The organism is Pseudomonas sp. R11F (genome assembly GCF_050312575.1).
Lineage (GTDB): Bacteria > Pseudomonadota > Gammaproteobacteria > Pseudomonadales > Pseudomonadaceae > Aquipseudomonas > Aquipseudomonas palleroniana.
Window position 1 is genome coordinate 1 of sequence record NZ_JBNPJU010000037.1, and the last position, 112430, is coordinate 112430.

Genomic DNA, 112430 nt, shown 5'->3' on the forward strand with positions numbered 1-112430 from the left:
CGCTGAGTTTTCCCAGTTAAAATTGAGGTGCCTGGGTTTGGGGCGGCTTCGCCCCCCAGCGCGGGGCAAGCCCGCTCACTACAGGGTTTCTGGTGTGCAGGGGTTAATCCAGCAGCAGGACCTTGGCCAACACGATCTTCGGCCCCTTCATCTTCTTGATGATGATCCGCAAGCCTTCCACCTCCAGCACTTCTTCCTCTTCGGGCACCCGTTTCAGGGTGTCGTAGATCAGGCCGGCCAGGGTTTCGGCTTCGATGTGGTCCAGGTCCACACCCAGCAGGCGTTCCACCTTGAACAGCGGGGTATCGCCGCGCACCAGCAGTTTGCCGGGCTGATAGGCGAGAATGCCGCGTTCAGCCTTGCGGTGTTCGTCCTGGATATCGCCCACCAGCACTTCGAGCACGTCTTCCATGGTCAGGTAGCCGATGACTTTGCCGTCGGCTTCTTCCACCAGGGCAAAGTGTGCGGCGCCTTTGCGGAACTGCTCCAGCAACTGCGACAGCGGCATGTGCCGCGACACACGCTCCAGCGGCCGGGTCAGTTCGGCCAGGTTGAACGACTCGGGGATGTGGTCCAGGGCCGCCAACTCCAGCAGCAGGTCCTTGATGTGCAGCAGGCCGACAAATTCGTTGCGCACCGCGTCGTACACCGGGTAGCGGCTGAATTTGTGGCGGCGGAACAAAGCGAGGATTTCCTTGAGCGGGGCATTGAAGTCCAGGGTGACCATGTCTTCCCGGGAGTTGGCCCAGTCCACCACTTCCAGCTCGCCCATTTCCACGGCGGAGGCCAGTACCCGCATGCCTTGGTCGCTCGGGTCCTGGCCACGGCTGGAGTGCAGGATCAGCTTGAGTTCTTCGCGGCTGTAATGGTGCTCATGATGCGGGCCGGGCTCACCTTGGCCTGCAATGCGCAGGATGGCGTTGGCGCTGGCGTTGAGCAGGTAGATCGCCGGGTACATCGCCCAGTAGAACAGGTACAGCGGCACCGCCGTCCACAGCGACAGCAGCTCCGGTTTACGGATGGCCCAGGATTTGGGGGCCAGTTCGCCGACCACGATGTGCAGGTAGGAAATCACGAAGAAGGCGGCAAAGAACGATACGCCCTTGATCACCTCTGGCGATTGCACGCCTACGGCTTCCAGCAACGGCTCTAGGATATGTGCAAAGGCGGGCTCACCCACCCAGCCCAGGCCCAGGGAGGCGAGGGTGATACCCAGCTGGCAGGCCGACAGGTAAGCGTCGAGCTGGCTGTGCACGGTGCGCAGGATCTGCCCGCGCCAGCCGTTCTGGTGGGCGATGGCCTCGACCCGGGTGGCGCGCAGTTTGACCATGGCAAACTCCGCCGCAACGAAGAAGCCGTTGAGCAGTACCAGGATCAGTGCGAAAAGAATCATGCCGAAGTCGGCGAAGAGTGTAGCGAGGGTGATACCAGGGGAAGGGTCCATGATGGGGTTTTGCAGGTTCCGTGTGTTCAATAAGGGGTGGCAGGTGGGCCGCAAAGGCGCGTGCAAGTCGGCCAATGTAGCGGCTGGCGGGGCGCTTGCCTAGTGCCCACTGCCGGGTGGAGCCTGGAATGGCGCCTTCGAAACAGCACAATTGCAACTGTGGGAGGGGGCTTGCTCCCGATAGCCGTGAGTCAGTCGGTACATCTGAGGCTGATACACCGCTATCGGGAGCAAGCCCCCTCTCACATTGAGATTGGTGTCGGGTTTGAGTTATTCGTCATTTCCGACGAGCCGCGAGTGGGTCACCTGCGCTGGCGGGAAGTGGCAGGTGAAGGTGCTGCCATGCCCCAGCACACTGCTGATTTCCAGTCGTGCGCGGTGGCGCAGCAGCACATGTTTGACAATCGCCAGGCCCAGCCCGGTGCCGCCCGTGTTGGAGTTGCGGCTGGAGTCGACACGGTAGAAGCGTTCGGTCAGGCGCGGCAGGTGCTTGGCGTCGATGCCGATGCCGGAGTCCTGCACGCTCAAATGTGCGCCGTGTTCGTCGGCCCACCAGCGAATACGGATATTGCCTCCGTCCTGGGTGTACTTGACGGCATTGAACACCAGGTTGGAGAACGCACTGCGCAATTCGCCTTCGCTGCCTTTGAGCAGCACCAGCGGGTCGGCTTCCAGGGTGATTTGCTGGCCGCGCTCGCCGGACAGGGCCTGGGCATCATTCTTGATGGTCTTCAGCAGGCTTTGCACGGTGACCGGGTGGTTGTCCGACGGATAATCGGTCGCCTCAAGCTTGGCCAGCAACAGCAGGTCGTTGAGCAGGGTCTGCATGCGTGAACCTTGCTGCTGCATCTGCTGCAGGGCACGGTTCCAGCGTGGGTTGATCTCGTCGACATTGTCCAGCAACGTCTCCAGATAACCGCAGATCACCGTCAACGGCGTGCGCAGCTCATGGGAAACGTTAGCGACGAAGTCTTTGCGCATCTGTTCCAGCTGGTGGATGCGTGTCACGTCGCGCACCAGCATCAGGTGTTCGTTGTTGCCGTAGCGGGTCAAGTACAGCTGGATGCGTACGCGATCATTGGTGGGCGAGGGGATTTCCAGGGCTTCTTCGTAATTGTCCTGCTCAAAGTACTCCTTGAAGCGTGGATGACGCACCAGGTTGGTCACCGGCTGGCCGCTGTCCTGAGGCGTCTTGAGGCCCAGCAGGGTCTCGGCGGCGCGGTTCCACCACTCCAGGTTGCCATCGCTGTCGAGCATGATCACCGCGTCCTTGAGCGCGGCGGTGGATTCCTGCACCCGGTCGATCACCGCTTGCAGGCGCCCACGCACCCGTTGGTCGCGGCGTTGCAGGTGGTAGATGCTGTCGAACACCTCGCCCCACAGGCCATAGCCGTCGGGTGGTGCTTCATCGGGTTTGTGTTGGCGCAGCCATTCATGCAGGCGTAGCAGTTGTTTGAGGGTCCAGCCCAGGTACAAGGCCAGGCCGACGGCCAGGCTCCAGCCGTAATAGCCGCTGATCAGGCCTACCAGCAGGCAGCCGGTGATCAGCAAAAGCATGTGGCGGATCAGGGTGCCATGCCAGTTTTGGTTCACTTAAACATGCGTCCTTGTCAGCTGTTCAGGAAATTTGGCGCGGCTCAACCTTTGGTGGAAAACCGGTAGCCAGTGCCGCGCACGGTTTGTACCAGATTCTCGTAGGCATCGCCCAAGGCTTTGCGCAGGCGGCGGATATGCACGTCCACGGTACGTTCTTCCACATACACATTGCCGCCCCATACCTGGTCCAGCAATTGCCCACGGGTGTAGGCGCGTTCCTGGTGGGTCATGAAAAACTGCAGCAGGCGGTACTCGGTCGGGCCCATTTCGGCAGGCTTGCCGTCAATGGTCACGCGGTGACTAATCGGGTCCAGCAGCAGGCCGCCGACTTCAATCGGCGCTTCGCCATCGGTCGGGCCGGCGCGGCGCAGTACGGCCTTCAGGCGCGCGACCAGTTCCCGTGGGGAAAAGGGTTTGGTGATGTAGTCATCAGCGCCCACTTCCAGGCCCTGGATCTTGTTGTCTTCTTCGCCCTTGGCGGTGAGCATGATGATCGGGATATCCCCGGTCAGTTCATCCCGCTTGAGACGGCGGGCCAGCTCGATGCCGGAAGTGCCGGGCAGCATCCAGTCCAGCAGGATCAGGTCCGGCTTGCGGTCGACGATAATGGCATGGGCCTGCTGGGAATTTTCCGCCTCCAGACAGTCATAGCCGGCCATTTCCAACGCAACGGCGATCATCTCGCGGATGGGCGCTTCGTCGTCGACGATCAGAATGCTCCTGCCAACCATGCCTAAATCCTCTTGTCATTTAACTGTCTTGCGCCGCATTAGATAACGGAATTATTGCAGTCGTGTGACAGTAATTTAGTCGCTTGGGCAATTTGCGTCGCTCTGGGCTACGCTTTGGGACCGAATCCTGACAACCACAAAAGGAAGGTTCCGATGACTCAAAATACGTTTTCCTGGAAGGCCCTGCTGGTCACGGCGGCGTTGACGTTGCCGACGCTGGCATTTGCAATGGACCCGGCGATGACCAAGGATGGGGTATTGGTGGATCACAAGGGGATGACGCTGTACACCTTTGCCAAGGATGCAGATGGTAAATCCATGTGCAATGACAAATGCGCCGCCAACTGGCCGCCATTGATGGCTGAGTCCACCGACAAGCCTACGGGCAAGTGGACTGTGATCACCCGCGATGATCAAAAGAGCCAATGGGCCTATGCCGGCAAACCTCTCTACACCTTTGTGATGGACAAGAAGGCCGGAGACATGACCGGAGAAGGTAAAATGGACGGGGCCTGGAAGGTTGCCAAGCCTTAAGCCTACCCACTAAAGATGAGGGGCCTGGCCCCTCATCGAAACGCATAGTCGGCCACAATCCCGACAAATATCGCCAACCCGGCCCAGTGGTTGTGCAGGAACGCCTTGAAGCACTTCATCCGGTCCCTGTCCCGGGTGTACCAGAACTCCCACGCAAAACAGCCCGCCGCCGCCAGCAAGCCCAGATGGAACCAGCCCCCCAACTCGAACCTGGCGCCTGCCAGCAACAGGCAAGCCAGCGACAGGCCCTGCAATGTGAGGATGATCACGCGGTCGGCATCGCCAAACAGGATGGCCGTGGACTTCACGCCAATCTTCAAGTCATCGTCGCGGTCGGTCATGGCGTAATAAGTGTCGTAACCCACCGTCCACAGCAGGTTGGCGATGTACAGCAGCCATGCAGTGGCGGGCAGGTGGCCGGTCTCGGCGGTGAACGCCATCGGCATACCCCAGGAAAACGCCGCGCCCAGCACCACTTGCGGGTAATAGGTGTAGCGCTTCATGAACGGATAGCTGACCGCCAGTGCCAGGCCGCCCAGCGACAACCAGATGGTTGTAGCGTTGGTCAGCAGCACCAGCAGGAAGCTGATCAGCATCAGGACCGCAAAGAACACCAGGGCCTCTTTTGAACGGATCTTGCCGCTGGCCAACGGACGTTGCGCGGTGCGCTTCACATGGCCGTCGACCTTGCGGTCCGCCCAGTCATTGATGACGCAACCGGCAGCGCGAGTCAGGGTCACGCCAAGCACAAAAATCACGATGTTGGCCAGGGACGGCGAGCCCTTGCCGGCGATCCACAATGCCCACAGCGTCGGCCACAGCAGCAGGTAAATGCCGATGGGCTTGTCCATGCGGGTCAACTGAATGAAATCCCAGGCCCTGGGGTTCAGGTGGTTCAAGGATTTGAGCAGACGTTGGTACATCAGCAGTTCTCCGGATGGTCATGCAGCGCATGCCAGAAGCTGGGCAGGAAGACTTCCGCGACCAGCACGCTCAAAGGTCCGCGATCGAAGCGCGAGCGGCGGCCCCAAAGGCCATCGGCCTGATCCGCAGTCGGCAGCCACTGCCTGGGGTAGTGGCACACCTCAATGGCCTGACGGACGAAAGCGTGGTCGCAGAACAGTAATTCCCCCAGCGAGCGGCTGCCCAGCTCATCCATATGCAGGCCGTCACCTTGCAGGGCACTGCGCGCCGCCACGCTACGGGCGAACACCCACGGCTGACCATGACCGCGCAGATACACCTCGCGCACCCAGCCGACAGTAGCGGCCGGCAAGCCCAGCGCCACGCATTCATCAACACGCAATGGCTGCCAGCCCTCGAACAACGGCGTCACGCTGAAACCGTCGTTGGACAGCCGCGTCAGCCGCCGCGTCAGCGAATCTTCATTGAACAGCCAGTTGAGGGTCAGGGGCGCGGGCACTGGGCTCAGAAGGCTCTGGGGCAGCCATTGGCAAGCATCGGAAGGGGCGATTGAGTGCGGCACGGTGGGTCAGTATTGGCAGCAAAAGAGGCGGCGAGCTTACCATGGCGTCCTGCACTTTTGCCGGGGTGAACCGGCCCCATGCGTCGATCATGCTTGCATCTGCCGGCCCCGATCAGTACAAAACGCCCTGAGCCGCACGGCAACGTGGGTCTATCGACCGTCGGCCAAGATGCCTGGACCCTGAGGAAGCAAGTGATGAAGAAGTGGCAATGTATAGTTTGCGGCCTGATTTATGATGAAAAAGACGGCTGGCCGGATGACGGAATTGTGCCGGGTACCCGTTGGGAAGATGTCCCGGAAGACTGGCTGTGCCCAGACTGTGGCGTAGGCAAAATGGATTTCGAAATGATCGAGATCGGTTAATTCTCAGTTTCAAGAAACCTACTGCAAGGAGAAGGGAATGAACGCACCTGTCGTGATCATCGGCACAGGATTGGCCGGTTACAACGTGGCCCGGGAGTTTCGCAAGCTCGACAGCGAGACCCCATTGCTGCTGATCACTGCGGATGACGGGCGCTCCTACTCCAAGCCCATGCTCTCCACCGGCTTTGGCAAGAACAAGGAAGCCGATGGCCTGAGCATGGCTGAACCCGGCGCCATGGCCGAGCAACTCAAGGCCGAGGTGCGTACCCACACCCGCGTCAGCGGCATCGATCCGGGCCACCGGCGGCTGTGGATCGGCGAGGAAGCGGTAGCGTATCGCGACTTGATCCTGGCCTGGGGCGCAGAGACGGTGCGGGTGCCGGTAGAAGGCGATGCGGCTGAGCTGATTTTCCCGATCAACGACCTTGAAGACTACGCACGCTTTCGCGCCGCAGCCGCCGGCAAGCGCCGTGTGTTGCTGTTGGGCGCCGGTCTGATCGGCTGCGAATTCGCCAATGACCTGATCCTCGGCGGCTATGAAATCGACCTGGTGGCGCCGTGTGAACAAGTCATGCCGACCCTGTTGCACCCGGCGGCGGCCGCAGCGGTGCAGGCTGGGCTGGAAGGTCTCGGCGCACGCTTCCACCTGGGCCCGGTGCTCAACCGCTTGCAGCGCACGGCAGATGGCCTGCAGGCTCATCTGTCGGACGGGGAAGTGATTCACTGCGACCTGGTGGTTTCGGCCGTCGGCCTGCGCCCGCGTGTCGACCTGGCCGCCGCCGCCGGCTTGCAGACCAACCGCGGGATCATGGTCGATCGCTATCTCAAGACCTCTCACGCCAACATCTATGCCCTGGGCGACTGCGCCGAGGTCGATGGGCTGAACCTGCTGTACGTGATGCCGTTGATGAGCTGCGCCCGCGCCCTGGCCCAGACCCTGGCCGGTAACGCCACCGCTGTCAGCTACGGGCCGATGCCGATCACCGTGAAAACCCCGATCTGTCCGTTGGTGGTGTCACCTCCGCCAAGGGGCACGGAAGGCGTGTGGAACGTTGAAGGCCAGGGTGCCGACATCAAGGCATTGTGCCGCGACGCCGACGGCCGCCTGCTGGGTTACGCGCTGACCGGCAGCGCCGTCATGGAAAAACTGGCCCTCAATAAAGAGCTTCCGCCGTTGTTGGCGTAAATAGCGGTCGTTCTGTCGGAATCAGCACGTTCCTACCCTCAGAAAGGTCGTCGCGAGGCTGGCGGAGCGTGCGAGGGCATGCCATCCTCACTCCCGTCTGCCGCAGAGTAGAGCCTGCGGCGCCTTGGGCGCTGCTCCGTAAGAGAGCAGCACGGACATAACAACAAAAAACCGTCAAAGAGGCTTCACATATGCGTAAACCAGAACTCGCAGCCGCCATCGCTGAAAAAGCGGATCTCACCAAAGAACAGGCCAACCGCGTCCTCAACGCCGTTCTCGAAGAAATCACCGGCGCCCTGCACCGCAAGGACAGCGTCACCCTGGTTGGTTTCGGCACCTTCCTGCAACGCCACCGCGGCGCCCGCACTGGCAAAAATCCACAGACCGGCGAGCCGGTGAAAATCAAGGCGAGCAACACCGTTGCGTTCAAGCCGGGTAAGTCGCTCAAAGACAGCGTCAACCCGTAATCGCGAGGCCGTCTGAAGGGAGGCGGGTTGGTAAGAAAATGGGCACGTCGACTGGGTCGGGTGCCCATTTTTTGTGTGACTGACGACTGACTCGGCTTCAGATCAGCCTCATCCGTAGAAGTAATCCATAAACGTCCGAAGTTTTCTTCAATCGGTAGAGAGTGACGTTCGTCGTAAGAAATTTCACGAGTTTGCTGAAATCTCATCGTTATTGTTGGAGATGTCAAAATTTAGTTTTCAAATTGTTATCAAGCGCGGTTGTGTTGTTTCATCAATGAAAGTCTATTTTTCGAATCAATAAATAGGGGGCGGATTTATTTAAGTTAATTGAATAAATAGTCCCCTTCAGTGCAGGCTTTGCTTTTATGCCTTTTTTGAGGTGTGACTAAGTCTTCTGTTCTGCTCAGACTTGAATACCTTTGGAGCAGTCTATGAATCGAAGCCCCTTAAGCTGGGCCGCTTCGCACTGTTGCTTGAAGTGCTGGGAAACAAAAATGCGTTGTGAACTTTCCTTGGCCCTTACGATATGGTGATTGCCTAAGGTAGCAGGTGGCAGACTTTGAAGGGTGGTGAATTTCAGCGGGCCATCAGGCATAAAGCTGAACATGGGACCATGCTGAGAGTTATCCAAATCAATACAAGGTAGTGTCTGGATCACATTGAATACATAGTAAGCGTCCAGCTTTTCTTCTTTCAGGTAAACATTAGCAGGAAAAAGCTGGACGTCTTTGGGGAATTCACGCAATACGTTGGCCATTGCCTCGCTTACGAATTCAAGCGTGTCACTTTGAAGGAGGTCGAAAGACAATAAACGAGGTTTGCTGATTTTTTTATTGTTTCTAAAGGTCGGGGTAGTGGGGATTAATGATTGTTCTTCTCCACTAATAAATAATAGGTGGTCAGGAGAGGTTTTCTGGTCATATTTGAACCAGTAAATTTCCGAGTAGTTTTCACTGATTTCTAATAGGTACATATTATTTCCCGCAGCGACCTGCTTGAGTTGAATTTTTATTCAGTCGGGTACGCCCATTGCGTAATCCTGACCTTTGAGAGCTGACAACCTCCCGCACCGCTTGCGCGTACTGAGCTTTTTTCCATTTTCCGGCCTTGCCAGCAATGGATATTTCATTGAGTTGTGCGCGAACAGCTTTGTTGTAACCCGGATGCGAGCCTTTGTGAATAGTTCGATATTCGTGCTTGCCCGCTTCACTAGGCAAGTAAATGATGTTGGAAGTTTTGTGTATGTCGAATCCGGCTTTTTTCAGAGCAGGATGATCAGCCAGCGATTGAGGAATAATATGGTGTTTCTGGAATCCATCGATTCCAGGCATATTTTTGTAGTTCCAATTAAACAGTCCCCATGGATCAACCCAAGTAATTGGATTTGGCGCGTATTGGTATAGGTTGATGCCGCCCAGTAAGCTAATCGGGTCTGGCGTCGTGAATCTCCCTATCTCGGGATCGTAGAAACGTAGAGTGTTGTAATGCAGCCCCGTCTCCCGATCCAGATACTGCCCCTGAAACCGCAGGTTCTGCTCTTCGATGTAATACGGCTCACGCACTTCCTCAACGGTATTGCCCCACACCTGATACGTAGCGCGCCAGACGTTATGCCCGTCGGCCTCGGTCAGTTGCTCGGGCAATCCGTTCAGGTCGTTGTGGTAATAGCGAATCTTCTGCAACGGACCCACACCGTCGACGCGGGCAATAGGTTCATAGCCATCATCTTCGTAAACATAGACGCTGGTCTGGCTGTGTTTATGCTCCTGCAACAATCGCAGGCCGTTCCATGTGAACCGAGACTCGCCCAGTGGATATCCATCACTGCCATGCTCAGTTTTTCCGATGCGTCGGCCCAGTGGATCGTAGGTCATTCGCACTACGCTGCCGTCGTCGTTACGCACTTCAACCAACCGACTTTCAGCGTCATACGCAAATCGCTGCACACCTCGTTTGGCACTGCGTTTTTCAATCGTGCGGCCAAAGGCGTCGTAGCGATAACGCTTGTCCTGATAAGTCAGCAGCTTGTTATGCACCACCAACCCGGCACCCGCCTGCGGGCCGTCCAGCAGGTTGGCGGCGGCGTCGTAAGCGAAGGTTTCACGTTGGCCGTGCAGGCTGTCCTGGCTGGCGATGATGCGGCCGGTGGCGTCGTAGTGCAGCAGTTGGCGATGTTGCGCGGCGGGTTGTTGGTCGAGTTTGCCGATCAGGTTGTCGGCGGGGTCGTACTCGAACTGCTTTTGCGCCGCTGCCGGCATCAATGAGGGTTGGCTGGCGAGACGGCGTTGGCGTGAACGCAGGCGGCCGCTGCGGTCGTATTCGCTGCGGGTACTGAGCTGGCCTTGGGTACGCAGCACTTCGCGGTGCAGGCGGTCGCGTTCGAAGTCGCTGATGACCTGGCCGTCGAGGTTGATCTGGTGCAGGTGGCCGCTGCCGTAGTACAGGCGGTTGAGCCAGCGGCCATCCGGCAACTGAGTCTGGATCAGGTTGCCCAGTTCGTCGTAGTGGTGTTGCAGGGCACCTGCAGCGCTGTGTTCAGCAGTCAACTGGCCAAGGGCGTCGTAGGCGAAGCCCAGCGCCTGGGCATTGCCTTGCAGGTCGGTGAAGATTACAGCGGTGAGCTGATCCACCGCGTCGTAGCTGTAATCGGTGCGACCATCGTCGGTGGTTTTGGCCACCAGTCGACCGACCGCATCGCGTTCCAGTTGATGCACGATAGGATCGGGTGGCGTGTCGGGTACCAACGCCAGGCCATTGCCGTAAGGCGCGGGTACAGCTGTCACCGTCGTGATGTTATCCAACGCATCGTAGTCGTAGCGCTTGGCGCTGCCATCGAGGTCTTGCTGCTCGACCAAACGGTCGCCGGCATCCCACGCGAAGCGATAACGCTCGCCGTTCTCGTTGATCAACGCTTGCAGCCGCCCATAACTGTCATAGTCGAACTGCACCTGCCGGCCATGGGCGTCGGTGCGCTGGCGTACTTGCCCGCGACGGTTGTGCTGATACAGCGTGGTGTAACCGGCCGGGTCGGTGTAACCGACCAGTTGCCCACTTGCATCGCGTTGGTACTGCTCGGTACGGCCGTCCGGCAATTGAGTGGTGAGCAACCGCCCCTGGGCGTCGTAGCTGAATTGAGTGCGCTCACCGAGCGCATCGATAATGACCTGCAGATAACCGCGCTCGTCGTAGCTGAACCGCGTCGGATAACCCGAACAATCAATATGCTCGACCAGTTGTCCGAACGGGTTCCAGCGCAGCTTTTTGCTTTTGCCGGTGGCGTCGATGATTTCCACGACCTGTCCGTGGGCGTCGTATCGGTAGCGAGTGATGTTGCCCAGTGGGTCGGTCTCGGCGATACAGTTACCGCGCGGATCGTAGCGGTACTGCCAACTGTTGTCGGCGGCATCGGTCTCCACCAGCGGCAACGCCCAGTGTTCCAGCCACAGGGTCGAGTCGCTGCGGCCCAATGGGTCGGTTTCGCCGATCAGGTTGCCGGCCTCATCGTAGCTGTATTCGAAGCGCCCACCCTGAGGGTCAGTGGCGCTGAGCAACTGGCGTTCATCATTCCACTCGAACAGCCAGGTGTGGTTGAGGTTGTCGCTGTACAGAATGATCTGGTGTTGACTGTTCCAGTGCCGGGTACTGACGCGTTGTAAGCCATCGGTGATGCGGGTGATACCGGCCTGCAAGTCATAGTCGAACTGGTAAGCGTCGCCCTCATCGGTCCAATGTCGCACCACACGCCATTCCAGATCTTCAACCAAAGCCCACTCATAGAAGCAGCGCAATCCGGTGGGCAGTTGATGTTCCACCATTCGGCGGCCACTGTCGTAAGCGAAACGCCGCTGAACCTGGCCGGTGGCACCACGCACTTCGGCGAGGTTTCCCTGCGCGTCGAAGTTATAGCTGACGAGCGTTTCGCGGCGCTGATCGGGGTATAGGCGTTCGATCCGTACCAGGAAGCCTTGATCGCGGATCAACTCAACCTGCACCAGATCGAACGTATCGCGCAGCCTTACCAGATGGCCGGCTTCGTCGTAGTCGACATGGATGCGGTTGTCATTGCGGTCGCCGAGTTGGCTAAGACGCAGTAATGATGGGTTGGCAGAGGGTTCAAATAAGCGATACAGCCCATCATCGCTTTCGATCAACAACTGCCCGTTGAGGTGGCGTCGCACCGCGAGCCCTTCACCGGCACTGAACACTGCACCGCCTAAAGGAATGGAGCCCATGTCGATGGACCGACCTTGCTCATCGGTATAAATCAGCGTCTCACCGCCCTCCGGATGGGGCCGGATCTCGACGCACACTTCATAAGTCACGCTCCAGCCTTTCCCGAACAGTGTGCCAGGGCGTTCATCGCGGCTGTTGTAGAAGCGCTGCCAGTCGATTGGCAGAATGCCGGGCAGTACGAAGTCCAGCTCCTCGACGTCGCCCAGCACCTTCGCGCCTGTCGCCGCATGCACCGGGTTCGACGAGCCCAGCGCCGCGTTGGCCAGCGCGCCCATCGCACTGCTGACGGCCATCGAGGTCGCCCCACCAATCAACATGCACGGCAACTTGCTGAAGAACTTGCCCTTGCCGCCCTTGAGCATCAGCAGCGCCGTCACCGCCAGCCCGACGCCCGGGGTCTTGCCGCTGCGAATTTCACGCACCACTACCGAGCCGCCGCCAATGGTGACATTGGAGGAAATCAGCCCCGATGACACCACTGTCGCATCGCAGGTACTACGGTCACCACTGCGCACCGCCGGTTGACCGTTGACCGTGACCTTTTCCGAGCCCTCGGCCAGAAACTGTGGCGGCATCGGCGGATGCTTCATGCACACGACCATGTCCAACGGCTTGGGCACGGCGCCCGGCGCGGGCGTCGCGACCGTAGGGCGCCACATCTGCGAGAAGAAACTCTCGGCCATATCCAGGTAACTGGGGTCGGGTTCAGGCTTGGTTTCTTCCAGCTCGGTGCCAGCCGGCGCGACATGGGAGCTGATCGCCCCGGCGGCGCGGGCAGCGGGGATATTGTTGGTGAGGGTGTTGGTGGACCCGGTGAGAATGTTTGCCTGTACCGTGGGCGGAAACAATGCGTTGCTAAAGGCATCGCATAACTTCGTCAGGCCCTTATCGGCCCCACTCTTGCTCATGGCAAGGCCGACAATCGTGCCTACTACCGCACCCAGCAGGAAGCAGCCGAGCCCGCCGGTGACCACGGTAATACCGGTGGCGGCCACCACGGCAGCGGTCGCCACAGCGGTGATCGCGATATTGGCCGCCACTTCCAGCACACCGCCAAGGATGTCCGCCATCATCGAAGTGTGGGACAGCGCATCGCCCATCCGGGCCGCCCATAACGCGTCAGACATTCAAGTTGCTCATCAGGAAATAGCGTCGAACGACAGCGAGTTTTTGATCAATGCCCAATGCGCCGCTTCGGCATCCCCTAGCTTGTCGGCCTTCACGTAACTCAAGGCGAGCATCTTGCGCGTACCCGGCAGCACCAGCGCCAGTTGGTACTGGAACACCTTGTCATTGCCCTTGTTGAACTGGCTGCGCAGCTCGATGCCTTCCACCTCTTGGGCGGCACCCAAACGCACGTCGACACCAGGTTGATAGCGCAAGTCCTGTACCTGTTTTTCCAGGCGCTGGAGTTGGTCATTGAAATTGCTGTGCAAGGTTTCACCCTCGGCCAGCAGGCTACGGCTGACGATCAGGGAGGTCCCCAATTCAGGGAACTTGAGGATATTGATCGTCGCGTCCTGCAACTCACTGGCAGGCAGTTGAAACTGGAATTCGTTGATACGGTACGTCATGGCAAACAGGTCTCGTCAGGAGCTTTTAGGCGTGGGGAACGCGGCTTTGATATTGGCGTCGATGCTGGCTTTTACGCCCTGACCATCAGGCGTCGCCCCGGCGCCACCGCCGTTGTTCAGGTGCAGCACGCCGCCGGTGTTGAACTCTGCGTCGCCACTGGCGTAGAAGCTGATTTGCACGCCGGTCAGGTTGATCTGCCCGCTGGCGTTCAATTCCAGGATGCTTTCACCGCAGACCAGGCGCAGGTTTTCGCCCACTTCGATGACGTAGCTCTGGCTGATGCTGTCGGTCTTGCGCTGGCCGACCGAGAGGATGTCCTCTTGCTTGACGATGCGCAGGCGGTTATTGCCGATGGTCACCGTCTCGTTGTGGCCGATGCTTTTATTGCGGTCATGCCCCACCGAATGGCTCTCATCCACCTCCACCACGATGTCTTGATTGCGCTCGGCATGGATATACAACTGCTCCAGCCCCTTCTTGTCCTCCATGCGGATTTCATTGAAGTTGGCCGGCGTGCCGCCCTTGCTCGAACGACTCTTCATGCCGCTCTGAGTGGCATTTTCCGGTAGGTCGTAGGGCACCGTCTGCTCGGCGTTGTAGACCCTTCCGGTGATGATCGGTCGGTCGGGGTCACCCTCCAGAAAGCTCACAATCACCTCTTGGCCGATCCGTGGAATCTGCATCGAGCCCCAGTTCTTGCCGGCCCAGGACTGTGACACACGAATCCAGCACGAGCTGTTTTCGTTGGATTGGTCATGACGGTCCCAGTAGAAGTGCACCTTCACGCGGCCGTACTGGTCGGTCCAGATCTCCTCGCCTTTGGGGCCGACCACCAATGCGGTCTGCGGGCCTTTGACGATGGGCCGATGGGTGTTGGCCATTGGGCGGAAACTTTGCTGGGCGTCGATGCAGGTCAGGCTGCTTTCGAACTGCGCCGAGCCTGAACCGCCGCCGCTTTCCAGACTTTCCTGATTGATGTAATAGCGGCAACCCACGATCAGGTATTCGCGGTTCTGGTCCTGGCGGCTGAAGCCGGTGAGGCTGAACAGGTGGCCCGAACCCAGGCCCCGCGCATTGCCGGCAAACTCGATCTGCTCGTGCAGGGTTTGCAGGGCTTCGATGCGGGTGCGTGCATAGTGTTCGCCGTCTTCGCTTTGCACGTAGGTGCCGGGGTAGTCGTACAGGGGGTAGTCGCCGGCGGTGTGCGGACGTGGCATCGCCGAGCGCACGTCGATACGGGCGCTGGGGCGCTGGAAGTCGTAGTCGTTGAGTTCCAGCGAGCCCGGCTGCACTTCCTGCGCCAGATGCCAGTTGTGCATATGGTCGCGTTCGCGCTGTTGTTCGTCCTTGGGGTAATACGGCACCGAGGCGTAGCCGGGCACCGTGGTGTGGGCGCCATAGGCGTCGGCCAAGACCAGCACATGGCGGTCCTGCTCGTGGCGGAAGAAGTAGTAGATACCTTCCTGTTCCATCAAGCGGCTGACGAAATCGAAGCTGGTCTCGCGGTACTGCACGCAGTATTCCCACTCACGGTACGGCCGGCTCAGGGCGTCCTCGAAATCGGAAAAACCCAGGTCGCGAAACACCTGCTTGATGATCTGCGGGATGCTCAGGTTCTGGAAAATCCGGCAGTCCGACGTACGGCTGAGCAGCCACAGCCACGGGCGCAGCGTCACCTGGTAACTGGCGAACTGGCCCTGGTCGATGTTCTGGCTGCAACGGGCAACGATGCCGTGGAAGTGTCGTTCGCCACCATCGGCCAGTTGCAGGCCCACGCTCATCGGCTTGCCGAGCAACTGGTTAAGGTCGATGTTGGCGTCCAGCGACGTCAGTTGCAGCTCGTAGTTGAACAGCCTGCCCAGCTCTTCGCCGCCGCCCATTTCATTGAGCAGCAGCACATCCGGCCCGAGGGGGCTGGTGATCTTGGCCAGGCGTGAGGCTTGGTTAAAAAGCATCGGTAGTCCCGTAAATACCTTGATAACTGAAGAAACCGGTTCAACGGTGGGAGGCGGCTTGCTCCCGATAGCCGTGTGTCAGTTGATGCATAGGGGCCTGATGCACCGCTATCGGGAGCAAGCCCCCTCCCACCGTTTGATTGTGTTCCTTCAGGTCAATCGTTGAACTCGTAGTGCAATTCGTTATCCCGGCTGCTGATGCGCACACCCGCCAACGCCTTGCCTTCGAGCATGCGCGTGAGGAACTCACGGCTCATGTCCGGCAGCAAGCTGTTGGTGAGGATGGTGTCGATCATACGGCCACCGCTTTCGGTTTCGGTGCAGCGCGAGACGATCAGGTCGACCACCGCGTCGTCGTAGTCGAAGGCCACCTTGTGCGTACTTTCCACGCGTTTCTTGATGCGGTTGAGCTGCAGGCGGGTGATCGCCTTGAGCATCTCGTCGCTGAGCGGGTAGTACGGAATGGTCACCAGGCGACCCAGCAACGCCGGCGGGAAGATTTCCAGCAGCGGTTGGCGCAGGGCCTTGGCGATCTCTTCCGGCTCCGGCACGTTCGCCGGGTCTTTGCAAACGTGGGAGATCAGCTCGGTGCCGGCGTTGGTGGTCAACAGGATCAGGGTGTTCTTGAAGTCGATCACCCGGCCTTCACCGTCTTCCATCACGCCCTTGTCGAACACCTGGAAGAAGATCTCGTGCACGTCCGGGTGGGCTTTTTCCACCTCGTCCAGCAGCACCACGCTGTAGGGTTTGCGTCGCACCGCCTCGGTCAGCACGCCGCCTTCGCCGTAACCGATGTAGCCCGGTGGCGCGCCCTTGAGGGTGGATACGGTGTGGGCTTCCTGGAACTCGCTCATGTTGATGGTGATGACGTTCTGCTCGCCGCCGTACATGGCTTCGGCCAGGGCCAGGGCGGTTTCGGTCTTGCCCACGCCTGAGGTGCCGGCCAGCATGAACACGCCAATCGGCTTGCTCGGGTTGTCGAGGCCGGCGCGGGAGGTCTGGATGCGCTTGGCGATCATCTGCAGGGCGTGATCCTGGCCGATGATGCGCTTCTTCAGGTGCTGGTCGAGGTTGAGCACGGTCTCCAGCTCGTTGCGGGCCATGCGGCCCACCGGGATACCGGTCCAGTCGGCGACCACCGAGGCCACGGCCTGGTAATCCACGGTCGGCAGGATCAGCGGGGTTTCGCCTTGCAGGGCGCTGAGGCGCTGTTGCAGATCGACCAGCTGCGTGCGCAATTCATCGTTGCCGCTGTCCACCGCGCCAACCTTTTCACGCAGGGTGGCACGGGTGGCGAGCAACTCATCGACCAGTGCTTTCTCTTCGGCCCAGCGGCTCTCCAGCGTTGCAAGACGTTCACGCTCGGCACTCAATAGCGCTTCGGTGTTGCTTTGACGGGCCCCAATCGCAATGCCGATGGCATGCTCGCGGGCGATGATTTGCAGCTCGGTTTCCAGGGCTTCGATACGACGGCGGCTGTCGTCCACTTCAGCCGGCACCGCGTGCAGGCTGATGGCAACGCGGGCACAGGCGGTGTCCAGCAGGCTTACGGATTTATCCGGCAACTGGCGCGCCGGGATGTAGCGGTGGGACAGCTTCACCGAGGCTTCCAGGGCTTCGTCGAGGATCTGCACCTGGTGGTGCTGTTCCATGGTCGAGGCCACGCCGCGCATCATCAGCAGTGCCTTGTCTTCCGATGGCTCGGCCACTTGCACCACCTGGAAGCGGCGAGTCAGGGCCGGGTCTTTTTCAATGTGCTTCTTGTACTCGGCCCACGTGGTCGCGGCCACGGTGCGCAAGGTGCCACGGGCCAATGCCGGTTTGAGCAGGTTGGCGGCGTCGCCCGTGCCGGCGGCGCCACCAGCACCGACCAGGGTGTGAGCTTCGTCGATAAACAGGATGATCGGCTTGGGCGACGCCTGGACGTCTTCGATCACTTGGCGCAGGCGCTGCTCGAACTCGCCTTTCATGCTGGCGCCGGCTTGCAGCAGGCCCACATCGAGGCTGCGCAATTCCACATCCTTGAGCGCAGGCGGCACGTCACCGGCGACGATGCGCAGGGCGAAACCTTCGACCACGGCGGTTTTGCCCACACCGGCTTCACCGGTGAGAATCGGGTTGTTCTGGCGACGGCGCATCAGGATGTCGACCAGTTGGCGGATCTCTTCATCGCGGCCGACGATGGGGTCGAGCTTGCCGCTACGGGCCTGCTCGGTCAGGTCGACGGTAAAGCGCTTGAGGGCTTCCTGCTTGCCCATGGCACTTGGCGCCATGGCGCCGCTGGCTTCGCCCGGCACGGCGCCGGCGTTGAAACCGTCACTGGCGCTCAGGGCATTCTCCGGCGAGTCACCGACGTATTCATCAAAGCGCTCGCTCAGGGCCTCGGCCTTGATTTTGTCGAACTCGGAAGACAGACCCAGCAGCGCATGGCGCAGGCTCGGCGTCTTGAGGATGCCCAACACCAGGTAACCGGTGCGCACCTGGCTTTCGCCGAACATCAGGCTGCCGTAGACCCAACCGCGTTCCACGGCTTCTTCCACATGGGAGGACAGGTCGGTGATCGAGGTCGAGCCACGGGGCAAGCGGTCCAGCGCTTCAGTCAGGTCGCGGGCCAGGCGCGCCGGCTCCACGTTGAACTGGCGAATGATGCGGTGCAGGTCCGAGTCCTGCAGTTGCAGCAGTTGGTGAAACCAGTGGGCCAGTTCCACATACGGGTTGCCCCGCAGCTTGCAGAATACGGTGGCGGCTTCGATGGCCTTGTAGGCCACGCTGTTGAGTTTGCCGAACAATGCGGCGCGACTGATTTCACCCATGCTCTGGATTCCTTGAGGTGGTGGCCTGATCGGCGTAATGCCGGGCCAGGATTAGGTCGTTGGCGTCGTGCGCGGGTTGGCCGAGCCAGGTGTTGAAGCCCAGGCGGAACTGGCCATTAAGTTGCAGCGCCGGTACTTCAGGTTGTTGCAGAACCAGGTTCAAGTCCCAGTCCAGTTCATGACCCAGGTACTCGGCCACCCACGCGACCAGCTCATTGAATGACGGGTGGCCGGGCAGCATGCCCATGTAGTCATCGAGCTTGAGCGGCCCCAGGCGGATACGGAATTTGTGCTGGCGGTCCCAGACATGGCTGCCCAGGCAAAAGTCCACGCCCAACTGGTTGGCGCTGACACCCACGCGGCTGCGTTCAGGCAGTTCCAGCCATTGGCCGACGTACTCTTCGATCTCCACCGGGAGGCCGAAGTACTCGCTGAGGATCGCCTTTAAACCATCCGGGTAGCGGGTCTGCGCCGATAAGTGGCCGCTGTAATGCAGCTTCGCGGCGTCGGCAATCAGCCCCTGGTTGAGCAGGCTTGGCATGCCACGGCCACTCAGGGCGGCGAGGCGGGCGGACCAGTAGTCATCATCCGGGCGGTCATGGCTGACGGTGGGCCGCGCCTCGGCCCAGGCCCGGTAGAACAGGCTGAGCAAGCGATGGTGGAACACGTCCAGGAACTGCTTGCTGGTGCTGTCGGCGTTGTTGCGCTGGCGCTCGCGGACGTACTCGGTGATATGCAGCGGCAGCGGGCCATTGGGGCCGCCGAGGCCGAAGAAGAATTGCTCCAGGCGCGCCGGCTTGCCGTCACCACCGGGGTCGACCGAGGCCAGGGTGGCAGGGGCGAACGTGCAATCGGCCTGTTGCCCCAGGCGCAGTGGGTCATCCGCCAGGCGCAGGGAATGGCCCAGGCGCGGCAGGTCGGGCGATTCGCACTCGATACGCCGCAGCGCCTGGAAGAAATCGTATTCCCAGGGTTCCTGATGCATCGCATCCAGTGTGTTCACAGGGTCGGACGCCGCCCGGGCTTGGCTTTCCATCGCATGATCTCGCCGCGTTCGGTGGTACGGATCACCGTCTCGGTAAAACTGTTGATCGACACGTAGCGTGCCAGGAAGCGCTCCAGCACCGCACCGAGCAGGAACACCCCGGTGCCGCGAAACGCGTTTTCATCGAATTCCAGGGTGATCTCCAGGCCCCGGCCAAACACGATCGGGCCAGGCATCGGCAGGCGCCGGGTCACGGCTTTGCTGCTGACTTCACGCAGGCCCTCGATCTGCAATTGCAGGGCGGCGTCGTTGCTGTCGCCATACAGGCGCAGCAGTTCACGCAAGGCGCCCGCGCCCTGGCCCTGCTCGCTGAGCGACAGATAGTTGAGCGACAACTGGCTGATCAGGCGCCAGGCCTTGGCATCATGCGCATGGCTTGCCCGCGGGCGGCTCGGGCCGGCCACGCAACGCACGGCCAACACCGGCGCACTGTCGGCCAGGGTGAAATCGGTCTTGCCGTTGCCCACGCTCATGAACAACGGCAAATCGCGGTTGGTGCACAGCGCGGTCACGCCGAGTTGGCGCAGGTCGTGGCGGTAGGGCGCTTGCCGGCTGTCGACCAGGCTGACAAAGGTTTCGCTGCCCACATATGTGGAGCGCGGGCCGTTGCGACGCTGGTCGCTGGACAACACACGCGGCTCGCGGCGCACCATGTAATAGGCCAGGTCGCGGCCATAGCGCGAGGGGTCGCGCACCGCATAAAACGGCAGGAATGGCTGCTCCGGCCCAGTGCCGTGGCCGGTGATACCGCTGAGCGAATGAATCTCGAAATCCATCGGCCGGGTGCGGTCGGCGATCACATGGTGCTCGTTGACCCGGTCGGACAGGTGGATACGATCGAGGCGTTTGGGAAACAGGTTGATCGCCGGCGTGCAGAACGGCAGGAACTGCGCCGCGCCGACGCTGCCTTCCAGGCTCGGTTCATGCCGGTCGAACAGCACGATCAGCTCCAGTTCCTGGCCGTCGCAGCGCTTGATCGCACGGCGCAGTTCGGCAAATTCGACAAACAGGAAGCGATGGGGCAGCGCGAAGTATTCCTGCAACAGGCGATAGCCCTGGAAGGCGCGCGCCACCACCGGCATGGCGGCGTCGGCGTCGTCGAAGCCGCGTGAGCGCAGCGCGTCCTGGGGCAGGCGCTCGACCCAATCACCGCCAGGCTTGCGCGCAAACACCGCGCAGGCGTTGCCGAGCAGTTGCTCGTAAAGGCGGAACGGTTGCTCGTCGGCACCGCTGAGGTACAGCGGCAGGCTGTCCAGGTCGAGGCTGTTGAATGGCAACTCGGCGCCGGTGCGCAGGGTCAGGCGCAAACCCGCCTTGGCCTTCGGCTCGCTGGCGGCCAGGCGGCCAAGCACGGCGGCCGGGTTGCCGAAGTATTCCGCGTTGGCTACCTGCAACGGCCACAGCGTCACCGGGTGCGCGGTGCGGTACTCGCAGCAGGTCTGGGTTTCACGGCCCAATGCCGCACGCAACACCGTGTCGCGGGGCAGCGAAAAACCGCTGGCCAGGGAGCCTTCGTCGGGGTCGGTCTGCAGCTGCACCACGGTCATCGACGGGGTTGGCGCGAGGTAGTGCGGGTACGCGATTTCCAGCAGGTTGTGGGTGAAGGTCGGGTACTCGGCGTCGAGCTTGAGCTGCACGCGGGCCGTCAGGTAGGCAAAACCTTCAAGCAAGCGTTCGACGTACGGGTCGGCGCAGTCCATACCGGACAGGGTCAGCCGACTGGCGATCTTCGGGTATTCCTTGGCGAACTCGGCGGCGCTTTCGCGCACGTGATGCAGTTCCTGGTTATACAGCTCCAGCAGGCGCGGGTTCATGCTCGTCTCCGCTGGTCGGCGTTGACGACACGCACATGGCCGGATTCCAGGTCGAGGTCGGTTTGCAATAACAGGCGTAGAGGCACCGGCTGTGCCCACAGATCGCCTTCGATCTCGAAGCTCAACGCGTTGTGGTTCATCTCGCCCTGGCTGAGGCGGGCTTTGACGCGCAGGGTGTGGCGCAGGATGCGCGGCTCAAAGGTGGCAATGGCCTGGTAGATCAGGGCTTCCAGCGCTCTGATATCGACACTGGAGGCACTGTTTCCCGCCAATGCCGGCAGGCCGTAATTGACCACCGAAGTACCGGCTGGGGTGTGCAACGTGGCATCGGCATCGAGCAACGACGTGGTGTTGAGCAGCCACGCCAGGTCGCGCAGCACCGAGGCTTTCAATTGGGTCAGGGACAGCACGCGTTTGTCGGCGCTTTCCTTGGGGTTGGTCGGGTCGTCGTCGGTCAACCGGTCCAGCAGGGACGGTTGCAGACGGTCGCGGGAAGCGATTTCAGTTACCACCAAAGCAGCTCCACGGACGGGGTGTGAGGAGGACAAAGTTTCTGGGGCCGTGGCGCTGGGCCACGGCCACCAGAGCTATCAGCGCTTGGTGTTGGAACGGATGTTCCAGCCAAACTTGATCGCGCCGCCGTCTTTGGTGCCGTCGGCTTTCTGCGGCTGGTAGTCGACCATCACTTGGGCAAAGTTCAGGGTGACGTTCTCGGTCAGGCGGTCATCAGTGCCCGAACCGCCGGTGCTCAGGGACGTTACCAGCACTTCTTCCAGGTTGATCACCATGTACTCGACCTGGCTTTCACCACCGGCCTTGCGCACGGTCAGCTTGACCTTGTCGATGTGCTTGCCGCTGGCGCAGTGCATCATCAGGTTAGGCGACGCCTTGTCGACGTACTTGGTCAGCGACAGGTCCTGGATATTCACCTTGCCGGCGCCACCGCCACCGCCGACGTGCATGTTGCCGGACTGGGACATGCCCCAGCTCCAGTTCAGTACGTCGATTTCGTCCTTGTGGGCCTTGTCCATGGACTCGCCCTTGATGTCGCCGATCTTGATGAAAATATCAACAGCCATGTTTTCTCCCTGTGTGGCCCCTGCCACTGAATTTGGTTATGCCCCAGAAGGGGCAATGCTTTTGTGTGGGAGGGGGCTTGCTCCCGATGGCATCACCTCGGTCCGACTGAGAGACCGAGTTGCCTGCATCGGGAGCAAGCCCCCTCCCACAGAAGAGCGACTTACTTAAGCGCCTTTTGCCGAAGGCAGCTTCGATACCAGGCGCAACGACACGGTCAGCCCTTCGAGCTGGTAGTGCGGGCGCAGGTAGAACTTGGAGTTGTAGTAACCCGGGTTGCCTTCCACTTCTTCCACGATCACTTCAGCGGCAGCCAATGGGTGCTGGGCCTTGGTGGTTTCGGTGGAGTGGGCCGGGTCGCCGTCGACGTAGTTGAGGATCCAGTCCTGCAACCAGCGCTGCATCTCGTCCTTCTCTTTGAAGGAACCGATCTTGTCGCGCACGATGCACTTCAAGTAGTGAGCGAAACGGCAGGTGGCGAACAGGTACGGCAAGCGCGCAGCCAGGTTGGCGTTGGCGGTGGCGTCCGGGTCATCGTATTCGGCCGGTTTCTGCAACGACTGGGCACCGATGAAGGCGGCGAAGTCGGTGTTTTTCTTGTGCAGCAGTGGCATGAAACCGTTCTTCGCCAGTTCCGCTTCACGGCGGTCGCTGATGGCGATTTCGGTCGGGCACTTCATGTCCACACCACCGTCATCGGTAGGGAACGTGTGGGCCGGCAGGTTTTCCACTTCACCACCGGACTCCACGCCACGGATGCGCGAGCACCAGCCGTAGTGCTTGAACGAGCGGTTGATGTTCACGGCCATCGCGTAGGCGGCGTTGGCCCAGGTGTACTTGGAGCTGTCGGCGCCGTCGGTGTTTTCTTCGAAGGCGAAGGCTTCCACCGGGTCGGTCTTGGCGCCATACGGCAGGCGAGCCAGGAAGCGCGGCATGGTCAGGCCGATGTAGCGCGAGTCTTCCGATTCACGCAGCGAGCGCCAGCCGGCGTATTCCGGGGTGGTGAAGATCTTGGTCAGGTCGCGCGGGTTCGACAGTTCCTGCCACGAGCCCATGCCCATCACGGTCGGCGAAGCGGCAGCGATGAACGGGGAGTGCATGGCGGCGCAGACTTTCGACAGCTCGCCCAGCAGCTCCACGTCGGGTGGCGACTGATCGAAGTAGTAGTCGCCCACCAGGCAGCCGTACGGCTCACCGCCGAACTGGCCGTATTCTTCTTCGTACATCTTCTTGAAGATCGGGCTCTGGTCCCATGCGGTGCCCTTGAATTTCTTCAGGGTCTTGTGCAGTTCGGGCTTGGAGATGTTGAGCACGCGAATCTTGAGCTGCTCATCGCTCTCGGTGTTGTTGACGAGGTAATGCAGGCCACGCCAGGCGCTTTCCAGCTGCTGGAAATCCTGGTGATGAATGATCTGGTTGACCTGGGCGGTGAGCTTGGCGTCGATGGCCGCGATGATCGATTCGATCGACTTGATCGCGTCATTGGACACCAGGTCGGTTTGCGCCAGGGCCTGTTCGGCCAGGGTGCGCACTGCGGTTTCCACGGCTTCGCGGGCACGCTCGGTCTTTGGCTTGAATTCCTGCAGCAGCAGGTTGGCGAACTCGCTGGCTTCTTCGGTCTGGGTGCCGAGGATCTGGCTGCCTTCGCGGGCGGTATTGTCGGTCATGATTACTGGTCCCCTGCAGGCTTAGGCGCGCTGGCAAGTGCCTGAAGCAGTGCCGGGTCCTTGATTGCCTTCATGATGATTTCTTCAGCGCCGGTCTTGCCGTCCATGTAGGTCAGCAGGTTGGCCAGCTGGGTGCGGGCTTCGAGCAGCTGGTTCAGCGAATCGACCTTGCGCGCCACGGCGGCCGGGCTGAAGTCGTCCATGCTCTCGAAGGTGATGTCCAGGCTCAGGTTGCCTTCGCCGGTCAGTTCGTTGGGGACGTGGAAGGCCACGCGCGGTTGCATGGCCTTGAGGCGCGAGTCGAAGTTGTCGACGTCCACTTCAAGGAATTTGCGGTCGGCCACGGCGGCGAGCGGCTCGGCAGGTTTGCCGGCGAGGTCGGCCATCACACCCATTACGAAGGGCAGTTGGACCTTCTTCTCGGCGCCGTAGAGCTCGACGTCGTACTCGATCTGCACTCGAGGCGCACGGTTGCGCGCAATGAATTTCTGAGAACTTTGCTTCGCCACGTTGCTGCTCCTGGTCGCTTGAGCGACGGTGTTGTTACTGCATAGCCCGGTGGCTTACTCGCTGTCCGGGCCGCGCAGGTTTTCAAATTGGGACATGCCGTCGGGAATCAGATTGCGCACGATGGCCGCGAAGTCGGCGTGCACCAGGTTCTTGGCCCGATTCAACAGCACCGGCAGCGGGCTCGAAGGCTCATGCCGGGTGTAGTACGCAAGGATCTTGTCGAGGCTGCGCAGCACGTCGTCGCGGCTGGCGATATCGCCAGCCGGGCGCACTGCCACAGGCGCAGCGGCGAAGTCGACCGAGGGGGCATTGTCGTCACTGACGGCCTCGGGTTCGCCACTGTTGTCGGTGCCTGGCACCGCTTGATTGAGTATCTGCAGCGCCTGCTTGAGCGGTTGCTTCAAGGCGCTCAAGTCCACGCCCCGGGCGGAACCGACCTGGTCATTGACCTGCTCCTCGATGGCCTCACACGCCGCACGCGCTGCGCTCAAGGCGTCACGGGTGGCTTGCAGGTGCTCGGGGTCGCTGTCGAGGAACGCGGCGTGGAGTTGCTGGGCACCGAGCTGCTCGTCGGCAAAAATCTGCAAGCCGCTGGCATTGAGCGCCGCCCGCAGGCTGACCGGGCCGAAGGTGCGCGAGCGGGTGAGGATGCTTTCGCGCAGCAGGCGGATGGTCGTGTCACCGGTCAGGCCGGACAGGGCGTTGACGCGCACGGTGGGGTCGTTATCGTCGTCGGCATCCAGGCGTGGGTGCAGGTCGACCCAATAGTCGCGCAGCAAGGCGTTGATCAATGAAAGGACTTCAGCCAACCCGGCCACGCCTTGCAGGGCAAGGGTGCTTTGCAGCAGAAAATGGGTGATGCGCAGGTCTTTGCTGCGTTGCAGCAAATCGAGGCTTTGCTGCTGGATGCTGCGCCATTCCGGCGGTTCGGCGGGCAGGATCGAGTCGCCCATGCTGCGCTCGGGTTGGCCCTTGGCATCACGCTCCAGCTGGAGAAATTGCGCGTCATATTCCATGTCTTCGCCACAGGGCGAAGTCGGGGAAACGGCGGCGAGCAGCAACGGCACATCCACTGAGTTTGATCTCCTTATCAGCCCGATAGATGGCGGGCAATGCATGCATTAGTTGTCTGAGGAACTTTGCATGTTTTCTTGGTCATATAGTCAGAGTGCCACTACTGTGACATCAGTGATGTTCAAGAAGTTGTGCATTTTTGGTGTAGTACTTATGCCTTGTCAAGGTAAGCTATTCGTCCTCTGTGACAGATGTGCGGTGTTTAACAACCTGCGCGACTGGTGGGTCGAACGGCGCCCGCCAAGCAGGATTTTTGTCATGCAAGCCAGCTAAGATCAGCGATCTTGCGGGTTTAGGTAGATTCAGGGTCATTTTGTGTGACCTGGCGGGCATGTCCCGGGAAGCGTAGCCCCGGGAATCGACCGCGCGCGATGTAATCAGCAAGGAGGCAAGATGTCGCTGTGTTTGACTATCACTAGTTATCACAAGATTACCCCTGGGCAGTGCTCGGAAAAGTCCATGGACCAGGGCGTGATGGCTATTGGCCGCAGTTCGGATAATGACTGGGTCTTGCCTGATCCGGAGCGTCTCGTCTCTTCACAGCATTGCGTTATTCAATACAAAGATGGCCGTTATTATTTAACCGATAACAGTACAAACGGGGTGGAGTTGGTTCGCGCCGGTATCCGCATGCGCCGTGGCAATAGCGAGCCGCTGCAAGATGGTGAACTGATCCGCATCGGCGACTACGAGATCCAGGCGCGTATCGATTTCAACGTGCAAGCCGTTGATAGCCAGCCGTTTGCCGGTAATTCGCCGAACAGCTTCGAGGCGTTGATGGGCGCCGTGGCAAAGCCACCAACGCCGACCCCGGTGATCGCGCCGCAGTTCCAGGGCGCCTCGGCAATGGACACCTTGCCGGACCTGTTCGACTTCCTCAGCCCCACTGCTGTGCCGCCGCCGACCGTGGCGGATCATGTGCCGCCCGAGCAGCACGACTTCCGCCCGCCGACGCCGGTGGCGGTGGAAAAACCCGTGGTCGCAGGCTCGCTGATTCCCGATGACTGGGACCTGTTTGCCGATACCCCGGCACCGGTCGTTCCGGTTGCACCGCCACCGCCGGTCGCCCCGGTGATTCAGCCGCCGCCCGTGGTCGAGTCGGTACGCCCCGTGGCCGAGCCCCAGCAATCCCCCGACTTGTTGCAAGCGTTCCTGCGTGGCGCCGGGCTGGAGCAGTTGCGTCTGGACAAGGCCGATGCCTGCGCCCAGATGGAAAACATCGGCCGCAGCTACCGCCTGATGGTCGAGGGCCTGATCGATGTATTGCGTGCCCGCGCCAGCCTCAAAGGCGAGTTCCGCATGCAGCAGACCATGATCCGGCCCGCCGAGAACAACCCGTTGAAATTCGCGCCGAATGCCGACGAAGCCTTGCTGCTGCTGCTTCGCCACGGCAACCAGGCGTTTATGGCACCGGACGCGGCCGTGCGCGACAGTTTCGATGACCTGCGTGCTCACCAACTGGCCGTGATGGCCGGCGTGGAGGCCGCGATCAAGCACCTGCTCACCCGCTTTGAACCCTCGCAGTTGGAGGAACGCATGGGCAAACCCGGCGGCTTATCGAGCCTGTTCAACGGTTCGCGCCAGGCGCAGTACTGGCAGCAGTTCACTGAGCTTTACAGCAATATTTCCCGCGAGGCCCAGGAAGATTTCCAGGACCTGTTCGGCCGCGAATTCAGCCGAGCCTACGAAGAACACAGCGCACGACAGCGGCGCTGAACACGCAGTACACGGATTTAACGGATAGCTAAGAACGTCATTGAGGACGCAGGATGATTCCCAGGTTTTTACTCGCAGCCGCTACTGTGCTGCTGCTGACGGCGTGTGCCAAGGACGCGGCCAAGCCCGAAGTGGCGGGCGAAACTGAAGCGGACACCGCCGCGGTCGAGTTGCACTTTCATGCCATTGCCGGGCTCAACCCGGGCGCCAACGGCCAGGCCGCACCCGTGCGTGTGCGCATCTTCGAGCTGAAAAATGCCGCTACCTTCGGGCGCTCCGACTACTTCGCCCTGGCGGATCGCGCGCAATCGACCCTCGGCCTGGACCTGCTGGACCAGGATGAAGTGATGGTGCAACCCGGCCAGCAACTGAGCATCCAGCGCGACCTCGACCCTGCCACGCGCCAGATCGGCTTGCTGGTGGGCTATCGCGAGCTGGACCGTGCGCAATGGCGCACGGTGATCAACGTGCCACCGCGCCAATACACCGAATATCAGATCAGCCTCGATGTACGCGCCGTACGTGCCGATGTCGTGGTTACCCCATCCAGCCCTGCCCAATAAGAAACCCTCGGAGCCCCCATGTCCTGGAACAATCGCGTGGTCTGGTCGGAAGGCATGTTCATCGGAACGCAGCACTTCCAGCAGCATGACCGTTACCTGGAGAACCTGATCGACGCCCGCAGCCGCCCGTTGTCTGCCGGTGCCTGGGGCTTTTCCGAGTTGCTGATCGACCAGGGGCTGCTGGCCCAGGGCAAGCTGGCGATCGTTTCGGCGCGCGGCCTGTTGCCGGATGGCACGCCGTTCAATATCCCTCAGGACGACCTCGCGCCGAGCCCGTTGAATATCGACGACAACCTGCGCGACGGCCTGGTGTACCTGGCCTTGCCGCTCAAGCGCGCCGGTGCCCGCGATACCGTGGAAGCGGGCGAAGCCCTGGAAGCTGCGCGGTATGTCAGCCAGGTGCGCGAAGTGCGCGATGACAATGCCCCGTTCGAGAACCGTGCGCCCGTGGCTGTCGGCTCGCGCGCCCTGCGCCTGCTGACGGCCCAGGATGGCATCAGTGATTACGCCGCCGTGGGCCTTGTGCGCATCAAGGAAAAACGCGCCGACCGCGCACTGGTGCTGGATGACACTTACATCCCGCCGGTGCTCGACGTCGCCGCGAGCAAACCGTTGACGGCCTTTCGCAGTGAACTGCTCGGCCTGCTGCACCAGCGCGGCGAAGCCCTGGCTGGCCGCGTGGTCGCCTCGGGGGCCGGTGGCGCGTCGGAGATTGCCGACTTCATGCTGCTGCAATTGGTCAACCGCGCCCAGCCGCTGCTCCAGCATTTCAGCCAGTTGAGCCCGCTGCACCCGGAGCGCTTCTTCAGTGAACTGGTGAGCCTGGCCGGCGAGTTCTCGACCTTTTCGACCTCGGGCCGGCGCCCTCAGGAATACCCGCAATACCAGCATGACGACCTGGCGCTGAGCTTCGCCCCGGTCATGCAGGCGCTGCGTGAAGCGCTGTCGATGCTGATCGACAGCAAGGCCACGCCGATCCCGATTGTCGAAAAAGCCTATGGCATCCACGTGGCCATGCTTGCCGACAAAACCCTGCTCGAGAGCGCCAGCTTCATCCTGGTGGTGCGCGCCGACGTGCCTGGCGAAACCCTGCGGGCGCGCTTCGGCCAACAGAGCAAGGTCGGCTCGGTGGAGCACATCCGTGACATGGTCAACCTGCAACTGCCGGGCATCGGCCTGCTGCCGTTGCCGGTGGCGCCACGGCAGATCCCGTATCACGCAGGCAGTACCTATTACGAGTTGGACCGGGGCAGCGAGCACTGGCAGCAACTGCACAACTCCGGCGGATTTGCCTTCCATATCGCCGGGCAGTTCCCGGGCTTGAACCTGGCCTTCTGGGCGATTCGAGGATAATTCGCGATGCATCCCAATGATGATGACCGCACCCAGTTCATGCCGCGCCCGGGTGGCCGGGCGCCAGAACCTGCGCGTGCAGAACCGGCCCCGCTGTCGATGCCGGCCGCGCCGATGCTCACCGGCAAAAGCCAGGGCCTGAATCCGCTGGAAAGCGCCGCCGGCCCGTTGTTGGCGTTGCTCACACGCCTGCGCAACACCATCGCCCATCCGGCGCCGGCCAGCCTGCGCGCGCAGCTGCTGGCATATTTGCGCCAGTTCGAAGAGCGTGCTGAAGCCGCCGGCATCCCGCGTAACGAAGTGCTGCTGGCCCGTTACGCGCTATGCACCGCCCTGGATGAAGCCGTGCTGAGCACGCCGTGGGGCAGCACCAGCGACTGGGGCAAGCAGAGCCTGTTGATCACGGTGCACAACGAAGCCTGGGGCGGTGAAAAAGTCTTCCAACTGCTCGACCACTGCCTGCAAAGCCCACGGGAACGCTTGTACCTGCTGGAGTTGTTGTACCTGTGCATGTGCCTGGGTTTCGAAGGCCGTTACCGTGTGATGAACGACGGGCGCAGCCAGTTGGACGCCCTGCGTGAGCGCACGGCGGCGGCGATTCGCAGTGCCCGTGGTGAACACGAGCGCGAGCTGTCGCCGCACTGGCGCGGTGTGACGGTGGCGCGTGATCGCCTGGCGCAATTCATGCCGCCGTGGATCGCCGTGGCCATCGGCCTGGCGCTGCTGCTGGCGCTGTTGTTCGGCTTGCGCCTGAAACTGGCGTCGGATGCCGAGCCGGTGTTCAAGAATATCCATGCCTTGGGAGAGATCCCGGTGCAGTCGATCGACCGTCCGGTGGCGCAACCCAAAATCATCGAACGCCCACGCCTGGCCGGCTTCCTGGTGGAAGACATCAAGGCCGGTCGTGTTGCGGTGGAAGATGCGGTCGACCGTTCCGTGGTGACCATTCGTGGTGATGAACTGTTCGCCTCGGCCAGTTCCAGCATCGTCGATGACTACCAGCCACTGATGCTGCGCATTGCCGACGCCATCCGCAAAGTCAAAGGCCAGGTGCGTGTCACCGGGCACAGCGACAACCGCCCGATTGCCACGCTGCGTTTCCCGTCCAACTGGGCGTTGTCCGAAGCGCGGGCCAAGTCGGTGCTGGAGATCCTGGCGGCCAAGACCGGCCAGGCCGAGCGCTTCAGCGCCGAGGGCAGAAGCGACACCGAGCCGGTGGCTACCAATGCCACCGCCGAAGGCCGTGCCCGTAATCGTCGGGTTGAAATCACCGTATTGGCGGAGGGCGTCGAGTGAAGGCGTTTTTCAGTTTCATGATTCGCTGGGTGATCCCGGTACTGGGCCTGATCGCCCTGAGCCTGATCATCTGGTTTGTCGGGCCGCTGCTCGATCTGTTGATGCCGGAAGGGCGCCGCTGGGCGCTGATTATCCTGGTGTTTGCGGTGTGGATCGCCTACCGCGTGTTCCGCATTATCCAGGCGCGTCGACAGGCCGCCGAAGTGATGCGCAGCCTGGCGGCGCAAACCCCGGTCGACCCCAACAGTGTCGCCACCGCCGAAGAACTCAGCACCCTGCGCCAGCGCATGGACGAGGCCCTGGCGCTGCTGAAGAAAGCCAAGCTCGGTGGTGATGAGCGGCGCAACCTCTACGAATTGCCGTGGTACGTGATCATCGGCCCGCCGGGTTCGGGCAAGACCACCGCGCTGGTCAACTCCGGGCTGCATTTCCCGCTGGCGGCCCAATTGGGCGCCGGGGCCGTGCGCGGTGTCGGCGGTACGCGCAACTGCGACTGGTGGTTTACCGACCAGGCCGTGCTGCTCGATACCGCTGGCCGCTACACCACTCAAGACAGCAACTCCACGGTCGATAAAGCCGCGTGGCTGGGTTTCCTCGACCTGCTGAAAAAGCAACGCTCACGCCGCCCGATCGACGGTGCGTTCATTGCGATCAGCCTGTCGGATCTGTTGCTCGGGACTGAAGCCGAGCGCGCTGCCCACGCGGCGGCGATTCGCTTGCGTATCCAGGAGCTGTATACCCAGCTGGGCGTGCGTTTCCCCATCTACCTGATGCTGACCAAGCTCGACTTGGTGCCCGGCTTCATGGAGTTCTTCGACAACCTGAGCAAGGAAGACCGCGCCCAGGTATGGGGCATGACCTTTGCCCTGGACGACGGCAAGCACAGCGACGGCCCGCTGGCGCATCTGCAAAGCGAATTCGCAGGGCTGGAACAACGCCTCAACGAGCGCCTGGTGGAACGCCTGCAACAGGAACGCGACCCGGCGCGACGCGACCTGATCTACGGCTTCCCGCAGCAGTTCGGGGCCTTGAAGGACTGCCTGCAAAGCTTCCTCGACGGTGTGTTCAAACCCAATGCCTTCGAAGAACGTGTGCTGCTGCGCGGCGTGTACTTCACCAGCGGTACTCAGGAAGGCAGCCCGATTGATCGCCTGATCGGCGCCATGGCCCAGAGCATGAACCTGGATCGCCAGCACCTGGCCCGCCAGAGCGGCACCGGGCGCAGTTACTTCATCGAAAAACTGTTCAGCGCCGTGGCGTTTGCCGAACGTGGGCTGGTCGGGGTGAACCCGAAGGTCGAACGTCGGCGCAAGTGGATTGCACGCGGCGTCCTGGCGGCCACCGTGGCCTTGGTGGTGGTGGTCAGCAGTTTGTGGTGGGTGAGTTATCGCGCCAACCAGGCGTATATCGCCCAGGTCGACCAGAAGGTTGCGCCACTGGGCCAGGCGGTGCAGAACCTGAGCCCGGCCCAGCGTGAAGTGCTCGCCGTGCTGCCGTTGCTCAACGCCACGAAAAACCTTGCCGGCGATCCGCCTGGCTGGGCCGAAGGCTTGGGCCTGTACCAGGGCGATATGCTCGAAGCCGAATCCGGCAGCGTGTACCGCAAACTGCTGATCGCGGTGTTCGCGCCGCGCCTGGTGACGCGTATCGAAGAGCAACTGCGCGGCGGTGGCAACTCCGACTTCCTGTACGAAGGGCTCAAGGCTTACCTGATGCTCGCCGACAGCGAGCACTACGACCCGGACTTCATCAAAGCCTGGATCGCCCTGGATTGGGATCGCAACCTGCCCCGCGATTTGCCGGCCGACCAGCGCCAGGCCTTGAGTGGGCATTTGCAGGCCCTGTTTGACCGCCATCCACCGAATGCGCGCCTCGATCCGCGGCTGATCGACGACCTGCGTCGCCAGTTGCAACAGCTGCCGGTGGCCCAACGTGTGTACGACCGGGTCAAGCGCCAGAAATTGCCCGACGGCATCCCGGACTTTCGCATCAATGAAGCCGCCGGCCGCGATGCCGCACTGGTCTTCAGTCGCAAGAGCGGCAAGCCGCTGGGTGAGCCACTCAGTGGTTTCTTCACCGCCAAGGGCTACCGCCAGGCGTTTTTGCTGAGCAGCCTGAACCAGACCGGCACGCTCGCCGAAGAGCAATGGGTGCTGGGCCGCGAGCAGGCCGATCAACAGAACGTGGTGAGCCTGGCCGGTGACGTGCGCCGCCTGTATTTCCAGGACTACCAGCGCCAATGGGACGCGCTGTTGGCAGACATCGACTTCGTACCGATCACCAGCGTGGCCCAGGCGGCCGATGTGCTGCGGGTGATTTCCGGGCCGACCTCACCGCTGAAAAAACTGTTGGTGGCGGTGGCCAAGGAAACCGACCTGCAAGCCGAGGAACGCCAGCTGGCGGCCAAAGGCGTGCCGGTGGAAGGTGGCGTCGACAAGCTCAAGGAACGCCTGGGCAGCTTGCTCGGCCAGGAGCAACAGGCGGCCAGCCAGCCGCAGGTGGCGGACGATCCGGTGACCGCACACTTTGCCGAACTCAACGGCATCGTCAGCAAGAATGAAGGCGAGCCGGCGGCCATCGACGGCCTGCTCGCGGACATGAATGCGCTGTATGTGCAGGTCAGCGCCATGGTCGGCGCCAGTGGCGATGCCTTGCTCGGCGAAGCGAAGAACCAGGCGGCGGCTGCGGCCACGCGGGTCAGCCTGAATGCCGAGCGCCAGCCACCCTTGGTGCAGGGCATGGTCAAGTCGGTGGTCAACTCCACCACCAACAGCATGATGGGCGGGGTGCGCAACCAACTGAACGCGGCCTGGGTCAGCGAAGTGGTCAACGTGTATCGCCAGTCCCTGGCCGGGCGCTACCCGATGTCGCCGGGCAGTGCGCGGGACGCGACCCTGGATGACTTTGGCCAGTTTTTCGGCGTGGGCGGGGTCATGGACAACTACTTCCGCAAGTACCTGCAGCCGTATGTGGACACCTCCACCCCAACCTGGCGCTGGCAGCCGGGCGCGGCACAAAAGCTCGGGATCGCGCCGGGTGTGCTGCAGACTTTCCAGCGCGCGGCGGCCATTCGTGATGCGTTCTTCCGCGCCGGGGGCACCCAGCCCATCGTACGGTTCGAACTCAAGCCGGTGTCGATGGACCCGACCATCACCCAGTTCCTGCTCGACCTCGATGGCCAGCAATTGAGCTATGACCACGGCCCCAGCCGCCCGGTTGCGATGCAATGGCCGAACCCCGGCAGCATTGGCGTGGTGCGTATTTCGATCATGCCGCCGTCGGCCAGTGGGCGCTCCGGTGTGACCCTGGATGGGCCGTGGGCCTGGTTCCGCCTGCTGGAGCAGTCGGACCTCACGGCCGGTAACTCGCCGGATCGCTTCAACCTGCGCCTGCGGGTCGACGGCGCAAGCATTGCCTACGAGTTACGCGCCAACAGCGCCTTCAACCCGTTCAAGAGCCGCGTGCTCAGCGGTTTCAGCCTGCCGGAGCGGTTATGACCACGCTGGGTTTCTACGGCAAGTTGGCCAGCCGCGGTGACTTCGTCAGCCGCGCCTTGCCCCAGAGTTTTATCGGCCCGTGGGACAGCTGGTTGGCGGCAGGTTTGCTCGCCAGCCAAAACAGCCTGGGCGGCGAATGGCTCAACGTGTACCTGGTCAGCCCGTTGTGGCGCTTTGTGCTGGCGCCGGGCGTGTGCGGGCCGGATGCGGCGGCGGGCGTGGTGATGCCGAGTATCGATCGGGTCGGGCGGTATTTTCCGTTGGCGGTGGTGACCCTGCTGGACCAGGACACCAATCCTGCGTCACTCGTGGGGGGGCCGGATACCTGGTTTGAGCAGGCCGAAGAGCTGTTGCTCAGTACCCTGGACGCCGATGCCACGTTCGAAAGCTTCAACGCTGGCGTCGACAAGCTGGGCCTTCCAGCCAGCGAGCTGCGAGTGGTCGACAGTCGTTTCGCCGGTTTGCAACGGATGAACGCCACGCTGCCTCACGACCGGATGACCGCGCTGGCCGAACAAGCCTGCGCCGGTGCCAGCCTCTGGTGGGGCCGCGGCTCGCAACGTATTTCCCCTGGTTTATTGCGGTGTCAGGGCTTGCCTGCCGCCGACGATTTTGCGCAGTTTTTGCTCGGACAAGAAGGTGTGGTGTAGATGGGGTCGACGTTCAAATCCGCGAGCAAAAGCCATGTGGGCATGGTGCGCCAGGTCAATGAAGACGCCTGCCTGGACCTGCCGGAAAACCGCCTGTGGGTGGTGGCCGACGGCATGGGCGGGCATGCGGCGGGTGACTATGTCAGCAGCCTGATTGTCGACAGTCTGCGTCAGGTGCCGGTAGGGCGCTCCCTCGATGAATACTCGGCGGCGCTGCGTAATGACCTGATCCGCATCAATGCGATCGTGCGTGAAGAAACCGCCAACCGTGGCGTGACCATGATGGGCAGCACCGTGGTGGTGCTGGCCGCGCGCGGCTTGCGCGGGGTGTGCCTGTGGGCCGGTGACAGTCGCCTCTACCGTCTGCGCGACGGTGCGTTGGAAAGTATTTCCCGCGACCACAGCTACGTGCAGGACCTGCAAGACAGCGGCCTGCTCAGCGAAGCCGACGCCCGCGTGCATCCACGCGCCAATATCGTCACCCGTGCGGTGGGGGTGGAAGCCCAGCTGGAGGTGGCCGTCGTCGACCTGCTGATCGCCCCCGGTGACAGCTACCTGCTGTGCAGCGACGGTCTGAACAAGACCGTCGAAGATCATGAGATCCGCGAGGTGCTGGGGCATGACGCGCCGGATGAAATCGTGCGCAGCCTGGTGCACCTGGGGCTTAACCGGGGTGCACCGGACAACATCACCACCATTGTCGTGAAGGTGTCGCCATGAACATCGTGATCCCGGGCTATGACATCGAAGGCGAGATCGGTGAAGGCGCCATGGCCAGCGTGTACCTGGCGACCCAACGCTCGCTGGAACGCAAGGTGGCGTTGAAGGTGATGGCGGCGGCACTGGCGGCCGACCCGACCTTCTGCGAGCGTTTCCTGCGCGAGGGCAAGACCCTGGCGCGGCTGTCGCACCCGCACACCGTGACCATCCATGACATCGGCAACGTCGGTGAGCTGTATTACATGGCCATGGAATACCTGCCCAATGGCACGCTCAAGGAGCGCATTGCCGCCGGCCTGACGCCGGAGCAAGGGGTGACGCTGATCCGCCAGATCGCCTCGGCGTTGGGCTATGCGCATGCCCAGGGCCTGGTCCACCGTGACGTCAAGCCTGCCAACATCCTGTTCCGCGCCGATGGCACGGCGGTGTTGTCGGACTTCGGCATCGCCAAGTCCCTGGATGATCGTACCCAGTTCACCCAAGCCGGGTTTGCCGTGGGCACGCCCAGCTACATGAGCCCGGAGCAGGCGCGGGGCCAGGAAATTGATGGTCGCGCCGACCTGTATGCGCTCGGTGTGGTGCTCTATGAAATCCTTGTCGGCAAGCTGCCGTACAACGGCACCGATGCGCTTTCCACGGCGCTGGCGCACCTGACCGAGCCGTTGCCGGAACTGCCGGTGCACCATGGCCGTTATCAAGGTGTGCTGCGCAAGTTGTTGGCCAAGGACCCGGCAGATCGTTTCCCCGATGCGGCGGCGTTGCTGCTGGCGCTCGATCAACTGCCGGCGGACTCGTTGGAAGCCACTCTGGTGCGGCCGTTGCCGGTCCCGATGAGCTTTGATCTGGGCGGCATCACCCCTGAATCCATTGAGATTCCGAGCGCACCGCCTGAGCCTGTGCGCCAACCGGTGGTGCCACCGGCGGCGTCCCAGCATAACGAGCAGCGTCGCGGGCCGGTATTGGCGTTGGCGGCGGTGGCCGTGGCGGTGGCGCTGGCCATCGGCGGCGCCAGTTATTGGTGGTTGAGCGGCACTGATAAGCCTGCCGCGCCGCCGGCCGCCGTCGTTCCCAAAACGCCGCCGCCTGAGTTGAAACCTGTGGTCGCTGACGCGGATGGCGGTCAGCACCCCTTGCTGATGGCGGGCAAAAAGACCTTGTTCCAGCGCGTGCTCAGCAAGCCCGGCGCCAAGCTTTCCAGCGATGCCGGGGCTGCGCCCGGCAAAGCCTTGCCGGCGTTCTCCGTGCTGTATGTGTACCAACGCAAAGAGGTCGATGGCAGCCCGTGGGTACGCGTCGGCGCCGCTACCGATGGTCGCAGTGACGGTTGGTTGCCCGCCGCCCAGGTCAGCGATTGGAAGCAGAGCCTGGTGCTCAAGTTTACCGAGCGCTCGGGCCGGGCACCGGTGATGTTCCTGCGCCAGCCCGGCGAAGTGGAAAAGTTGCTGGCCGACCCCGCAGCGGCCAAAAACGTCTTGGCCAAGGCGCAGAAAAACAGCGAAGACAATCAGCAAGTGCTGGCGCTCGAGCCGACCGCCAGCGCCGTGCCGCAGAACCAGTTTTACCTGTTGCCGATCTTCGACTCCAAAGAGAGCTTCGACGAAAATGGCCAGCCGGTGCAGTTGCTCAATGTGGCGTCCATCGATCCTGGCAGCAGCGTTGCCAAGCCGGCTGTACCTTCGGTCAGTGCCGATGCGTTCCGTACCGCTGTGGTGCTGGTGGTCGACACCACCGTGTCGATGCAGCCCTACATCGACCAGGTGCGTGACGTGGTGCATGAGTTGCAAACCCGTATCGCCGAACGCGGTGAGCTGGACAGCGTCAGCTTCGGCCTGGTGGGTTTTCGCAACAGCATCAAGAAAACCCCGGGCCTGGAATACGTGGCCAAGACCTTGATCACCCTGGATCAAGGTCGCGACCCGCAGCGCTTTCTCGACATGGCGCGGCAAGTCAAAGCGTCCACGGTGTCCAGCCATTCGTTCAACGAAGACGCTTTTGCTGGGGTGATGCAGGCCGTGGATGGCATGGATTGGTCCGGCTATGGCGGGCGCATTATCCTGCTGGTCACTGACGCCGGCGCGTTGCGCAAGAACGATCCGTTCGCCGCCACCCAGATGAACGAAGCCGAAGTGCGCCAGGCCGCATTGGGTAAGCAGATCAAGATCTACGCGCTGCACCTGCGTACCGATGCCGGCAAGAAAACCCACGCCGGTGCCGAGAGCCAGTACCGCATCCTCACGGCTGACGCCAACCCGCAGATCGGCGACCTGTACACGCCAGTGCCGGGCGGCGATGTGCGCAAACTGGGCGAGCGCGTCGATGAGATCGGCACGGTGTTCGCCAACCTCGTCCATCAAGTGCGCAGCAACACACCGCAGGCGGTGCCGTTGCTGAGCAGCGCGCCGAGCCTGGCGGACAAATCCGCCGCCGTCGGCTATGCCATGCACATGGATTTCCTCGGACGCAAAACCGCCAGCCAGGCACCGCAACTGGTCAGCGCCTGGACCGCTGACCGCGACCTGACCAACCCGGCGCTGCCGGCGTTCCAGGTGTGCGTGATGCTGACCAAGTTGCAGCTCAACGATTTGCAGCAGTCGCTGAAACTGATCGTCGACGCGGCGCGCAAAACCCAAAGCTCACCCAAGGACTTCTTCCAGGAAATCGCCAGTGCCTCGGCCTACATGAGCCGCGACCCGCAGGCGTTGCGCAAGGGCGGCAACCTGGCCGATGGCGGCCTCCTCGGCGAATACCTGGAAGGCCTGCCGTACCGCAGCAAGTCGCTGAACATGACCCAGGACTTGTGGTTGTCGTTGAGCGTGGCCGAGCAGGAAGACTTTATCGACGAGCTGGATTCGAAAATCCGCCTTTACGAAACCTTCCACAATGACCTGGCCAACTGGGTCCGTTTCGGCGATGCCGAGCCGGGCGATGCGTTGTACCGCGTGCCGTTGTCGACGTTGCCGTAATGCTGAACCTGAGCGCGATGCATAAGAGCCGGGGCGTGGGTAGCCAGCGTTACAGCCTGGTGATCCCGGCGCTGCACCTGCGCGCGGGTGAGCAACTGGCGATCGTCGGGCCCAGCGGTTGTGGCAAGAGCACCTTGCTGGATCTATTGGCGTTGGTGCTGGCGCCGGATCAGGTGGGGCAGTTCGAGTTCAATCAGCAGGACATCGGCGGGCTGTGGCGAGCGGATCGGCAATCGACGTTGGCCCAGTTGCGCAGCAGGCATCTGGGCTACGTGCTGCAAACCGGCGGGCTGTTGGGATTTCTCGATGTGCGCGGCAATATCGCCTTGTCGCGCAAACTGCTCGGTTTGCCGGATGACGGCAGCGTGACACGGCTGGCCGCGCAGTTGGAGATCAGTGACCAGTTGGCCAAGAAACCCGCTGCATTGTCGGTAGGCCAGCGTCAGCGCGTCAGTTGTGCACGCGCCCTGGCCCACGGGCCGCAACTGGTGTTGGCGGATGAGCCGACCGCGTCGCTGGACCCACTGAATGCCGAACGGGTCATGCAGGCGCTGCTGGCGCAGGCTCGCGAACACCGTGCCGCCTGCGTGATTGCCACCCATGACGAACCCTTGGCCCGTGCCAGTGGTTTGCAGGTGCGGCGCATCAGTTGCCGTCGCGACACGGATGGCGGCGTCACCGCCACCCTCGGGGAGGCTTGTTGATGCGCATCGGTTTGGTGGCGTCCCTGGCCTGGCAGGATTACCGCAACGATGCCTGGCTGTCGGCCTGCTCAGTGTTGGCGTTGGTGGCGGTGATCGCGCCGTTGCTGGTGTTATTTGGCTTGAAATTTGGACTGGTTGGCAGTTTGACCGAACGTTTGGAGACCGACCCCGCTACCCGTGAAATTATTCCGTTGGGCGGTGGTCGATTCAGCGCTGCGTTTGTCGAGCAACTGGGGCAACGTAGCGACGTGGCGTTTGCCGTGCCGCGCACGCGGCAGATTGCAGCGACGGCTCAGGTCGGCACGCTGACCCTGGAAATGCTGCCGACCGCGCCGGGTGACCCGTTGCTGGCCGGTTTGCCGATGCCCAAGGGCATGGACCAGATCGTGCTGAGCCACACCGCCGCCGAAAAGCTTGCGGCACGCCCCGGCGATTGGCTGGACACCCGTTTTGCGCGGCAAGTGGCTGGGCGTGTCGAAGCCCGGGGCATGCGTGTGCAGGTGCTGGCAGTGCTGCCGTTGGAGGCGTTTGCCCGTGATGGGCTGTTTGCCGACCTGGCCCTGCTGGAAGCAGCCGAAGATTATCGCGACGGCCGTGCGGTGCCGGCGCTGGGGTGGGAAGGTGAAGCGGTCGGTGCGAATGAGCAGCGGGTGTACCCGGCATTTCGCCTGTACGCACGCCGTCTCAGCGATGTAGAAGTGTTACGTGTGTATTTCGCCGGACAGAACCTGTTGGTATCGACCCAGGCGAACACTATCGCGCAGGTGCAGTCGTTGAGCCGCAACCTGTCGATCGTATTCTGGATCATCGCCGGTTTGGCCTTGGCGGGCGCGTTCGCGGCGATCTTCGCCGGGGCCTTGGCGGCCGTGGCGCGCAAGCGCCGGGAATTGTCGGTGTTACGCCTGTTGGGCTTTTCCACCGGTGGGCTGTTGTGGTTTGTGGTGGTGCAGGCGTTGTACAGCGCAGGTGCTGCCGCCGTGCTCAGTGCCGGGTTGTATGGCCTGGCCGAGGCGGGGTTGAATAAGCTATTTGTGCAGGTTCCGGGCGAATACGCCAGCCACCTGCTGGCGCGTCATTACGGCCTGGCCCTGGTTGCAGTCCTCGGCGTCAGCGCCGTGGCGGCGGCCTGTGGTGGTTGGCGTGTGGCGCGGATCCAGGCTTCTGAAGGAATCAGAGATGTATAAGTTACTGGGTGCCTGTGTGGTGCTGAGCCTGGCCTCGCTGGCCTGGGCTGATGAGGCGAGCGACAAGCTCGACAATCCAAAACCGCTGCCGGACGACGTGAGCCTGCCGCTGCCGTGCGAAGGCAACATGGTGTTCCGCTACGCCTACGTACTGGCCCAAGGCACACTGGATGATCGCGAAATCAGTCTCGGCTACCCCTTCGCCGAAGGCGAGGCGGGTTACCAGCAATCGTTCATTTCCGGCTACCGGCGCGACTTCATCAACGGCCAGTTCACCCTCAAGGATCTGCCCAAGGATTGGAACAACGTCATTGCGCCCTTGATGCCGAAGACCGACGCCAAGACCCCACTCAAGCCCATGTTGTACTTCATCGGCAAGTACGAAGTGACCGCCCGCCAATACGCTGCGGTGATGGCCCAGGCGCAGTCCCTGGCCAGCGGCGAGCCGGCGCCGGCCTGCGACATTCCCACCGGCATGGCGGCGCGGCTGCCCAAGGTGAAGCTGTCACGCTTTGAAGCCGAACGCTTCTCGGCGGTGTACAGCGCCTGGTTGATGAAATACCACCGTGATTTGCTGCCGGTCAGCGGTCGCGGCTCTTCGGCGGAAGACGGTGGCCTGGGGTTTGTGCGCCTGCCCACCGAAGTGGAATGGGAATACGCCGCACGCGGCGGGCAGGCGGTGAGCCGCCAGGAGTTGGAGGGGCGCTTGTTCCCTCGGCGTGTCGAAGGCCATGAAGGCGAAGGCCCGCTGGCGGATTACGCGGTGTTCAACCAGGTGGCCGGCGGCACCGGCCAGGCTGCACGCCTGATGCCCATCGGCACCAAGTTGCCCAACCCGATCGGCCTGTTCGATGTGATCGGCAACGCTGCGGAGATGGTCCAGGAGTCCTTCCAGTTGGTGCACGCCGGGCGACGCCAGGGCACCTACGGCGGCTTTGTGGTCAAGGGCGGCAATTACCTCGAAGGCGAGGGCACGCTGTTTACCGGTATGCGCCGTGAGTACCCGCTGTTCGCCGCCGACGGTACCGAGCAAAGCAATGAGACCACCGGTTTCCGTGTGGCGATCGGCGCGCTGTCGGCGCCGCGTTCGCGCTACAAGGAGCTGTTTGCCCAATGGCAGAAAGAAGGGCGCCTGGCCGCACTGACCGATGCCATCGACGAAGCCCAGGACCCGACCAAACGCCTGGACACCATCATTGCCGCCAGTGTCGACCCCAAGCTGCAAGCCGAGCTGGGGCTGGTCAACGAAGAGCTCAAGCGCAACGTCTCGCTGATCGCCCAGCAACGCGAAGAGGCGGCGGGCAACCTGATTCAGTCCGCTGCGTTGGTGGCCGAGACCATCAGCAACTACAACATCCGCCTGATCAACCTGCAGAAGAGTCGCGATCAGGCGGTGGCCAACAAGGACGAAGCCAGTGCGACGCTGTTCGCTACGGCCATCGACAATGGCCGCAGCGCCCTCGACGGCGCGGTGGCGATCTATATCGACAACCTGGCCACCGGCACGCGCTATACCGATGCGGTGATCCAGGCTCAGTTTCAACGGATCAAGGAAGAGTTGGATCGCAAACCTGTGCTCGGCAAGAGCTTGGTGACGCGCGCGACACTGTTCGTTCGCCATGTCGGCAACTACCGCAAGCAACAGCGGGCCGACCCGGCAACGATCTTGAAGGAACTGCTCGCAGCGAGCGGTCAGCGGTCTTGACCGTTGGTTGTGCGGCGAGCTTGGAAGGGACTCAGGCGGCGGTGGGCCGTGCTGGGCAAGTCAAACTTAACAGAGATCACACCTATGCTTTTTTCCCGTAAGGCGGTTTCCAAGCGTCACCTGCTGCTGATCGCAGCCGGTTTCAGTACCGTATTGACTGGTTGCGCCACGTCACCGGCCTCCAAGGTCGCGTCGAGCACCAAGGTCGAGTACTACCCGAACTGCTACGAGCCGGTGCAGCACCTGCGCGCCACCGATTCGAACATGACCAAGTCGGTGGTGACCGGTGCGGCCATCGGCGCGGCCGGTGGTGCATTGCTGGGTGCCCTGACCGGCGACGCTGACAAGCGCGGTCGTAACGCGGCCATTGGTGCTGCGGGCGGCGCCCTGGCTGGTGGCGCGGCGGGTTACTACACCGAGCGTCAAAAGCAGATCGCCGATGACAAGCAGCGCATTGCGTCCTACTCCACCGACTTCAATAAAAGCGCGTCCGACATCGACCGCAGCACCGCTTACGCCAAAGCGTCCCAGCAGTGCTATCAGAGCGCGTTCACCCAGCTGGTGAATGACCGCAAGGCCAAGACCGTCAACGACACCGAAGGCCGCAAGCGCCTGGCGGAAATCGTCGCGGGCCTGAAGGAGTCCAACGACCTGATCGTCGCGGTCAACGGCAAGGCCAGTGAAGACCTGAACAACTACACCCAGGCTTATGAGAAAGACCTGCAACAGGTTGGCGTGCAACGCACCGACGTGGTCACCGTGGCCACCGCCGACACCACGCCTGTGGTAGCGCCGACCAAGGGTAAGAAAGCCGTAAAACCTGCGAAAAAGCCGGTGCTGCCAACCGTGCCTAAAGAAGCGGTCACTACCGAGAAGAGCATCCAGACCGTGCAGGCCAAGCAAGCTGAAAGCAAGCAGGTTGCCAGCGCCGGCAAGGCCCAGATCGAAGGCACTTGCCGCGATCCGAACCTGGCCGATTGGGCGCCGGTGCCTTGCCCTAACGTTTAAGCAAGATGTTGCTATAAGCGTTAAACGCCTGCCGATCTCCCGCTAAAGCGCGAGATCGGTGGCGTTCTGCCTGCAAATCGTTACACTGCTGCGGCCACTTAATAAATACACCGAGGCCGTGTGCATGAAATTTCGTCTTCTGCTGTGGGTGCTGGGCCTGATGATGGGCAAAGCCAGCCGCACCAATCCCGCCTTCCAGCAACAGTTGGGTGATAAAGACCTGGCGTTCCAGTTGCAGACCCTCGACGGCAAGGTTGCCCGTCACTTCATCGTCAAAGACCAGCGCATCACCAGCCGTTCGGGTGTGCACCCGTCACCGGCATTTGCCATCGCCTTCAAAGACGCTGCCTACGGCTTCGCCACGATGCAGGCGAAGAACAAGCAGCTGGCGTTCATGACGGGGATTCAGGACAAGTCGATCCAGATCAAGGGAAACCCGGCGCTGGTAATCTGGTTCCAAGGGTTGACCAAGTATTTGAAGCCGAAGAAAAAGAAGTAGGGTTTTCAGCTAGACCGAGGTGGATTCATCGGGAGCAAGCCCCCTCCCACATTCGACTGCATTTCAAAGCTGGGGCTCGGTCAAATGTGGGAGGGGGCTTGCTCCCGATTGCGGTCTAACAGGCTACAGATTCAGCCCTGGTTGAACTGCGATGCCAGTTCGCGCAACAACACCTCGGCATCCAGCACTTTACCCACTACTTCCTCAGCTTTGTCCCGCGTCAGCTCCAGACGCTCCAGCAGCGCCTCCGGGATCGCTTCATCCGGCCCGGAACCGATGCCACGGCTGCGCAGCAGACGTACGGCCAGGCACACCAGGTTCGGGTACTCGGCGTATTGGCCGTCGTAGGTCGGGTCGTGCTGGAAGCGCAGGGCGGTGGACAGTTCGTCCGGCATGTCCCAGTAGCGCATCAGCCAGGCGCCGATCTGTTCGCGGCTGATGCCCAGCAGGTGCTGTTCGACATAGCTGTGGCACAGGTGCGGGTTGACCTCCAGGTGGCGGCAGATCAACGAGAAATGCGGCGGAAACACGTGGGCCAACAGCAGGTAACCGAAGTTGTGCAGCAAGCCGGCCAGGTAGGTCAGGCCGGCTTCCGGGCGCTGGGCGCGCGGCATGGCGCGGGTCAGGCCCTCGATCACGGCGGCGGTGTAGATCGATTGGTGCCAATACGGGGTGGCCTGGTGCGGATGGTCTTTGGGCAGGCTCAGGGTCTTGCCCAGGGCCAGGCCAAGCGCCAGGTTGATCACCAGGTCAAAGCCCAGCACACGCACGATGGCGTCTTCCACTGAGCGAATCTTGCCTGGCGAGGCGTAGTACGGCGACGCTGCCCAGCTCACCACTTGGGCAGCCAGGGCCGGGTCGGTTTCGACCACGCCGGTAATGTCATCGATGGTGGCGTTGGGGTCGACGCGCAACTTGATGATTTTTTGCGCGGTATCGGCCAGCGGCGGAATTTCGATGGTCGCTTCCAGGCGTTGCTGGATACGCCGGGCGGTAAACGCCTGCATCGCCTGGGTAATTTCCTCGCGGTCATCGTTGGGACGATCGAGGTTGGGGCGGATGTTGCTCAGCGGCTCGCCGAAGTGCCCGGCGCTGGCCTTGGTGAGCATGGTCTTGAACATGTCGCTGGCAATTTCCAGCAGCAGCCCGGCTTCACCCGAATGCACCAGCAGGCTCGGTTCGTTGAGCAAGCTGCCTTCGTACAGGCATGGCGAGCTGGTGAGCGCGGGCAGCCCCGGCAGCAGGCTCAACTCATGCTTGCCCAGCATGCGTTCGATGCGCTCCGGCGCTACGGCCGTCAGGCGGCGCCCGGTCAGTTCGGCCAAGCGGTTGAGGTCAAGCAACTGGTTCTGGGGGAACAGCACCATGAGAGCGCCAACGGCATCTTCCAGCAGCACCGCCTGGACCTTTCGCGCGGGATTCAGGCCAGGTTGTTCGGCAACTTCCGTGTAGGGGATGGCGAGCTTTGCGAGCAGAGCCCGAATGACCGGCGGAGCGGTCAGTGGGGCTGTGGCGAGGGCTACTTCTGACATGGCCTGATCCAAATTCGTACAGTCCAAGAAGTATAACCAGCTTGATACAGGTGTTGGTCGGAAAGTGAGGCAGGCGTCACACTTGGCCGTATTGCTGCCCATGTCGTAGCCAACGATTCAGCAATGGGCTGACATGCTCCGGCCAGCGCTCCAGTAGCGCTTGTGCCGCGTCACGCACGGCGGGCAACAGGTCGGCGTCGCGCATCAGGTCGGCGACCTTGAATTGCAGCAGGCCGGTCTGGCGGGTGCCGAGCATTTCGCCGGGGCCGCGCAGTTCGAGGTCTTTCTCGGCGATGACAAAACCGTCGTTGGTTTCACGCATGATGCCCAGGCGCTGACGACCGATTTGCGACAGCGGCGGGTGATACAGCAGCACGCAATGGCTGGCCGCGCTGCCCCGGCCGACACGGCCGCGCAGCTGGTGCAATTGCGCCAGGCCCAGGCGCTCGGGGTTTTCGATGATCATCAGGCTGGCGTTGGGTACGTCCACACCCACCTCGATTACCGTGGTGGCCACCAGCAGTTGCAGGTTGCCGGCCTTGAATTCGGCCATCACCGCGGCTTTTTCCGCAGGCTTCATGCGGCCGTGGATCAACCCGACCTTCAATTCGCCCAAGGCGCTGCTGAGGTCTTCGTACGTGGTTTCGGCGGCCTGGCAGGTCAGTTCTTCGGACTCTTCGATCAGCGTGCACACCCAATAGGCCTGACGACCTTCGGCGCAGGCCCCGCGTACGCGCTCGATTACTTCCACGCGGCGGGTGTCGGTGACCAGGACGGTATTGACGGGGGTACGGCCGGGAGGCAGTTCGTCGAGGATCGAGGTGTCGAGGTCGGCATAGGCGCTCATGGCCAGGGTGCGCGGGATCGGGGTGGCGGTCATGATCAACTGGTGCGGGTTCATGCGCCCGCCCACGCCTTTCTGGCGCAGAGCCAGGCGCTGCTGCACGCCGAAGCGGTGTTGCTCGTCGATGATCACCAGTGCCAGGTTCTTGAACTGCACTTCGTCTTGGAACAATGCGTGGGTGCCGACCACCATCGGCGCACCTGCGGCGATCTGTTCCAGCGCCGCCGCACGGTTCTTGCCCTTGAGCTTGCCGGCCAGCCACGCGACTTCCAGACCCAAGGGTTCGAGCCAGCGTTTGAAGGTAATGAAATGCTGTTCGGCAAGGATCTCCGTAGGCGCCATCAGCGCGACCTGGTAACCGGCCTCCAGTGCTTGCAGGGCGGCGAGGGCGGCGACCACGGTCTTGCCGGCGCCTACGTCGCCCTGGATCAGGCGCAGCATCGGTTCTTGCTGGCTCAAGTCGTAGGCGATTTCATTGCCGACGCGCTGTTGTGCTCCGGTCGGGGTAAAGCCGAGGTTGGCCAAGTAGAGTGCGGGCAAACGCGTGGCCTTGGGCATCGCCGGCGCGCGCAGCGAACGCATGCTCTCGCGCAGGCGTTGCTGGGACAGTTGGTGGGTCAGCAGTTCTTCGAAGGCCAGGCGGTGCTGGGCCCAGTGATGACCCAGGGCCAGTTCGTCGACATCGGCGTCGGCGGGTGGGTGATGCAGGTAGCGGATCGCATCGTCCAGGGGCGCCAATTGGTAATCGCGGGCAAGCTCCAGGGGCAGCCAGTCGGGCAGGCTCTTCGGGCCGAGCATCGTCAGGGTCTGCATGCACAGCTGGCGCAGGCGTTGTTGAGTCAAGCCTTCGGTGAGCGGGTAGATGGGCGTCAGCGTGGTATCTACCGGCGGCGGCTCGTCGCCGGTGATGGCGCGGTATTCCGGATGGTAGATCTCCAGGCCCGAGGCGCCGGGGCGCGCCTCACCGTAGCAGCGTACGCGGGTGCCCCGCTTGAGGCCCTCTTTCTGTGCGTTGCTGAAGTGGTAGAAGCGCAGGCTCAGCCCGCCGGTGCCGTCCTGCAGGCGTACCACCAGGCTGCGGCGCTTGCCCATGACCACGTCGGCACCGCTGACGGTGCCTTCGATCACCGCATCCTGCCCAGGACGCAACTGGCCGATAGGTACCACGCGGGTGCGGTCCTGATAGCGCAGCGGCAGATGGAACAGCACGTCCTGGAGGTTTTCCAGGCCGACCTTGGCCAGTTTTTCGGCCATGGCTTCACCGACACCCTTGAGTGCCGTCACCGACACCTGCGACAGTTCAGTCATACGACGTGTCAGCTCGCAGCCGTCGGCTTGGCCACCGAGCACAGGCGGATCGAGTCGGCGAGGATCTCAATGGCCTTGGGCCGCGGGAAACTGGCGCGCCAGGCAATGGCCACGGTACGGAACGGCACGGGTGCCGTGAGCGGGCGCACTTCGATCACGCCGGGGGCGTAGTGATGGCTGTCGACTGCCGACAGCGGGAGGATCGAAATGCCCAGGCCGGAGGCGACCATGTGGCGAATCGTCTCGAGGGAGCTGGACTCCACGGTGGTGTGCTTGGCGCCGTCGTTGCCCTTGGTCAGGGTCGGGCAGGCTTCGAGCACCTGGTCGCGGAAGCAGTGGCCTTCGCCGAGCAGCAACAGGCTCTTGTCGTTGAGCAGGCCGGCGTCGATCGTGTCTTTCTGCGTCCATGGGTGCGAGGCCGGCATCAGCACATAGAACGGCTCGTCATAGAGCGGCAGGGTCAGCACGTCTGCTTCGTTGAACGGCAGGGCAATGATGATCGCGTCCAGCTCACCGTTGCGCAGCTTGTCGCGCAGCACATGAGTGAAGTTTTCTTCGATGTACAACGGCATCTGCGGTGCAACGCGGTGCAGTTGCGGAATCAGGTGCGGGAACAGGTAGGGGCCAACGGTATAGATGGCGCCAACCTTCAGAGGCGCGGTCAGCTGGTTCTTGCCGGCCTGGGCCAACTCGCGAATGCTCTGCGCCTGCTCCAGGACTTTCTGGGCCTGGGCCACAATGCCTTCACCCACCGGGGTGAGACGCACGGCGCTTTTGCTGCGCTCGAAGATCAGCACACCGAGTTCGTCTTCAAGCTTTTTCACGCCCACCGACAGGGTCGGTTGGCTGACATGGCAACGCTCGGCCGCATGGCCGAAGTGCTGCTCTTGGGCGAGGGTCACGATGTAGCGTAATTCTGTAAGAGTCATAGCGGGCGTCCATGAGGTACAGCCCAAGCATACCGGCTGCAATCGATAGACGCACGTTATCAGAACTTTGGTGGGGATTGAGTGGGGATTTTGCTGAAGGTGGTGAGAGTTGCCCCTCACCACGCTCAGCGTTACCGGCGCCGCTTTTCGATGTTGTAGACGAAGGGTGCAACGATTTCGATGCTGCCACCTTTCAACATGTCGGCCGGCGGCTTGGGCAGTGGCTGGGCACGACGGATCATGTCCAGGGTCGCACGGTCCAGGTCGGCGTTGCCGGAGCGGCCTACCAACTCATAGGACAGCACATTGCCCTCTCCGTCGACCACGAAGCGCAAGCGGTTCAGGCCTTCCTTTCCGCTGCGCTGGGCGCTTGGCGGGTACTTCTTGTACTTCTGCAAATGCGCCAGCAGGGCACCTTCCCAGGATGCTTTGGCGGCGACCTGTTGGGGGGACGGGCCAGGCACCGGCTGGGCCGACTTTTCTGCGGGCGCGTTGGTCGGTGGTGTTTCACTCGGCGGCTCTTCGGAAGGTTTCTCCTTGGGCGGCTCGGGCTTCTTCTCTACCGGTTTGGGCGGCGCAGGCTTGGGCTTGGGTTTGACCGGCTTGGGCACCTGGATCGTTGGCTTGGGCGCCTCGGCCAGTTTCGGCAGGGGCAGCTCTTCCACCGGAGCGGGCGGTTGCGGCGGCGTGATGACCTTGGGCGGCGCCGGCGGTGGTGGTGCCGGCATTGGCGCCAGGTCGATGACCATGGCCGCCGGCGGCAATTGCACCGGATGCGGCGCGGACCATTGGAGCGCGATGATGATCGCGACGGCATGCACGCCCAGCACGACGGCAAGGCTGGTGCCATAACGCGTCAGTTTGTGGCGCGTCGTGATCATTTCTTGACTGCCGTCTCAAGTCCGACCAGGCCCACCTTGAGGTAGCCGGCTGCCCGCAGGGCATCCATCACGCTCATCAGGTCGCCGTAGTCCACGCCCTTGTCGGCCTGGAAGAAGATCGTCGTGTCTTTCTTGCCTTGGGTCTTGGCGTCGAGCACCGGGCCCAGGGTTTCAGCCTTGACTTCTTCTTCGCCCAGGAACAGGCGTTGGTCCGCCTTGACGCTGAGGAAGATCGGTTTCTCCGGCCGCGGCGCGGGCTTGGCGCTGGACGCGGGCAGGTCGACCTTGATGTCTACAGTCGCCAGTGGAGCCGCCACCATGAAGATGATCAGCAGCACCAGCATCACGTCGATAAACGGCGTGACATTGATCTCGTGGTTCTCGACGAGCTCGTCGTCGCCTTGATTCAAATGCAGGCCCATGGCCGATTACCCCACTTTCACCATGTGCGGTTGCGAGCTGCGCTCGGTAGGCAGGTGATCGAGGTCACGGCTGACCAGCAACAGGACTTCTGCCGACGCATCCGACACCTGCGCCTTGTAGCCGGCAATCGAACGGGCGAACACGTTGTAGATCACCACCGCAGGAATCGCCGCAACCAGGCCCAGGGCGGTAGCCAGCAAGGCTTCTGCGATACCGGGGGCAACGACGGCGAGGTTGGTGGTCTGGGTTTTGGCGATACCGATGAAGCTGTTCATGATGCCCCATACGGTGCCGAACAGGCCGACGAATGGCGCGGTAGAGCCGATGGTCGCGAGTACACCGGTGCCGCTGCTCATGTTGCGACCGCAGGCGGCCACCAGGCGCTCCAGGCGGAAGCTGACGCGTTCCTTGATGCCTTCTTTTTCACGCGTGTTGGCCGACAGGCGCATTTCTTCCAGTGCGTCGTGCACCAGCAGGTTGGCCAGGGTGCCCTTTTTGGTCGCGGTGTCGCTCGCTTCCTTGAGGGTGGTGGCCTTTTTCAGGTGGGCGATTTCACTGCGCAGACGACGCTTGGCGCCCAGCAGTTCAAAGCCTTTGGCGATCCAGATGGTCCAGGTAATGATCGAGGCGATGGCCAGGCCGATCATCACAGCTTTTACCACCACGTCAGCGTTCTGGTACATGCCCCACGGCGACAGGTCATGGGCCATGCCCAGGGTGTTGTCTTCTTCCAGCACAACGCCGGGTTCGGCGGCAGGCGTTGGAGTGGCGGCCTGGGATGGGTCAGTGGCAACCGGTGCGGCGGCAGGAGTCGCCGGGGTTGCAGCGCTGTGCTCGGCAGTGGCCGGAGTGGCGGGGGCAGTGGCGTCAGCGAATGCGGCGGTCGGCGCCAGCAGTACGCTGAACAGCATCGCAGCCACCGCACGCCAGGCGCGGGAGGGACTGTGAAGCAGGGTTGGCGAAGCGGGGTTGATATTACGTGTCATGCTGGCCGGACCTGAGAGAAGAAAATGGGTGATCGCCCTTCCAGACCCTTTGGGCCGAGGACAAATGGGCGGACATTATTGCAAGTAATTCTTGTTAACTAAAGTAATACAGTTACTTTATTTGTCCTTTTGCTGGCCGCTGGTCATCTTCGGCGGCTAATCTGCGCCTTTAAGAACGGAGTTTTGAAATGTCTGCGCCTTCTGTTGTGATTGCCGGTTGCGGTGATGTGGGTAGTCGGTTGGCTAGCCAATTGCTGGCCTCGGAATGGGAGGTTCACGGCTTGCGTCGCGATATTTCGCGTCTGCCCGACGGCGTAATCGGCATCGCCGGTGACCTGTTCAACAAGGACTGCCCTGACACCTGGCCGATCGGCGGGGTGGATTACCTGGTGTATTGCGCTGCCGCAACAGACCACGATGAAGCCGGCTACCGCGCCGCTTATGTGCAAGGCTTGCAGCATGTGCTGGAGTGGCTGCAGGACTACGGCCAGGCGCCGAAGCACCTGCTGTTTGTGTCCAGCAGCAGCGTGTATGGACAGCAGAATGGTGAGTGGGTCGATGAAACCTCCGACACTCAGGCCAAAGGTTACTCCGGCCAAGTGATGCTGGAGGCTGAGCAAGTCGCCCTCAACAGCGGTATCCCCGCGACCGTCGTGCGCTTGACCGGTATTTACGGCCCGGGCCGTGAGTGGCTGTTGACCCAGGTTCGCCAAGGTTATCGCGTGGCGATCGAGCCACCTTTATATGGCAACCGGATCCATGCGGATGATGCGGCAGGCCTGCTGGCGTTTTTGTTGCGCCATGTGGAGCAGGGTGGCTCGCTGGACAAGATCTATATCGGTGTCGACGATGCGCCTGCGCCGCTGGCTGAAGTGGTGGCTTGGCTACGCGAGTATCTGGGGGTGACCGAATGGGCCGAAGATGCCAGTGTGCGGCGTGCCGGCAGCAAGCAATGCAGTAATGCTCGAGCTAAAGCACTGGGTTGGCGCCCGGCCTATCCGAGTTACCGCGAAGGGTATGCGGCGATTCTTGAAGGTAAGTGCTGAATAAAACAGCTAATTTGTAGTGAGCGGGCTTGCCCCGCGCTGGGTGGCAAAGCCGCCCCAACAAAGACGCCGCGGTATTTCAGGAGGACTGAGGTGCCTGGGTTTGGGGCTGCTGCGCCGCCCAGCGCGGGGCAAGCCCGCTCACTACAGAGCTGCGTGCGTCATTGCTTTTCCAGTAGCCACTGACGCGGCCCCGGCGTAAACGAAGGTACTTCGTCCGCCTGGGCAGTGTTCACCGCCTGGAATATTTCCAGTTGCTTGCCCTTGCGGGCGAAGATCCACGGGTTGCCCTTGCCGTTCAGTTGCAGCCAGATGCTGTCGTAGCCGCCGCTCATGGAGGCGCAGTCGCCGGCCAGGCACAGCGAGTAGTGATCGACCCCAGGCAGGCCGGCGACCTTGCCGTTGGCCTGGAACTGCACCGTGGAGCCGTCACCGTTGCCGTCGGTGATCTTCCAGTCGCCGCCCATATAAGCTGCATACAGTGCCCGCTCGAAGTTGGCACCCAGCGGTGCGCCTTCCGGGGCCGGGTCTTTGGCGCGGGCGAACAACTGTTCAGGCTCGTTGTCGTTGGCCACTTGCAGCAGTTGTTTGCCTTTGCGCTTGAGTTCGGTGGCTGCGCTGCCGTAGAAGTCGACACTCCAGGCGCCTGGTTTCTCGCCGATCAACTTGCCTTCGGCGACTTCAAAACCGTTGTAGTAGCGCGCCTGCAGCGCTTTGGTATTGACCTCCCATTCGAGGTTCGGCCCATTGCTCTGCAGTGCTTCACGCAAAGGGCCGCCCTTGGCTGCTGCGTCGATGGCGGCCTGGTTGATCCAGGTGCCACTCACATCCAGGTCTGCAGGGTTGCTGGCGCAGCCGCCCAGCAGCAGGGCGAGCAACGAAGAGGCTACAAGCGCTTTGCGCATTACGAAATCCTTTTAAAACAAAGTCGGCGCGGCCTGTGGAGGCTGCGCCGGGTGTTTTTACTCGATGACCAGAATCGCGTCCATCTCAACCTGCGCGCCCTTTGGCAGAGCGGCCACGCCAATGGCGGCGCGGGCTGGGTAGGGTTGTTCGAAGTACTTGCCCATAATCTCGTTGACCTTGGCGAAGTGGCTCAGGTCAGTCAGGAAGATGTTCAGTTTGACGATGTCCTTGAACGAACCACCAGCAGCTTCGGCGACGGACTTGAGGTTTTCGAAGACCTGCACGGTCTGTGCTTCGAAGCCTTCAACCAGTTCCATGGTCTTTGGGTCCAGCGGGATCTGGCCGGACATGTAGACGGTATTGCCTGCCTTGATCGCCTGGGAATAAGTACCGATGGCGGCCGGGGCCTTGTCGCTGTTGATAACAGTCTTGGTCATTTGTGACTCCTTGTAAGAGAAGATGACTTATTTGATGCGCTAAGCACGCATGCGGGTGATGCGGATCACCCCTGTCAGGGCGCGCAGTTTCTTGATCACGCGGGCCAGGTGCACGCGGTCGTGGACGCTGACCACTAACTGGACCACGCTGATGCGGCCGTCGCGTTCATCCATGCTGATTTTTTCGATATTGCCATCGGCCGCGTTGACGCTGCTGGCCAACAGGGCGATCAAGCCGCGCTGGTGTTCCAACTCCACTCGCAACTCGACGTTGAATTCGCCGGTGACATCCTTGGCCCACGAGAGCTGGATGCATTTTTCCGGGTTGTGGCGGATTTCGCTGATGTTTCGGCAGTTGTCCAGGTGCACCACCATGCCTTTGCCGGCGGACAGATGGCCGACAATCGGGTCGCCCGGGATCGGCGTGCAGCACTTGGCGTAGCTGAGCACCAGGCCCTCGGTGCCGCGAATCGCCAGCGGGCCTTCGGGGCTTGGCAACTGTTCGCCTTCGCCCAACAGGCGACGGGCGACCACGTAGGCCATGCGGTTTCCCAGGCCGATATCTTCCAGCAGGTCTTCGATGTTTTGCTGGTGGTACTCGTTGAGTATCGCCTGCACACGCTCGTGCGGGATCTTGTCGAGGGCGCTGTCGAAACCGTTGAGCACCTTGTTCAGCAGGCGTTCGCCCAGGCTGATGGACTCGGAACGGCGTTGCAGTTTCAGGGCGTGGCGGATGTGCGTGCGTGCCTTGCCGGTGACGACGAAATTGAGCCACGCCGGATTCGGGCGTGCGCCCGGGGCGCTGACGATCTCGACCGTGGAACCGCTTTGCAGCGGTTCGGACAGCGGCGCGAGGCGACGGTTGATCCGGCAGGCAATGCAGCTGTTACCCACGTCGGTATGCACTGCGTAGGCAAAGTCGACCGCCGTGGAGCCTTTGGGCAACTCCATGATGCGGCCTTTGGGCGTGAAGACGTAGACCTCGTCCGGGAACAGGTCGATCTTCACGCTTTCGATGAATTCCAGGGAGTTACCGGCACGTTGCTGCATTTCCAGCACGCCTTTTACCCATTGGCGGGCGCGGGCATGGGTGCCTTTGGGTTGCTCGTCGCCGCTGGACTTGTAGAGCCAGTGGGCAGCGATGCCATTGTTGGCCATTTCTTCCATTTCCCGAGTGCGGATCTGGATTTCGATCGGCACCCCGTGCATACCGAACAGCGTGGTATGCAGCGATTGATAGCCGTTGGCCTTGGGAATGGCGATGTAGTCCTTGAAGCGACCCGGCAGCGGCTTGTACAAATTATGTACGGCGCCCAGCACGCGGTAGCAGGTGTCGACCTTGTCGACGATGATCCGGAACGCATAAACGTCCATGATCTCGTTGAAGGCCCGACGCTTGCCGCGCATCTTTTTATAGATGCCGTAGATGTGTTTCTGCCGGCCGCTGACTTCGCCTTCGATCTCGTCGATCGCCAGGCAATGGCTCAGGGACTCTTCGATCTTGTTGACGATTTCCTTGCGATTGCCACGGGCGCGCTTGACGGCCTGGTAGATGCGCGCCGAGCGCATCGGGTGCATCGCTTTGAAGCCGAGGTCTTCGAATTCGATACGAATGGCATGCATGCCCAGCCGGTTGGCGATGGGTGCATAGATTTCCAGGGTTTCCTTGGCAATGCGTCGACGCTTTTCGCCGGACAGCACTTCCAGCGTGCGCATGTTGTGCAGCCGGTCGGCCAGCTTGACCAGAATCACCCGGATATCGCGGGCCATGGCCATGGCCATCTTCTGGAAGTTTTCCGCCTGGGCTTCGGCCTTGGTCTCGAAGTTCATCTGGGTCAGTTTGCTGACCCCGTCGACCAGTTCGGCCACGGTTTCGCCAAATTGCGCGCTCAGCGCTTCCTTGGCGATGCCGGTGTCTTCGATCACGTCATGCAGCATCGCGGCCATCAGGCTTTGATGGTCCATGTGCATGTCGGCAAGAATATTTGCCACCGCAAGAGGATGGGTGACATACGCCTCGCCACTGCGGCGGCGTTGGCCGTCGTGGGCTTGTTCGGCGTAGAAATACGCTCGGCGGACCAGGTTGACCTGGTCTGGGCCGAGGTAGGCCGATAAGCGATCGGCGAGGGCGTCTATGCTCGGCAAAGTGCGAACTCCTGCCGTTGGCTGTGACCCTGCGCCGTGCTACGTCGACCAGGCATAGGCTTAGACGGCCTCGTTGGACTCGTCCTCGAACGCTGCAAACAGCGGTTCGTCCTGAACGATTTCCTGCTCGGCGATGAACTCGTAGCTCATCAGGCCTTCAGCGATTTCACGCAGGGCTACAACGGTAGGCTTGTCGTTTTCCCACTGGACCAGAGGCTCTTTGCCACCGGTGGCCAATTGACGGGCACGCTTGGTAGAGAGCATGACCAGCTCAAAGCGGTTATCCACGTGTTCTAGGCAGTCTTCAACGGTTACGCGGGCCATGGTATTCCTCGGAGCGAATGCAAGATGCGCGCTGCCCGGTTGGGCGAGCGGACTAAACAGTTTAAAAAATCACCAGCGTTTAGGGAAGCGCTGATTTTCCGCAGGCCCTCGCAAAACCGCTACAGGCATCAATGTAAAGCCCTTGCGGCGGTTTTGGGAAGAGCCAATCAACCAAGCAGTTCGGCGAGCAATTTGCCGAAACGCTGCTGTTGGCGCTTTTGCTGCAGCTGATTGGTGCGGAAAATGGCCTTCAGATCATCCAGTGCGTGGGCAAAGTCGTCATTGATGATCAGGTAATCGTAATCGACGTAGTGGCTCATTTCACTGACGGCTTCGCGCATGCGACCTTCGATGATCTCGTCGCTGTCCTGGCCGCGATTGGTCAGACGCTGGTGCAAGGCTTCCAGGGACGGCGGCAGGATAAAGATCGAGCGCGCCTGGGGCATCAGCTTGCGTACCTGTTCGGCGCCCTGCCAGTCGATTTCCAGGATCAGGTCGTGGCCTTCGTCCAGGGTCTGCTGCAAGTGGCTCTGCGAGGTGCCGTAGAGGTTGCCGAAGACTTCGGCGCGCTCCAGGAAGTCGCCGTGCTCGATCATCTTGACAAACTCGGTGCGCTCGACGAAATGGTAGTGCTCGCCGTTGACCTCGCCCGGGCGCATGGCGCGGGTGGTGTGGGAAACCGAGATGCGGATGTGCTCGTCAGCGTCGGTCAGGGCCTTGACCAAGCTGCTCTTGCCCGCGCCCGAAGGGGCGGAAATGATGTAAAGGGTGCCGGTGCTGTGGGTCATGGAAGTTGCCTTACTCAATATTCTGTACTTGTTCGCGCATCTGCTCGATCAACACTTTGAGGTTGACCGCCGCTTGTGTGCTGCGTGGGTCAAACGCCTTGGAACCCAGTGTATTGGCTTCGCGGTTGAGTTCCTGCATCAGGAAGTCCAGGCGCCGACCGGCGGCACCGGCGGACTTGAGTACGCGGCGCACTTCGAGGATGTGGGTGCTGAGGCGGTCGAGTTCTTCCGCAACGTCGCTCTTCTGGGCCAGCAGGACCATTTCCTGCTCCAGGCGCGTCGGGTCCAGGTCAGCCTTCATGTCGGCAAAGCGATCGAGGACCTTCTGGCGCTGGGTGGCGAGCATTTGCGGCACCAGTTCGCGCAGGATGACCACGTCTTCTTCGATTGACGTCAGGCGTTCGTTGATCAGGCGGGCCAGTTCGGCGCCTTCGCGCTCGCGGCCGGCCTTGAGCTCCTTCAAACCCTGATTGAACAGGGCCAGGGCTTCGGCGTTGAGCGCTTGCGGGTCGGTAGCGTCGGCCACCAGTACGCCGGGCCAGGCCAGCACTTCCAGTGGGTTAAGCGCGGCGGGCTGTTGGATCAGGCCGGCGATGGTTTCTGCTGCAGCGACCAGTTGCGCGGCGCGGTCGCGATCGACCTGCAAGGGCTTGCCGGTGGTTTCTTCGGTAAAGCGCAGGGTGCATTCCAGCTTGCCGCGCGAGATGCCTTGGCGCAGCGCTTCACGCACGGCGCCTTCGAGGTCACGGAAAGACTCCGGCAGGCGCAGGTGCGGCTCCAGGTAGCGGCTGTTGACCGAGCGCAGTTCCCAGCTCAGGGTGCCTTGGGCGCCGGCTTTTTCGACGCGGGCGAAGGCGGTCATGCTGTGCACCATGGAGGTACCTCGCGTTGCAGCCCAGCAAATACGGGCTGATGGTTAGGAAGGCGCAGGATTGTAGCGTAGTGGGGCGGGCACGCCCAAACCCGAGCATTCGTAACCGAATTTTTTAGCAGTGCCCCGAATCGGCTCGCGGCTCTATAATGCTCGGCAGTTTTTCGTCCTCAGTACAGGTGTCTCCCTATGAAACGTCCAAGTGGTCGCGCTGCCGATCAGCTCCGCTCGATCCGCATCACCCGCAACTACACCAAACACGCCGAGGGATCTGTACTGGTCGAGTTTGGCGATACCAAAGTCATCTGTACGGTCAGCGTCGAAAATGGCGTACCACGCTTCCTCAAAGGCCAGGGTCAGGGCTGGTTGACCGCCGAATACGGCATGTTGCCGCGTGCAACCGGCGAGCGGAACCAGCGTGAAGCCAGCCGTGGCAAGCAAGGTGGCCGTACCCTGGAAATCCAGCGCCTGATTGGTCGGTCCCTGCGCGCCGCGCTGGATATGTCCAAGCTGGGAGACGTGACCCTGTATGTCGACTGCGACGTGATCCAGGCTGACGGCGGCACCCGCACGGCGTCTATCACCGGCGCCATGGTGGCCCTGGTCGACGCGTTGAAAGTGATCAAGAAACGTGGCGGCCTGAAGGGCGGTGACCCGCTCAAGCAAATGATCGCCGCCGTTTCGGTGGGCATGTACCAGGGCGAGCCTGTGCTGGACCTGGACTATCTGGAAGACTCGGCTGCCGAGACCGACCTGAACGTGGTGATGACCAGCACCGGTGGTTTCATCGAAGTGCAGGGCACCGCTGAAGGCGCACCGTTCCAGCCGGCTGAGCTGAATGCCATGCTGGCCTTGGCCCAGAAGGGCATGACCGAAATCTTCGCACTGCAGACCGCCGCACTGGCTGACTGAACCCGCCTCAAGGAGAAGCGCCATGAATGACAACAGCCAAATGCCTGTACCTACGCCTTCCTACGAAGTGCGCCAGGGCGCGATGTTGTGCCATCTCGCGGCGTTCCTGGGGTTTGTGTTCCCCTTCGGCAGCGTCGTGGGGCCGCTGATCCTGTGGCAGATGAAGAAGGAAGTGGACCCGTTCATTGATGACCAGGGCAAGGAAGCCTTGAATTTCCAGATCACCGTGGCCATTGCCTGGATCGCTTGCATCGTGCTGGCCTTTGCGGTGATTGGCTTTTTCCTGATGTTCGCCCTGGCGATCGCCACGGTGGTGCTGACCATCATTGGCAGTATCAAGGCCAACAAGGGGATCGCCTACCGCTATCCCTTGACCTGGCGTGTGATCAAGTAACGCGCGCCCAGCTGACCGGCAGGCACAAAAAAACCGACAGCGATGTCGGTTTTTTTGTGCCTGGAAAAAGACCTCAGATGGTCAGTGTCCAGTCGTAGTCCACGATCAGCGGCGCGTGCTGCGAGAAGCGTGGCTGGCGTGGCAGGCGTGCGCTGCGTACAAACCGGCGCAGACCAGGGGTCAGCAACTGGTAGTCGAAACGCCAGCCCAGGTTGAGCATCTCAGCCTGTTCGTTATCCGGCCACCAGCTGTACTGGTCACCTTCGCGGCTGACTTCGCGCAGGGCATCGACATAACCCATGTTGCCGACAATCTCGTCCATCCAGGCCCGTTCCGGCGCCAGGAAACCCGGGGATTGCTGGCTGTCGCGCCAGTTCTTGATATCCAGCTTCTGTTGCGCCACGTACAGCGAGCCACAATAAATGTACTCGCGACGTTTGCGCCGCTGTTTATCCAGATAACGGGCGAAATCGTCCATTAGCTTGAACTTCTGGTTCAAGTCTTCATCGCCGTTCTGCCCCGAAGGGAGCAGCAAGGTCGCGATGCTGACCTTGTCGAAATCGGCTTGCAGGTAGCGCCCGTAGCGGTCGGCTGTCTCGAAGCCGAGGCCGCTGATGACCGCCTTGGGTTGCAACCGCGAGTACAAAGCCACGCCACCTTGGGTGGGCACTTCGGCATCGCAGGCATAAAGGAAGTAGCCATCCAGTTGGAAGGCTGGGTCGTCCAGTTCAAAGGCGGAGGCGCGGGTGTCCTGCAGGCAGATGACGTCGGCATTCTGTGCTTGCAGCCAACTGAGCAAACCACGCTCGACTGCAGCCTGAATACCATTAACGTTCACACTGATGATCCGCATAAATGGCCCCAAAAATCGCGTGCGTGTATGATACACGCCGTCTACCTAATTAGCTAAATCCGTGGTATCTGAGGCTTTTTTCATGCAGGCGTATCAACGCGATTTCATTCGTTTTGCCATCGATCGCGGCGTTTTGCGCTTCGGTGAGTTCACTCTCAAGTCCGGGCGCACCAGCCCGTACTTCTTCAATGCGGGCTTGTTCAACTCGGGTTCGGCCCTGGCCCAGCTGGGTCGTTTCTACGCGGCGGCCATCGTTGAAAGCGGTATTTCGTTCGACGTGCTGTTCGGTCCAGCCTACAAGGGTATCCCCCTGGCGGCGGCTACTGCTGTGGCCCTGGCTGAACATCATGGCCAGGACCTGCCATGGTGCTTCAACCGCAAAGAGGCCAAGGCCCACGGCGAAGGCGGTAGCCTGGTCGGGGCACCGCTCAAGGGCGAAGTGCTGATCATCGACGACGTGATCACCGCCGGTACTGCGATCCGCGAAGTGATGCAGATCATTGCGTCCCAGGAAGGCGCCAAGGCTGCCGGCGTACTGATCGCGCTGAACCGTCAGGAGCGTGGCAATGGTGAATTGTCGGCCATCCAGGAAGTCGAGCGCGATTTCGGCATTCCCGTAGTGAGCATCGTATCGCTGAACCAGGTGTTGCAGTTCCTGGAAGATGATCCGCAGCTCAAGCAGCACCTGCCGGCGGTGAAGGCGTACCGCGAGCAGTTCGGCGTCCAGTAAGCGCCGCACAACAAAAAGCCCCACCTCCTACAGGAGGTGGGGCTTTTTAGTACCTATTGATCAAGGACGCTTGCGGTTACTGATCAACGTACCCATGCCGGTATCCGTGAAGATTTCCAGCAGTACCGCGTTCGGTACACGCCCATCAATGATCAACGAGCTGCCGACGCCGCCTTGCACCGCTTCCAGCGCGCAACGGATCTTTGGCAGCATGCCGCCATAGATGGTGCCGTCGGCGATCAGGTCGTCCACTTGTTGGGTGGTCAGGCCGGTGAGGACCTTGCCTTGCTTGTCCATCAGGCCGGCAATGTTGGTCAGCAGCATGAGCTTTTCAGCTTTCAGCGCTTCAGCCACCTTGCCCGCCACAAGGTCGGCGTTGATGTTGTAGGACTCACCGTTGGCACCTACGCCGATTGGTGCGATTACCGGGATGAAATCACCCTTGACCAGCAGGTTCAGCAGGTCGGTATTCACGCCAACCACTTCGCCCACCTGGCCGATATCGATGATTTCCGGCTGGGTCATTTCCGGCGTCTGACGGGTCACCGTCAGTTTTTTCGCACGGATCAGTTCGGCGTCCTTACCGGTCAGGCCGATGGCGCTGCCGCCATGACGGTTGATCAGGTTGACGATGTCTTTGTTCACCTGGCCGCCGAGGACCATCTCCACCACGTCCATGGTCTGTGCGTCAGTCACACGCATACCATCGATGAAATGACTCTCGATCGACAAGCGCTTGAGCAGGTCGCCGATTTGCGGGCCGCCACCGTGAACCACCACCGGGTTGATGCCCACCGCCTTCATCATCACGATATCGCGGGCAAAGCCGGTCTTGAGCTCATCGCTTTCCATGGCATTGCCGCCGTACTTGATCACCAGCGTCTTGCCGACGTAGCGTCGGATATAAGGCAACGCTTCGGACAGGACCTTGGCGGTGTTGGCGGCGGCTTCGCGTTCGAGGGTCATTCAGTGCTCCGGTAAAAAATCAGAACGGTAATTGGAGATCAGGGGCAACACGTTTCAACTGGGCGTGGAACACGTCCTTGATGCGCTGCAACTCAGCCTCGGTATCCGCCTCGAAACGCAGCACCAGCACCGGTGTGGTGTTGGATGCGCGAACCAGGCCCCAGCCTTTGGCGTAATCGACTCGCACACCATCAATGATGGTCAGGTTGGCGCCTTCACCCCATTGTGCATCGTGCAGTGCATCAATGATGCTGAATTTGCTCTCCTCGGTCACATGGATATTGATCTCTGGAGTAGAAATATCATTCGGGAAGGTCTGAAACAGTTCTTCGGCGGAGGATTTTTCCTTGCTGAGGATCTCCAGCAGGCGGGCGGCGCTGTAAATACCGTCGTCAAACCCGAACCAACGCTCCTTGAAGAACACGTGGCCGCTCATTTCGCCGGCCAATAACGCACCGGTTTCCTTCATTTTCTTTTTGATCAACGAGTGACCGGTCTTCCACATTAGCGGGCGACCACCGTACTCCTTGATCAGCGGGGTGAGGCGGCGGGTGCATTTCACGTCGAAGATGATCTCGGCGTTGGGATTGCGGGCCACCACATCACGGGCGAAAAGCATCAGCAGGCGATCCGGGAACACGATCTCACCGGTTTCAGTCACCACGCCCACGCGGTCGCCGTCGCCGTCGAAGGCCAGCCCCACATCGGCGCCCACTTCCTTGACCTTGGCGATCAGGTCCACCAGGTTTTCAGGCTTGCCTGGGTCCGGGTGGTGGTTGGGGAAGTTGCCGTCGACTTCGCAGAACAGCGGGATGACTTCACAGTTCAGGGCTTCGAGCAGTTGCGGCGCAATTACGCCGGCCGCGCCGTTGCCACAGTCCACCACCACTTTCAGGCGGCGTGCGAGTTTGACGTCGCGGGTGATTTCGTCAGAGTAGCGCTGCAGGATGTCGACTTTGGTGATGCTGCCCTTGCCGCTGGTCAGGTCGTTGGTTTTCAGGCGGTTGTGCAGGGCCTGGATCTGTTCATTGGCCAGGGTGTCGCCCGCGATGACGATCTTGAAGCCGTTGTAGTCCGACGGATTATGACTGCCGGTGAGCATCACCCCGGACTTGCCTGCCAGCACATTGGCTGCGTAGTACAGCGCCGGCGTCGGCACCAGGCCGACGTCGCTCACATGGCAGCCGCTATCGGCCAGGCCCTGGATCAGTTGTTCCACCAACTCGGGGCCGGACAGGCGACCGTCACGGCCGACCGAAACGTTGGGCTCATTCTGCGCCAGGCTTTGGGAGCCGATGGCGCGGCCAATCCAGTAAGCGGTTTCAGCGGTCAGGGTCTTGGGCACCACGCCACGGATGTCGTAGGCGCGGAAGATGCTGTCGGGGAAGGTCGGGGCTACTCGGGCTGCGGTACTCATCGCGGGGGGAACTCCATCTGAAGGGGGCAAAGCTGGCCTTAATGTGGCTGACCGGCAGGCTCAAACTGAAGGGTAAGACGACGTTTTCGGCAGAGAGTTCGTGGTGCAAAAATGCCATCGGCGTGCTGGCTTTGCTATGGCAGTCGCGTAATCCATTGATTTCTTTAGGGAAATATCGCTGGTTAAATCCGCGCATTCTTCATCCTGAAAAGCCGTGCGGTGGTATCAGGCCGGACAGCAGCATCCGGCTTGATTCAGCTTAGTCAGTGGCTGCCGGAATGCCCAAAACCACCTGCGCCGCGCTGGGTTTCGTCGAACTCCTGTACCAGTTCGAAGTGCGCCTGTACCACCGGTACCAATACCAACTGGGCGATGCGTTCGCCGACGGCAATGTTGAAGGCCGTCTGGCCACGGTTCCAGCAGGACACCATCAGTTCGCCCTGATAGTCAGAGTCGATCAGGCCCACGAGGTTGCCCAGCACAATCCCGTGTTTGTGGCCCAGGCCGGAGCGCGGCAGGATCAATGCCGCCAGGCCTGGGTCACCCACATAGATCGATAGCCCAGTGGGGATCAGGATCGTCTGGCCTGGTTCGAGGACCGTGTCCTCTTTGAGCATGGCGCGCAGGTCCAGCCCGGCGGAGCCCGGTGTGGCGTAGGCCGGCAGTGGGAATTCGTTGCCGATGCGTGGGTCGAGGATCTTGGCTTGCAAAGCGTGCATGGAAATTAAACCTGGTTCAGCCGTTGGGCGATAAAGGAGATCAGTTGGCGGGCAATCTTGCCCTTGCTGGTCTGGGCGAAAAGGGTGGCGTGCAGTTCGCGGTCGATCACGCTGCAGGCATTTTCCTCGCTGTTGAAGCCGATGCTCGGGTTGGCGACATCATTGGCAACGATCAGGTCGAGGTTTTTGTCTTTCAATTTACGTGCGGCATAGTCCAGCAGATGCTCGGTCTCGGCTGCAAAGCCGACGCTGAAGGGGCGATCCGGGCGCGTTGCGATGCTGGCAAGAATGTCCGGGTTGCGCACCATTTGCAGGAGCAGGCCGTCACCGTTTGTAGGGTCTTTCTTGAGCTTTTGCGGGGCTACGACTTCCGGGCGGTAATCCGCTACCGCTGCCGAGGCGATAAACAGATCGCACGGAATGGCTGCTTCGCAAGCCGCCAGCATGTCGCGGGCGCTCACTACGTCGATTCGCGTGACGCGATCAGGGGTCGGCAAATGAACCGGGCCGGTGATCAGGGTGACGCGTGCGCCTGCCTCAACCGCGGCCTCTGCCAAGGCAAAGCCCATTTTTCCTGAGCTATGGTTGGTAATGTAGCGCACCGGGTCGATGTTTTCCTGAGTGGGGCCGGCAGTAATCAATACGTGCTTGCCGGTCAGGGCCAGGTGCTGGAAGCACTCTGCGGCACACAGTGCCAGGTCCGTGGCTTCGAGCATGCGGCCCATGCCGACGTCGCCGCAGGCCTGGCTGCCGGATGCCGGGCCGAATACCTTGAGGCCACGGCTTTGCAGGAGCTGAGTGTTGGCCTGGGTGGCCGGGTCGCGCCACATGGCCTGGTTCATGGCCGGTGCAATGGCAACGGTGGCGTCGGTAGCCAGTACCAGCGTGGTCAGCAGGTCATCGGCGATGCCTTGGGCCAGGCGGGCGATCAGGTCGGCGGTGGCCGGGGCGATCAGTACCAGGTCGGCCCATTTGGCCAGTTCGATATGGCCCATGGCGGCTTCTGCCGCCGGGTCGAGCAAGTCCAGGTGAACCGGGTGGCCGGACAGGGCCTGCATGGTCAGCGGGGTGATGAACTCACTGCCGCCGCGGGTCATGACCACCCGTACTTCGGCGCCTTGGTCCAGGAGCCTGCGAACCAGCTCTGCGCTCTTATAGGCGGCAATGCCGCCGCCGACGCCGAGAACGATGCGTTTCCGATACAGACGCTGCATTGGTTTGCCTTTCCAGTTCAGTGTTGCCAGTTCAGTGACGCCTGCGATGCCCCCTCCCCAGGTGAAATCGCACGCAAAAAAGAGGGCCTACGATAACACAGCGTCCGCCAGGCAACAGCGACGCACATGCCATGGGGCGTATGGAGAGGGAGGCGGTATGAGTATTCGTGATTGGCCCGTGGCGGAACGTCCGCGGGAGAAACTTCTGGAGTGGGGTGCGGCAAGCCTGTCCGATGCCGAGTTGCTGGCAATTTTCCTGCGTACTGGGGTTTCCGGCAGAAGCGCGGTCGACCTGGCGCGCCATCTGTTGGTGCAATTTGGTGGGCTTCGTCAGCTTCTGGAGGCCAGCCAGACACTGTTCAGCCAGCATTTGGGGCTGGGGCCGGCGAAGTTCGCACAGTTGCAGGCGGTATTGGAAATGTCCCGGCGTCACCTGGCCGAACGGCTGCGCACAGACTCCGTACTGGAAAGCCCGGTGGCCGTGCGCGAATACCTCAAGGCATTGTTGCGCCATGAGTCCCACGAAACATTCGGCTGCCTGTTTCTCGACTCGAAACACCGGGTGCTCGGGTTTGAGGTGTTGTCCCAGGGCACCATCGATGCGGCGATAGTCTACCCCCGGCAAGTGGTCAAGCGTGCGCTGTCGTACAACGCAGCAGCCTTGATCCTGTGCCACAACCACCCCTCTGGAAGTCTTGAACCGAGCGCAGCTGATCGGAAATTGACCAAGTTGCTGCAAAAGACGCTGGAGTTGGTGGATGTACGGGTGCTGGATCACATCATCGTGGGGGATGGAGACCCGTTATCGATGGCGGAATATGGGTGGATGTAAGCCCGCCCCGGTGGGGCGGGCCTGGTTTTCAGGGCTTGACGCTGACCTTGGAAAAATCCTGGCGTCCAAACGGGCTCACCTGATACCCCTCGACATTCTTGCGTGTGAGGGCAAACGCCGTCGGATGCGCCAACGGCAGCCACAGCGCCTGTTGCTGGATCTGCGCCTGGGCCTGTTGATACAGCTTGCTGCGCACGCCTTGCTCGCTGGTGGTCTTGCCGGCGCTGATCAGTTTGTCCAGCGTCGGGTCGCAGTAGCGGGCGAAATTCGTCCCGGATTTCACCGCGGCACACGAGAATTGCGGGGTCAGGAAGTTATCCGGGTCGCCGTTGTCGCCAGCCCACCCCATGAACAGCAGGTCATGCTCGCCCGCCTTGGCACGGCGAATCAGCTCACCCCACTCGATCACTCGGATCTCGGCCTGGATGCCTACCTTGGCCAGGTCCGCTTGCAGCAGCTGCGCGCCGAGGTTTGGGTTGGGGTTCAGCAGGCTGCCCGTGGGACGCGTCCAAATGGTGGTCTTGAAGCCGTCCTTGAGCCCGGCACGCTCCAGAAGCGTCTTGGCCTTGGCGAGGTCCTGCGGGTAACCCGGCAAGTCCTTGGCGTAGCTCCAGGTGTTGGGCGGGTAGGGTCCATTGGCGGCTTCGGCGGTCCCTTCGAACACGGCCTTGAGGTAACTGCCCTTATCGAAGGCGAGGTTGATTGCCTGACGCACTTCCTGCTTGTCCAGAGGTGGGTGCTGGCTATTGATGGCCACGAAGGCCGTCATGAAGGCGGCCGTTTTTTCCACCTTGAGCGCTGGGTCCTTTTCGGCTTCGCCGACGTCCAATGGCTTGGGCGAAAGAGCGATCTGGCATTCGTCGCGATGCAGTTTCTGCAAGCGCACATTGGCATCCGGGGTGATGGCGAAGATCAGGTTGTCCACAGCCGGTTTGCCGGCGAAGTAGTCCGGGTTGGCCTTGTAGCGAACCACGGCATCTTTTTGAAAACGCACAAACACGAACGGGCCAGTCCCTATCGGTTGGCTGTTGAGTTTGTCCGGTGTGCCGGCCTTGAGCAGTTTATCGGCATATTCCGCTGAATAGATCGATGCGAATCCCATGCTCAACGCCGCGAGGAAAGTGGAGTCGGCGTGATCGAGGGTGAAACGCACGGTGAGCGGGTCAAGGGCGTCGATTTTTTTGACCAGTGTGGGCAGTTGCAGCGACTGCGCATGGGGGAAGCCGCTTTGGGCGATCTGGTGCCATGGGTTGGCTGGGTCGAGCATGCGCTCGAAGCTGAAACGCACGTCTTCGGCGGTCAGGGTGCGGCTTGGGGTGAAATATTCAGTGCGATGAAACTTCACATTCGGGTGCAGCTTGAAGGTATACGTCAGGCCGTCCGGGGACACTTCCCAGCTGTCTGCCAGGCTGGGTACCAGCTTGCCGCTGGCTACGTCGTAATCCACCAGGCGATTCATCAGTACGTCGGCCGAGGCGTTGGTGGTGGTCAGCGAGTTGTATTGCACCACATCGAACCCTTCGGGGCTGGCTTCGGTGCAAACACTCAAGCTGGTGGCGGCAACGGCCGGCGGCGCGATAAATAGAGGGGCTAGCAGTAGCGGTAGGGCTGCGAGGCGCATATTCGGTTTCCTGTGCAGATCGAAGGCCCATCTGCGAGTGCAGTCTGGAAAAAAGCCTACCGTAGTGGTCTGCCGGATAAATGACTAGCCCATTTTTGCCTGTGCTTTTGCCTCAAATGCTGTTTTGATGGCGGCCTGGTGCATTTCGCTGTGCGCTTCATCCGCGCGCGCAGGCTGTGCAAATCATTCCGTGCGACGAGCGGTCGGCTGTTCAGCGGGCCCTGCTGGCAATGGTTCAGGCGTCCGAAGCCGAGATTTAAGTCGGTAAAAACGCACGGGCTGTTGTTGCACCGGGGTCTTTCTGGTATAAAGCAGCGCTCTTTTCTAGGGGCCCGGTTCCTTCGCTTGTAGGTGTAGCCGGTAAGACCCTAAAGAAACGCGGCGCCTGGCGCCAAATGACTGAGAGATTAAGCGGCCAACCCATGCCGGGTTGGGCATGTGGTTTTAGAGGGCTGAGGCATGTCGAGAGTCTGTCAAGTTACCGGTAAGGGTCCGGTGACTGGGAATAACATTTCCCACGCAAATAACAAAACCCGTCGTCGTTTCCTGCCGAACCTGCAGCATCACCGCTTCTGGGTTGAAGAAGAGAAACGTTTCGTCCGTCTGCGCGTATCTGCCAAAGGCATGCGCATCATCGACAAGCGTGGCATCACTGTCGTGCTGGCTGAATTGCGCCGCGCTGGCACAATCTAAGGAGCTATATCATGCGTGAATTGATTCGAATGATCTCTAGCGCCGGTACTGGTCACTTCTACACTACCGACAAGAACAAGCGTACTACCCCGGACAAGCTCGAAAAGAAAATGTTCGACCCGCGCGTTCGCAAGCACGTGATCTACAAAGAAGGCAAAATCAAGTAATTGGTTGCCTTTCTTGTGAAAAAAAGCCCGTATCTCACGATCCGGGCTTTTTTTTGCCTGAAATTTGCGGTTCAGGCTTTCTGTTCGAACACCACGTAGATCTTGCGGCACGCCTCCAGCACTTCCCAGGTGCCGCTGAAGCCTGCGGGGATCACGAAGCGGTCGCCGGCGCGCAAGGTCTTGGCATTGCCGTCGACATCCCGCAATACAGAAACACCCTGCACAATCTCGCAGTACTCGTGTTCGGTGTAATTGACCTTCCAGTGCCCGACCTCGCCTTCCCACACTCCGGCGCTCATCTGTCCGCACGGACTGTTGTAGTGGTTGTAGAGCGTTTGTTCGGGATCACCCTTGAGGATTTTTTCGGCGGCAGGGCGGTAGCGCTCGGGGGCGGTGTTGGCTTGGCTGAAGTCGACGATGTCCTGGATGCTCATGTGCGTGTCCCGTCTGGCCTGGGGTTGGAGAGACCAAAGTCTATGTTTATTAAAATGAACATCGCAAGGGCGTTTACCGGGGTTGTGTCAAATATATTGAAACATCCCCAGCCGCTGGTTTAGGGTGGCAGCTGCCTTGAGCCGAACAGCAGGCTGGCCGGGCAAGAATTCTTTGAGGCTGCCGTGGGACATCACCCGGGCCTTGTATTCAATAAGAGGAGGACACTCGAATGACCACCCTGACCCGTGCCGACTGGGAACAACGCGCCAAGGAGCTGAAGATCGAAGGCCGCGCCTACATCAATGGCGAGTACACCGCCGCTGCTTCCGGCGACACTTTCGAATGCATCAGCCCGGTCGATGGCCGCGTATTGGCCACCATTGCCAGCTGCGACGCCGCTGACGCCCAGCGTGCCGTGGAAAACGCCCGTGCCACGTTCAATTCCGGTGTCTGGTCGCGCCTGGCGCCGGCCAAGCGCAAGTCCGCCATGCTGCGTTTCGCCGCGTTGCTCAAGGCCAACGCCGAAGAGCTGGCACTGCTTGAAACCCTGGACATGGGTAAGCCGATCAGCGATTCCTTGAATATCGACGTACCCGGCGCGGCGGGTGCCCTGAGCTGGAGCGGCGAAGCGATCGACAAGATCTATGACGAAGTGGCTGCCACCCCTCACGATCAGCTGGGTCTGGTGACCCGCGAGCCGGTGGGCGTCGTAGGCGCCATTGTGCCGTGGAACTTCCCCTTGATGATGGCCTGCTGGAAGCTCGGCCCGGCCCTGTCCACCGGTAACTCGGTGATCCTGAAGCCGTCCGAAAAATCGCCACTGACGGCCATACGCATCGCGGCCCTGGCCGTTGAGGCCGGTATTCCAAAAGGTGTGTTTAACGTGCTGCCGGGTTACGGCCATACCGTGGGTAACGCACTGGCGCTGGACATGGACGTCGACACGCTGGTGTTCACCGGCTCCACCAAGATCGCCAAGCAGCTGTTGATCCGCTCCGGCGAGTCGAACATGAAGCGTGTGTGGCTGGAAGCGGGCGGCAAGAGCCCGAACATCGTGTTTGCCGATGCGCCGGACCTGCAGGCCGCTGCCGAATCCGCTGCCAGCGCGATTGCCTTCAACCAGGGCGAAGTCTGCACCGCAGGTTCGCGCCTGCTCGTCGAGCGCTCCATCAAGGACACCTTCCTGCCGCTGGTGATCGAGGCCCTCAAAGGCTGGAAGCCGGGCAACCCACTGGACCCGGCGACCAACGTCGGCGCGCTGGTGGATACCCAACAGATGAACAACGTGCTGTCCTACATCGAGGCTGGCCATGCCGACGGCGCCAAGCTGGTGGTCGGTGGCAAGCGTACGCTGGAAGAAACCGGCGGCACTTATGTCGAGCCGACCATCTTCGACGGTGTGACCAATGCCATGAAGATCGCGCAGGAAGAGATCTTTGGCCCGGTTCTGTCGGTGATCACCTTCGACAGTGCCGAGGAAGCGGTCAAGATTGCCAACGATACCGTCTATGGCCTCGCCGCAGCCATATGGACAGCTGATATCTCCAAGGCGCACCTGACCGCCAAGGCCTTGCGCGCCGGTAGCGTGTGGGTCAACCAGTACGACGGTGGCGATATGACTGCACCCTTTGGTGGTTTCAAGCAGTCGGGCAACGGTCGCGACAAATCGCTGCACGCGTTCGACAAGTACACCGAGCTTAAGGCCACCTGGATCAAGCTCTAAGCAACACCGCAGGTCTAATGTGGGAGGGGGCTGGCCCCCGATAGCGGTGTATCAGTCACCCCATGCAGTGACTGGCACTCTGCTATCGGGAGCAAGCCCCCTCCCACTTTCATTTTGTGTGTTTTGTTAATTCCCCACAGGAGCGTGGACATGCGTTGGGCGACTTATTTCGCCGTGCTGGCTTCGGTGCTGAGTGTGGGCCTGGCCTTGGGCGTCAGCATGCCGCTGGTATCGCTGCGCCTGGAGGGCTGGGGCTACGGCAGCTTCGCCATTGGGGTGATGGCCGCGATGCCGGCCTTTGGCGTGCTGCTCGGCGCCAAGGTTTCCAGCCGCATGGCTTCCTGGTTGGGCACCGCCAACCTGATGCGCTTGTGCCTGTGGGCCGGGGCGGTCTCCATAGGGTTGCTGGCGATCCTGCCGAGTTACCCGGTTTGGCTGGTGCTGCGACTGATGATCGGGGTGATCCTGACCATCGTATTCATCCTCGGTGAAAGCTGGATCAACCAGTTGGTGGTGGAGCAATGGCGTGGCCGCCTGGTGGCGCTGTATGGCTGCAGCTATGCCTTGAGCCAACTCTCGGGGCCGCTGCTGCTGGGCCTGCTGGGCACCGATCAGGATTATGGCTTTTGGGTTGGCGTGGGTCTGTTGATGGTTGCACCGCTGCTGCTGTTGGGGCGGTCCGGCGCACCCACTGCCGAATCTTTCAGCGTGACTTTCGGCGACCTGTGGCGCTTCTGTCGCAGCTTGCCGGCGATTGCGTGGGCGGTGGCGTTATTTGCGGCGTTCGAAGCGATGATTCTGACGCTGCTGCCGGTGTATTGCCTGCAGCAAGGCTTCACTGCCGAGATCGCCCTGGCGATGGTCAGCACCGTGGTGGTCGGTGATGCTCTGTTGCAATTGCCGATCGGCGCCTTGGCCGACTACCTGCCGCGGCGGACGTTGTTCTTGAGTTGTGCGGTGCTGTTGCTGGCCTCAAGCCTGGCGATTCCGGTGCTGATGCACACTTTGCTGATCTGGCCGGTATGGGTGATCTTCGGCGCCAGTGCCGGCGGGTTGTTCACGCTGTCGTTGATCCTGATCGGCGAGCGCTACCGCGATGACGCGCTGGTACGCGCCAATGCCCATGTGGCGCAGCTATGGGGCATCGGTTGCCTGATCGGTCCGTTGGTGGCTGGCGCGGGCGGTCAGTGGATCAGCGGGCATGCATTGCCATTGCTGATGGCCGCCGGCGCGTTGGGCCTGGTGCTGTTGTTACTGCGCCAGGGCGCATTTGGCGTCGCGCAACCGGCCTGAATTCGATCAACTGTGGGAGGGGGCTTGCTCCCGATAGCGGTCCACCAGTGACCCATGCACTGACTGATCCACCGTTATCGGGAGCAAGCCCCCTCCCACCCTAAAGCATGCGCTCCAGCCCAACACTCGTAGCGAACCAGGCATTGAACCGCCGCCACCAGTTGCCTGGTTCGCGAGTCAGCGTGTGCATCTGGCCGTTGTCCTCGGTGACCCACACCAGCTGGCCGTCCTGCAATTTCGCCTGGTAGCTCAAGGCCGGTGACATACCTTCCAGCGCCAGGTTGCGCACGTGTTCCGCCAGCTCGGGACTGTCCACCAGCACGCCGACTTCGGTGTTCCACAGCACCGAGCGTGGGTCGAAGTTGAACGAACCGATAAACGATTTTTCCCGGTCGAAGATCATGGCTTTGCTGTGCAGGCTGGAGTCCGAGCCGTGGAAAGCGCCGCGGCGAAACAGGTGCGCGCCACTGCCGCTGCCGCCTGCGCCCGGCTGACGGCGCAACTCGTAGAGTTTCACTCCATGTTCGAGCAGCACCTTGCGATAAGGTGCGTAGCCGCCATGGACCGCCGGTACATCGGTGGCTTCCAGGGAATTGGTGAGCAGGCTCACCGACACGCCGGCATCGGCGCGGCCGGTCAGGTAAACCAGCCCGGGCTGCCCCGGCACAAAATACGCCGAGATCATCATCAGTTCATGGCTGACGTTGTTCAGCTCCGGCGCCAATTGGGTGGTGAGCAGCAAGCGCGGGTCGGGGTCGGCTTTGGCCAGCACCTTGCTCGGCGCGTCCCACAGCGCCTGGTTCCAGGCCCAGATCAGCTCGCGTCGCCAGATGTCCATGCGCGGTTGGGTCTGGTAAGTACGCAGCCGGTTATACAGGACGTGATGCTGCTGACGGTATTCGGCCAGCGAGTCTTGCAGGCGTAAGCGAGCTGCGGTCAGGTCGTCTTTGGACGGGCTGCTTGAGACAAAGTCGTCGATGGGCTTGCTCAGTGCGCTGTTCCAGTACTGATCGAAGCTATGCCCGAGCTGCTCAGCGACCGGCCCCACGCTGAGCATGTCGATATCGGTGAAGTTCAGGTTCGGCTCGGCATCAAAGTATTCATCGCCCAGGTTGCGTCCGCCGACGATGGCCACGCTGTTATCCGCCAGCCACAGTTTGTTGTGCATGCGCCGGTGTTGCAGCGACAGATTGAACAAGCGCCCCATGGCCCGCGTCACGCCGGTGCTGCGTCCGAGGTGCAGTGGGTTGAACAGGCGAATCTGGATCTGCGGGTGGGTGGCGAGGGTGGCGATGACCTGGTCGAGACCATCGCTGGTGGTGTCATCCAGCAAAATGCGGATACGTACGCCACGATCCGCCGCCTTGAGCAGTTCGTCCACCAGCATGCGCGTGCTGAGGCCGTCGTGGACGATGTAGTACTGCAGGTCGAGGCTGCTCTGGGCATTGCGGATCAGTTCGGCGCGCGCCATGAACGCTTCGCTGCTGTTGGGGAGCAGGCGGAAGCCGGAGCGGCCCTGGTAGGGCGCGGCCTGGGCCTGGATCGAGCGGCCGAACGACGATTGCGCGGCGGGCAGCGCGTCGCTGGGAATGCGCGGGGCGTCCACCGTGGCGCAGCCACCCAGGGCTACGGTGCCCAGCAGGAAAAAAGGTAAAAGCCGTCGAGTCATCAAAGGCGCTGCATTCCGATCAGGGCGGTTGTGGGCATATGACGGTTAATTTTGAGGAAAGGTCAGTCTTCGGCCTCGGCCAGTAACTTGATCGCGGCTGCGCCGACCTTGCGTACCGCTTCTTCGATCTGCGGGGTTGGCTTGGCAGAGTAATTCATGCGCAGGCAGTTCCGGTATTTGCCTGATGCGGAAAAGATGCTGCCCACAGCCACCTGTACGCCTTGTTCCATCAGCACGCGATTGAGCTTGAGGGTGTCGAAACCTTCCGGCAGTTCGACCCATAGCATAAAGCTGCCCTGGGGTCGGCTGGCGCGGGTACCCGCCGGGAAATAGCGGCTGACCCAGTCGAGGATCAGGTCGCGATTGCGCTGGTATTGGGTGCGCATCCGCCGCAAATGCGGTTCGAAATGACCGTTCTTGAGGAATTCGGCAATGGCAATCTGCGGCTGCGTCGCCGTGGAGCCGGTGCTGATGTATTTCATGTGCAGCACCCGCTCCAGATACCGGCCCGGAGCCACCCAGCCGATACGCAGGCCCGGAGCCAGGGTTTTCGAAAAGGAGCTGCAGAGCAAGACACGGCCATCTTCGTCGAAGGACTTGATGGTGCGCGGGCGCGGGTAGCTGTAGGCCAGGTCGCCATATACGTCGTCTTCGATGATCGCCACATCAAAGCGTTGGGCCAGCGTCAGCAGCGCACGTTTGCGGGCCTCGGGCATGATGTAGCCCAGCGGATTATTGCAGTTGGGGGTCAGCTGGATGACCTTGATGGGCCACTGCTCCAGCGCCAGCTCCAGGGCTTCCAGGCTGATGCCGGTGATGGGGTCGGTGGGGATTTCCAGGGCTTTCATGCCCAGGCCCTTGAGGGTTTGCATGGCGCCGTGGAAGCTCGGCGAGTCCACCGCAACGATGTCGCCCGGCTCGCAGATGGCATGAATGCTGGCCGACAGTGCCTCATGGCAACCGGTGGTGATAACGATATCTTCGGCGGTGAGTTGGCAGCCGGAATCCAGCGACAGCCGGGCAATCTGTTCACGCAACTCCATACAGCCGAGGATGTTGTCGTAATACAGCCCAGGCAGATCCTGGCGACGACTCACGCGGGCCAGGCTGCGTAGCAAAGGCTTGATGGTGGGTGACAATACATCCGGCATACCGCGGCCCATCTGTATGACATCTTTGCGTGGCACCGCGCGAATCAGTTCCAGGACCTGGTCCCACTGGGAAATCTCGACCGGCCGTTGGGCCGGGCGCCCAACCTCGGGGAGGGCCGGCAGCTCGCGGCCGACGGGCACGAAGTAGCCGGACTTGGGCTTGGGCATTGCCAGGCCATTGTCTTCCAGCACGCGATACGCCTGTTGCACGGTACTCAGGCTGACCCCGTGTTCCACACTCAGCGCCCGCACGGAGGGCAGGCGATCACCGGGGCGATAGAAGCCTTGCTCGATGCGCGTGCCCAGTAGTTCGGCAAGGTTGACGTAAAGGGTCATGATGGCCGCTCCTGAGGGACCAGTACAGATGCAAGGAAAATACAGGATTCAAGGGACTAAAGGCAGTATCTGTATGGATTTAATAAAACTGAGTTGAATCTGTAATGGTTTCATCCGCTCGGTGATCCTAGTCACTCATGGCAACAGGCAAATGAGGGGCGGCAAAATGAGAGGCATGAGCGATGTGCGGTTGGTGTTACACGGTCAGGAACTGGAAGCGGGGCAGGCACGCACGCTGTCGATGTCGACCCGCTGCCGCTGGAACCTGTTCTGGCACCGTCGTCACACGCGCAAGGCTCTGCTGGCGCTTACCCCGGAGCAATTGCGCGATGTGGGGCTGACCGCTGAGCAGGCCCGCGAGGAAGGTTTGAAACCCTTCTGGCGCGGCTGAATCAGACCCACTCCCTGAAACGGTGCCAGAGCATTCCCAATGCCAACAGCGGCGAGCGCAAATGCTTGCCGCCGGGGAAAGTGATGTGCGGCACTCGGGCGAACAGGTCGAAGCGGCCCTGTTGCTGGCCGCTGATGGCTTCGGCCAGCAGTTTGCCGGCCAGGTGCGTGGCATTGAGGCCGTGGCCTGCATAGGCTTGGGCGTAATACACATTGGGTTGCTCCGCCAACCGGCCGATCTGCGGCAGGCGGTTGGCGCCGATGCCGATCATGCCGCCCCACTGGTAATCGATTTTTGCGTCAGCCAATTGTGGGAACACCTTGAGCATCTTCGGTCGCATATAGGCAGCGATGTCCTGGGGATCCCGGCCGGAGTAATGGCAGGCACCGCCGAACAGCAGGCGGCGGTCGGCGGACAGGCGGAAGTAATCCACCGTCACCCGTTGGTCACACACCGCCATGTTCTGCGGCAGCAGGTTGGCGGCCTGGGCTTCGCTCAACGGCTCGGTGGCGATGATGTAGCTGCCGGCGGGCAGCACCTTGCCGCTCAACTGCGGGTTCAGGCCATTGAGATAAGCGTTGCAGGCCAGCACCAGCGTCTTGGCGCGTACGTTGCCTTGAGCCGTGTGTACGTTGACCTCAGGGCCATAGTCGATGCGTGTGACGGCTGATTGTTCGAACAGCTTCACCCCCAATTGCTGCGCAACGGCGGCCTCGCCGAGGGCCAGGTTCAGCGGGTGCAGGTGGCCGGAGCCCATGTCGATCATGCCGCCGGCATAACGCTCGGAGCCGATCACGCTGCTCATTTCGCTGGCTTGCAGCAGGCGCACTTCATGCCGGTAGCCGAGGCTGCGCAGTTCTTCGGCGTCTTCAGCCAGGCCCTGCAGGTGCTGAGGTTTGTTCGCCAGGTCGCAATAGCCCCATGTCAGGTCACAGGGGATCTGATAGCGCTCGATGCGCTCGCGCACGATTTGCACCGCCTCCAGGCCCATCAACTTCATCTGGCGCACGCCGTCGGTGCCGATAACGTTGGCGAACTGGTCCAGGCCGTGGCCGACGCCCCGAATCAACTGGCCGCCGTTACGCCCGCTGGCGCCCCAACCGATCTTGCGGGCTTCCAGCAGCACCACGCTGAAGCCGCGCTCGGCCAGTTCCAGCGCGGTATTGAGCCCGGAATAACCACCGCCGATCACGCACACATCCGCACGCATTTCACCGGCCAGCGCCGGGTAGTCGGGTTGCAGAACGCTGCTGGCAGCGTAGTAAGACGTGGTGTGCCGGGCGCTGGCAGTCATGGGCGCATCCCTGTTTGGAAAATTTGACGCAGGATACAGCGGTCGGATGAAGCTGTCTGCGCAGGGCGTTTTGCGTCAGAATTCATGCCTATTCGCCGTTCGGTAACTGTGTTGATGAGTTGCAACAGTCAGAAAATCAGCGCGCTGCGCCGACAGATTCCCTCGTTCGAGTGCGTTCCCGGTTGCCACGACTGCTGTGGGCCAGTGACCACGTCACCTGAAGAAATGTCGCGCCTGCCACGCAAGACTGCCGCCGAACAGGAGGCGGCCATGGACGAGCTGAACTGCGTGCACCTGGGCCCCAACGGTTGCACGGTGTATGACGAACGCCCGTTGATCTGTCGGTTGTTCGGTACCACCAAGACCTTGCCGTGCCCCAATGGGCGGCGCCCGGTGGAGCTGATTCACCCACGGGTGGAGAAGCAGATCCACGACTACATGGCGAGTACGCGGCAGGTGCTGGTCTGACGGGATATAGGCAGTCAAAAAATGTGGGAGGGGGCGTGCTCCCGATTGCAGTGTGTCAGGCAGCAGAAGTGCTGAGTGATCCACCGCTATCGGGGGCAAGCCCCCTCCCACAGTTGATCCGGGTGGGCCAGTCAATCCGGGATCGGCAGGTTCAGGCTCTCTTTGACTTCTTCCATCACGATATAACTCTTGGACTCCCGCACATGGGGCAACTTGAGCAGGATATCGCCAAGCAATTTGCGGTAGGAGGCCATCTCCGAAATCCGCGCTTTCACCAGGTAGTCAAAGTCCCCCGACACCAGGTGGCACTCCAGCACATGGGGCAGTTTCAGTACGGCGCGGCGGAATTCTTCAAAGGTGTCGCCGGACTTGTAATCGAGGCTGATCTCGACAAATACCAGCAAGCTACCCTTCAAGTGCTGCGGGTTCAGTCGCGCGTTGTAGCCCATGATGATCCCTTCGCGTTCCAGCCGGCGCACGCGCTCGGTGCATGGCGTGGTCGACAGCCCCACCTTTTCGCCAAGCTCCGTGAACGAAATGCGTCCGTCGGTTTGCAGGATGCGCAGGATATTGCGGTCGATCTTATCCAGCTCCCGCTTGGTCTGAGTGTTGGTACGCATAGGGGATACGCCTCTGTGAAAAGGGTTACTGCCGAGAATTGTCGCCAAATATAGGCAGTTATATAGTGAAATGCACTGGCGATTGCTTTTTATACTGCGCGCATCATTGCTCGAACAACACACGTCAGCGGCCAAGCCGTGATGAGGATATAAAAATGCGCGTTCTGGTCTTGGGTAGCGGCGTCATTGGCGTGACCAGTGCCTACTATTTGGCTCGGGCCGGCTTTGAAGTCGTGGTGGTCGACCGTCAGCCTGCCGCTGCCATGGAAACCAGTTTCGCCAACGCAGGCCAGGTTTCCCCTGGTTATGCCTCGCCCTGGGCCGCACCGGGCGTGCCGCTCAAGGCCATCAAGTGGCTGTTGCAGCGTCATGCACCGCTGGCGATCAAAGCCACCGCCGATATCGATCAATACCTGTGGATGGCGCAGATGCTGCGCAACTGCACCGCCAGCCGTTATGCGGTGAACAAGGAGCGCATGGTCCGCCTGTCCGAGTACAGCCGCGACTGCCTCGATGAGTTGCGCGCCGAGACCGGCATTGCCTACGAGGGCCGCAGCCTGGGCACAACCCAACTGTTCCGTACCCAGGCCCAGCTCGATGGCGCCGCCAAGGATATTGCCGTGCTGGAAGAGTCTGGCGTGCCGTTCGAGCTGCTTGATCGCGCTGGAATTGCCCGCGTGGAGCCGGCGTTGGCCAGTGTTACGGATATTTTAGCCGGCGCCCTGCGCCTGCCCAACGACCAGACCGGTGATTGCCAGATGTTCACCACGCGTTTGGTCGAAATGTGCAAGCAACTGGGCGTCGAGTTCCGTTTCGAACAAGACATCCAGCGCCTGGATTATGCCGGCGACCGCATCAATGGCGTGTGGGTCGACGGCAAGCTGGAAGTTGCCGACCGCTACGTGCTGGCCCTGGGCAGCTACTCGCCGAAATTGCTCAAGCCCCTGGGGATCAAGGCGCCGGTATACCCGCTCAAGGGTTACTCGTTGACCGTACCGATCACCAACCCGGCGATGGCGCCGACGTCGACCATTCTCGACGAGACCTACAAGGTCGCCATCACCCGTTTCGACAACCGCATCCGGGTGGGCGGCATGGCTGAAATAGCCGGTTTTGACCTGTCGCTCAACCCGCGTCGGCGGGAAACCCTGGAGATGATCGTCAACGACCTTTATCCTCAGGGCGGCAATTTGGCCGAAGCCACGTTCTGGACCGGCCTGCGCCCGACCACCCCCGACGGTACACCGATTGTCGGTGCAACCCCGTTCAAGAACCTGTTCCTGAACACCGGCCATGGCACGCTCGGCTGGACCATGGCCTGCGGCTCCGGTCGTTTGTTGGCCGACCTGATGGCCAAGAAAACCCCGCAGATCAGTGCCGAAGGTCTCGATATTTCCCGTTATGGCAACCACCAGGAGTCCGCAAAACATGTCAATCCAGCGCCAGCTCACCAATGAGCGCATGAGCCAGATCGTCGTTCACAGCGGTACCGTGTATCTGGCCGGTCAAGTCGGCGACGACATGAGTGCCGGGATTGAACAGCAGACCCGTGAAACCCTGGCCAATATCGAGCGCTTGCTCGACCTGGCCGGCACCGACAAAACCAGACTGCTGTCGGTGACGATCTACTTGAAAGACATCGACGCCGATTTCGCCGGTATGAACGCGGTATGGGACAAATGGCTGCCCAAAGGCGTGGCTCCGGCGCGTGCCACGGTTGAAGCCAAACTGTGCGAGCCGCAAATTCTGGTAGAGCTGTCCGTCGTGGCCGCGCTGCCTTAAACCCGGATTCCTCCCCGGTGCCGACGTTATGGGTCGGTGCCGGTTTTTCTTCACTTTGCCGCCTAGAAGCCTGCCGCCATGCGTCCTGCCCGTGCCCTGATCGATCTCCAAGCCCTGCGCCACAATTACCAACTGGCCCGTGAAGTCACGGGGGCCAAGGCCCTCGCCGTGATCAAGGCCGATGCCTACGGCCATGGTGCCGTGCGTGTGGCACAGGCGCTGGAAACCGAGGCGGACGGGTTTGCCGTGGCGTGTATCGAAGAGGCGCTGGAGTTGCGCGCCGCCGGTATCCGTGCGCCGGTACTGCTGCTGGAGGGTTTTTTCGAAGCCAGCGAGCTGCCGCTGATCATCGAGCATGATTTCTGGTGCGTGGTGCATTCGTTATGGCAACTGGAGGCCATCGAGCAGGCCCGCTTGAGCAAACCGCTGACGGTCTGGCTCAAGCTGGATTCGGGCATGCACCGCGTGGGCCTGCACCCCAAGGACTATCACGAGGCTTACCAGCGCCTGCTGGCCAGCGGCAAAGTCGCCAAGATCGTGTTGATGAGCCACTTCGCCCGCGCGGATGAGCTGGATTGCGTAAGCAGTGATGAGCAGGTTGCGGTGTTTGAAGCGGCGCGCCAAGGCTTGTCGGCCGAGGTGAGCCTGCGCAATTCGCCGTCGGTGATGGGTTGGCCGGGGGTGGGCAGCGACTGGGTACGCCCGGGCATCATGCTGTATGGCGCCACGCCGTTTGGTGAAGACCAGGCCATTGCTGCGCGTTTGCAGCCGGTGATGACCCTGGAGTCCAAAGTCATTTGTGTGCGTGAGTTGCCGGCCGGCGAGCCGGTGGGCTACGGCGCAAAATTCGTCACACCCAAGCCGATGCGCATCGGTGTGGTTGCCATGGGCTATGCGGACGGTTATCCACGTCACGCGCCTACCGGCACACCCGTGCTGGTGGCCGGCCAGCGCAGCCAATTGCTGGGCCGTGTTTCCATGGACATGCTGTGTATCGACCTGACGGACGTACCCCAGGCCGGTCTCGGTTCGACGGTGGAGCTATGGGGTAAAAATATCCTGGCCAGTGACGTCGCCGCCGCTGCCGAGACGATTCCCTACCAGATCTTCTGCAACCTGCGCCGCGTGCCAAGGCTCTATTGCGGCGCTTGAGCGCCAGGTACGAACACAGCTGCCCGGGATTTAGGCCCAAGTGTTGTAAATACTGAACGCTGTCGCCATGATAACGCTCAAATACAACAACGCCTGAATCCTAGGAGGCTCCTGCATTGGACGTCGGCGAACGACTGCAATCCATCCGTAAGCTCAAAGGTCTTTCCCAGCGTGAGCTCGCCAAGCGTGCGGGCGTCACCAACAGTACCATTTCGATGATCGAAAAAAACAGTGTCAGCCCCTCGATCAGCTCCTTGCGCAAGGTGCTGGGCGGCATCCCCATGTCCATGGTCGAGTTTTTTTCCGAGGAGATCCTCCAGGAAATACCGACGCAGATCGTCTATAAAGCCAATGAGCTGATCGACATCTCGGACGGTGCCGTCACCATGAAGCTGGTGGGCCGTGCACACCCCAGCCGGGCGATTGCGTTTCTCAACGAAATCTACCCGCCGGGTGCCGACACCGGCGAAGAGATGCTCACTCACGAAGGCGAGGAAACCGGGATTCTGGTGGAGGGGCGGCTGGAGTTGGTGGTCGGTCTTGAAACTTTTGTGCTCGAAGCCGGCGATAGCTACTACTTTGAAAGCACCAAGCCGCACCGTTTTCGCAATCCGTTCGACGTGCCGGCGCGACTAATCAGCGCAGCCACACCCGCGAACTTTTAAAAAAGAGGCGCCCTGCCAGCGTTGCAGAGGCATCCGTAGCTGTATTCCGTGAGGTCGAATCTCCCTTTGTTTAATAGGGTTGTTTCGGCCCAACGGGCTAACCGTTATACTTTCGCCGCCTGCGAAACCGTGGCCGCAGGCGTGAATAGCCACCATTGAGGGTGAACGCGTGAACCTAATTATGAAAATGCTGGCTGCACCAGCAACCGTATTGGCCCTATGGGCTGTCAGCGCTCAAGCTGCGACCAATGATGAGATTGCCAAACGCTTGGAGCCTGTCGGCCAAGTCTGTGTTCAGGGCCAGGAATGCAAGGGAATGGAGGTTGCCGTGGCGGCGGCCGGCGGTGGCGCGGCTAAAACGCCGGATGATGTAATTGCCAAGCATTGCAACGCGTGCCATGGCACCGGACTGCTGAACGCGCCGAAAATTGGTGATACGGCCGCCTGGAAAGAACGGCTTGGCCATGTCGATGCCGTACTGGCAGAACTCAAGATCGAGGCTCCCGAAAAAGGTACCAAAGGTTTGGCGCAGGTCGCCAAGCATGGTTTGAACGCAATGCCGCCGATGGGCACCTGTGCTGATTGCAGCCTTGAAGACCTTGAAGGCGCAATCAAGAAGATGTCTGGCCTGTAATCCGCCGAACTTCGCCAAAAAGCCGCTGACTAGCGGCTTTTTTGTGCCCGTTGTTTATGATTCGCAGCTGTTCATTGCAGCAAAGACCCGGCAAGCTCGGTCCAACCCCTAATCACGGAATGTTCAGGAGTGTCGGATGGTGCAGTTGTGTTCAATCGAGCAAGCAGTTGACGACGTGCTGGCGCGCTTGCCGGCGCATATCCACATGGGCATGCCGCTGGGGCTGGGCAAGCCCAACCTGTTCGCCAACGCGCTGTATCGACGTATCGCCAAGCTGCCGGAGCGATCGCTGACGATCTACACCGCACTGAGCCTGGGCCGTCCCACCCTGGGTGATGGTTTGCAGAAGCGCTTTCTCGAACCCTTTATCGATCGGGTATTCGGCGATTACCCGGAACTGGATTTTCTCGCCGACCTGCACAAGGACAGCTTGCCCAGCAATATCCGCGTACAACAGTTCTTCATGCAGCCTGGCAGCCTGCTCCACAGTGCGTCGGCCCAGCAGGACTACGTCAGCAGCAACTACAGCCATGCCGCTCGCGACATCAACTCAGCCGGCCTGAATCTGGTGGCGCAGTTGGTGGCCAGTAGCGCCGAACACCCTGACCGCCTGAGCCTGAGCTGCAACCCGGATATCACCCTTGACCTGTTGCCGCTGATCGCCAAGCGCCGCGAAGCGGGTGAGACCATCCTGATCGTCGGCCAGGTCCACAGCGATTTGCCTTACATGCCTGGCGATGCCGAGCTGGGCATGGACGCATTCGACTACCTGCTCGACGAAAAGGACAGCACCACGCTGTTCTCCACACCGAATATGCCGGTGGGTTTCCAGGATCATTTTATCGGCCTGCATGCCAGCACCTTGGTGCGCGATGGCGGCACCTTGCAGATCGGTATTGGTTCCATGGGCGATGCGCTGACCGCCGCTCTGCTGGCGCGTCAGGCGGATAACGAAGCTTACCGGCTACTGTTGACGGACCTGGATGTGTACCAGTGGGCACCGCTGATCAGCCGTGAAGGCGGCGTCGCGCCCTTTGCGCGGGGCCTCTATGGCTGCAGCGAAATGTTCGTCAATGGCCTGCTGGTGCTGGCCGATGCCGGCATTGTGCGGCGTAAGGTCTACCCCGATGTGGCGACCCAGGCGCAAGCCAACGCCGGCACCCTGGATGATGCAGCGCAGCCCGACGGCGTATCGATCCATGGCGGTTTCTTCCTCGGGCCACGCAGTTTTTACCAGCGCTTGCAGGAAATGACCCACGCCAAGCGTCTTGAATTCAACATGACCCGCATCAGCTACATCAACGAGCTGTATGGCCAGGAAGAACTCAAGCGTTTGCAGCGCCAGGATGCCCGCTTTATCAACAGCGCGATCATGGTGACGTTGCTCGGTGCGGGCGTGGCCGACCAGTTGGAAGACGGTCGCGTGCTCAGCGGCGTGGGAGGGCAGTACAACTTTGTCGCCCAAGGCCATGCGCTGGAAGGCGCGCGTTCGATCCTGATTCTGCGCAGTTGGCGCGAGTCGGCAGGGGAGGTCAGCTCCAATGTCGTCTGGGAGTATGGCCACTGCACTATCCCACGGCACCTGCGGGACATCGTCATCACCGAATACGGCATTGCCGACCTGCGTGGGCAGACGGACGCCAAGGTGATCGAGGCGCTGCTCAACATTACCGACTCCCGTTTCCAGGACGACTTGATCAAACAGGCACAGAAGGCCGGCAAGCTGCCCGAGGATTTCCAGCTGGACCCGCGTTTTACCGACAATACGCCGCAGCGGCTACAGGCGCTTCAGGCTCGGCATCGGCGGTTGTTTCTCGAGTATCCACTGGGCACTGATTTCACTGATGAAGAAAAAGATCTGTTGCGCGCATTGAACTGGCTCAAGAGCAAATTCAAGCTGACGGAGATTCTGGAGTTGGGCAAGGCTGCGCTGGATGCGCCGGAGCCGGGGGCGTTTCCTGAGCACCTCAAGCGGATGCGGTTGGATAAGCCCGAGGGGCTGAAGGAGGACCTGTATCAGCGCCTGCTACTGGCCGGCTTGCAGGCCACCGGGCACTGACAGCTAACCTGAATAAAATGTGGGAGGGGGCTTGCCCCCGATAGCGGTGCGCCAGTCAACGAATGTGTTAGCTGACTCACTGCCATCGGGAGCAAGCCCCCTCCCACATTTTGATCTGTATTCACCGGGTATTTGCTGTGCAGCAAATCACTCGATGAAGGTGACAACACCACCGGCCAGCGATTTAACCCGCGCCAGCGACTCAACCCGATAACCCTGCGCGTCCAGCTCCGCACGGCCACCCTGGAAGGATTTCTCGATCACGATGCCCAGGCCCGCGACGGTTGCGCCGGCTTGCTTGATGATCGAAATCAGCGCCTGCGATGCCTTGCCGTTGGCCAGGAAATCGTCGATGACCAACACGCGGTCGCTGCTGGTCAGGTGGCGCGGGGAAATGGCCACGGTGCTTTCGGTTTTCTTGGTGAAGGAGTACACCGTGGCCGACAGCAGGTTTTCAGTCAGGGTCAGGGACTGTTGTTTGCGGGCGAAGATCACCGGCACGCCGAGATTCAGACCGGTCATGATCGCTGGTGCGATGCCCGAAGCTTCGATGGTGACGATCTTGGTGATGCCCGAATCCTTGAACAGCGCGGCGAATTCGTCGCCGATCAGCTTCATCAGTGCCGGGTCGATCTGGTGGTTCAGAAAGGCGTCGACCTTGAGTACCTGATCGGAAAGCACGATGCCTTCTTCGCGAATTTTCTTGTGCAGTGCTTCCACGGAAAGCTTCCTCTGTTGACGCAGCGTGCGTCGAAAGTAGATTAAAAAGTAGTCGATTCTAGCGCTTTAACATCGCGCGTATATCTGCCAAGGCGGTGTTGCCGCGAACGGCCTTCACCTCGGTGGGGGTGTCGTCATTGCCTTCCCAGGCCAGATCATCCGGCGGGAGTTCGTCGAGGAACCGGCTGGGGGCACAATCGATGATTTCGCCATATTGCTTGCGCTTGGCAGCAAAGGTGAAGGCCAGGGTCTGGCGCGCGCGGGTAATACCCACGTAGGCCAGTCGCCGTTCTTCTTCAATGGTGTCGGCTTCGATACTGGAGCGGTGCGGGAGAATTTCCTCCTCCATGCCCATGATGAACACGTAGGGGAACTCCAGGCCCTTGGAGGCATGCAAGGTCATCATTTGCACACCTTCGGCGCCGTCTTCCTCTTCCTGCTGGCGTTCGAGCATGTCGCGCAGCACCAGCTTGCCGATGGCGTCCTCGACGGTCATCTCGCCGTCTTCGTCTTTTTCCAGGGTGTTCTTCAGCGCTTCGATCAGGAACCAGACGTTGCCCATGCGGTAATCCGCGGCCTTGTCGCTGGAGCTGTTGGTGCGTAGCCAGTTCTCATAGTCGATGTCCATGACCATGCTGCGCAGCGCGCTGATCGGATCTTCGCCGGCGCACTGCTCGCGCACCTTGTCCATGAAGCGCTTGAAGCGCGACAGGCGGTCGGTGAAGCGGGTATCCAGATGCTCGCCCAGGCCGATTTCATCGGTGGCCGCGTACATCGAGATCTTGCGTTCGGTGGCATAGTTGCCGAGCTTTTCCAGGGTGGTGGAACCGATTTCCCGACGTGGCACGTTGATTACGCGCAGGAAGGCGTTGTCGTCGTCCGGGTTCACGATCAACCGGAAGTAGGCCATCAGGTCCTTTACTTCCTGGCGTCCGAAGAAGCTGTTGCCGCCCGACAGGCGATACGGCACCTGGTGGTGCTGCAATTTCAGTTCGATCAGTTTGGCCTGGTAGTTGCCTCGGTACAGAATCGCGAAATCGCTGTAGGGCCGGTCGGTGCGCAGGTGCAGGCTGAGGATTTCCACGGCCACGCGCTCGGCTTCGGCGTCTTCGTTACGGCAGCGGATCACGCGGATCTCATCGCCATGCCCCATCTCACTCCACAGTTGCTTTTCGAACTCGTGGGGGTTGTTGGAGATCAGCACGTTGGCGCAGCGCAGGATACGGCTGGTGGAGCGGTAGTTCTGCTCCAGCATCACCACTTTCAGGGACGGGTAGTCCTCTTTGAGCAGCATCAGGTTTTCCGGGCGGGCGCCACGCCAGGCGTAGATCGACTGGTCGTCGTCGCCTACCACGGTGAACTGGTTGCGCTTGCCGATCAGCATTTTCACCAGCAGGTATTGGCTGGCGTTGGTGTCCTGGTATTCGTCCACCAGCAGGTAGCGCACTTTGTTCTGCCATTTTTCGAGGATATCGGCGTGTTCCTCGAACAACTTCACCGGCAGCAGGATCAGGTCGTCGAAGTCCACCGCGTTGAACGCCTTGAGCGTGCGTTGATAGTGGGTGTAGACGATGGCGGCGGTCTGTTCCTTGGGGTTGCGCGCATTTTCCAGGGCCTGGGCCGGCAGGATCAGGTCGTTTTTCCAGGCGCCGATCATGTTCTTGATCTCATCCACGCCGTCGTCGCCTGCGTATTCCTTCTGCATGATGTCGGTCATCAGCGACTTCACATCGGTTTCGTCGAATATCGAGAAACCTGGCTTGTAGCCCAGCCGCACATGCTCCTTGCGGATGATGTTCAGGCCCAGGTTGTGGAAGGTGCACACAGTCAGGCCACGGCCTTCGCCGCTCTTGAGCAGCGTGCCGACACGCTCTTTCATTTCGCGCGCCGCCTTGTTGGTAAAGGTCATGGCGACGATGTACTGGGCGCGGATGCCGCAGTTCTGGATCAGGTGCGCAATCTTGCGGGTGATCACGCTGGTCTTGCCGGAGCCGGCGCCGGCGAGCACCAATAGAGGGCCGCCGACGTAGTTCACGGCTTCTTGCTGCCGGGGATTGAGTCGGGACATACGGAATTCAGGGGGTCGTTGTTCAAAAGGGCGGGCATTTTAACAGGCTGGCAGGATTCTGCTCTCACAGAACGACGGTGTGACGTACCACTCGATCTAAATTTGCCGGTTTTGATACTTTGTCGCAGGATGTGGGAGCTTTTTGCAGCGGATGTGTGCAGCCTGTGCCTCTGATAAGCCTTATCATGGGTGATTCTCAGGCCGCACGTCATACTGCCCGCCGCCATTGAAATCTTGCAGAGTCTAGGGAGCTAGCTTGTCTACGCCTGTCGAACCCTTGCGTTTGCTGCTTCTGGCCGATCCGCCTGAGTGGGCAGCGTTGTTGCGCGAGTGCCTGGTGCCGATGGGCGATGGGGCTGTGCTGATCAGTGCGCCCAACTGGGACTCGGTGAGTCGTCTGTTCGATGACGACCACAGTGCCGTGCTATTGACCACGCCCAGCCTGCAACCCGGCCCTGGCCGTTGCAGCCTGCCGTGCGTCTTGCTGTTGGAGCAGGAACCACTGGTTTCGCCGCTGGGTGTCAGCGACTGGCTGGTGCGCAGTGTATTGGATGCCGATACGTTGCGCCGCTGCCTGCGCCATGTCCGTGAGCGCGGTGTGTTGGAGAACACCTTGCAGCGCCTGGCCGAACAGGATCCGCTCACCGGTATTGCCAACCGCCAGGGTTTCCAGACCCTGCTGGCCGCACGACTGGCGGAAAACGAAGGGCGAGGCCTGGCGCTCGGCCATCTGGACCTCGATAACTTCCGTCATGCCAACGATGCCCTGGGCCACCAGGCCGGCGACCGGTTGATCCTGCAAGTGGTCTCACGGCTCAAGAGCCAGCTTGAAGCCGGGGACCAGTTGGCGCGCCTGGGCAGTGATGAGTTCGCCCTGCTGATCGATACCCGGCGTGCGCCCCAGCGTGCCGAATGGATGGCCGAGCGCATCACCGAAGTGATGGCCGAGCCGTACTGGGTCGACGGCGAAAGCTTGTTGATCGGTTGCAGCCTCGGTGTGGCGCATGCCCGCGCACGCGCCGGTGCCGACCCGTTGATGTGGCACGCCCATATCGCCATGCAGCAGGCCAAGAGCACCCAGGGCTGTACCTTTCATATCTTCAACGAACGCATCAACCGTAACGCCCGCAGCCTGGCCGACCTGGAAAGCGAGCTGCGCCGCGCGTTGCGCCGTGACGAGCTGGAATTGCATTACCAGCCGCGCCTGGACCTGGACGACGGGCATATCGTTGGCCTGGAAGCCCTGGTGCGCTGGCGCCATGGTGAACGGGGCCTGTTGCCGCCCAGTGAGTTCGTACCCCTGGCCGAACAGAGCGGTTTGATCGTGCCGCTGGGTTATTGGGTGATCTCTCGAGCCTTGCGCGACATGCAAGACCTGCGCGAGCGCGATCTGCCGCGGCTGCACATGGCCGTCAACCTGTCGTTTCGCCAGTTCCAGGACAGCCAGTTGCTCTCCACTCTCAGTCGGTTGATCGCCGAGCGTGGTGTGGAGGCCAAGTGGCTGGAGTTCGAGTTGACCGAGACCGCCGTGATGCGTCGCAGCGATCTGGTCAAGCAGACCATGGATGCCTTGGGGCGCCTCGGTGTGCGGTTCTCCCTGGATGACTTCGGCACCGGTTTCTCATCGTTCGTGCACCTCAACAGCTTGCCGATTGCCTTGTTGAAGATCGACAAGAGTTTCGTTGGGGGCATGGAAGAGCGCGAAGAGAACCGCAAATTAGTCCACGCGATGATCAACCTGGCCCACAACCTCAACCTCGAAGTGGTGGCCGAAGGCGTGGAAACCCCTGAGCAGCTGGCGTTGTTGCGTCTGTTTGGCTGCGACCAGGCCCAGGGTTACCTGATCAGCAAGCCGCTGCCCTTGCCGGAGCTGGTGGAGTACCTGACGTTCGGCAAGAGCCAGGAGGCGCTGTTGGGCTAGTGGCTTGCAGACCCTAGTCCGGCAGCATGGCCTGAAATTCAGTGCGAATTTCAGGCTCCTGGCGAATCATCCGCTTCATCTTCGCTTCAAACGCCCAGGTCAGGGCGATGGCCGCGCACGCCAACCCCAGCGCCAGGCCCCACCACACCCCGGTCGGTCCCCAGCCCAGGGTAAAGGCCATCAACCACGCCGAGGGTGCGCCGATCAGCCAATAGCAACCCAAGCCCACCAGAAAAGTGGTCTTGGCGTCCTTCAGTCCGCGGATGCAGCCCATGGCGATGGTCTGCACGCCGTCGAACAGCTCAAACCAGGCGGCCACGGCCAGCAGGCTGACGGCCAGGACGATGACATCGTGGAAGGCGGGGTCGTCATGGTCCAGGAAAAGTCCGATCAGCGGGTCGGAAAACAACAAGAGTACTGCCGCAAACCCTAGCATTATCATCGCGCCAAAGCCGATGCCGACTCGCCCGGCCAAGCGCGCCTGCAGCAGCTGCCCGGCACCGTAATGCTGGCCGATGCGCATGGTTACCGCGTATGACATGCCCGCCGGCACCATGAACGCGACCGAAACAATTTGCAGCGCGATCTGGTGCGCCGCCAGCTGCGTGCTGCCCATGGTGCCCATGCACAACGCCGCGAAGGCGAACAGCCCGACTTCCACCGCATAGGTGCCACCAATCGGCAGGCCCAGGCGCCACAGCTCGCGCAGGTATTGGGTGTTGAGGCGTAGCAGGCCCGAACCCAGCGGGTAGGCCGCGTAGGCCCGGTTGCTGCGGATGTACCACATCAGTGCCAGGGCCATGCTGGTGGCTACGATGGCCGTCACCAGGCCGATGCCCATCAAGCCCAGTTTCGGCAGGCCGAACATGCCTTCGATCAACGCATGGTTGAGCAGGTAGTTGAGCACGGTGCCGCACAGGCTGATCACCATGACCGGCGTCGCCTTGCCGATGGCGCTGGTAAAGCCGCGCAGGGCCATGAAGCTCAGGTAGCCGGGCAGGGCGAACGGCAGGATCGTCAGGAATTGCCCTGCCGCGTGCACGTTGGATTCGGTTTGGCCGAACATCAATAGTACTGGCTTGAGGTTCCACAGCAGCAGCGCCGCCGCCAGGGCCATCAGCCAGGCGAGCCACAGCCCGGCCTGGGTCAGGCGGGTGGCGCCTTCGATATCGCCCGCGCCGTGACGAATGGCAACCAGGGTGCCCACGGCGGCAATCACGCCAATGCAGAAAATCGCCACGAATGAGTAACTCGCCGCACCCAGGCCACCACCGGCCAGGGCTTCGGGGCTCAGGCGGGCCATCATCAGGGTGTCGGTCAGCACCATCAGCATGTGGGCCAACTGTGAGGCAATCAACGGCCCCGACAGCCGCAGAATGGCCCAGAGTTCGCTACGCGCCGAATGTTGCATGATCATCACGCTCGAAAAGTCAGAGAGTTGGGGAAGGGTTGATTCTCGACGCTCTGGGTTCAATGCACAAAACGATAAATGCGATCATCAGCATGATTAAAACTCATGTCTGAGGGATTCTGGTAGGGTTTGGGGATTGCCCCGTAGGAGCTTCTCAATGTCTCGTCGTATGCCTGCGCTTTATGCCTTGCGCGCCTTTGAAGCCGCTTCCCGGCATAACTCCTTCACCCGTGCGGCGCAGGAGCTGTCGATTACCCAGAGTGCAGTGAGCCGGCACATTCGCACGCTGGAGGAGCATTTTGCCTGTCGCCTGTTCCAGCGCAGCGGTCGGACCTTGCAGCTCACTGAAGCCGCGCGCCTGTTGTTGCCCGGCGTGCGCGAAGGTTTCGCTGCCCTGGAGCGGGCCTGCGAGACCTTGAACGCCGAAGATGACATTGTGCGCATGAAGGCACCGCCCACGTTGACCATGCGTTGGCTGCTGGCGCGGCTCAGTCGCTTCCGGGCCCTGCAGCCGGGCAATGAGGTGCAACTGACCAGCGCGTGGATGAGCGTGGATGAGGTCGACTTCAACCAGGAGCCCTTCGACTGCGCGGTGCTGCTCAGCTACGGGCATTTTCCGGCGGATCTGGAGGCCGTTTACCTGTTCCCCGAGTTGCTGGTTCCAGTGGGGGCGCCGAACCTGCTGGAGGATGGGCCTTGGGACGTCGCGCGCCTGGCCGGCGCCGAACTGTTGCATCCCACGCCCGACCGCCGCGATTGGCGCAACTGGCTGGAGCGCATGGGGCTGTCATCCCAGGTGTCGCTCAAGGGCGGGCAGGTGTTCGACACCCTTGAGTTGGGCATGATCGCTGCCGCGAGAGGTTACGGGGTCTCCATGGGCGATCTGTTGATGGTGGCCGAGGATGTGGCCCAGGGGCGCTTGAGCTTGCCCTGGCCGACAGCGGTGGCCAGTGGGGAAAATTACTACCTGGTATGGCCGAAAACCCGCCCCGGTGGTGAGCGCTTGCGGCGGTTGGCGGAGTTTCTTCAAGGGGAGGTCCGTGCGATGGAATTGCCACAGGTTGAGCGCCTGGATTGAGCGTAGATTGCAATCGTTTGCGCGATACCTCTGCACAGCACTCAAGTATTGCCCGCACCCGCCGAAGAAGGGGTGTGGAACCATCGTGCACCCTTGCTACCCACTAGATAATTTGCCGAGCAACGCTATGAGATCAGGATGATCCTGGCCTCGGCCAGGAGCTGTCATGTCTCAACCTCGCGCTCGGATCGCCTCCCAATTAGGTCTCGCCTTGGCCGTGATTCTGGCTGTCGCCATCAGCGGCAGTACGGTTTTCGCCCTGCGTTCCCTCGACTCCGCCAACCTCGACACCCGCGAGGAACACCTGGCCAGCGAGGCACGCCTGCTCGCCGATCAACTCAATACCTTCCACGGCACCTTGCGCGAAAGTACCCAGCGTTTGAGCGGGCTGTTTGAAAAGCGCTTCGGCGCCGGGTTGAGCGTGCGGGCGGACCAGCCGGTTAGCGTGGCCGGTGTGCAAACGCCGAGCTTGTACCTGGGCGATGTGGTGTTGAACAACAACTTCGGGGAAGTGGACGCTTTCAAGCAAATGTCCGGCGGTGTGGCGACGGTATTCGTACGCAGCGGTGAAGACTTTGTCCGCGTCAGCACCTCCTTGACCAAGCAGGACGGCAACCGCGCCATCGGCACCGTGCTCGATCACCAGCACCCGGCGTACCAGCGCCTGCTGGCTGGGCAGGGTTATGTCGGCCGTGCGGTGTTGTTCGACCGGGCCTATATGACCCAGTACACCCCGGTGCGTGACGCTGGCGGCAAAGTGATCGCCGTGTTGTTCATCGGTTTTGACTACACCGATGAGCAGAAGGCCCAGTTCGACAATCTCAAGCGTTTCCGTATCGGCCAGACCGGTTCCCTGGCCTTGCTCGATGAACAGAAACACTGGCTGGTACCACCCGCTGGCGTGCAGGCACCGGACCAGGCCATCCCAGTGATGCTCGAACTGGCGAAAGCGCCGGGCGAAGGGCAATTCTGGAGTGACAAGAACGAAGACTTCTATAGCGTCGCGGTGCCCTTTGAGGGCGGCCCGTGGTCGGTTGTGGCGAGCATGCCGAAGTCCGAGATTCGCTCGGTGACCTGGGCGGTGGGGATCCGCCTGGTGATCGGCAGCGTGTTGGCGATGTTGCTGGCGGTGGGCGCAGTGGTGTGGTTGCTGCGCCGCAAACTGCAGCCCCTGAGTGACCTGGTGCGCCAGGCCGAAGCCCTGGGTGCCGGCGATTTGAGCGCACGCTTGAACGTGTCCAGCCATGATGAAATCGGCCAGTTGGCGCGCGCCTTCAACCAGATGGGCGAAGCGCTGTCGACCATGGTGTCGCACATCCGCAAGGCAGCCGAAGAGGTCAATAGTCGGGCGCAGGCATTGTCCGGTCTGTCCGGCGGCGCGTATGAAGGCATGGAGCAACAGTCCGGCGAGATCACCAGCATGGCCGGTGCGGTGGAAGAATTCAGCGCCACGTCGTTGAACATTGCCGACAACATGGGCAATACCGAACGCCTGGCCCAGGAAAACGCCCAGCAAACCCGCATCGGCCGTACCTCGATGCAAGAGGCGTCGTCGTCCCTGGAACACATCGCCGCTGCGTTGAACAGCACGGCTACGGTGATCAACACCTTGGGCCAGCGTTCCCAGGAAATCGGCGGGATTGTGGGGGTGATCACCTCGATCGCCGAACAGACCAACCTGCTGGCGCTCAACGCCGCGATCGAGGCCGCCCGTGCCGGTGAGCAGGGGCGTGGCTTTGCCGTGGTTGCTGACGAAGTGCGCAACTTGGCGTCGCGTACCCGCCAAGCCACTGACGAAATTTCCGGGATGATCCAGAGCATCCAACAGGAAACCGGCAACGCCATCAGCACCATGGAACACGGCAATGTGCTGATGCAGGAAGGCTTGTCGCGTAACGCCGACGTGGCCTCGGCCCTGGCACGTATCGACGAACAAAGCCGCTCGGCCGGGCAGCAGTTCGCGGCGATCACCACGGCGACCCAGGAGCAGAGCAGCACCGCAAATGTGCTCAGCAGCAATCTGCAGAGCATTGCGTTGGCCAACAGCGAGCAGCGTGAAGTGGTGTCGAACCTGGCGATTACCGCCAAGGAGCTGGAAACCCTGGCGGCGGGCTTGCGTCATGAAGTGGATCGGTTTCGTTGATCGTCTTGGCCTGAGTGGCGGCGCTGGCTTCGAACGGTTCATCGTTGATCGGCCGGGCTGGACGCCGCAGGCCGGTACTGCAGCGCTTCGGCAATGTGGTCTCGACCTATTTTGGTCGAGCACTCCAGATCTGCGAGAGTGCGCGCAACTTTCAGCAGCCGGTGGGCTGCTCGAAGGGATAGGGTGAGCCGCTCGCACGCACTCTCCAGCCAGGCCTCATCCGGTTTGGACAGCGTGCAATGCTGGCGTAACCCCGGTAGATCGAGAAACGCATTGGCGCAGCCCTGACGCGTTTGCTGGCGCTCGCGAGCCTCGGCCACGCGTGCTGAAGCCTTCTGCGTGTTATCGCCAGGCTGCGGCGTCGGATTAAGTGCGGTTGTTTCCCGGGCGACGGTCAGGTGCAGGTCGATGCGATCCAGCAATGGCCCCGAGAGTTTGTTGCGGTAGCGCTGGACCTGCTCCGGTGTACAGCGGCAGCGTCCACTGGGTTCGCCCATGTAGCCGCAAGGGCAGGGGTTCATGGCGGCGACCAACTGGAAGCGGGCCGGGAAACTGACGCGATCACGGGCGCGGGAGATGACGATATGCCCTGATTCCAGGGGTTCGCGCAGCACCTCAAGTACCTTGCGATCAAACTCTGGCAACTCATCCAGAAACAACACGCCGTGATGGGCCAGGGTAATTTCGCCCGGCTGTGGTTTTGAACCGCCGCCTACCAGCGCCGGCCCGGAAGCCGAGTGGTGCGGCTGGCGAAAGGGCCGGTGCGGCCAATGGCTCAGCGGCGCCTCGCTGACCACCGATTGAATCGCCGCGACTTCCAACGCTTCCTGCTCACTCAACGGTGGCAATAACCCGGGCAGCCGGCTGGCGAGCAAGGTCTTGCCGGTGCCGGGCGGCCCGCTGAGCAGCAGGTTATGCGCGCCCGCAGCGGCAATCAGCAGCGCGCGCTTGGCTGCAAGCTGACCCTGTACTTCGCTCAGGTCCGGGTAAGGTTTGTTCAGGCACAGCAAACCGTCGGACTTGTAAGGCTCGATCGGTACGTGCCCGTTCAAGTGCGCCACCACCTGCAACAGGTGATCCACCGCAATCACCTTCAACCCCGACGCCAGGCAGGCCTCTTCGGCATTCGCCCGAGGCACTATTACAGTGCGCCCGGCCTTGCGCGCTGCCAGCGCCGCCGGCAGCACCCCTTTGACTGCCCGTACCTCGCCGGACAGTGCCAACTCTCCCAGGCATTCCACATCATCGAGCATCAATGCCGGCACCTGCACACTGGCCGCCAGGATCCCCAAGGCAATCGCCAGATCAAAACGCCCGCCGTCCTTGGGCAGGTCGGCGGGCGCGAGGTTGAGGGTGATGCGGCGGGACGGGTATTGCAGTGCGCAGTTGAGGATCGCACTGCGCACGCGGTCCTTGCTTTCCTTCACAGCCGTTTCCGGCAGACCCACCAATGTGAGCGAAGGCAGACCATTGGCCATGTGCACTTCGACGGTCACTGCGGGGGCTTCGACGCCAACCTGGGCGCGGCTGTGGACGATGGCGAGGGACATGCGCGTTCCTTGAAAAGGGTGCCGCTTCTTGCGGTTTTTCAAGGGTAGACGAGGCGGGGAAGAGCGAAGCGGGGGAGGTTTTACAGAACGTATCCGGCGCAGGCAGCAGCGCTTTATGTGGGCTCTGCCGGGCTAACGCTCGACAGCGCCCACACTGACCGTGCTCATTCGGCGGGTGGCGTCAGCCTGGCTTCCAGTTCCGCCACCTTCGCCTCCAGGCTCTCGAGTCGCGCTCGCGTGCGGGCAAGCACGACCATCTGGCTGTCAAATTCTTCCCGGCTCACCAGGTCGAGCTTGCTGAAGCCGCTTTGCAACAGCGCCTTGAATTGGCTTTCGATTTCAGTGCGAGGCAGCGGGGTTTCGCCGCTGAACAAGCGAGAGGCGTGGCCGCTGAGGGCGTCGAGGAAGTCTTTGGGCGCGAGCATGGGAAATATTCCGGAAAACTGTTGGGCGCCAGTGTATCACGCAGCGTCTATAGTCTTTTTCACGGCCGCGAGCGCACGCTTTTCGCGCAGGAGGTCTGGCGGTGGCGCACTGTTTTTGTGCGCATTGGCGTCGTCAAAACGCCCCGCGGGTGGGCACAAGTGGGCAATGGACTGATTTCAATGATTTTTACGGAGCTGGCAAGGTTTCTGCTTAGACGATCATGACCCATGCACTGATGCAGTCGCTGTGACGAATGCAGTGCGCCGACGGATCAGGGGTACAGGTTTCGTCACCAGTGGTTCGCTGGCGTCGCCACGGTAATTGTCGAGGCGACGATGCGTTACAAAGCCAGGCACTGCGCTTAGACTTGAGACGGGTTTGTTTTCCTGGGGCAAGTCCACCAATTCGGGAGAGAGTTTTCATGAAGCTAGTCACTGCCATCATCAAGCCGTTCAAGTTGGACGATGTACGCGAGTCACTGTCCGAGATCGGCGTGCAGGGCATTACCGTTACTGAGGTCAAAGGCTTCGGTCGGCAGAAGGGTCATACCGAGCTGTACCGCGGCGCGGAATACGTGGTCGATTTCCTGCCGAAGGTGAAGATTGATGTCGCCATTGACGACAAGGATCTTGACCGGGTTATCGAGGCGATAACCAAGGCGGCCAACACCGGCAAGATCGGTGACGGCAAGATCTTCGTGGTCAATCTGGAACAGGCTATTCGCATCCGTACCGGCGAAACCGATACCGACGCAATCTAAGCCGCCAAACCCCTTAACGCCCCAGGAGAAAACAATATGACTCTGCGTAAATTCGCAGGGCTAGGAGCCCTGTTGTCCCTCGTAATGCCTGCCCTGGCATTGGCGGCGGACCCAGCACCTGCTCCAGTCCTCAATTCCGGCGACACGGCATGGATGCTCACCTCCACCGCGCTGGTGCTGTTCATGACCATTCCGGGTCTGGCGCTGTTTTACGGCGGCATGGTGCGCTCCAAAAACATTCTTTCCGTGATGATGCAGTGCTTCGCCATCACTGGCCTGATCACCATCCTGTGGTTTGTCTACGGCTACAGCATGGCGTTCGATACCACCGGTATGGAAGCGGGCGTCGTCAACTTCAACTCCTTCGTGGGCGGCCTGTCCAAGTTGTTCCTGTCGGGCGTGACCCCAGCGAGCATCACGGGCCCTGCGGCGCTGTTTCCCGAGGCGGTGTTCGTCACCTTCCAGATGACTTTCGCCATCATTACTCCTGCGCTGATCGTCGGTGCTTTTGCCGAGCGTATGAAGTTCTCCGCGATGCTGATCTTCATGGGCGTCTGGTTCACCCTGGTCTACGCACCGATTGCCCACATGGTATGGGGCGGTCCGGGTTCGTTGCTGGGCGACTGGGGCGTGCTGGACTTCGCCGGTGGCACCGTGGTGCACATCAACGCGGGTGTGGCTGGCCTGGTGGCGTGCCTGGTACTCGGCAAGCGTAAAGGCTTCCCGACCACCCCGATGGCACCGCACAACCTGGGTTACACCCTGGTCGGCGCGGCCATGCTGTGGGTGGGTTGGTTCGGCTTCAACGCCGGCTCCGCGGCGGCTGCCAACGGTACTGCCGGTATGGCAATGCTGGTGACCCAGATCGCTACCGCCGCTGCGGCACTGGGCTGGATGTTCGCCGAGTGGGTCACCCACGGTAAGCCGAGCGCACTGGGCATCGCCTCGGGCGTGGTGGCTGGCCTGGTGGCAATCACTCCAGCCGCCGGCACCGTGGGCCCGATGGGCGCCTTGGTGATCGGCCTGGCTGCCGGCGTAGTGTGTTTCTTCTGCGCCACTACCTTGAAACGCAAGCTGGGTTACGACGACTCCCTGGATGCCTTCGGCGTTCACGGTATCGGCGGTATCCTGGGTGCGATCCTGACTGGTGTGTTCGCGGCGCCTTCGCTGGGCGGCTTCAACGCAGCCACCACTGATATCGCGGCGCAAGTCTGGATTCAGTGCAAAGGCGTCGGCTTCACCGTGATCTACACGGCCATCGTGACCTTCATCATCCTCAAGGTGCTGGATGTGGTGATGGGCCTGCGGGTTACCGACGAAGAAGAAGCGGTCGGCCTCGATCTGGCGCAACACAACGAACGCGGTTACAACTTGTAAATCCGCGAAAAAAAGATGCCCGGCTTGCCGGGCATTTTTTTGTCTGGCGTTTGTCAGTTCCAAAAGGCTGTAACGGTTTTTGTGCGGACTTTGTGATGCGGCGCACACGGCACTTTTTACCGTGCGAATGTCTTACAGGCATGTAGGCGTATTCGGCACTTTGTTTTTTTCCAGAGCACGCTAGAATGCGCGCCGATAGGCGGAGAACTGTATGTGGCAACAGACCCTGATTACTCTGCGGGCCAAGCCCCGGGGTTTTCACCTGGTAACCGATGAGTTGCTCGCCGGCTTGCCTGAATTGAAGGCATGTCGCGTGGGCCTGTTGCATCTGTGGCTGCAGCACACCTCGGCCTCGTTGACGGTCAACGAGAACGCCGATCCGGCGGTTCGCCGTGACTTCGAACGTTATTTCAACTCACTGGTGCCGCAGGGCCGTGCGGGGTTTGAACACAACGACGAGGGTCCGGATGATCTGCCGGCGCACTTCAAGGCCAGTCTCCTGGGCTGCCAGCTGAGTCTGCCGGTCAAGGCCGGCCGCTTGGCGATGGGGACCTGGCAAGGTGTTTATCTGGGCGAGCACCGTGATCATGGCGGTGCTCGTAAAGTCCTCGCCACCTTGCACGGTGATGAGGCATAAGCCACTGGTTATCCGGTGGATGTTGATTTTTTTCCGGCGACCTTCGACAGAAGGCGAAGCTGGGCTATAACTAATCTGCTTTTCGCAAGTCATGAGGTAGAACATGAGCGACGATGATCTGGAAAACGACGACCTCGAAGTGGGTGACGACGACGACACCGAAGAAGGTCTTGAAGCCGCGGCGGAAGACGTTGCTGAAGACGACGGTGGCGATGATGTACCTGTTCCTGCGGCCAAAGGCAAAGCCAAGGCTGCGGTTTCGGTAGACGAACTGCCGAGTGTTGAAGCCAAGAACAAAGAGCGCGACGCGCTGGCCCGTGCGATGGAAGAGTTCCTCGCCAAAGGTGGCAAAGTGCAGGAAGTCGAGGCTAACGTGGTGGCAGACCCACCGAAGAAGCCGGATAACAAGTACGGCAGCCGACCTATCTGAGGTCAGTCACCTGCTTGTAAGAAAAAGCCCGCCGTCGCTGCGGGCTTTTTCATGCCCTGGTCATTGTAGTGAGCGGGCTTGCCCCGCACTGGGGGGCAAAGCCGCCCTAAACCCAGGCGCCTCGGTCTTTCTGAAATACCGCGATGTCCTTGTTGGGGCGGCTTCGCCCCCCAGCGCGGGTGTAGAACCGTAGACAGGTCATTGCCAGCTGGCGAGCAGTCGCGGTAACTCGGTCAGGCTGCGAATCTCCGCGTCCGGACGCTTGTCCGCTTCCCACGCCTTGCCCGTCGGGTTGAACCACACCGCCCGAAGGCCCGCCTGTTGCGCCCCAGCGATGTCATCCCCCGGATGATCGCCAATATGCACCGCCTGGTCGGCATCCACGCCACCCCGCTGCAATGCCTCTTGAAACAGTCGCGCATCCGGCTTGGCAATGCCGATATCTTCAGCGCGCAGGGCGAAGTGAAAGTAGTCCGCCAGCCCCACACGTTGCACATCGGCATTGCCATTGGTGATCACCCCCAGCAGGAAGTGCTGGCGCAAGGCTTGAAGCATAGGCTCGGCCTCGGGAAAAGGGGTGAGCTGATGACGCGCATGGATGAATGCTTCGAAGCATATGTCCGCCATCTGTGCGGCTTCAGGCGGTGGATAGCCGGCCTCTTCAAATGCGTGCAGCAGTATCCGGTGACGCAGGATGCTGATGCGGTGCTTCAACTCGGGATGGCGCTCCAGCACTTGCTGGCGCAGGCTGGCGAAATGCTCAAGCGGCAGGTCGCCGACCTTGGCGGCATGGGTCGCCAGCCATTCGCGCATCGACGCTTCGGCACTGATAATGACGGGGACGTTGTCCCACAGGGTGTCGTCCAGGTCGAAAGTGATCAGCTTGATACTCATGAGTCGCCGCCCTTGATGCGTTTGGCCCGAGGATGGGCGCTGTCGTATACCGTTGCCAGGTGTTGGAAATCGAGGTGGGTGTAGATCTGCGTAGTCTTGATATCGGAGTGGCCGAGCAGCTCCTGTACCGCACGCAGGTCCTGGGAGGATTCGAGCAGATGGCTGGCAAAGGAGTGGCGCAGCATGTGTGGATGCAGGTTCTGCCCCAATTCTCGCTCTCCGGCCGCCTTGACCCGCAGTTGGATTGCCCGTGGTCCGAGGCGCCGGCCCTGTTGGCTGATAAACACAGCATCGTCCACCGGGTTGGCCAGGGCGCGCAGCGGCAGCCACAGTTGCAACGCTTCCCGGGCTTTGCGGCCCACCGGCAGCACGCGGGTCTTGCTGCCCTTGCCGAGCACTTGCACCAGGCCGTCGGCCAGGTCCAGTTGGTCAAGGTTCAGGCCGGTCAGTTCCGATAGCCGCAGGCCAGAGGAGTAGAACAGCTCAAGGATCGCCTGGTCGCGATGGGCGAGGAAGTCGTCTTCAACGGCGCCATCGAGCAATTGCAGGGCGCGATCGGTATCCAGCGTCTTCGGCAGGCGTCGTTCGCCCTTCGGCGGAGAGAGGCCATTGGCCGGGTCGTGGTCGCACAGACCCTCGCGGTTCAGAAAGTGATACAGGCCACGCACCGCTGATAGCAGGCGTGACAGGCTGCGCGAAGATTGGCCGGCCTGGTGCAGGCGGGCGATCAGGCTGCGCAGGCTCTGGATATCCAGGGCTTTCCAGCTGGTGATCTGCTGTTTTTTACAGTGTGCCAGGACCTTGTCCAGGTCCCGCCGATAGGCTTGCAGGGTATGGGGCGACACCTGGCGCTCGTTGCGCAGGTGAGCGCAATAAGCGTCCAGTTGCCGTTCCATGGCTAGCGCACCGCGCGCAAGGTGCTGGTGAAGCGCGGTAATACGCGGCCAAGCACTTCGGCGATGTAGGTCAGGAACAACGTGCCCACCGAGCTCTTGTAGTGCGCAGGATCCCGACTGGCGATGGCCAATACGCCATGCAGGCCCTGGTGGCTGAGGGCGACCACGGCGGTGGAGCCGATCTGCTTGCGTTGTTCGGCACCAAACAGGAAGTCCAGCTCGTGTTCGCGCAAGGTGCCGCTGATGGTCTTGCCTTCGGACAGCAGGCCACCGATAGCGGTCTGTGCCTCGCCACCGCTGACCCAGCGACCCACCGGCATCGGGTTATCGCTGAACAGGATCAGGCTGACAAACGGGACCTGGAAGTCCTGGCGCAGGCTGTCTTCCACGGCGATCACCGTCTCTTCCAGGCTGTTGGCGTCCATCAGGGTCAGGATCAGGCGGCGTGTCTTGTCGAACAGGCGGTCATTGTCGCGGGCCACGTCCATCAGATGGGAGAGCCGATGGCGCATTTCGATATTGCGCTCGCGCAGGATGTTCATCTGGCGCTCAACCAGCGAAACGGTGTCGCCGCGCCGGTGAGGGATGCGCAGCGCCGGCAGCAGTTCTTCGTGATCGACGAAAAAGTCCGGATGAGCCTCAAGGTACGCCGCGACGGCAGCGGCCTCCAGACTGTCGGTTGGGGATGCTTGTGCGGGTACTTGAGGCTTATCGGTCATTGGTTTGGCTCACTCATAGACGGACCTGTCCTTCGTATACGCGCGAGGCCGGCCCGGTCATCATCACCGGGTGGCCAGGGCCTGCCCATTCGATGGACAAGCGTCCGCCGGGCAGGTCGATCAGCAACGGCGAATCCATCCACCCCTGGCTGATCGCGGCCACGGCAGCGGCGCAAGCACCGGTACCGCAAGCCTGAGTTTCGCCGGCGCCGCGTTCCCATACACGCAATTGCGCGCGGGAACGGTCGATCACCTGCAGGAAGCCCACATTGACCCGTGCCGGAAAGCGCGGGTGATGTTCGATTTTCGGCCCCAATTCATGCACAGGAGCGTTGTTGATGTCATTGACCCGCAGCACGGCATGCGGGTTGCCCATGGAGACGGCAGCGATGTCGACGTTCTTGCCGTCAACCTCCAGCGCGTAGCTTGCGGCCTGCTCGGTAGCCTGGAACGGAATGTCTGCCGGCACCAGGCGGGGCTCGCCCATGTTGACGCTGATCTGGCCGTCGTTGCGGACATCCAGTTCAATCACGCCGCCCTTGGTCTCGACGCGAATCTGGCGTTTGGCGGTCAGGCGCTTGTCCAGCACGAAGCGCGCAAAGCAACGTGCACCGTTGCCGCACTGTTCCACTTCGGAACCGTCGGAGTTGAAGATCCGATAACGGAAATCCACCTCCGGGTTGCTCGGCGCCTCGACGATCAGCAGCTGGTCGAAGCCAATGCCGGTGTGACGGTCGCCCCACTGTTTGGCGTGTTTGGGCTGGATGTGCGCGTGCTGGCTGACCAGGTCGAGGACCATGAAGTCATTGCCCAGCCCGTGCATCTTGGTAAAACGCAGCAGCATGGCTTACTCCGGCAGCAGGCTTTCGCCAGCATACAACTCGGCTACCGTCTCGCGGCGACGCACTTCGAACGCTTGATCACCGTCCACCAGCACCTCGGCGGTACGGCCGCGGGTGTTGTAGTTGGAACTCATGACAAACCCATAGGCACCCGCCGAATGTACGGCCAGCAGGTCGCCTTCTTCCAGGGCCAACTGACGATCCTTGGCCAGGAAATCGCCGGTCTCGCAGATCGGGCCGACGATGTCGTAGGCGCGTGCAACACCTTCGCGTGGTGTTACAGCGGTGACGTTCATCCAGGCCTGGTACAGCGCCGGGCGGATCAGGTCGTTCATCGCCGCGTCGACGATGGCGAAATCCTTGTGCTCGGTGTGCTTGAGGTACTCGACCTGGGTCAGCAGCACGCCGGCATTGGCAACGATGTAGCGGCCCGGCTCGAACATCAGCGTCAGGCCGCGGCCCTCGATGCGCTGGAGTGCTGCCTTGATGTAGTCGGCCACCAGCGGCGGTTCTTCGTCGCGATAACGCACGCCCACACCACCACCGAGGTCGATGTGGTGCAGGTAGATACCACATTCGCCGAGACGGTCGACCAGTGCCAGCAGGCGGTCGAGGGCGTCCAGGAACGGTGGCAGCGTGGTCAGTTGCGAGCCGATGTGGCAGTCAACACCCAGCACTTCCAGGTTGGGCAGTTGGGCGGCGCGGATGTACACGTCTTCGGCGTCGGCAATGGCGATGCCGAACTTGTTCTCTTTGAGACCGGTGGAAATGTACGGGTGGGTGCCGGCATCGACGTCCGGGTTGACGCGCAGGGAGATCGGCGCACGAACGCCCATTTCGGCGGCGACCACTTGCAGGCGCTCAAGCTCGTCGGTGGATTCGACGTTGAAGCAATGCACGCCGACTTCCAGCGCACGGCGCATGTCTTCGCGGGTTTTGCCGACACCGGAAAACACGATCTTGTCCGCTTTGCCACCGGCTGCCAGCACGCGTTCCAGCTCGCCACGGGAGACGATGTCGAAACCGGCGCCCAGGCGCGCCAGGACATTCAGTACACCCAGGTTGGAATTGGCCTTGACCGCGTAGCACACCAGGCTTGGTGTGCCTTCCAGCGCGTCGGCAAAGCTGCGGTATTGGGCTTCGATATGCGCACGGGAGTACACATAGGTCGGGGTGCCAAAGCGCTCGGCAATCGCGGACAACGCCACGCCTTCCGCGAACAGCTCGCCGTCCCGGTAGTTAAAAGCGTCCATGGAGTTCCCTTATTCGTAGGTGTCGTGCTTATGCGCTTTGGATGGCTTTTGCGACGATTGTGCCTGGTCGTTCGGGTCTTTGCTGTCATCCGGCAGGTACAGCGGGCCTTTTTGACCACAGGCACTAACGAGGCAAGCAACCGCGACGAGCGCAGCAAGGGAAGAGATCAGGCGCTTCATGGCGAAATCCTTGAATATGCATTAATTGCGCCCGAGTATACCGACCACCCGCCAGCTTGCCTATGCGCTGAAATACCCGTCCGGCGGGGGTTTGCCGAGACGGCCGGGAAGCGTACTACGCTGCTTGAGGATATTTCACGCCGCCAATCGTGTTGAAATCGGTATCCTTTGCAATCGGCGAAGCTCGCCCGTATGGTGCGGCGCTTGAGCAGAACCAGACACTTTTGAGGTTGCCACAATGAGTTTGACCGAAGCCCGTTTTCACGACTTGGTGGATTCGACCCAGCAGGCGCTGGAAGATATTTTCGACGACAGCGGCCTGGACGTGGATCTGGAAAATTCGGCTGGCGTGCTGACGGTCAAGTTCGAGAGCGGCCAGCAGCTGATCTTCAGTCGTCAGGAGCCGCTGCGTCAGCTCTGGCTGGCGGCGCGTTCTGGTGGTGTTCACTTCGACTACGACGAAGAAAGCGGCAAATGGCAGTGCGACAAGAGTGAAGAGCTGCTGAGCGAGATGCTCACGCGCCTGGTCAACGACTACACCGGCGTCGAGCTGGACTTCGACGAGATCTGACGGTGACCCAGCCCGCACCTGCACGCCCGCCAAAGCCACTGTTCAGTAATGTCAGCCCGGCGGTGCCGTCACCTTGTATCAGTTTGTGTCGACTGGATGAGCAGAAAGTCTGCCTTGGCTGCTTTCGTCATGTGGAAGACATCCGTGAATGGCGCTCTGCCGACGATTCCCGGCGCCGGGTGATTTGTGCCGAAGCCGAGCAGCGCAGGGCGCGCGTCTGAGGCCGTCTTGTTTATTTGTGACGCTGTGGTAGTGTCCGGATACACCTCAACTCATCGAGGTCCGCGAGAACCCCGCCTTTTTTGGCGGGGTTTTGCTTTTTTGTGCAGAAAAAAGGAGTCTGCCTGAATCATGACCACCGCACCTTCCATCATCCTCACCCGTCTTGACGTGCAGCGCCTGGAGCAATTGATCGACCGCTTGGGCGACGAGTCTCCCGGCGTCGAAGCGTTGCAAGCCGAACTCGACCGCGCCGAAGACGTGGTTGGTCACGATGAAGTGCCTGCGGGTGTCGTGACCATGAACTCCAGCGTGCATTGTCGCGAGCAAGGCAGCGGCAAGGACTACCACCTGACCCTGGTCTACCCGAAACACGCGAACGCCGATGAAGGCAAAATCTCGATCCTGGCACCGGTGGGCAGTGCGTTGCTCGGCCTGCAGATAGGCCAGCACATCGACTGGCCGGCACCGGGCGGCAAGACCCTCAAGCTGGAGTTGCTCAGCGTTGAAGGCCAGCCCAAGGATGGCGGCGCCTTTCCTCTCTAAACCTGGTTCAGCGCCTTGTTGAGCGAGAGTTCGAGCTCGGCCTTATAGCGCAGATACAGGTTGCTTGGGCTTTGCACGTCACCGAGCAGGCCCGAGAGGTCCAGGTCGGTGATGTAGCAGCGGTAGCGCTCGGCTTCGCGGCGTTGCCCGACGATCTCCTGGGCGACCACGGCAAACAGTTGGTCGCCAAATTCCAGTTCGGAAAACTCGCGCTGATTGCAGTACAGCGTGATGCCCACTCGGCCGTGAGCGGCTTTGCCGATAATCGCCTGTACCTCATAAAACGCTTTGTCGGCCGGGGTCGAAGGTGCCGGCCGAGGCTCGATGCCGCGTGCACGGGTGCTGCCGGACGGCAATAGCTGGTAATACAGGGTTCGCACTTCGCCCAGCGGTTGTTGCGTGTCCAGGGACGACAGGGCTTCGCGGCGATAGATGATCGATTGAAGGAAACGTTGCAACGGTGCCAACAGGCTCTGTTCGTCATGAAAGGGCAGGCGTTGCTGCCAGAGTGCATTGAACTCATCCAGTACGTACAACTCGGCATGACCTTCATTGACCCGGTAGAACACCTGTACGCAATCGGCCAGGCCCATGGGCAGCAGCAACGCCAAGTCGTGGTCTTCCAGGGCCATGGCGTCCAGGTGCAGCGGGCTGTAGCTGGCGAGTTCTTCGCTGAGGTAGGCGATCAGTGCGTCCTGGGTTGGCAGCGACACATGGTTGGCCTGCCCCGGCACCAGTTCCATCACGTGATAATGCTGCTGCACCTGGAGCAGGTAACGGTGATTGCCTTGGCCGATCAGCAGGTTTTGTGCGGTATCGAAGATTTCTTCGACGCGCTGGGCAATGAACTGCGCACGGTTGTGGCAGAAGCAGCGTACCCGCAACCTGGGCAAGTGATTCGGCGGCAGTTGGTTGAGGTAGTCACGCAAGCATTCGAGCAGCGCGTGGGGGCCGTCGTAACGGCTGACCATCACCTCGTTCCAGCTATTGAGCGTGACCTGATCCAGGGTCAGCACGAGGTTGTCGCGTACACCGGCATAGCTGAGCGAGTCGGTGCGCTCGGTGGTCATCAGGATGTTCAGGTCGCGGTGATGTTTGAGCGGGTCGACGCCGACATTGATCAGCAACAACACCTCTTCCGGAACCGCCGAACGCAGCAGGCGTTCTTCATCGACGCTGACCAAGGGCAGGGCGATGGTCTGCTGCAGGCTGCCCAGCAGGTTGAACAGCTCGAACTCCGTCATGTCACTGGTGCCCGGGTGCAGCGCCAGGCGCGTGCTGCTGTCGATCACACCGTTGCGATGGCACCAGGTGAGCATTTCCAGTAGGTCGCGGCTGCGCTTGATTGGCGCGAAGTGCTCCCATTCCAGAGCCGTAAGGTTACCGTTATACAGGCCCCAGTAGTGCCGGCCGGGCTCTTTACGATTGGGCGATTGCACCAGGGTCAGAGTGTCTTCGGCCAGGTCCGGGGCGATGCCGGGGTTGATGAACTCGACCTTGCCGGCCTTGCGTTCAAAAGCTGCATATAAGCGTCGACCCAGCACATTGAGGTCACGCCGGTTGATCGGGCTGACGGTCTTCTCGGTGCGGGCGAACTGGGTCAGGAAGCGGTAGCTGTAATTGAGCTCATTGACCAACGCCCGGCGTTCCAGCGCGACCTGGCGCACTTTCCACTGGCTGCGGCTGTCCAGCAGGGTCAGCTGACGCGGGTCCCAGCCCCACTCGTGGGCCAGCCGTTCCAGCAGCAGGCGTTGCCAACTGGTGGTGCGCTGGCCGGCGCTGAGTTTGCGGTTGACCTTCAAGTACAGCGCGCGCCGCACCAGCTCAAGGCGCTCCGGCTCGTTGCGGGCCTTGAGGTATTCTTCGATCCGCCGATAGACCACGATGTACGGGTCCAACTCATCCAGGTCCAACTGGTTGGCGAACACCGCGCGTTTGAAGCGCAGGCTCAGGCACTGCACGTTCGGGTGTTCGCTGGCGTAGACCTCGGTCAGCAGCAACTTGAGCACCGACTTGTAGGGCGACTCGATGCCCTTGAACAGTTGCCAGAGGCCGGCGCCAATGAACTCGCCTGGAGGAATGTACGCCAGATGGCCCAGATCGAGGGTTTCGTCGGCGCGGATAAAGCGCTTGGAAATCAGCGCATGGGTGAACTCGGCATAGCGGGTTTCTTCATACACCGGCACCAGCCACCAGATCGGCGTGCGCCCGGCCAGCCAGATCGCGGTGCGGTAGAACTCATCCAGCAGCAGGTAATGCTGGGTGGTCCCGCAGTCGTCGGAGCTGAGCTGCGTATCACGCTCACCCAGTACAAAGCGCGTCGGTTCGATCAGGAAGAAGTGCGCCTCGGTGCCCATGGTCAGGGCCCAGGCTTCCAGTAGCTGGCACTTTTTACGTAGCTCGGCCAGTTCGTTGTCGTTGAGGTCCGGGGCGTGGCACACCCACACGTCCATATCGCTTTGATCCGCCTGGGCCAGGGTGCCGAGGCTGCCCATCAGGAACAGGCCGTGGATCGGCCTGGGCTGATTGACCGGGCGTGGCTTGTAGGAGAACGAGCGAGTCAGGCGTTGGGCTTCATTGAGGGCTTGGGCGTCGGGCTCGAAGTTGGACAGGCCGGCCGGGGTGCTGCCGGACACGTAGCCAGGCAACAGCGGGTGATTGACGTGGAAAAACAGCGGCAACATCGCCAAGACGCTCTGCTGGCGTGGTGTCAGCCCTTCGACGGCGCGGGCCATGCGGCCCTCGTTCAGGGTCATGAAGCGTGCGCGCAACTGGGCCAGCACCTTGCGGTCGATGCCTTCATCCAGATCGGGGCGGATTTCGTGGGTGCGGGTCATTTCGCGGCGTTGGCTCGAAGAGCCCGACATGGGCGGCCGTGTAGGAGTTTACAGTCAGAAGGGTAGGAGGTTTAGAGGGGAAAAGGCTTTTTGGCGCCAGAATTTTCACTATTACACAGCAATGCCCTCGGAATCCGCAGTCAGCGGACTCCGTGGGCGGTATCAGGTCTCAGGCGGCTTCTTTCTTCGTGGTGCTCAGAATAGTCAGCAGGCCTTGGGCGTGCTCGGCTGCATCCCGACCGAGGCTTGTCAGGTAGCCACCGTCGGGTTGGGTGATCAGCTCTTTTTCAAACAGGCGCCTGGCAGCGGCGATGGCAGTGGGGGCAGCGGTCTGGTGGACTTTAAGACCTTCCTGGGAGCTGTCCAGGTTGAAGAGTGCAAGGATTTCCAGTTCGGCAACCAACTCAGGGGTATACGACATAAGGACTCCAGACTTTCTAGAATTTATTAGAGGCTAGCAGGACATAAGGTGAACGCACTTTGCCGGGCTGTCCAGTCACAAACTCCTGGGTCTTGATATGGCGCAAGTTTGTGGCGACGAAGCGGGCTTCCCTGCCACCAATATCCCTGGATTCAGGCGTTTTCCGGAGGCAGGTCGGGCAATGCACGCAGCGCGGTTTCGTACCATTGGGTATCGAATGCGCGGTCTTCTTCGAGCATCTTGTCGATTTCGACAGCCAATACATGGGCCATGAGATTCAGAATGTCTTCGCGCTCGTAACCTACCAGCGTCAGCTTGTTGAAAGTGGCCTTGGCGGCAGGCGGGTTGTCGCTCTCGATCTGGTTTTCAATCGCCTGGGTCAGCGTGCTTTCGGTGAACTCTTCTTCGTCGTTGTCGATATCGGTCGGCTCGCTCATGGCAGGCTCCTCAAGGAAAGGACGCCAGTCTACGCCCATTCAGGCAAGTGATGCTGCTGGCAAGGTCGGGTTCGGGAGGCTATAACGCTTGCAGCCAACCCCACACATGGCATGGAGGCACGCGCAATGCTCAAGCTTTACGGTTTTTCGGTCAGTAACTACTACAACATGGTCAAACTGGCGCTGATGGAGAAAGGACTGCCGTTTGAGGAAGTGCTGTTTTTCCCAAGCCAGACTCCAGAGGCACTGGCGGTAAGCCCGCGTGGCAAAGTACCGGTGCTGGGCGTGAAGCAGGGTTTCATCAATGAGACCAGCGTGATCCTTGAATATATCGAGCAAACCCAGGAAGGCCCTGCCCTGTTGCCGGGCGATCCGTTTCAACGCGCCCAGGTGTTGGCGCTGTGCCGGGAAATTGAACTGTATGTCGAGTTACCGGCCCGCGCGTGCTTTGCCGAGGCATTTTTCGGTACGCCGGTACCGGACGCAATCAAGGAGAAATCCAAGGCTGATTTGCTGTTGGGGATCGCATCTTTGGGGCGTCACGGTAAGTTTGCACCGTATGTGGCGGGTGGGAGTTTTACGATTGCCGACCTGTATTTCATGTACAGCGTGAACCTTGCCTGTGCGGTAGGCGAAAAGCTGTTCGGGCTGGATTTTCTGAAAGGTCTGGAGAACGCCAAGGCGCTGCTGGAGCGACTGCACGCCATGCCTAACGCCCAGAAGGTGGCGGCGGACAGGGAAGCGGCGATGCCAGCATTTTTGGCGATGATCGCTGCCAAGAAATAGTCAGCACTGGTGCTGTTCAAAATGTGGGAGGGAGCAAGCCCCCTCCCACAAGCATGCATCAGCGGCTGGCGAGCAGGGCCTGGCCGCGCGCGACGGCTGCCTTGACCTGCGCCGGCGCAGTGCCGCCCACGTGGTTGCGGGCGTTGACCGAGCCTTCCAGGGTCAGCACGGCAAACACGTCCTGCTCGATCTGGTCGCTGAACTGGCGCAGCTCTTCCAGGCTCATTTCCGCCAAGTCCTTGCCGGTATCCACGCCGTATTTGACGGCATGCCCGACGATTTCATGGCAGTCACGGAACGGCAGGCCACGGCGCACCAGGTAGTCCGCCAAGTCGGTCGCGGTGGAGAACCCACGCAGGGCCGCTTCACGCATGATTGCGTGCTTGGGCTTGATCGCCGGGATCATGTCGGCAAAGGCGCGCAGCGAGTCGCGCAGGGTATCGGCGGCGTCGAACAGCGGCTCCTTGTCTTCCTGGTTGTCCTTGTTGTAGGCCAGCGGCTGGCCTTTCATCAGGGTCAGCAGGCCCATCAGTGCGCCGAACACGCGACCGCTCTTGCCGCGCACCAGCTCGGGCACATCGGGGTTTTTCTTTTGCGGCATGATCGAGCTGCCGGTGCAGAAGCGGTCTGGCAGGTCGATGAATTGGAATTGCGCGCTGGTCCACAGCACCAGCTCTTCGGAAAAGCGCGACAGGTGCATCATCGCGATACTGGCTGCGGCGCAGAATTCGATGGCGAAGTCACGGTCCGACACGCCGTCCAGGGAGTTGCCGCCAACCGCGTCAAAACCTAGCAGTTGTGCGGTGTACTCACGATCGATCGGGTAAGTGGTACCGGCCAGCGCGGCGCTGCCCAGCGGCATGCGGTTGGCACGTTTGCGGCAATCCACCAGGCGCTCGTAGTCGCGGCTGAGCATTTCGAACCAGGCCAGCAGGTGGTGGCCGAAGGTTACAGGCTGTGCAGTCTGCAGATGGGTGAAGCCGGGCATGATGGTGTCCGATTCGCGCTCGGCCTGCTCCAGCAAACCTTTTTGCAGGCGGGTGATCTCGGACAGGATCAGGTCGATTTCGTCGCGCAGCCACAGGCGGATATCGGTGGCCACCTGGTCGTTACGGCTGCGACCGGTATGCAGCTTCTTGCCGGTCACACCGATGCGATCGGTGAGGCGCGCTTCGATATTCATGTGCACGTCTTCCAGGTCGACGCGCCAGTCGAACGTACCGGCTTCGATCTCACCGCGAATGGTGGTCAGGCCGTCGATGATGCTGTCGCGCTCGGCGTCGGTCAGCACCCCGACCTTGGCCAGCATCGTGGCGTGGGCGATCGAGCCCATGATGTCGTGGCGGTACAGGCGCTGGTCGAAGGTGACGGAGGCGGTGAAGCGGGCGACGAAGGCGTCGACGGGTTCACTGAAGCGGCCGCCCCAGGACTGGTTGGTCTTGTCGGTGCTCATGGATTCGCTCGTGATCTGCTTAAAAGAGGCATGGAGGTGTACCGGCGATAATAACAGGGTTGCCTGGGGAGGCGGTGCTGCGGGTGGTCGGCATTTTTATTTGTACAAAGGGTGGCTAAGTGCCTTGCCGCCGAACGCGTCCGGGAAGAGACTGGAGCCAGATGTTTATTGAAACGATATTTGACGATTGAGCAATGTGGTCTCAGTGAGCGTCTACAGTTGCACTGATAGAGCGTGAATGCACCAAAGTCGGGTGATGCGGTCGAAGCCCTGACTATCCATTAGAAAAGGGGGGTATTCGGATTGTGTATCAGTAAACCCTACGACGATGCCCTGAGGCAGGCGGTCTTGGGCGCAATTGAACAGGTCCGGGTAAATATGGGTGCCACTCTTGGGGCACTTTTTGCCGCTCGCGCTAGTCTTAGCGTGGATCGCTGTGACGCAAGTCACCGCACCTGTCTACGCTATCCTTGTGCGAGACTCACGCAGGAATCCAGCGCAATATGAATGTCCTGATCGTTGATGACGAACCCCAAGCCCGCGAGCGACTGAGCCGTTTGGTCAGTGAACTCGAGGGTTATACAGTCCTTGAACCGAGCGCCACCAACGGCGAGGAGGCGTTGACGCTGATCGACAGCCTCAAGCCGGATGTGGTGTTGCTCGATATCCGCATGCCAGGCCTGGATGGCCTGCAAGTCGCGGCTCGCTTGAGCGAGCGAGAGTCGCCACCCGCAGTGGTGTTGTGCGCCGCTCACGAAGAGTTCGCCGCACCCACGCTTGAGGCCAGTGGCGTCAGCTTCCTGGTCAAGCCGGTGACTGGCGAAGCCTTGCTCAAGGCCCTGAAAAAGGCCGAGCGCCCAAACCGCGTCCAACTCGGTGCCCTGACGCTGCCCGCCGCCCAAAGTGGCAACGGGCCGCGCAGCCATATCAGTGCGCGCACCCGCAAGGGTATCGAGCTGATCCCCTTGGACCAGGTGGTCTACTTTATTGCCGACCACAAATACGTGACCCTGCGGCACGAGGCGGGCGAGGTGTTGCTTGATGAGCCCCTCAAGGCCCTCGAGGATGAGTTCGGCGACCGCTTCGTGCGTATCCATCGCAACGCGTTGGTGGCCCGTGAGCGAATAGAGCGCCTGCAGCGCACCCCCCTTGGGCACTTTCAGCTGTTTTTGAAAGGGCTTAACGGTGATGCCCTGATCGTCAGCCGACGCCATGTCGCGGGTGTGCGCAAGATGATGCAGCAGCTTTAGCCCAAAGGCTGCGGCGAGGTTTTCAGCCCCGATCCCGGTGCGATGCGGCCAGGGAGGCCCCGCACTTGCTGATTCAAATCAAAGCGTGTCTGCCTGAGCTGTTATTATCTGCCGTATCTATTCAGTACGGATTGATCCATGTCCTCTCGCGAAATCCGCATCGCCACCCGTAAAAGCGCCTTGGCCTTGTGGCAGGCCGAATACGTCAAAGCACGTCTTGAACAGGCCCATCCGGGTCTCAAGGTGACCCTGGTGCCCATGGTCAGTCGCGGCGACAAACTGCTGGATTCGCCCCTGTCGAAGATCGGCGGCAAGGGTTTGTTCGTCAAGGAGCTGGAAACCGCACTGCTGGAAAACGAAGCCGATATCGCCGTGCACTCGATGAAAGACGTGCCCATGGACTTCCCCGAAGGCCTGGGCCTGTATTGCATCTGCGAACGCGAAGACCCGCGTGATGCGTTTGTTTCCAATACCCACAAGTCTCTGGACGAACTACCGTTGGGCAGTATCGTCGGCACCTCCAGCCTGCGTCGCCAGGCGCAGTTGCTCACCCGTCGCCCGGACCTGCAGATCCGCTTCCTGCGTGGCAATGTCAATACCCGCCTGGCCAAGCTGGACGCCGGAGAGTACGACGCGATCATTCTCGCGTCCGCCGGTTTGATCCGCCTGGGCTTCGAAGACCGCATCACTTCGCCGATCAGCGTCGAAGACAGCTTGCCCGCAGGCGGGCAGGGCGCCGTGGGCATCGAATGCCGTACCGCCGACAGTGAAATTCACGCCCTGCTCAAGCCCCTTGATCATCCGGATACTGAAGTCCGTGTCACCGCCGAGCGCGCCCTGAACAAGCACCTTAACGGGGGGTGCCAGGTGCCGATTGCCTGTTATGCCGTGCTTGAAGGTGAAAACCTTTGGCTGCGTGGCTTGGTAGGCGACCCGGACGGCGGCACGTTGCTCACCGCTCAAGTGCGTGGGCCACAGCGTGACGCCACAGCCTTGGGCATCCAGGTGGCTGAGGAACTGTTGGCCAAGGGTGCCGGCGCCATTCTGCAAAAGGTCTACGGTGAGGCGGGTCCGCAGTGACCCAGTGGCGTGTGCTGCTGACGCGGCCAGCCGAAGAGTCGATGGCGCTGGCGGCGTCATTGTCCGAGGCCGGCATTTTCAGCAGCAGCCTGCCCTTGCTGGATATCGAAGCTTTGCCGGTCACGGCTGAGCAACAAGCTGTGTTTAGTGGCCTGGGCCGCTATTGTGCGGTGATTGTGGTGAGCAAGCCTGCCGCACGCCTGGCCTTGCAGCAGTTGGATCGAGTCTGGCCGCAACTGCCCTGGTTCAGTGTCGGCGCGGCCACCGCACAGGTGCTGGCCGATCACGGCCTCAACGTTCAATATCCGCAAACCGGCGACGACAGCGAGGCCTTGCTTGCATTGCCGACCCTGCGTGAGGCTATCGCAGGCCCAGGCGCCCGTGTATTGATCCTGCGGGGTGAGGGCGGCCGAGAGCTGCTGGCTGAGCGTTTGCGCGAACAAGGTGCTAGTGTCGACTATCTGGAGTTGTATCGCCGTTTCTTGCC

102 protein-coding genes and 3 pseudogenes (1 of these 105 running past the window's edge) are annotated in these 112430 nt (G+C 61.3%); 50 read left to right on the forward strand and 55 right to left on the reverse strand.

What is annotated here, in order from left to right:
* Positions 1 to 103 precede the first annotated feature (103 nt).
* The 3 genes from ACQRBV_RS09695 to phoB form a co-directional block, all read right to left on the reverse strand.
* Positions 104 to 1444 carry a hemolysin family protein gene (locus ACQRBV_RS09695; RefSeq protein ID WP_060756650.1) on the reverse strand — a complete coding sequence of 447 codons (1341 nt, stop codon included), beginning with the start codon at positions 1442 to 1444 and terminating at the stop codon, positions 104 to 106.
* 270 nt (positions 1445 to 1714) lie between these two features.
* Positions 1715 to 3001, reverse strand: coding sequence for a phosphate regulon sensor histidine kinase PhoR (gene phoR / locus ACQRBV_RS09700; protein WP_232965739.1), 1287 nt, complete (start codon positions 2999 to 3001; stop codon positions 1715 to 1717).
* Positions 3002 to 3081: 80 nt separating this feature from the next.
* Positions 3082 to 3771, reverse strand: a complete 690-nt coding sequence (gene phoB / locus ACQRBV_RS09705; RefSeq protein WP_003176964.1) for a phosphate regulon transcriptional regulator PhoB — start codon at positions 3769 to 3771, stop codon at positions 3082 to 3084.
* A 153-nt stretch (positions 3772 to 3924) separates the two neighbouring features.
* On the opposite strand from phoB, the gene ACQRBV_RS09710 reads away from it, so the two are divergent.
* Positions 3925 to 4305, forward strand: a complete 381-nt coding sequence (locus ACQRBV_RS09710; RefSeq protein ID WP_411984909.1) for a COG4315 family predicted lipoprotein — start codon at positions 3925 to 3927, stop codon at positions 4303 to 4305.
* Between the two features lie 32 nt (positions 4306 to 4337).
* On the opposite strand, the gene ubiA is transcribed toward ACQRBV_RS09710, so the two are convergent.
* Entirely contained in the window at positions 4338 to 5228 is an 891-nt protein-coding gene (gene ubiA / locus ACQRBV_RS09715; protein WP_090367925.1) for a 4-hydroxybenzoate octaprenyltransferase, read from the reverse strand.
* On the reverse strand, positions 5228 to 5791 hold the full coding sequence (locus ACQRBV_RS09720; RefSeq protein WP_411984910.1) for a chorismate--pyruvate lyase family protein: 564 nt from the start codon (positions 5789 to 5791) through the stop codon (positions 5228 to 5230). The genes ubiA and ACQRBV_RS09720 overlap by 1 nt, the downstream gene beginning before the upstream one ends.
* 195 nt (positions 5792 to 5986) lie before the next feature.
* Here ACQRBV_RS09720 and ACQRBV_RS09725 point away from each other — a divergent pair, with 195 nt between their 5' ends.
* The 3 genes from ACQRBV_RS09725 (at position 5987) to ACQRBV_RS09735 (ending at position 7807) form a co-directional block, all read left to right on the forward strand.
* Positions 5987 to 6154 carry a rubredoxin gene (locus ACQRBV_RS09725; RefSeq protein WP_060756655.1) on the forward strand — a complete coding sequence of 56 codons (168 nt, stop codon included), beginning with the start codon at positions 5987 to 5989 and terminating at the stop codon, positions 6152 to 6154.
* 37 nt (positions 6155 to 6191) lie between these two features.
* Positions 6192 to 7340 (forward strand): NAD(P)/FAD-dependent oxidoreductase, encoded by a 1149-nt coding sequence (locus ACQRBV_RS09730; protein ID WP_161548587.1) that lies wholly within the window; start codon positions 6192 to 6194, stop codon positions 7338 to 7340.
* 191 nt (positions 7341 to 7531) lie between these two features.
* Positions 7532 to 7807, forward strand: a complete 276-nt coding sequence (locus ACQRBV_RS09735; RefSeq protein WP_003213368.1) for an HU family DNA-binding protein — start codon at positions 7532 to 7534, stop codon at positions 7805 to 7807.
* 403 nt (positions 7808 to 8210) lie between these two features.
* Here ACQRBV_RS09735 and ACQRBV_RS09740 read toward each other — a convergent pair whose 3' ends face one another.
* From ACQRBV_RS09740 to tssA, 12 genes are all read right to left on the reverse strand, one after another.
* Positions 8211 to 8780 (reverse strand): imm11 family protein, encoded by a 570-nt coding sequence (locus ACQRBV_RS09740; protein ID WP_060756657.1) that lies wholly within the window; start codon positions 8778 to 8780, stop codon positions 8211 to 8213.
* Between the two features lies 1 nt (position 8781).
* Positions 8782 to 13167 (reverse strand): RHS repeat-associated core domain-containing protein, encoded by a 4386-nt coding sequence (locus ACQRBV_RS09745; protein ID WP_411984911.1) that lies wholly within the window; start codon positions 13165 to 13167, stop codon positions 8782 to 8784.
* A gap of 12 nt (positions 13168 to 13179) precedes the next feature.
* Entirely contained in the window at positions 13180 to 13614 is a 435-nt protein-coding gene (locus ACQRBV_RS09750; protein ID WP_010207557.1) for a DcrB-related protein, read from the reverse strand.
* Positions 13615 to 13629: 15 nt separating this feature from the next.
* Entirely contained in the window at positions 13630 to 15570 is a 1941-nt protein-coding gene (locus ACQRBV_RS09755) for a type VI secretion system Vgr family protein (protein ID WP_411984912.1), read from the reverse strand.
* A 155-nt stretch (positions 15571 to 15725) separates the two neighbouring features.
* Positions 15726 to 18383, reverse strand: a complete 2658-nt coding sequence (gene tssH, locus ACQRBV_RS09760; protein ID WP_060756659.1) for a type VI secretion system ATPase TssH — start codon at positions 18381 to 18383, stop codon at positions 15726 to 15728.
* Positions 18376 to 19419 carry a type VI secretion system baseplate subunit TssG gene (tssG, locus tag ACQRBV_RS09765; protein WP_161548593.1) on the reverse strand — a complete coding sequence of 348 codons (1044 nt, stop codon included), beginning with the start codon at positions 19417 to 19419 and terminating at the stop codon, positions 18376 to 18378. The genes tssH and tssG overlap by 8 nt, the downstream gene beginning before the upstream one ends.
* Positions 19383 to 21242: a type VI secretion system baseplate subunit TssF gene (gene tssF, locus ACQRBV_RS09770; RefSeq protein WP_060756661.1), complete on the reverse strand. Its 1860-nt coding sequence runs from the start codon at positions 21240 to 21242 to the stop codon at positions 19383 to 19385. Before tssF ends, tssG begins: the two co-directional genes overlap by 37 nt.
* The gene (tssE, locus tag ACQRBV_RS09775; RefSeq protein WP_411984913.1) at positions 21239 to 21754 is read right to left on the reverse strand and encodes a type VI secretion system baseplate subunit TssE; all 516 of its coding nucleotides are present in this window, start codon (positions 21752 to 21754) and stop codon (positions 21239 to 21241) included. Before tssE ends, tssF begins: the two co-directional genes overlap by 4 nt.
* A 78-nt stretch (positions 21755 to 21832) precedes the next feature.
* Complete coding sequence (locus tag ACQRBV_RS09780) at positions 21833 to 22321, reverse strand: Hcp family type VI secretion system effector (RefSeq protein ID WP_060756662.1); 489 nt, start codon at positions 22319 to 22321, stop codon at positions 21833 to 21835.
* 165 nt (positions 22322 to 22486) lie between these two features.
* Entirely contained in the window at positions 22487 to 23986 is a 1500-nt protein-coding gene (tssC, locus tag ACQRBV_RS09785) for a type VI secretion system contractile sheath large subunit (protein WP_060756663.1), read from the reverse strand.
* Positions 23987 to 23988: 2 nt separating this feature from the next.
* The gene (gene tssB, locus ACQRBV_RS09790; protein ID WP_003231688.1) at positions 23989 to 24495 is read right to left on the reverse strand and encodes a type VI secretion system contractile sheath small subunit; all 507 of its coding nucleotides are present in this window, start codon (positions 24493 to 24495) and stop codon (positions 23989 to 23991) included.
* A gap of 54 nt (positions 24496 to 24549) precedes the next feature.
* The gene (gene tssA / locus ACQRBV_RS09795; RefSeq protein ID WP_060756664.1) at positions 24550 to 25569 is read right to left on the reverse strand and encodes a type VI secretion system protein TssA; all 1020 of its coding nucleotides are present in this window, start codon (positions 25567 to 25569) and stop codon (positions 24550 to 24552) included.
* Positions 25570 to 25963: 394 nt separating this feature from the next.
* Between tssA and tagH the strand changes: the two genes are divergently transcribed.
* The 13 genes from tagH (at position 25964) to ACQRBV_RS09860 (ending at position 43428) form a co-directional block, all read left to right on the forward strand.
* Positions 25964 to 27286: a type VI secretion system-associated FHA domain protein TagH gene (gene tagH, locus ACQRBV_RS09800; RefSeq protein ID WP_161548594.1), complete on the forward strand. Its 1323-nt coding sequence runs from the start codon at positions 25964 to 25966 to the stop codon at positions 27284 to 27286.
* A 53-nt stretch (positions 27287 to 27339) separates the two neighbouring features.
* Positions 27340 to 27849 (forward strand): type VI secretion system lipoprotein TssJ, encoded by a 510-nt coding sequence (gene tssJ / locus ACQRBV_RS09805; protein WP_060756666.1) that lies wholly within the window; start codon positions 27340 to 27342, stop codon positions 27847 to 27849.
* Positions 27850 to 27867: 18 nt separating this feature from the next.
* On the forward strand, positions 27868 to 29202 hold the full coding sequence (gene tssK, locus ACQRBV_RS09810; protein WP_161548595.1) for a type VI secretion system baseplate subunit TssK: 1335 nt from the start codon (positions 27868 to 27870) through the stop codon (positions 29200 to 29202).
* A gap of 6 nt (positions 29203 to 29208) precedes the next feature.
* Entirely contained in the window at positions 29209 to 30498 is a 1290-nt protein-coding gene (locus tag ACQRBV_RS09815; protein WP_090367939.1) for a DotU family type VI secretion system protein, read from the forward strand.
* A complete protein-coding gene (gene tssM, locus ACQRBV_RS09820; protein ID WP_060756669.1) occupies positions 30495 to 33995 on the forward strand; it encodes a type VI secretion system membrane subunit TssM in 3501 nt (1166 codons plus the stop codon). The genes ACQRBV_RS09815 and tssM overlap by 4 nt, the downstream gene beginning before the upstream one ends.
* The gene (tagF, locus tag ACQRBV_RS09825; protein ID WP_090367944.1) at positions 33992 to 34645 is read left to right on the forward strand and encodes a type VI secretion system-associated protein TagF; all 654 of its coding nucleotides are present in this window, start codon (positions 33992 to 33994) and stop codon (positions 34643 to 34645) included. The genes tssM and tagF overlap by 4 nt, the downstream gene beginning before the upstream one ends.
* Entirely contained in the window at positions 34646 to 35365 is a 720-nt protein-coding gene (locus tag ACQRBV_RS09830; RefSeq protein ID WP_090367946.1) for a PP2C family protein-serine/threonine phosphatase, read from the forward strand.
* Positions 35362 to 38328 carry a serine/threonine-protein kinase gene (locus ACQRBV_RS09835; RefSeq protein ID WP_411984914.1) on the forward strand — a complete coding sequence of 989 codons (2967 nt, stop codon included), beginning with the start codon at positions 35362 to 35364 and terminating at the stop codon, positions 38326 to 38328. Before ACQRBV_RS09830 ends, ACQRBV_RS09835 begins: the two co-directional genes overlap by 4 nt.
* Complete coding sequence (locus ACQRBV_RS09840; RefSeq protein WP_090367950.1) at positions 38328 to 39032, forward strand: ABC transporter ATP-binding protein; 705 nt, start codon at positions 38328 to 38330, stop codon at positions 39030 to 39032. Before ACQRBV_RS09835 ends, ACQRBV_RS09840 begins: the two co-directional genes overlap by 1 nt.
* Entirely contained in the window at positions 39032 to 40216 is a 1185-nt protein-coding gene (locus ACQRBV_RS09845) for an ABC transporter permease (RefSeq protein WP_411984915.1), read from the forward strand. Before ACQRBV_RS09840 ends, ACQRBV_RS09845 begins: the two co-directional genes overlap by 1 nt.
* Positions 40209 to 41921, forward strand: coding sequence for a formylglycine-generating enzyme family protein (locus ACQRBV_RS09850; RefSeq protein ID WP_104995026.1), 1713 nt, complete (start codon positions 40209 to 40211; stop codon positions 41919 to 41921). Before ACQRBV_RS09845 ends, ACQRBV_RS09850 begins: the two co-directional genes overlap by 8 nt.
* An 84-nt stretch (positions 41922 to 42005) precedes the next feature.
* Positions 42006 to 42929 carry a type VI secretion system-associated lipoprotein TagQ gene (gene tagQ / locus ACQRBV_RS09855; protein ID WP_060756676.1) on the forward strand — a complete coding sequence of 308 codons (924 nt, stop codon included), beginning with the start codon at positions 42006 to 42008 and terminating at the stop codon, positions 42927 to 42929.
* Between the two features lie 124 nt (positions 42930 to 43053).
* A complete protein-coding gene (locus ACQRBV_RS09860; protein WP_010207528.1) occupies positions 43054 to 43428 on the forward strand; it encodes a hypothetical protein in 375 nt (124 codons plus the stop codon).
* Positions 43429 to 43559: 131 nt separating this feature from the next.
* Here ACQRBV_RS09860 and ACQRBV_RS09865 read toward each other — a convergent pair whose 3' ends face one another.
* The 6 genes from ACQRBV_RS09865 to exbB all read right to left on the reverse strand — a co-directional run bounded on the left by ACQRBV_RS09865 (position 43560) and on the right by exbB (position 50331).
* Positions 43560 to 44960 (reverse strand): aminoacyl-tRNA deacylase and HDOD domain-containing protein, encoded by a 1401-nt coding sequence (locus tag ACQRBV_RS09865; RefSeq protein WP_060756677.1) that lies wholly within the window; start codon positions 44958 to 44960, stop codon positions 43560 to 43562.
* 76 nt (positions 44961 to 45036) lie between these two features.
* Positions 45037 to 47112 (reverse strand): ATP-dependent DNA helicase RecG, encoded by a 2076-nt coding sequence (gene recG, locus ACQRBV_RS09870; protein ID WP_060756688.1) that lies wholly within the window; start codon positions 47110 to 47112, stop codon positions 45037 to 45039.
* A gap of 8 nt (positions 47113 to 47120) precedes the next feature.
* Positions 47121 to 48041 (reverse strand): hydrogen peroxide-inducible genes activator, encoded by a 921-nt coding sequence (locus ACQRBV_RS09875; RefSeq protein WP_244384861.1) that lies wholly within the window; start codon positions 48039 to 48041, stop codon positions 47121 to 47123.
* 131 nt (positions 48042 to 48172) lie between these two features.
* Complete coding sequence (locus tag ACQRBV_RS09880; protein ID WP_411984916.1) at positions 48173 to 48922, reverse strand: energy transducer TonB family protein; 750 nt, start codon at positions 48920 to 48922, stop codon at positions 48173 to 48175.
* Complete coding sequence (exbD, locus tag ACQRBV_RS09885) at positions 48919 to 49344, reverse strand: TonB system transport protein ExbD (protein ID WP_060756679.1); 426 nt, start codon at positions 49342 to 49344, stop codon at positions 48919 to 48921. Before exbD ends, ACQRBV_RS09880 begins: the two co-directional genes overlap by 4 nt.
* A gap of 6 nt (positions 49345 to 49350) precedes the next feature.
* Positions 49351 to 50331 carry a tonB-system energizer ExbB gene (gene exbB, locus ACQRBV_RS09890; RefSeq protein ID WP_411984917.1) on the reverse strand — a complete coding sequence of 327 codons (981 nt, stop codon included), beginning with the start codon at positions 50329 to 50331 and terminating at the stop codon, positions 49351 to 49353.
* A 188-nt stretch (positions 50332 to 50519) separates the two neighbouring features.
* Between exbB and ACQRBV_RS09895 the strand changes: the two genes are divergently transcribed.
* Positions 50520 to 51377 (forward strand): SDR family oxidoreductase, encoded by an 858-nt coding sequence (locus ACQRBV_RS09895; protein WP_161548603.1) that lies wholly within the window; start codon positions 50520 to 50522, stop codon positions 51375 to 51377.
* Positions 51378 to 51538: 161 nt separating this feature from the next.
* Here the strand turns inward: ACQRBV_RS09895 and ACQRBV_RS09900 are convergent, their stop codons facing one another.
* The 6 genes from ACQRBV_RS09900 to ACQRBV_RS09925 form a co-directional block, all read right to left on the reverse strand.
* Complete coding sequence (locus ACQRBV_RS09900; RefSeq protein ID WP_060753674.1) at positions 51539 to 52282, reverse strand: hypothetical protein; 744 nt, start codon at positions 52280 to 52282, stop codon at positions 51539 to 51541.
* A gap of 57 nt (positions 52283 to 52339) precedes the next feature.
* Complete coding sequence (locus ACQRBV_RS09905; RefSeq protein ID WP_060753673.1) at positions 52340 to 52720, reverse strand: RidA family protein; 381 nt, start codon at positions 52718 to 52720, stop codon at positions 52340 to 52342.
* A 39-nt stretch (positions 52721 to 52759) separates the two neighbouring features.
* The gene (gene spoT / locus ACQRBV_RS09910; RefSeq protein WP_060753672.1) at positions 52760 to 54865 is read right to left on the reverse strand and encodes a bifunctional GTP diphosphokinase/guanosine-3',5'-bis pyrophosphate 3'-pyrophosphohydrolase; all 2106 of its coding nucleotides are present in this window, start codon (positions 54863 to 54865) and stop codon (positions 52760 to 52762) included.
* Positions 54866 to 54925: 60 nt separating this feature from the next.
* Positions 54926 to 55189 (reverse strand): DNA-directed RNA polymerase subunit omega, encoded by a 264-nt coding sequence (gene rpoZ / locus ACQRBV_RS09915; protein WP_060753671.1) that lies wholly within the window; start codon positions 55187 to 55189, stop codon positions 54926 to 54928.
* Positions 55190 to 55356: 167 nt separating this feature from the next.
* Positions 55357 to 55977, reverse strand: a complete 621-nt coding sequence (gene gmk / locus ACQRBV_RS09920) for a guanylate kinase (protein WP_126871035.1) — start codon at positions 55975 to 55977, stop codon at positions 55357 to 55359.
* Between the two features lie 10 nt (positions 55978 to 55987).
* Entirely contained in the window at positions 55988 to 56851 is an 864-nt protein-coding gene (locus ACQRBV_RS09925; RefSeq protein WP_090367966.1) for a YicC/YloC family endoribonuclease, read from the reverse strand.
* 186 nt (positions 56852 to 57037) lie between these two features.
* Here ACQRBV_RS09925 and rph point away from each other — a divergent pair, with 186 nt between their 5' ends.
* Both rph and ACQRBV_RS09935 read left to right on the forward strand, forming a co-directional pair.
* Positions 57038 to 57760, forward strand: a complete 723-nt coding sequence (rph, locus tag ACQRBV_RS09930; protein WP_060753668.1) for a ribonuclease PH — start codon at positions 57038 to 57040, stop codon at positions 57758 to 57760.
* A gap of 22 nt (positions 57761 to 57782) precedes the next feature.
* On the forward strand, positions 57783 to 58154 hold the full coding sequence (locus tag ACQRBV_RS09935; RefSeq protein ID WP_060753667.1) for a DUF4870 domain-containing protein: 372 nt from the start codon (positions 57783 to 57785) through the stop codon (positions 58152 to 58154).
* Between the two features lie 73 nt (positions 58155 to 58227).
* Here the strand turns inward: ACQRBV_RS09935 and ACQRBV_RS09940 are convergent, their stop codons facing one another.
* Positions 58228 to 59007 (reverse strand): exodeoxyribonuclease III, encoded by a 780-nt coding sequence (locus ACQRBV_RS09940; RefSeq protein WP_003195493.1) that lies wholly within the window; start codon positions 59005 to 59007, stop codon positions 58228 to 58230.
* A gap of 82 nt (positions 59008 to 59089) precedes the next feature.
* Between ACQRBV_RS09940 and pyrE the strand changes: the two genes are divergently transcribed.
* Complete coding sequence (gene pyrE / locus ACQRBV_RS09945; RefSeq protein WP_104995021.1) at positions 59090 to 59737, forward strand: orotate phosphoribosyltransferase; 648 nt, start codon at positions 59090 to 59092, stop codon at positions 59735 to 59737.
* Between the two features lie 60 nt (positions 59738 to 59797).
* Here the strand turns inward: pyrE and argB are convergent, their stop codons facing one another.
* Positions 59798 to 60703 (reverse strand): acetylglutamate kinase, encoded by a 906-nt coding sequence (gene argB / locus ACQRBV_RS09950; RefSeq protein WP_060753665.1) that lies wholly within the window; start codon positions 60701 to 60703, stop codon positions 59798 to 59800.
* A gap of 19 nt (positions 60704 to 60722) precedes the next feature.
* Positions 60723 to 62126: pseudogene (locus ACQRBV_RS09955) on the reverse strand (phosphomannomutase/phosphoglucomutase); the annotation flags it as partial.
* 35 nt (positions 62127 to 62161) lie between these two features.
* Here ACQRBV_RS09955 and ACQRBV_RS09960 point away from each other — a divergent pair.
* On the forward strand, positions 62162 to 62383 hold the full coding sequence (locus ACQRBV_RS09960) for a hypothetical protein (RefSeq protein WP_158683651.1): 222 nt from the start codon (positions 62162 to 62164) through the stop codon (positions 62381 to 62383).
* Here the strand turns inward: ACQRBV_RS09960 and dut are convergent, their stop codons facing one another.
* Positions 62384 to 62839 carry a dUTP diphosphatase gene (gene dut / locus ACQRBV_RS09965; RefSeq protein ID WP_016975923.1) on the reverse strand — a complete coding sequence of 152 codons (456 nt, stop codon included), beginning with the start codon at positions 62837 to 62839 and terminating at the stop codon, positions 62384 to 62386.
* A 5-nt stretch (positions 62840 to 62844) separates the two neighbouring features.
* A complete protein-coding gene (gene coaBC / locus ACQRBV_RS09970) occupies positions 62845 to 64053 on the reverse strand; it encodes a bifunctional phosphopantothenoylcysteine decarboxylase/phosphopantothenate--cysteine ligase CoaBC (RefSeq protein ID WP_060753663.1) in 1209 nt (402 codons plus the stop codon).
* 157 nt (positions 64054 to 64210) lie between these two features.
* Here coaBC and radC point away from each other — a divergent pair, with 157 nt between their 5' ends.
* Positions 64211 to 64885 carry a RadC family protein gene (radC, locus tag ACQRBV_RS09975; protein WP_060753662.1) on the forward strand — a complete coding sequence of 225 codons (675 nt, stop codon included), beginning with the start codon at positions 64211 to 64213 and terminating at the stop codon, positions 64883 to 64885.
* A gap of 28 nt (positions 64886 to 64913) precedes the next feature.
* On the opposite strand, the gene ACQRBV_RS09980 is transcribed toward radC, so the two are convergent.
* Positions 64914 to 66506, reverse strand: coding sequence for an ABC transporter substrate-binding protein (locus tag ACQRBV_RS09980; RefSeq protein WP_411984918.1), 1593 nt, complete (start codon positions 66504 to 66506; stop codon positions 64914 to 64916).
* A gap of 459 nt (positions 66507 to 66965) precedes the next feature.
* On the opposite strand from ACQRBV_RS09980, the gene rpmB reads away from it, so the two are divergent.
* Entirely contained in the window at positions 66966 to 67199 is a 234-nt protein-coding gene (rpmB, locus tag ACQRBV_RS09985) for a 50S ribosomal protein L28 (RefSeq protein ID WP_010207494.1), read from the forward strand.
* A gap of 11 nt (positions 67200 to 67210) precedes the next feature.
* Positions 67211 to 67366, forward strand: a complete 156-nt coding sequence (gene rpmG, locus ACQRBV_RS09990) for a 50S ribosomal protein L33 (protein WP_003176906.1) — start codon at positions 67211 to 67213, stop codon at positions 67364 to 67366.
* Between the two features lie 71 nt (positions 67367 to 67437).
* Here the strand turns inward: rpmG and ACQRBV_RS09995 are convergent, their stop codons facing one another.
* A complete protein-coding gene (locus tag ACQRBV_RS09995; protein WP_060753660.1) occupies positions 67438 to 67800 on the reverse strand; it encodes a cupin domain-containing protein in 363 nt (120 codons plus the stop codon).
* Positions 67801 to 68030: 230 nt separating this feature from the next.
* Here ACQRBV_RS09995 and ACQRBV_RS10000 point away from each other — a divergent pair, with 230 nt between their 5' ends.
* On the forward strand, positions 68031 to 69524 hold the full coding sequence (locus ACQRBV_RS10000; RefSeq protein ID WP_411984919.1) for an aldehyde dehydrogenase: 1494 nt from the start codon (positions 68031 to 68033) through the stop codon (positions 69522 to 69524).
* A gap of 150 nt (positions 69525 to 69674) precedes the next feature.
* The gene (locus ACQRBV_RS10005) at positions 69675 to 70817 is read left to right on the forward strand and encodes an MFS transporter (protein ID WP_244384863.1); all 1143 of its coding nucleotides are present in this window, start codon (positions 69675 to 69677) and stop codon (positions 70815 to 70817) included.
* A 100-nt stretch (positions 70818 to 70917) separates the two neighbouring features.
* Here the strand turns inward: ACQRBV_RS10005 and ACQRBV_RS10010 are convergent, their stop codons facing one another.
* Positions 70918 to 72486 (reverse strand): phospholipase D family protein, encoded by a 1569-nt coding sequence (locus ACQRBV_RS10010; protein ID WP_411984920.1) that lies wholly within the window; start codon positions 72484 to 72486, stop codon positions 70918 to 70920.
* Between the two features lie 62 nt (positions 72487 to 72548).
* The gene (locus ACQRBV_RS10015; RefSeq protein ID WP_104995016.1) at positions 72549 to 73973 is read right to left on the reverse strand and encodes a PLP-dependent aminotransferase family protein; all 1425 of its coding nucleotides are present in this window, start codon (positions 73971 to 73973) and stop codon (positions 72549 to 72551) included.
* A 166-nt stretch (positions 73974 to 74139) separates the two neighbouring features.
* Between ACQRBV_RS10015 and ACQRBV_RS10020 the strand changes: the two genes are divergently transcribed.
* On the forward strand, positions 74140 to 74364 hold the full coding sequence (locus ACQRBV_RS10020) for a DUF1127 domain-containing protein (RefSeq protein ID WP_060753656.1): 225 nt from the start codon (positions 74140 to 74142) through the stop codon (positions 74362 to 74364).
* Between the two features lies 1 nt (position 74365).
* Here the strand turns inward: ACQRBV_RS10020 and ACQRBV_RS10025 are convergent, their stop codons facing one another.
* Entirely contained in the window at positions 74366 to 75658 is a 1293-nt protein-coding gene (locus tag ACQRBV_RS10025; protein ID WP_060753655.1) for an NAD(P)/FAD-dependent oxidoreductase, read from the reverse strand.
* Positions 75659 to 75772: 114 nt separating this feature from the next.
* Between ACQRBV_RS10025 and ACQRBV_RS10030 the strand changes: the two genes are divergently transcribed.
* Complete coding sequence (locus ACQRBV_RS10030; RefSeq protein ID WP_198761007.1) at positions 75773 to 76126, forward strand: YkgJ family cysteine cluster protein; 354 nt, start codon at positions 75773 to 75775, stop codon at positions 76124 to 76126.
* A gap of 131 nt (positions 76127 to 76257) precedes the next feature.
* Here the strand turns inward: ACQRBV_RS10030 and ACQRBV_RS10035 are convergent, their stop codons facing one another.
* Entirely contained in the window at positions 76258 to 76746 is a 489-nt protein-coding gene (locus tag ACQRBV_RS10035; protein ID WP_003176896.1) for an Lrp/AsnC ligand binding domain-containing protein, read from the reverse strand.
* 155 nt (positions 76747 to 76901) lie between these two features.
* On the opposite strand from ACQRBV_RS10035, the gene dadA reads away from it, so the two are divergent.
* The 7 genes and pseudogenes from dadA to ACQRBV_RS10070 all read left to right on the forward strand — a co-directional run bounded on the left by dadA (position 76902) and on the right by ACQRBV_RS10070 (position 83038).
* A complete protein-coding gene (dadA, locus tag ACQRBV_RS10040; RefSeq protein ID WP_090367989.1) occupies positions 76902 to 78203 on the forward strand; it encodes a D-amino acid dehydrogenase in 1302 nt (433 codons plus the stop codon).
* Positions 78175 to 78528: a RidA family protein gene (locus ACQRBV_RS10045; RefSeq protein WP_060753653.1), complete on the forward strand. Its 354-nt coding sequence runs from the start codon at positions 78175 to 78177 to the stop codon at positions 78526 to 78528. Before dadA ends, ACQRBV_RS10045 begins: the two co-directional genes overlap by 29 nt.
* A gap of 78 nt (positions 78529 to 78606) precedes the next feature.
* Positions 78607 to 79680 (forward strand): alanine racemase, encoded by a 1074-nt coding sequence (gene alr, locus ACQRBV_RS10050; protein WP_411984921.1) that lies wholly within the window; start codon positions 78607 to 78609, stop codon positions 79678 to 79680.
* Between the two features lie 116 nt (positions 79681 to 79796).
* Positions 79797 to 80345, forward strand: a complete 549-nt coding sequence (locus ACQRBV_RS10055; RefSeq protein ID WP_003176893.1) for a cupin domain-containing protein — start codon at positions 79797 to 79799, stop codon at positions 80343 to 80345.
* A gap of 316 nt (positions 80346 to 80661) precedes the next feature.
* Positions 80662 to 80898, forward strand: a pseudogene (locus tag ACQRBV_RS10060) (hypothetical protein); the annotation flags it as partial.
* Positions 80887 to 80979 (forward strand): annotated as a pseudogene (locus tag ACQRBV_RS10065) (c-type cytochrome); the annotation flags it as partial. The pseudogenes ACQRBV_RS10060 and ACQRBV_RS10065, both read left to right, overlap by 12 nt.
* A gap of 136 nt (positions 80980 to 81115) precedes the next feature.
* Entirely contained in the window at positions 81116 to 83038 is a 1923-nt protein-coding gene (locus ACQRBV_RS10070; RefSeq protein WP_411984922.1) for an acetyl-CoA hydrolase/transferase C-terminal domain-containing protein, read from the forward strand.
* 147 nt (positions 83039 to 83185) lie between these two features.
* Here ACQRBV_RS10070 and ACQRBV_RS10075 read toward each other — a convergent pair whose 3' ends face one another.
* Together ACQRBV_RS10075 and rep are read right to left on the reverse strand one after the other, a co-directional pair.
* A complete protein-coding gene (locus ACQRBV_RS10075) occupies positions 83186 to 83758 on the reverse strand; it encodes a xanthine phosphoribosyltransferase (protein ID WP_003195447.1) in 573 nt (190 codons plus the stop codon).
* A gap of 58 nt (positions 83759 to 83816) precedes the next feature.
* Positions 83817 to 85826 carry a DNA helicase Rep gene (gene rep / locus ACQRBV_RS10080; protein ID WP_060753649.1) on the reverse strand — a complete coding sequence of 670 codons (2010 nt, stop codon included), beginning with the start codon at positions 85824 to 85826 and terminating at the stop codon, positions 83817 to 83819.
* A gap of 256 nt (positions 85827 to 86082) precedes the next feature.
* On the opposite strand from rep, the gene ACQRBV_RS10085 reads away from it, so the two are divergent.
* On the forward strand, positions 86083 to 87747 hold the full coding sequence (locus ACQRBV_RS10085; protein ID WP_060753648.1) for a putative bifunctional diguanylate cyclase/phosphodiesterase: 1665 nt from the start codon (positions 86083 to 86085) through the stop codon (positions 87745 to 87747).
* 13 nt (positions 87748 to 87760) lie between these two features.
* Here the strand turns inward: ACQRBV_RS10085 and ACQRBV_RS10090 are convergent, their stop codons facing one another.
* Positions 87761 to 89164: a NorM family multidrug efflux MATE transporter gene (locus ACQRBV_RS10090; RefSeq protein ID WP_411984923.1), complete on the reverse strand. Its 1404-nt coding sequence runs from the start codon at positions 89162 to 89164 to the stop codon at positions 87761 to 87763.
* Positions 89165 to 89315: 151 nt separating this feature from the next.
* Here ACQRBV_RS10090 and ACQRBV_RS10095 point away from each other — a divergent pair, with 151 nt between their 5' ends.
* Complete coding sequence (locus ACQRBV_RS10095; RefSeq protein ID WP_060753646.1) at positions 89316 to 90236, forward strand: LysR substrate-binding domain-containing protein; 921 nt, start codon at positions 89316 to 89318, stop codon at positions 90234 to 90236.
* A 166-nt stretch (positions 90237 to 90402) separates the two neighbouring features.
* The gene (locus tag ACQRBV_RS10100; RefSeq protein WP_104995012.1) at positions 90403 to 92379 is read left to right on the forward strand and encodes a methyl-accepting chemotaxis protein; all 1977 of its coding nucleotides are present in this window, start codon (positions 90403 to 90405) and stop codon (positions 92377 to 92379) included.
* Between the two features lie 38 nt (positions 92380 to 92417).
* Here ACQRBV_RS10100 and ACQRBV_RS10105 read toward each other — a convergent pair whose 3' ends face one another.
* Entirely contained in the window at positions 92418 to 93929 is a 1512-nt protein-coding gene (locus ACQRBV_RS10105) for a YifB family Mg chelatase-like AAA ATPase (RefSeq protein WP_411984924.1), read from the reverse strand.
* Positions 93930 to 94093: 164 nt separating this feature from the next.
* Positions 94094 to 94354, reverse strand: coding sequence for an accessory factor UbiK family protein (locus ACQRBV_RS10110; protein ID WP_060753624.1), 261 nt, complete (start codon positions 94352 to 94354; stop codon positions 94094 to 94096).
* Between the two features lie 422 nt (positions 94355 to 94776).
* Here ACQRBV_RS10110 and glnK point away from each other — a divergent pair, with 422 nt between their 5' ends.
* The 4 genes from glnK (at position 94777) to sutA (ending at position 97559) form a co-directional block, all read left to right on the forward strand.
* Positions 94777 to 95115: a P-II family nitrogen regulator gene (gene glnK / locus ACQRBV_RS10115; protein ID WP_002555808.1), complete on the forward strand. Its 339-nt coding sequence runs from the start codon at positions 94777 to 94779 to the stop codon at positions 95113 to 95115.
* A gap of 36 nt (positions 95116 to 95151) precedes the next feature.
* Positions 95152 to 96492, forward strand: coding sequence for an ammonium transporter (locus ACQRBV_RS10120; RefSeq protein ID WP_060753623.1), 1341 nt, complete (start codon positions 95152 to 95154; stop codon positions 96490 to 96492).
* A 211-nt stretch (positions 96493 to 96703) separates the two neighbouring features.
* A complete protein-coding gene (locus ACQRBV_RS10125; RefSeq protein ID WP_060753622.1) occupies positions 96704 to 97129 on the forward strand; it encodes a secondary thiamine-phosphate synthase enzyme YjbQ in 426 nt (141 codons plus the stop codon).
* 103 nt (positions 97130 to 97232) lie between these two features.
* Positions 97233 to 97559: a transcriptional regulator SutA gene (sutA, locus tag ACQRBV_RS10130; protein ID WP_060753621.1), complete on the forward strand. Its 327-nt coding sequence runs from the start codon at positions 97233 to 97235 to the stop codon at positions 97557 to 97559.
* A 198-nt stretch (positions 97560 to 97757) separates the two neighbouring features.
* Here sutA and ACQRBV_RS10135 read toward each other — a convergent pair whose 3' ends face one another.
* The 6 genes from ACQRBV_RS10135 to lptM are packed head-to-tail and all read right to left on the reverse strand — an operon-like array spanning position 97758 to position 102343.
* A complete protein-coding gene (locus ACQRBV_RS10135; protein WP_104995007.1) occupies positions 97758 to 98453 on the reverse strand; it encodes an HAD family hydrolase in 696 nt (231 codons plus the stop codon).
* Positions 98450 to 99349 (reverse strand): tyrosine recombinase XerC, encoded by a 900-nt coding sequence (gene xerC, locus ACQRBV_RS10140; protein ID WP_060753619.1) that lies wholly within the window; start codon positions 99347 to 99349, stop codon positions 98450 to 98452. The genes ACQRBV_RS10135 and xerC overlap by 4 nt, the downstream gene beginning before the upstream one ends.
* 2 nt (positions 99350 to 99351) lie before the next feature.
* Complete coding sequence (locus ACQRBV_RS10145; protein ID WP_060753618.1) at positions 99352 to 100068, reverse strand: DUF484 family protein; 717 nt, start codon at positions 100066 to 100068, stop codon at positions 99352 to 99354.
* A 13-nt stretch (positions 100069 to 100081) separates the two neighbouring features.
* On the reverse strand, positions 100082 to 100912 hold the full coding sequence (gene dapF, locus ACQRBV_RS10150) for a diaminopimelate epimerase (RefSeq protein WP_090368005.1): 831 nt from the start codon (positions 100910 to 100912) through the stop codon (positions 100082 to 100084).
* Positions 100913 to 100915: 3 nt separating this feature from the next.
* The gene (gene lysA / locus ACQRBV_RS10155) at positions 100916 to 102163 is read right to left on the reverse strand and encodes a diaminopimelate decarboxylase (RefSeq protein WP_104995005.1); all 1248 of its coding nucleotides are present in this window, start codon (positions 102161 to 102163) and stop codon (positions 100916 to 100918) included.
* A gap of 9 nt (positions 102164 to 102172) precedes the next feature.
* The gene (gene lptM / locus ACQRBV_RS10160) at positions 102173 to 102343 is read right to left on the reverse strand and encodes an LPS translocon maturation chaperone LptM (RefSeq protein WP_078739734.1); all 171 of its coding nucleotides are present in this window, start codon (positions 102341 to 102343) and stop codon (positions 102173 to 102175) included.
* 238 nt (positions 102344 to 102581) lie between these two features.
* Between lptM and cyaY the strand changes: the two genes are divergently transcribed.
* From cyaY to rnk, 3 genes are all read left to right on the forward strand, one after another.
* Positions 102582 to 102914 (forward strand): iron donor protein CyaY, encoded by a 333-nt coding sequence (gene cyaY / locus ACQRBV_RS10165; protein WP_060753615.1) that lies wholly within the window; start codon positions 102582 to 102584, stop codon positions 102912 to 102914.
* Between the two features lie 2 nt (positions 102915 to 102916).
* Entirely contained in the window at positions 102917 to 103135 is a 219-nt protein-coding gene (locus ACQRBV_RS10170; protein ID WP_081086974.1) for a DUF1289 domain-containing protein, read from the forward strand.
* A gap of 130 nt (positions 103136 to 103265) precedes the next feature.
* Entirely contained in the window at positions 103266 to 103679 is a 414-nt protein-coding gene (gene rnk / locus ACQRBV_RS10175) for a nucleoside diphosphate kinase regulator (RefSeq protein ID WP_060753614.1), read from the forward strand.
* Here the strand turns inward: rnk and ACQRBV_RS10180 are convergent.
* The 3 genes from ACQRBV_RS10180 to ACQRBV_RS10190 form a co-directional block, all read right to left on the reverse strand.
* Positions 103676 to 106516, reverse strand: a complete 2841-nt coding sequence (locus ACQRBV_RS10180) for a class I adenylate cyclase (RefSeq protein WP_161548615.1) — start codon at positions 106514 to 106516, stop codon at positions 103676 to 103678. The genes rnk and ACQRBV_RS10180 overlap by 4 nt on opposite strands.
* Positions 106517 to 106685: 169 nt before the next feature.
* Positions 106686 to 106937 (reverse strand): TIGR02647 family protein, encoded by a 252-nt coding sequence (locus tag ACQRBV_RS10185; protein WP_060753612.1) that lies wholly within the window; start codon positions 106935 to 106937, stop codon positions 106686 to 106688.
* Between the two features lie 152 nt (positions 106938 to 107089).
* Complete coding sequence (locus ACQRBV_RS10190; protein WP_060753611.1) at positions 107090 to 107374, reverse strand: hypothetical protein; 285 nt, start codon at positions 107372 to 107374, stop codon at positions 107090 to 107092.
* 126 nt (positions 107375 to 107500) lie between these two features.
* Between ACQRBV_RS10190 and ACQRBV_RS10195 the strand changes: the two genes are divergently transcribed.
* Positions 107501 to 108160, forward strand: coding sequence for a glutathione S-transferase family protein (locus tag ACQRBV_RS10195; protein ID WP_411984925.1), 660 nt, complete (start codon positions 107501 to 107503; stop codon positions 108158 to 108160).
* Positions 108161 to 108218: 58 nt separating this feature from the next.
* Here ACQRBV_RS10195 and argH read toward each other — a convergent pair whose 3' ends face one another.
* Positions 108219 to 109613 carry an argininosuccinate lyase gene (gene argH / locus ACQRBV_RS10200; RefSeq protein WP_034110688.1) on the reverse strand — a complete coding sequence of 465 codons (1395 nt, stop codon included), beginning with the start codon at positions 109611 to 109613 and terminating at the stop codon, positions 108219 to 108221.
* Positions 109614 to 110116: 503 nt separating this feature from the next.
* On the opposite strand from argH, the gene ACQRBV_RS10205 reads away from it, so the two are divergent.
* The 3 genes from ACQRBV_RS10205 to ACQRBV_RS10215 all read left to right on the forward strand — a co-directional run.
* On the forward strand, positions 110117 to 110863 hold the full coding sequence (locus tag ACQRBV_RS10205; RefSeq protein ID WP_060753609.1) for a LytR/AlgR family response regulator transcription factor: 747 nt from the start codon (positions 110117 to 110119) through the stop codon (positions 110861 to 110863).
* Positions 110864 to 111001: 138 nt separating this feature from the next.
* Complete coding sequence (gene hemC / locus ACQRBV_RS10210) at positions 111002 to 111943, forward strand: hydroxymethylbilane synthase (protein WP_244701079.1); 942 nt, start codon at positions 111002 to 111004, stop codon at positions 111941 to 111943.
* Positions 111940 to 112430, forward strand: the 5' portion of a protein-coding gene (locus ACQRBV_RS10215) for a uroporphyrinogen-III synthase (protein WP_411984926.1). Its footprint extends 268 nt past the window's final position; only the first 491 of its 759 coding nucleotides appear in the window; the start codon lies at positions 111940 to 111942; the stop codon falls past the right edge of the window. Before hemC ends, ACQRBV_RS10215 begins: the two co-directional genes overlap by 4 nt.

What these genes read in the sequence shown, in the direction of transcription:
- rep (WP_060753649.1), bottom strand. Translation starts at nt 85,826, where the DNA reads ATGTCCCGACTCAATCCCCGGCAGCAAGAAGCCGTGAACTACGTCGGC.
- ACQRBV_RS09755 (WP_411984912.1), bottom strand. Translation starts at nt 15,570, where the DNA reads ATGCTTTTTAACCAAGCCTCACGCCTGGCCAAGATCACCAGCCCCCTC.
- tssK (WP_161548595.1), top strand. Translation starts at nt 27,868, where the DNA reads ATGTCCTGGAACAATCGCGTGGTCTGGTCGGAAGGCATGTTCATCGGA.
- tssH (WP_060756659.1), bottom strand. Translation starts at nt 18,383, where the DNA reads ATGGGTGAAATCAGTCGCGCCGCATTGTTCGGCAAACTCAACAGCGTG.
- ACQRBV_RS10180 (WP_161548615.1), bottom strand. Translation starts at nt 106,516, where the DNA reads ATGACCCGCACCCACGAAATCCGCCCCGATCTGGATGAAGGCATCGAC.
- ACQRBV_RS09880 (WP_411984916.1), bottom strand. Translation starts at nt 48,922, where the DNA reads ATGATCACGACGCGCCACAAACTGACGCGTTATGGCACCAGCCTTGCC.
- tagQ (WP_060756676.1), top strand. Translation starts at nt 42,006, where the DNA reads ATGCTTTTTTCCCGTAAGGCGGTTTCCAAGCGTCACCTGCTGCTGATC.
- ACQRBV_RS10020 (WP_060753656.1), top strand. Translation starts at nt 74,140, where the DNA reads ATGAGAGGCATGAGCGATGTGCGGTTGGTGTTACACGGTCAGGAACTG.
- tssF (WP_060756661.1), bottom strand. Translation starts at nt 21,242, where the DNA reads ATGAACCCGCGCCTGCTGGAGCTGTATAACCAGGAACTGCATCACGTG.
- dadA (WP_090367989.1), top strand. Translation starts at nt 76,902, where the DNA reads ATGCGCGTTCTGGTCTTGGGTAGCGGCGTCATTGGCGTGACCAGTGCC.
- ACQRBV_RS10110 (WP_060753624.1), bottom strand. Translation starts at nt 94,354, where the DNA reads ATGCTCGCGCCCAAAGACTTCCTCGACGCCCTCAGCGGCCACGCCTCT.
- ACQRBV_RS10205 (WP_060753609.1), top strand. Translation starts at nt 110,117, where the DNA reads ATGAATGTCCTGATCGTTGATGACGAACCCCAAGCCCGCGAGCGACTG.
- ACQRBV_RS10195 (WP_411984925.1), top strand. Translation starts at nt 107,501, where the DNA reads ATGCTCAAGCTTTACGGTTTTTCGGTCAGTAACTACTACAACATGGTC.
- coaBC (WP_060753663.1), bottom strand. Translation starts at nt 64,053, where the DNA reads ATGCAGCGTCTGTATCGGAAACGCATCGTTCTCGGCGTCGGCGGCGGC.
- ACQRBV_RS09835 (WP_411984914.1), top strand. Translation starts at nt 35,362, where the DNA reads ATGAACATCGTGATCCCGGGCTATGACATCGAAGGCGAGATCGGTGAA.
- ACQRBV_RS09925 (WP_090367966.1), bottom strand. Translation starts at nt 56,851, where the DNA reads ATGGTGCACAGCATGACCGCCTTCGCCCGCGTCGAAAAAGCCGGCGCC.
- rnk (WP_060753614.1), top strand. Translation starts at nt 103,266, where the DNA reads ATGACCACCGCACCTTCCATCATCCTCACCCGTCTTGACGTGCAGCGC.
- hemC (WP_244701079.1), top strand. Translation starts at nt 111,002, where the DNA reads ATGTCCTCTCGCGAAATCCGCATCGCCACCCGTAAAAGCGCCTTGGCC.
- xerC (WP_060753619.1), bottom strand. Translation starts at nt 99,349, where the DNA reads ATGGAACGGCAACTGGACGCTTATTGCGCTCACCTGCGCAACGAGCGC.
- ACQRBV_RS09980 (WP_411984918.1), bottom strand. Translation starts at nt 66,506, where the DNA reads ATGCGCCTCGCAGCCCTACCGCTACTGCTAGCCCCTCTATTTATCGCG.
- ACQRBV_RS10185 (WP_060753612.1), bottom strand. Translation starts at nt 106,937, where the DNA reads ATGTCGTATACCCCTGAGTTGGTTGCCGAACTGGAAATCCTTGCACTC.
- ACQRBV_RS10125 (WP_060753622.1), top strand. Translation starts at nt 96,704, where the DNA reads ATGTGGCAACAGACCCTGATTACTCTGCGGGCCAAGCCCCGGGGTTTT.
- ACQRBV_RS09900 (WP_060753674.1), bottom strand. Translation starts at nt 52,282, where the DNA reads ATGCGCAAAGCGCTTGTAGCCTCTTCGTTGCTCGCCCTGCTGCTGGGC.
- ACQRBV_RS09750 (WP_010207557.1), bottom strand. Translation starts at nt 13,614, where the DNA reads ATGACGTACCGTATCAACGAATTCCAGTTTCAACTGCCTGCCAGTGAG.
- ACQRBV_RS09780 (WP_060756662.1), bottom strand. Translation starts at nt 22,321, where the DNA reads ATGGCTGTTGATATTTTCATCAAGATCGGCGACATCAAGGGCGAGTCC.
- ubiA (WP_090367925.1), bottom strand. Translation starts at nt 5,228, where the DNA reads ATGTACCAACGTCTGCTCAAATCCTTGAACCACCTGAACCCCAGGGCC.
- lysA (WP_104995005.1), bottom strand. Translation starts at nt 102,163, where the DNA reads ATGGACGCTTTTAACTACCGGGACGGCGAGCTGTTCGCGGAAGGCGTG.
- ACQRBV_RS10120 (WP_060753623.1), top strand. Translation starts at nt 95,152, where the DNA reads ATGACTCTGCGTAAATTCGCAGGGCTAGGAGCCCTGTTGTCCCTCGTA.
- alr (WP_411984921.1), top strand. Translation starts at nt 78,607, where the DNA reads ATGCGTCCTGCCCGTGCCCTGATCGATCTCCAAGCCCTGCGCCACAAT.
- tssJ (WP_060756666.1), top strand. Translation starts at nt 27,340, where the DNA reads ATGATTCCCAGGTTTTTACTCGCAGCCGCTACTGTGCTGCTGCTGACG.
- argH (WP_034110688.1), bottom strand. Translation starts at nt 109,613, where the DNA reads ATGAGCACCGACAAGACCAACCAGTCCTGGGGCGGCCGCTTCAGTGAA.
- tssG (WP_161548593.1), bottom strand. Translation starts at nt 19,419, where the DNA reads ATGGAAAGCCAAGCCCGGGCGGCGTCCGACCCTGTGAACACACTGGAT.
- ACQRBV_RS09845 (WP_411984915.1), top strand. Translation starts at nt 39,032, where the DNA reads ATGCGCATCGGTTTGGTGGCGTCCCTGGCCTGGCAGGATTACCGCAAC.
- ACQRBV_RS09745 (WP_411984911.1), bottom strand. Translation starts at nt 13,167, where the DNA reads ATGTCTGACGCGTTATGGGCGGCCCGGATGGGCGATGCGCTGTCCCAC.
- exbD (WP_060756679.1), bottom strand. Translation starts at nt 49,344, where the DNA reads ATGGGCCTGCATTTGAATCAAGGCGACGACGAGCTCGTCGAGAACCAC.
- tagH (WP_161548594.1), top strand. Translation starts at nt 25,964, where the DNA reads ATGTCGCTGTGTTTGACTATCACTAGTTATCACAAGATTACCCCTGGG.
- phoR (WP_232965739.1), bottom strand. Translation starts at nt 3,001, where the DNA reads ATGCTTTTGCTGATCACCGGCTGCCTGCTGGTAGGCCTGATCAGCGGC.
- argB (WP_060753665.1), bottom strand. Translation starts at nt 60,703, where the DNA reads ATGACCCTCGAACGCGAAGCCGCCGCCAACACCGCCAAGGTCCTGTCC.
- ACQRBV_RS09875 (WP_244384861.1), bottom strand. Translation starts at nt 48,041, where the DNA reads ATGACTCTTACAGAATTACGCTACATCGTGACCCTCGCCCAAGAGCAG.
- sutA (WP_060753621.1), top strand. Translation starts at nt 97,233, where the DNA reads ATGAGCGACGATGATCTGGAAAACGACGACCTCGAAGTGGGTGACGAC.
- ACQRBV_RS10030 (WP_198761007.1), top strand. Translation starts at nt 75,773, where the DNA reads ATGAGTTGCAACAGTCAGAAAATCAGCGCGCTGCGCCGACAGATTCCC.
- ACQRBV_RS09730 (WP_161548587.1), top strand. Translation starts at nt 6,192, where the DNA reads ATGAACGCACCTGTCGTGATCATCGGCACAGGATTGGCCGGTTACAAC.
- exbB (WP_411984917.1), bottom strand. Translation starts at nt 50,331, where the DNA reads ATGACACGTAATATCAACCCCGCTTCGCCAACCCTGCTTCACAGTCCC.
- ACQRBV_RS09850 (WP_104995026.1), top strand. Translation starts at nt 40,209, where the DNA reads ATGTATAAGTTACTGGGTGCCTGTGTGGTGCTGAGCCTGGCCTCGCTG.
- ACQRBV_RS09865 (WP_060756677.1), bottom strand. Translation starts at nt 44,960, where the DNA reads ATGTCAGAAGTAGCCCTCGCCACAGCCCCACTGACCGCTCCGCCGGTC.
- ACQRBV_RS10070 (WP_411984922.1), top strand. Translation starts at nt 81,116, where the DNA reads ATGGTGCAGTTGTGTTCAATCGAGCAAGCAGTTGACGACGTGCTGGCG.
- tagF (WP_090367944.1), top strand. Translation starts at nt 33,992, where the DNA reads ATGACCACGCTGGGTTTCTACGGCAAGTTGGCCAGCCGCGGTGACTTC.
- ACQRBV_RS09840 (WP_090367950.1), top strand. Translation starts at nt 38,328, where the DNA reads ATGCTGAACCTGAGCGCGATGCATAAGAGCCGGGGCGTGGGTAGCCAG.
- ACQRBV_RS09725 (WP_060756655.1), top strand. Translation starts at nt 5,987, where the DNA reads ATGAAGAAGTGGCAATGTATAGTTTGCGGCCTGATTTATGATGAAAAA.
- ACQRBV_RS10190 (WP_060753611.1), bottom strand. Translation starts at nt 107,374, where the DNA reads ATGAGCGAGCCGACCGATATCGACAACGACGAAGAAGAGTTCACCGAA.
- ACQRBV_RS10015 (WP_104995016.1), bottom strand. Translation starts at nt 73,973, where the DNA reads ATGACCCTTTACGTCAACCTTGCCGAACTACTGGGCACGCGCATCGAG.
- ACQRBV_RS09940 (WP_003195493.1), bottom strand. Translation starts at nt 59,007, where the DNA reads ATGCGGATCATCAGTGTGAACGTTAATGGTATTCAGGCTGCAGTCGAG.
- radC (WP_060753662.1), top strand. Translation starts at nt 64,211, where the DNA reads ATGAGTATTCGTGATTGGCCCGTGGCGGAACGTCCGCGGGAGAAACTT.
- ACQRBV_RS10035 (WP_003176896.1), bottom strand. Translation starts at nt 76,746, where the DNA reads ATGCGTACCAACACTCAGACCAAGCGGGAGCTGGATAAGATCGACCGC.
- ACQRBV_RS09815 (WP_090367939.1), top strand. Translation starts at nt 29,209, where the DNA reads ATGCATCCCAATGATGATGACCGCACCCAGTTCATGCCGCGCCCGGGT.
- ACQRBV_RS09935 (WP_060753667.1), top strand. Translation starts at nt 57,783, where the DNA reads ATGAATGACAACAGCCAAATGCCTGTACCTACGCCTTCCTACGAAGTG.
- phoB (WP_003176964.1), bottom strand. Translation starts at nt 3,771, where the DNA reads ATGGTTGGCAGGAGCATTCTGATCGTCGACGACGAAGCGCCCATCCGC.
- ACQRBV_RS10105 (WP_411984924.1), bottom strand. Translation starts at nt 93,929, where the DNA reads ATGTCCCTCGCCATCGTCCACAGCCGCGCCCAGGTTGGCGTCGAAGCC.
- ACQRBV_RS10025 (WP_060753655.1), bottom strand. Translation starts at nt 75,658, where the DNA reads ATGACTGCCAGCGCCCGGCACACCACGTCTTACTACGCTGCCAGCAGC.
- ACQRBV_RS10095 (WP_060753646.1), top strand. Translation starts at nt 89,316, where the DNA reads ATGTCTCGTCGTATGCCTGCGCTTTATGCCTTGCGCGCCTTTGAAGCC.
- ACQRBV_RS09860 (WP_010207528.1), top strand. Translation starts at nt 43,054, where the DNA reads ATGAAATTTCGTCTTCTGCTGTGGGTGCTGGGCCTGATGATGGGCAAA.
- pyrE (WP_104995021.1), top strand. Translation starts at nt 59,090, where the DNA reads ATGCAGGCGTATCAACGCGATTTCATTCGTTTTGCCATCGATCGCGGC.
- dut (WP_016975923.1), bottom strand. Translation starts at nt 62,839, where the DNA reads ATGCACGCTTTGCAAGCCAAGATCCTCGACCCACGCATCGGCAACGAA.
- lptM (WP_078739734.1), bottom strand. Translation starts at nt 102,343, where the DNA reads ATGAAGCGCCTGATCTCTTCCCTTGCTGCGCTCGTCGCGGTTGCTTGC.
- ACQRBV_RS09740 (WP_060756657.1), bottom strand. Translation starts at nt 8,780, where the DNA reads ATGTACCTATTAGAAATCAGTGAAAACTACTCGGAAATTTACTGGTTC.
- dapF (WP_090368005.1), bottom strand. Translation starts at nt 100,912, where the DNA reads ATGCTGCTGCGTTTTACCAAGATGCACGGGCTGGGCAATGACTTCATG.
- ACQRBV_RS10000 (WP_411984919.1), top strand. Translation starts at nt 68,031, where the DNA reads ATGACCACCCTGACCCGTGCCGACTGGGAACAACGCGCCAAGGAGCTG.
- ACQRBV_RS10045 (WP_060753653.1), top strand. Translation starts at nt 78,175, where the DNA reads ATGTCAATCCAGCGCCAGCTCACCAATGAGCGCATGAGCCAGATCGTC.
- ACQRBV_RS09735 (WP_003213368.1), top strand. Translation starts at nt 7,532, where the DNA reads ATGCGTAAACCAGAACTCGCAGCCGCCATCGCTGAAAAAGCGGATCTC.
- ACQRBV_RS10090 (WP_411984923.1), bottom strand. Translation starts at nt 89,164, where the DNA reads ATGATCATGCAACATTCGGCGCGTAGCGAACTCTGGGCCATTCTGCGG.
- recG (WP_060756688.1), bottom strand. Translation starts at nt 47,112, where the DNA reads ATGACTGAACTGTCGCAGGTGTCGGTGACGGCACTCAAGGGTGTCGGT.
- tssC (WP_060756663.1), bottom strand. Translation starts at nt 23,986, where the DNA reads ATGACCGACAATACCGCCCGCGAAGGCAGCCAGATCCTCGGCACCCAG.
- ACQRBV_RS09695 (WP_060756650.1), bottom strand. Translation starts at nt 1,444, where the DNA reads ATGGACCCTTCCCCTGGTATCACCCTCGCTACACTCTTCGCCGACTTC.
- ACQRBV_RS09995 (WP_060753660.1), bottom strand. Translation starts at nt 67,800, where the DNA reads ATGAGCATCCAGGACATCGTCGACTTCAGCCAAGCCAACACCGCCCCC.
- ACQRBV_RS10145 (WP_060753618.1), bottom strand. Translation starts at nt 100,068, where the DNA reads ATGACCGATAAGCCTCAAGTACCCGCACAAGCATCCCCAACCGACAGT.
- ACQRBV_RS09905 (WP_060753673.1), bottom strand. Translation starts at nt 52,720, where the DNA reads ATGACCAAGACTGTTATCAACAGCGACAAGGCCCCGGCCGCCATCGGT.
- ACQRBV_RS10005 (WP_244384863.1), top strand. Translation starts at nt 69,675, where the DNA reads ATGCGTTGGGCGACTTATTTCGCCGTGCTGGCTTCGGTGCTGAGTGTG.
- rpmG (WP_003176906.1), top strand. Translation starts at nt 67,211, where the DNA reads ATGCGTGAATTGATTCGAATGATCTCTAGCGCCGGTACTGGTCACTTC.
- gmk (WP_126871035.1), bottom strand. Translation starts at nt 55,977, where the DNA reads ATGACCCACAGCACCGGCACCCTTTACATCATTTCCGCCCCTTCGGGC.
- ACQRBV_RS10135 (WP_104995007.1), bottom strand. Translation starts at nt 98,453, where the DNA reads ATGAGTATCAAGCTGATCACTTTCGACCTGGACGACACCCTGTGGGAC.
- rph (WP_060753668.1), top strand. Translation starts at nt 57,038, where the DNA reads ATGAAACGTCCAAGTGGTCGCGCTGCCGATCAGCTCCGCTCGATCCGC.
- ACQRBV_RS10100 (WP_104995012.1), top strand. Translation starts at nt 90,403, where the DNA reads ATGTCTCAACCTCGCGCTCGGATCGCCTCCCAATTAGGTCTCGCCTTG.
- ACQRBV_RS10010 (WP_411984920.1), bottom strand. Translation starts at nt 72,486, where the DNA reads ATGACTCGACGGCTTTTACCTTTTTTCCTGCTGGGCACCGTAGCCCTG.
- ACQRBV_RS09895 (WP_161548603.1), top strand. Translation starts at nt 50,520, where the DNA reads ATGTCTGCGCCTTCTGTTGTGATTGCCGGTTGCGGTGATGTGGGTAGT.
- ACQRBV_RS09960 (WP_158683651.1), top strand. Translation starts at nt 62,162, where the DNA reads ATGTGGCTGACCGGCAGGCTCAAACTGAAGGGTAAGACGACGTTTTCG.
- rpmB (WP_010207494.1), top strand. Translation starts at nt 66,966, where the DNA reads ATGTCGAGAGTCTGTCAAGTTACCGGTAAGGGTCCGGTGACTGGGAAT.
- glnK (WP_002555808.1), top strand. Translation starts at nt 94,777, where the DNA reads ATGAAGCTAGTCACTGCCATCATCAAGCCGTTCAAGTTGGACGATGTA.
- ACQRBV_RS09830 (WP_090367946.1), top strand. Translation starts at nt 34,646, where the DNA reads ATGGGGTCGACGTTCAAATCCGCGAGCAAAAGCCATGTGGGCATGGTG.
- ACQRBV_RS09710 (WP_411984909.1), top strand. Translation starts at nt 3,925, where the DNA reads ATGACTCAAAATACGTTTTCCTGGAAGGCCCTGCTGGTCACGGCGGCG.
- cyaY (WP_060753615.1), top strand. Translation starts at nt 102,582, where the DNA reads ATGAGTTTGACCGAAGCCCGTTTTCACGACTTGGTGGATTCGACCCAG.
- rpoZ (WP_060753671.1), bottom strand. Translation starts at nt 55,189, where the DNA reads ATGGCCCGCGTAACCGTTGAAGACTGCCTAGAACACGTGGATAACCGC.